At 68.6% G+C, this 109,427-nt stretch carries 111 protein-coding genes and 1 pseudogene (1 of these 112 only partly in view); 40 read left to right on the top strand and 72 right to left on the bottom strand.

What is annotated here, in order from left to right:
- Positions 1–13: 13 nt before the first annotated feature.
- The 3 genes from dapA (at position 14) to MMF98_RS05575 (ending at position 2,905) form a co-directional block, all read left to right on the top strand.
- Positions 14–898, top strand: a complete 885-nt coding sequence (dapA, locus tag MMF98_RS05585; RefSeq protein WP_243305148.1) for a 4-hydroxy-tetrahydrodipicolinate synthase — start codon at positions 14–16, stop codon at positions 896–898.
- A gap of 67 nt (positions 899–965) precedes the next feature.
- Positions 966–2,012: an outer membrane protein assembly factor BamC gene (gene bamC, locus MMF98_RS05580; protein WP_279343622.1), complete on the top strand. Its 1,047-nt coding sequence runs from the start codon at positions 966–968 to the stop codon at positions 2,010–2,012.
- Positions 2,013–2,128: 116 nt separating this feature from the next.
- Positions 2,129–2,905, top strand: a complete 777-nt coding sequence (locus MMF98_RS05575) for an MBL fold metallo-hydrolase (RefSeq protein WP_243305145.1) — start codon at positions 2,129–2,131, stop codon at positions 2,903–2,905.
- A 282-nt stretch (positions 2,906–3,187) separates the two neighbouring features.
- Here the strand turns inward: MMF98_RS05575 and MMF98_RS05570 are convergent, their stop codons facing one another.
- The 29 genes and pseudogenes from MMF98_RS05570 to MMF98_RS05430 all read right to left on the bottom strand — a co-directional run bounded on the left by MMF98_RS05570 (position 3,188) and on the right by MMF98_RS05430 (position 25,522).
- Positions 3,188–3,877 carry a CDP-alcohol phosphatidyltransferase family protein gene (locus MMF98_RS05570; protein ID WP_243305143.1) on the bottom strand — a complete coding sequence of 230 codons (690 nt, stop codon included), beginning with the start codon at positions 3,875–3,877 and terminating at the stop codon, positions 3,188–3,190.
- Between the two features lie 23 nt (positions 3,878–3,900).
- Positions 3,901–4,659 carry a 2OG-Fe(II) oxygenase gene (locus tag MMF98_RS05565; protein ID WP_243305142.1) on the bottom strand — a complete coding sequence of 253 codons (759 nt, stop codon included), beginning with the start codon at positions 4,657–4,659 and terminating at the stop codon, positions 3,901–3,903.
- Positions 4,656–4,982 (bottom strand): Ada metal-binding domain-containing protein, encoded by a 327-nt coding sequence (locus MMF98_RS05560; protein WP_243305141.1) that lies wholly within the window; start codon positions 4,980–4,982, stop codon positions 4,656–4,658. The genes MMF98_RS05565 and MMF98_RS05560 overlap by 4 nt, the downstream gene beginning before the upstream one ends.
- Positions 4,982–5,689, bottom strand: a complete 708-nt coding sequence (locus tag MMF98_RS05555) for a 2OG-Fe(II) oxygenase (RefSeq protein WP_243305139.1) — start codon at positions 5,687–5,689, stop codon at positions 4,982–4,984. Before MMF98_RS05555 ends, MMF98_RS05560 begins: the two co-directional genes overlap by 1 nt.
- A 12-nt stretch (positions 5,690–5,701) precedes the next feature.
- The gene (gene ada / locus MMF98_RS05550; RefSeq protein ID WP_243305137.1) at positions 5,702–6,766 is read right to left on the bottom strand and encodes a bifunctional DNA-binding transcriptional regulator/O6-methylguanine-DNA methyltransferase Ada; all 1,065 of its coding nucleotides are present in this window, start codon (positions 6,764–6,766) and stop codon (positions 5,702–5,704) included.
- A gap of 83 nt (positions 6,767–6,849) precedes the next feature.
- Positions 6,850–7,497, bottom strand: coding sequence for a DNA-3-methyladenine glycosylase family protein (locus MMF98_RS05545; RefSeq protein WP_243307313.1), 648 nt, complete (start codon positions 7,495–7,497; stop codon positions 6,850–6,852).
- Positions 7,497–8,048 (bottom strand): methylated-DNA--[protein]-cysteine S-methyltransferase, encoded by a 552-nt coding sequence (locus MMF98_RS05540; RefSeq protein ID WP_243305135.1) that lies wholly within the window; start codon positions 8,046–8,048, stop codon positions 7,497–7,499. The genes MMF98_RS05545 and MMF98_RS05540 overlap by 1 nt, the downstream gene beginning before the upstream one ends.
- Before the next feature lie 38 nt (positions 8,049–8,086).
- Positions 8,087–8,278, bottom strand: a complete 192-nt coding sequence (locus MMF98_RS05535) for a hypothetical protein (protein WP_243305133.1) — start codon at positions 8,276–8,278, stop codon at positions 8,087–8,089.
- A gap of 80 nt (positions 8,279–8,358) precedes the next feature.
- Positions 8,359–9,009, bottom strand: coding sequence for a DNA oxidative demethylase AlkB (gene alkB / locus MMF98_RS05530; protein ID WP_243305131.1), 651 nt, complete (start codon positions 9,007–9,009; stop codon positions 8,359–8,361).
- Between the two features lie 2 nt (positions 9,010–9,011).
- Positions 9,012–9,704: a 2OG-Fe(II) oxygenase gene (locus tag MMF98_RS05525; protein WP_243307311.1), complete on the bottom strand. Its 693-nt coding sequence runs from the start codon at positions 9,702–9,704 to the stop codon at positions 9,012–9,014.
- Positions 9,705–9,730: 26 nt separating this feature from the next.
- Complete coding sequence (locus MMF98_RS05520) at positions 9,731–10,309, bottom strand: methylated-DNA--[protein]-cysteine S-methyltransferase (protein WP_243305129.1); 579 nt, start codon at positions 10,307–10,309, stop codon at positions 9,731–9,733.
- 92 nt (positions 10,310–10,401) lie between these two features.
- A complete protein-coding gene (locus tag MMF98_RS05515; protein ID WP_243305128.1) occupies positions 10,402–10,974 on the bottom strand; it encodes a hypothetical protein in 573 nt (190 codons plus the stop codon).
- Positions 10,975–11,045: 71 nt separating this feature from the next.
- Positions 11,046–11,915 carry an alpha/beta fold hydrolase gene (locus MMF98_RS05510; protein ID WP_243305126.1) on the bottom strand — a complete coding sequence of 290 codons (870 nt, stop codon included), beginning with the start codon at positions 11,913–11,915 and terminating at the stop codon, positions 11,046–11,048.
- Between the two features lie 51 nt (positions 11,916–11,966).
- The gene (locus tag MMF98_RS05505; RefSeq protein WP_243305124.1) at positions 11,967–12,440 is read right to left on the bottom strand and encodes an FAD synthase family protein; all 474 of its coding nucleotides are present in this window, start codon (positions 12,438–12,440) and stop codon (positions 11,967–11,969) included.
- A gap of 221 nt (positions 12,441–12,661) precedes the next feature.
- The gene (locus MMF98_RS05500) at positions 12,662–13,135 is read right to left on the bottom strand and encodes an ester cyclase (RefSeq protein WP_243305123.1); all 474 of its coding nucleotides are present in this window, start codon (positions 13,133–13,135) and stop codon (positions 12,662–12,664) included.
- Between the two features lie 116 nt (positions 13,136–13,251).
- Complete coding sequence (locus MMF98_RS05495) at positions 13,252–13,494, bottom strand: DUF2274 domain-containing protein (protein ID WP_243305120.1); 243 nt, start codon at positions 13,492–13,494, stop codon at positions 13,252–13,254.
- Positions 13,491–14,762, bottom strand: a complete 1,272-nt coding sequence (locus MMF98_RS05490) for a TraB/TrbI/VirB10 family type IV secretion system protein (RefSeq protein WP_243305119.1) — start codon at positions 14,760–14,762, stop codon at positions 13,491–13,493. The genes MMF98_RS05495 and MMF98_RS05490 overlap by 4 nt, the downstream gene beginning before the upstream one ends.
- A gap of 2 nt (positions 14,763–14,764) precedes the next feature.
- A complete protein-coding gene (gene trbG / locus MMF98_RS05485; RefSeq protein WP_243305117.1) occupies positions 14,765–15,766 on the bottom strand; it encodes a P-type conjugative transfer protein TrbG in 1,002 nt (333 codons plus the stop codon).
- Positions 15,763–16,467: a conjugal transfer protein TrbF gene (trbF, locus tag MMF98_RS05480; RefSeq protein ID WP_243305115.1), complete on the bottom strand. Its 705-nt coding sequence runs from the start codon at positions 16,465–16,467 to the stop codon at positions 15,763–15,765. The genes trbG and trbF overlap by 4 nt, the downstream gene beginning before the upstream one ends.
- Positions 16,468–16,485: 18 nt before the next feature.
- Complete coding sequence (trbL, locus tag MMF98_RS05475; protein WP_243305113.1) at positions 16,486–17,820, bottom strand: P-type conjugative transfer protein TrbL; 1,335 nt, start codon at positions 17,818–17,820, stop codon at positions 16,486–16,488.
- Positions 17,817–18,146, bottom strand: a complete 330-nt coding sequence (locus tag MMF98_RS05470; RefSeq protein WP_243305111.1) for an EexN family lipoprotein — start codon at positions 18,144–18,146, stop codon at positions 17,817–17,819. The genes trbL and MMF98_RS05470 overlap by 4 nt, the downstream gene beginning before the upstream one ends.
- Positions 18,147–18,157: 11 nt before the next feature.
- The gene (trbJ, locus tag MMF98_RS05465) at positions 18,158–18,886 is read right to left on the bottom strand and encodes a P-type conjugative transfer protein TrbJ (protein ID WP_243305109.1); all 729 of its coding nucleotides are present in this window, start codon (positions 18,884–18,886) and stop codon (positions 18,158–18,160) included.
- Entirely contained in the window at positions 18,883–21,333 is a 2,451-nt protein-coding gene (gene trbE, locus MMF98_RS05460; protein WP_243305107.1) for a conjugal transfer protein TrbE, read from the bottom strand. Before trbE ends, trbJ begins: the two co-directional genes overlap by 4 nt.
- Positions 21,334–21,345: 12 nt before the next feature.
- Positions 21,346–21,630 carry a VirB3 family type IV secretion system protein gene (locus MMF98_RS05455; RefSeq protein ID WP_243305105.1) on the bottom strand — a complete coding sequence of 95 codons (285 nt, stop codon included), beginning with the start codon at positions 21,628–21,630 and terminating at the stop codon, positions 21,346–21,348.
- Positions 21,627–22,019, bottom strand: a complete 393-nt coding sequence (locus tag MMF98_RS05450) for a TrbC/VirB2 family type IV secretion system protein (RefSeq protein WP_243305102.1) — start codon at positions 22,017–22,019, stop codon at positions 21,627–21,629. The genes MMF98_RS05455 and MMF98_RS05450 overlap by 4 nt, the downstream gene beginning before the upstream one ends.
- Positions 22,016–23,050: a P-type conjugative transfer ATPase TrbB gene (gene trbB, locus MMF98_RS05445; protein ID WP_243305100.1), complete on the bottom strand. Its 1,035-nt coding sequence runs from the start codon at positions 23,048–23,050 to the stop codon at positions 22,016–22,018. Before trbB ends, MMF98_RS05450 begins: the two co-directional genes overlap by 4 nt.
- A complete protein-coding gene (locus MMF98_RS05440; RefSeq protein ID WP_243305097.1) occupies positions 23,047–23,502 on the bottom strand; it encodes a CopG family transcriptional regulator in 456 nt (151 codons plus the stop codon). The genes trbB and MMF98_RS05440 overlap by 4 nt, the downstream gene beginning before the upstream one ends.
- A pseudogene (locus tag MMF98_RS05435) lies at positions 23,499–24,608 on the bottom strand (type IV secretory system conjugative DNA transfer family protein); the annotation flags it as partial. The pseudogene MMF98_RS05435 and the gene MMF98_RS05440, both read right to left, overlap by 4 nt.
- A gap of 164 nt (positions 24,609–24,772) precedes the next feature.
- Complete coding sequence (locus MMF98_RS05430; protein WP_243305095.1) at positions 24,773–25,522, bottom strand: gamma-glutamylcyclotransferase; 750 nt, start codon at positions 25,520–25,522, stop codon at positions 24,773–24,775.
- Between the two features lie 276 nt (positions 25,523–25,798).
- On the opposite strand from MMF98_RS05430, the gene MMF98_RS05425 reads away from it, so the two are divergent.
- The 4 genes from MMF98_RS05425 (at position 25,799) to MMF98_RS05410 (ending at position 27,750) form a co-directional block, all read left to right on the top strand.
- A complete protein-coding gene (locus MMF98_RS05425; protein WP_243305093.1) occupies positions 25,799–26,098 on the top strand; it encodes a hypothetical protein in 300 nt (99 codons plus the stop codon).
- 19 nt (positions 26,099–26,117) lie between these two features.
- A complete protein-coding gene (locus tag MMF98_RS05420) occupies positions 26,118–26,588 on the top strand; it encodes a hypothetical protein (protein WP_243305091.1) in 471 nt (156 codons plus the stop codon).
- Between the two features lie 92 nt (positions 26,589–26,680).
- On the top strand, positions 26,681–27,202 hold the full coding sequence (locus MMF98_RS05415; protein ID WP_243305089.1) for a hypothetical protein: 522 nt from the start codon (positions 26,681–26,683) through the stop codon (positions 27,200–27,202).
- 23 nt (positions 27,203–27,225) lie between these two features.
- Positions 27,226–27,750 (top strand): hypothetical protein, encoded by a 525-nt coding sequence (locus MMF98_RS05410; protein ID WP_243305087.1) that lies wholly within the window; start codon positions 27,226–27,228, stop codon positions 27,748–27,750.
- 83 nt (positions 27,751–27,833) lie between these two features.
- Here MMF98_RS05410 and MMF98_RS05405 read toward each other — a convergent pair whose 3' ends face one another.
- Entirely contained in the window at positions 27,834–28,904 is a 1,071-nt protein-coding gene (locus tag MMF98_RS05405; protein WP_243305085.1) for a PDDEXK nuclease domain-containing protein, read from the bottom strand.
- Complete coding sequence (locus MMF98_RS05400) at positions 28,901–30,106, bottom strand: tyrosine-type recombinase/integrase (protein WP_243305083.1); 1,206 nt, start codon at positions 30,104–30,106, stop codon at positions 28,901–28,903. The genes MMF98_RS05405 and MMF98_RS05400 overlap by 4 nt, the downstream gene beginning before the upstream one ends.
- A gap of 175 nt (positions 30,107–30,281) precedes the next feature.
- Between MMF98_RS05400 and MMF98_RS05395 the strand changes: the two genes are divergently transcribed.
- The gene (locus MMF98_RS05395; RefSeq protein WP_243305080.1) at positions 30,282–30,650 is read left to right on the top strand and encodes a hypothetical protein; all 369 of its coding nucleotides are present in this window, start codon (positions 30,282–30,284) and stop codon (positions 30,648–30,650) included.
- 149 nt (positions 30,651–30,799) lie between these two features.
- Here the strand turns inward: MMF98_RS05395 and MMF98_RS05390 are convergent, their stop codons facing one another.
- The gene (locus tag MMF98_RS05390) at positions 30,800–31,309 is read right to left on the bottom strand and encodes a hypothetical protein (protein ID WP_243305078.1); all 510 of its coding nucleotides are present in this window, start codon (positions 31,307–31,309) and stop codon (positions 30,800–30,802) included.
- Positions 31,299–32,417, bottom strand: coding sequence for a cupin domain-containing protein (locus tag MMF98_RS05385; RefSeq protein WP_243305076.1), 1,119 nt, complete (start codon positions 32,415–32,417; stop codon positions 31,299–31,301). The genes MMF98_RS05390 and MMF98_RS05385 overlap by 11 nt, the downstream gene beginning before the upstream one ends.
- Positions 32,418–32,472: 55 nt before the next feature.
- Here MMF98_RS05385 and MMF98_RS05380 point away from each other — a divergent pair, with 55 nt between their 5' ends.
- Positions 32,473–32,991 (top strand): FKBP-type peptidyl-prolyl cis-trans isomerase, encoded by a 519-nt coding sequence (locus MMF98_RS05380; RefSeq protein WP_243305074.1) that lies wholly within the window; start codon positions 32,473–32,475, stop codon positions 32,989–32,991.
- Between the two features lie 24 nt (positions 32,992–33,015).
- Here MMF98_RS05380 and MMF98_RS05375 read toward each other — a convergent pair whose 3' ends face one another.
- From MMF98_RS05375 to coaBC, 3 genes are all read right to left on the bottom strand, one after another.
- Positions 33,016–33,543 (bottom strand): outer membrane lipoprotein, encoded by a 528-nt coding sequence (locus MMF98_RS05375; protein ID WP_243305073.1) that lies wholly within the window; start codon positions 33,541–33,543, stop codon positions 33,016–33,018.
- A gap of 184 nt (positions 33,544–33,727) precedes the next feature.
- Positions 33,728–34,174 (bottom strand): dUTP diphosphatase, encoded by a 447-nt coding sequence (gene dut / locus MMF98_RS05370; protein WP_243305071.1) that lies wholly within the window; start codon positions 34,172–34,174, stop codon positions 33,728–33,730.
- 16 nt (positions 34,175–34,190) lie between these two features.
- Positions 34,191–35,411 carry a bifunctional phosphopantothenoylcysteine decarboxylase/phosphopantothenate--cysteine ligase CoaBC gene (coaBC, locus tag MMF98_RS05365; protein WP_243305069.1) on the bottom strand — a complete coding sequence of 407 codons (1,221 nt, stop codon included), beginning with the start codon at positions 35,409–35,411 and terminating at the stop codon, positions 34,191–34,193.
- 111 nt (positions 35,412–35,522) lie between these two features.
- On the opposite strand from coaBC, the gene MMF98_RS05360 reads away from it, so the two are divergent.
- The 7 genes from MMF98_RS05360 to MMF98_RS05330 all read left to right on the top strand — a co-directional run bounded on the left by MMF98_RS05360 (position 35,523) and on the right by MMF98_RS05330 (position 41,422).
- A complete protein-coding gene (locus tag MMF98_RS05360) occupies positions 35,523–37,193 on the top strand; it encodes a CTP synthase (protein WP_243305067.1) in 1,671 nt (556 codons plus the stop codon).
- On the top strand, positions 37,190–38,047 hold the full coding sequence (gene kdsA / locus MMF98_RS05355) for a 3-deoxy-8-phosphooctulonate synthase (RefSeq protein ID WP_243305065.1): 858 nt from the start codon (positions 37,190–37,192) through the stop codon (positions 38,045–38,047). The genes MMF98_RS05360 and kdsA overlap by 4 nt, the downstream gene beginning before the upstream one ends.
- Positions 38,048–38,058: 11 nt before the next feature.
- Positions 38,059–38,349 (top strand): DUF1330 domain-containing protein, encoded by a 291-nt coding sequence (locus MMF98_RS05350; RefSeq protein ID WP_243305063.1) that lies wholly within the window; start codon positions 38,059–38,061, stop codon positions 38,347–38,349.
- 33 nt (positions 38,350–38,382) lie between these two features.
- The gene (gene eno, locus MMF98_RS05345; RefSeq protein ID WP_243305062.1) at positions 38,383–39,666 is read left to right on the top strand and encodes a phosphopyruvate hydratase; all 1,284 of its coding nucleotides are present in this window, start codon (positions 38,383–38,385) and stop codon (positions 39,664–39,666) included.
- 107 nt (positions 39,667–39,773) lie between these two features.
- Complete coding sequence (locus MMF98_RS05340; RefSeq protein WP_243305060.1) at positions 39,774–40,049, top strand: septum formation initiator family protein; 276 nt, start codon at positions 39,774–39,776, stop codon at positions 40,047–40,049.
- A 75-nt stretch (positions 40,050–40,124) separates the two neighbouring features.
- On the top strand, positions 40,125–40,727 hold the full coding sequence (gene pnuC, locus MMF98_RS05335) for a nicotinamide riboside transporter PnuC (RefSeq protein WP_243305058.1): 603 nt from the start codon (positions 40,125–40,127) through the stop codon (positions 40,725–40,727).
- Positions 40,728–40,735: 8 nt separating this feature from the next.
- Positions 40,736–41,422, top strand: a complete 687-nt coding sequence (locus MMF98_RS05330; RefSeq protein WP_243305057.1) for an AAA family ATPase — start codon at positions 40,736–40,738, stop codon at positions 41,420–41,422.
- Here the strand turns inward: MMF98_RS05330 and hslO are convergent.
- Both hslO and MMF98_RS05320 read right to left on the bottom strand, forming a co-directional pair.
- Positions 41,376–42,353, bottom strand: coding sequence for an Hsp33 family molecular chaperone HslO (hslO, locus tag MMF98_RS05325; RefSeq protein ID WP_243305055.1), 978 nt, complete (start codon positions 42,351–42,353; stop codon positions 41,376–41,378). The genes MMF98_RS05330 and hslO overlap by 47 nt on opposite strands.
- On the bottom strand, positions 42,353–42,877 hold the full coding sequence (locus MMF98_RS05320; RefSeq protein WP_243305053.1) for a gamma carbonic anhydrase family protein: 525 nt from the start codon (positions 42,875–42,877) through the stop codon (positions 42,353–42,355). The genes hslO and MMF98_RS05320 overlap by 1 nt, the downstream gene beginning before the upstream one ends.
- 34 nt (positions 42,878–42,911) lie before the next feature.
- On the opposite strand from MMF98_RS05320, the gene MMF98_RS05315 reads away from it, so the two are divergent.
- The gene (locus MMF98_RS05315) at positions 42,912–43,703 is read left to right on the top strand and encodes a ferritin-like domain-containing protein (RefSeq protein ID WP_243305051.1); all 792 of its coding nucleotides are present in this window, start codon (positions 42,912–42,914) and stop codon (positions 43,701–43,703) included.
- 16 nt (positions 43,704–43,719) lie between these two features.
- Here MMF98_RS05315 and MMF98_RS05310 read toward each other — a convergent pair whose 3' ends face one another.
- The 6 genes from MMF98_RS05310 to MMF98_RS05285 all read right to left on the bottom strand — a co-directional run bounded on the left by MMF98_RS05310 (position 43,720) and on the right by MMF98_RS05285 (position 51,297).
- Positions 43,720–44,694, bottom strand: coding sequence for a Bug family tripartite tricarboxylate transporter substrate binding protein (locus tag MMF98_RS05310; protein WP_243305049.1), 975 nt, complete (start codon positions 44,692–44,694; stop codon positions 43,720–43,722).
- 22 nt (positions 44,695–44,716) lie between these two features.
- Entirely contained in the window at positions 44,717–45,679 is a 963-nt protein-coding gene (locus MMF98_RS05305) for a Bug family tripartite tricarboxylate transporter substrate binding protein (RefSeq protein ID WP_243305047.1), read from the bottom strand.
- A 78-nt stretch (positions 45,680–45,757) separates the two neighbouring features.
- The gene (gene xerD, locus MMF98_RS05300) at positions 45,758–46,696 is read right to left on the bottom strand and encodes a site-specific tyrosine recombinase XerD (protein ID WP_243305046.1); all 939 of its coding nucleotides are present in this window, start codon (positions 46,694–46,696) and stop codon (positions 45,758–45,760) included.
- Complete coding sequence (locus MMF98_RS05295) at positions 46,693–49,821, bottom strand: response regulator (RefSeq protein WP_243305044.1); 3,129 nt, start codon at positions 49,819–49,821, stop codon at positions 46,693–46,695. The genes xerD and MMF98_RS05295 overlap by 4 nt, the downstream gene beginning before the upstream one ends.
- Before the next feature lie 33 nt (positions 49,822–49,854).
- Positions 49,855–50,247 (bottom strand): response regulator, encoded by a 393-nt coding sequence (locus MMF98_RS05290; RefSeq protein WP_243305043.1) that lies wholly within the window; start codon positions 50,245–50,247, stop codon positions 49,855–49,857.
- 87 nt (positions 50,248–50,334) lie between these two features.
- Complete coding sequence (locus MMF98_RS05285; RefSeq protein ID WP_243305040.1) at positions 50,335–51,297, bottom strand: tripartite tricarboxylate transporter substrate binding protein BugE; 963 nt, start codon at positions 51,295–51,297, stop codon at positions 50,335–50,337.
- A 100-nt stretch (positions 51,298–51,397) separates the two neighbouring features.
- Here MMF98_RS05285 and MMF98_RS05280 point away from each other — a divergent pair, with 100 nt between their 5' ends.
- Complete coding sequence (locus MMF98_RS05280; protein WP_243305038.1) at positions 51,398–52,321, top strand: AEC family transporter; 924 nt, start codon at positions 51,398–51,400, stop codon at positions 52,319–52,321.
- A gap of 75 nt (positions 52,322–52,396) precedes the next feature.
- On the opposite strand, the gene MMF98_RS05275 is transcribed toward MMF98_RS05280, so the two are convergent.
- Positions 52,397–55,690, bottom strand: coding sequence for an NHL repeat-containing protein (locus tag MMF98_RS05275; protein WP_243305036.1), 3,294 nt, complete (start codon positions 55,688–55,690; stop codon positions 52,397–52,399).
- A 32-nt stretch (positions 55,691–55,722) separates the two neighbouring features.
- Positions 55,723–58,320 (bottom strand): pentapeptide repeat-containing protein, encoded by a 2,598-nt coding sequence (locus MMF98_RS05270; RefSeq protein ID WP_243305034.1) that lies wholly within the window; start codon positions 58,318–58,320, stop codon positions 55,723–55,725.
- A 184-nt stretch (positions 58,321–58,504) separates the two neighbouring features.
- Between MMF98_RS05270 and MMF98_RS05265 the strand changes: the two genes are divergently transcribed.
- A complete protein-coding gene (locus MMF98_RS05265; RefSeq protein WP_243305033.1) occupies positions 58,505–59,560 on the top strand; it encodes a helix-turn-helix domain-containing protein in 1,056 nt (351 codons plus the stop codon).
- Here MMF98_RS05265 and MMF98_RS05260 read toward each other — a convergent pair.
- The 4 genes from MMF98_RS05260 to queG form a co-directional block, all read right to left on the bottom strand.
- Positions 59,557–60,351, bottom strand: a complete 795-nt coding sequence (locus tag MMF98_RS05260; protein ID WP_243305031.1) for an ABC transporter ATP-binding protein — start codon at positions 60,349–60,351, stop codon at positions 59,557–59,559. The two genes, MMF98_RS05265 and MMF98_RS05260, sit on opposite strands and share 4 nt — an antisense overlap.
- A gap of 1 nt (position 60,352) precedes the next feature.
- Positions 60,353–61,249, bottom strand: a complete 897-nt coding sequence (locus MMF98_RS05255; RefSeq protein ID WP_243305029.1) for an ABC transporter permease — start codon at positions 61,247–61,249, stop codon at positions 60,353–60,355.
- Between the two features lie 69 nt (positions 61,250–61,318).
- The gene (locus MMF98_RS05250; protein WP_243305027.1) at positions 61,319–62,296 is read right to left on the bottom strand and encodes an ABC transporter substrate-binding protein; all 978 of its coding nucleotides are present in this window, start codon (positions 62,294–62,296) and stop codon (positions 61,319–61,321) included.
- 149 nt (positions 62,297–62,445) lie between these two features.
- Positions 62,446–63,501, bottom strand: a complete 1,056-nt coding sequence (gene queG / locus MMF98_RS05245; RefSeq protein ID WP_243307309.1) for a tRNA epoxyqueuosine(34) reductase QueG — start codon at positions 63,499–63,501, stop codon at positions 62,446–62,448.
- Positions 63,502–63,528: 27 nt separating this feature from the next.
- Here queG and tsaE point away from each other — a divergent pair, with 27 nt between their 5' ends.
- From tsaE to MMF98_RS05225, 4 genes are all read left to right on the top strand, one after another.
- Positions 63,529–64,032, top strand: a complete 504-nt coding sequence (gene tsaE / locus MMF98_RS05240) for a tRNA (adenosine(37)-N6)-threonylcarbamoyltransferase complex ATPase subunit type 1 TsaE (RefSeq protein ID WP_243307308.1) — start codon at positions 63,529–63,531, stop codon at positions 64,030–64,032.
- Entirely contained in the window at positions 64,029–65,444 is a 1,416-nt protein-coding gene (locus MMF98_RS05235; RefSeq protein ID WP_243305024.1) for an N-acetylmuramoyl-L-alanine amidase, read from the top strand. Before tsaE ends, MMF98_RS05235 begins: the two co-directional genes overlap by 4 nt.
- Positions 65,445–65,739: 295 nt before the next feature.
- On the top strand, positions 65,740–65,961 hold the full coding sequence (locus MMF98_RS05230) for a glycine zipper domain-containing protein (RefSeq protein ID WP_243305022.1): 222 nt from the start codon (positions 65,740–65,742) through the stop codon (positions 65,959–65,961).
- 247 nt (positions 65,962–66,208) lie between these two features.
- A complete protein-coding gene (locus MMF98_RS05225) occupies positions 66,209–66,424 on the top strand; it encodes a glycine zipper 2TM domain-containing protein (RefSeq protein WP_243305020.1) in 216 nt (71 codons plus the stop codon).
- Between the two features lie 48 nt (positions 66,425–66,472).
- Here MMF98_RS05225 and MMF98_RS05220 read toward each other — a convergent pair whose 3' ends face one another.
- The 4 genes from MMF98_RS05220 to MMF98_RS05205 all read right to left on the bottom strand — a co-directional run bounded on the left by MMF98_RS05220 (position 66,473) and on the right by MMF98_RS05205 (position 70,235).
- Positions 66,473–66,952 (bottom strand): aromatic-ring-hydroxylating dioxygenase subunit beta, encoded by a 480-nt coding sequence (locus tag MMF98_RS05220; RefSeq protein WP_243305018.1) that lies wholly within the window; start codon positions 66,950–66,952, stop codon positions 66,473–66,475.
- On the bottom strand, positions 66,949–68,259 hold the full coding sequence (locus tag MMF98_RS05215) for an aromatic ring-hydroxylating dioxygenase subunit alpha (RefSeq protein ID WP_243305016.1): 1,311 nt from the start codon (positions 68,257–68,259) through the stop codon (positions 66,949–66,951). The genes MMF98_RS05220 and MMF98_RS05215 overlap by 4 nt, the downstream gene beginning before the upstream one ends.
- A 75-nt stretch (positions 68,260–68,334) precedes the next feature.
- Positions 68,335–69,303 carry a Bug family tripartite tricarboxylate transporter substrate binding protein gene (locus tag MMF98_RS05210; RefSeq protein ID WP_243305014.1) on the bottom strand — a complete coding sequence of 323 codons (969 nt, stop codon included), beginning with the start codon at positions 69,301–69,303 and terminating at the stop codon, positions 68,335–68,337.
- A complete protein-coding gene (locus tag MMF98_RS05205; RefSeq protein WP_243305012.1) occupies positions 69,300–70,235 on the bottom strand; it encodes a LysR family transcriptional regulator in 936 nt (311 codons plus the stop codon). The genes MMF98_RS05210 and MMF98_RS05205 overlap by 4 nt, the downstream gene beginning before the upstream one ends.
- A 98-nt stretch (positions 70,236–70,333) precedes the next feature.
- Here MMF98_RS05205 and MMF98_RS05200 point away from each other — a divergent pair, with 98 nt between their 5' ends.
- Both MMF98_RS05200 and MMF98_RS05195 read left to right on the top strand, forming a co-directional pair.
- A complete protein-coding gene (locus MMF98_RS05200; RefSeq protein WP_243305010.1) occupies positions 70,334–73,054 on the top strand; it encodes a tannase/feruloyl esterase family alpha/beta hydrolase in 2,721 nt (906 codons plus the stop codon).
- Complete coding sequence (locus tag MMF98_RS05195; protein ID WP_423837567.1) at positions 73,051–74,400, top strand: alpha/beta hydrolase family protein; 1,350 nt, start codon at positions 73,051–73,053, stop codon at positions 74,398–74,400. The genes MMF98_RS05200 and MMF98_RS05195 overlap by 4 nt, the downstream gene beginning before the upstream one ends.
- Here MMF98_RS05195 and MMF98_RS05190 read toward each other — a convergent pair.
- Both MMF98_RS05190 and MMF98_RS05185 read right to left on the bottom strand, forming a co-directional pair.
- Positions 74,352–74,972, bottom strand: a complete 621-nt coding sequence (locus tag MMF98_RS05190; protein ID WP_243305007.1) for a DUF4124 domain-containing protein — start codon at positions 74,970–74,972, stop codon at positions 74,352–74,354. The two genes, MMF98_RS05195 and MMF98_RS05190, sit on opposite strands and share 49 nt — an antisense overlap.
- 70 nt (positions 74,973–75,042) lie before the next feature.
- Entirely contained in the window at positions 75,043–75,690 is a 648-nt protein-coding gene (locus tag MMF98_RS05185) for a DedA family protein (RefSeq protein WP_243305004.1), read from the bottom strand.
- 82 nt (positions 75,691–75,772) lie between these two features.
- Between MMF98_RS05185 and mutL the strand changes: the two genes are divergently transcribed.
- The gene (gene mutL / locus MMF98_RS05180) at positions 75,773–77,629 is read left to right on the top strand and encodes a DNA mismatch repair endonuclease MutL (protein ID WP_243305002.1); all 1,857 of its coding nucleotides are present in this window, start codon (positions 75,773–75,775) and stop codon (positions 77,627–77,629) included.
- 18 nt (positions 77,630–77,647) lie between these two features.
- Here the strand turns inward: mutL and trhA are convergent, their stop codons facing one another.
- Positions 77,648–78,304: a PAQR family membrane homeostasis protein TrhA gene (trhA, locus tag MMF98_RS05175; RefSeq protein WP_243305000.1), complete on the bottom strand. Its 657-nt coding sequence runs from the start codon at positions 78,302–78,304 to the stop codon at positions 77,648–77,650.
- Positions 78,305–78,445: 141 nt separating this feature from the next.
- Between trhA and MMF98_RS05170 the strand changes: the two genes are divergently transcribed.
- Positions 78,446–79,324, top strand: coding sequence for an alpha/beta hydrolase (locus tag MMF98_RS05170; protein ID WP_243304998.1), 879 nt, complete (start codon positions 78,446–78,448; stop codon positions 79,322–79,324).
- A 26-nt stretch (positions 79,325–79,350) separates the two neighbouring features.
- Here the strand turns inward: MMF98_RS05170 and MMF98_RS05165 are convergent, their stop codons facing one another.
- Positions 79,351–80,676, bottom strand: a complete 1,326-nt coding sequence (locus MMF98_RS05165) for a serine hydrolase domain-containing protein (protein ID WP_243304997.1) — start codon at positions 80,674–80,676, stop codon at positions 79,351–79,353.
- Positions 80,677–80,830: 154 nt separating this feature from the next.
- On the opposite strand from MMF98_RS05165, the gene MMF98_RS05160 reads away from it, so the two are divergent.
- From MMF98_RS05160 to MMF98_RS05145, 4 genes are all read left to right on the top strand, one after another.
- On the top strand, positions 80,831–82,072 hold the full coding sequence (locus MMF98_RS05160; RefSeq protein WP_243304995.1) for a multidrug effflux MFS transporter: 1,242 nt from the start codon (positions 80,831–80,833) through the stop codon (positions 82,070–82,072).
- On the top strand, positions 82,050–83,066 hold the full coding sequence (gene miaA, locus MMF98_RS05155) for a tRNA (adenosine(37)-N6)-dimethylallyltransferase MiaA (RefSeq protein WP_243304993.1): 1,017 nt from the start codon (positions 82,050–82,052) through the stop codon (positions 83,064–83,066). Before MMF98_RS05160 ends, miaA begins: the two co-directional genes overlap by 23 nt.
- 112 nt (positions 83,067–83,178) lie before the next feature.
- Positions 83,179–84,636 (top strand): mechanosensitive ion channel, encoded by a 1,458-nt coding sequence (locus tag MMF98_RS05150; protein WP_243304991.1) that lies wholly within the window; start codon positions 83,179–83,181, stop codon positions 84,634–84,636.
- Between the two features lie 214 nt (positions 84,637–84,850).
- The gene (locus MMF98_RS05145) at positions 84,851–85,492 is read left to right on the top strand and encodes an ABC transporter ATP-binding protein (protein ID WP_243304988.1); all 642 of its coding nucleotides are present in this window, start codon (positions 84,851–84,853) and stop codon (positions 85,490–85,492) included.
- A gap of 46 nt (positions 85,493–85,538) precedes the next feature.
- Here MMF98_RS05145 and MMF98_RS05140 read toward each other — a convergent pair whose 3' ends face one another.
- From MMF98_RS05140 to MMF98_RS05130, 3 genes are read right to left on the bottom strand one after another with little or no spacing between them, the layout of a single operon-like run.
- Complete coding sequence (locus MMF98_RS05140; protein ID WP_423837566.1) at positions 85,539–86,339, bottom strand: ProQ/FINO family protein; 801 nt, start codon at positions 86,337–86,339, stop codon at positions 85,539–85,541.
- A gap of 43 nt (positions 86,340–86,382) precedes the next feature.
- Positions 86,383–87,030, bottom strand: a complete 648-nt coding sequence (locus MMF98_RS05135; RefSeq protein WP_243304984.1) for a DNA-3-methyladenine glycosylase I — start codon at positions 87,028–87,030, stop codon at positions 86,383–86,385.
- Between the two features lie 37 nt (positions 87,031–87,067).
- Positions 87,068–87,370 (bottom strand): hypothetical protein, encoded by a 303-nt coding sequence (locus MMF98_RS05130; protein ID WP_243304983.1) that lies wholly within the window; start codon positions 87,368–87,370, stop codon positions 87,068–87,070.
- A gap of 55 nt (positions 87,371–87,425) precedes the next feature.
- Here MMF98_RS05130 and MMF98_RS05125 point away from each other — a divergent pair, with 55 nt between their 5' ends.
- From MMF98_RS05125 to MMF98_RS05085, 9 genes are all read left to right on the top strand, one after another.
- A complete protein-coding gene (locus MMF98_RS05125; RefSeq protein ID WP_243304981.1) occupies positions 87,426–89,972 on the top strand; it encodes an FtsX-like permease family protein in 2,547 nt (848 codons plus the stop codon).
- 32 nt (positions 89,973–90,004) lie between these two features.
- Complete coding sequence (locus tag MMF98_RS05120) at positions 90,005–91,072, top strand: PLP-dependent cysteine synthase family protein (RefSeq protein WP_243304978.1); 1,068 nt, start codon at positions 90,005–90,007, stop codon at positions 91,070–91,072.
- An 8-nt stretch (positions 91,073–91,080) separates the two neighbouring features.
- A complete protein-coding gene (locus MMF98_RS05115) occupies positions 91,081–92,169 on the top strand; it encodes a lipocalin-like domain-containing protein (RefSeq protein ID WP_243304976.1) in 1,089 nt (362 codons plus the stop codon).
- 110 nt (positions 92,170–92,279) lie between these two features.
- On the top strand, positions 92,280–93,137 hold the full coding sequence (locus MMF98_RS05110; RefSeq protein WP_243304974.1) for an HpcH/HpaI aldolase family protein: 858 nt from the start codon (positions 92,280–92,282) through the stop codon (positions 93,135–93,137).
- Complete coding sequence (locus tag MMF98_RS05105) at positions 93,130–94,119, top strand: Bug family tripartite tricarboxylate transporter substrate binding protein (protein WP_243304971.1); 990 nt, start codon at positions 93,130–93,132, stop codon at positions 94,117–94,119. Before MMF98_RS05110 ends, MMF98_RS05105 begins: the two co-directional genes overlap by 8 nt.
- Positions 94,120–94,151: 32 nt before the next feature.
- Positions 94,152–95,039: an amidohydrolase family protein gene (locus MMF98_RS05100; protein ID WP_243304969.1), complete on the top strand. Its 888-nt coding sequence runs from the start codon at positions 94,152–94,154 to the stop codon at positions 95,037–95,039.
- Between the two features lies 1 nt (position 95,040).
- The gene (locus MMF98_RS05095; RefSeq protein WP_243304968.1) at positions 95,041–96,120 is read left to right on the top strand and encodes a hypothetical protein; all 1,080 of its coding nucleotides are present in this window, start codon (positions 95,041–95,043) and stop codon (positions 96,118–96,120) included.
- Positions 96,121–96,147: 27 nt separating this feature from the next.
- Positions 96,148–97,347, top strand: a complete 1,200-nt coding sequence (locus MMF98_RS05090) for a DUF5624 domain-containing protein (protein WP_243304966.1) — start codon at positions 96,148–96,150, stop codon at positions 97,345–97,347.
- A gap of 38 nt (positions 97,348–97,385) precedes the next feature.
- Positions 97,386–98,351, top strand: a complete 966-nt coding sequence (locus MMF98_RS05085; RefSeq protein WP_243304964.1) for a Bug family tripartite tricarboxylate transporter substrate binding protein — start codon at positions 97,386–97,388, stop codon at positions 98,349–98,351.
- 57 nt (positions 98,352–98,408) lie between these two features.
- On the opposite strand, the gene MMF98_RS05080 is transcribed toward MMF98_RS05085, so the two are convergent.
- The 11 genes from MMF98_RS05080 to MMF98_RS05030 all read right to left on the bottom strand — a co-directional run.
- Positions 98,409–99,404, bottom strand: coding sequence for a Bug family tripartite tricarboxylate transporter substrate binding protein (locus tag MMF98_RS05080; RefSeq protein ID WP_243304962.1), 996 nt, complete (start codon positions 99,402–99,404; stop codon positions 98,409–98,411).
- A complete protein-coding gene (locus tag MMF98_RS05075) occupies positions 99,401–100,522 on the bottom strand; it encodes a CaiB/BaiF CoA transferase family protein (RefSeq protein ID WP_243304960.1) in 1,122 nt (373 codons plus the stop codon). The genes MMF98_RS05080 and MMF98_RS05075 overlap by 4 nt, the downstream gene beginning before the upstream one ends.
- Positions 100,523–100,533: 11 nt before the next feature.
- Positions 100,534–101,748, bottom strand: a complete 1,215-nt coding sequence (locus MMF98_RS05070; RefSeq protein ID WP_243304958.1) for a CaiB/BaiF CoA transferase family protein — start codon at positions 101,746–101,748, stop codon at positions 100,534–100,536.
- Positions 101,749–101,758: 10 nt separating this feature from the next.
- The gene (locus tag MMF98_RS05065; RefSeq protein ID WP_243304956.1) at positions 101,759–102,730 is read right to left on the bottom strand and encodes a tripartite tricarboxylate transporter substrate binding protein; all 972 of its coding nucleotides are present in this window, start codon (positions 102,728–102,730) and stop codon (positions 101,759–101,761) included.
- A gap of 46 nt (positions 102,731–102,776) precedes the next feature.
- Complete coding sequence (locus MMF98_RS05060; RefSeq protein WP_243304954.1) at positions 102,777–103,517, bottom strand: enoyl-CoA hydratase/isomerase family protein; 741 nt, start codon at positions 103,515–103,517, stop codon at positions 102,777–102,779.
- Positions 103,518–103,616: 99 nt separating this feature from the next.
- Complete coding sequence (locus MMF98_RS05055) at positions 103,617–104,354, bottom strand: enoyl-CoA hydratase/isomerase family protein (protein WP_243304952.1); 738 nt, start codon at positions 104,352–104,354, stop codon at positions 103,617–103,619.
- Between the two features lie 34 nt (positions 104,355–104,388).
- A complete protein-coding gene (locus MMF98_RS05050; protein WP_243304950.1) occupies positions 104,389–106,515 on the bottom strand; it encodes an acetate--CoA ligase family protein in 2,127 nt (708 codons plus the stop codon).
- A 41-nt stretch (positions 106,516–106,556) separates the two neighbouring features.
- A complete protein-coding gene (locus tag MMF98_RS05045; protein WP_243304948.1) occupies positions 106,557–107,546 on the bottom strand; it encodes a Bug family tripartite tricarboxylate transporter substrate binding protein in 990 nt (329 codons plus the stop codon).
- Positions 107,547–107,583: 37 nt separating this feature from the next.
- A complete protein-coding gene (locus tag MMF98_RS05040; RefSeq protein ID WP_243304946.1) occupies positions 107,584–108,339 on the bottom strand; it encodes an enoyl-CoA hydratase/isomerase family protein in 756 nt (251 codons plus the stop codon).
- Positions 108,336–108,983, bottom strand: a complete 648-nt coding sequence (locus tag MMF98_RS05035; RefSeq protein ID WP_243304942.1) for a cysteine dioxygenase family protein — start codon at positions 108,981–108,983, stop codon at positions 108,336–108,338. Before MMF98_RS05035 ends, MMF98_RS05040 begins: the two co-directional genes overlap by 4 nt.
- A protein-coding gene (locus MMF98_RS05030; RefSeq protein ID WP_243304940.1) for a CaiB/BaiF CoA transferase family protein crosses the window boundary here: on the bottom strand, positions 108,980–109,427 show its final stretch. The gene runs 734 nt beyond the window's last position; the window shows 448 of its 1,182 coding nt (coding positions 735–1,182); its start codon lies off the right edge, out of view; it ends in the stop codon at positions 108,980–108,982. Before MMF98_RS05030 ends, MMF98_RS05035 begins: the two co-directional genes overlap by 4 nt.

The following is a 109,427-nucleotide window of genomic DNA, read 5'->3' as shown; positions in this document are numbered from 1 at the left end:
CAAAACTGCGGACATGACACCCATTACCGGCAGCATCGTGGCGCTCGTGACCCCGATGCTTGATGACGGCAGCGTGGACTACCCCACCCTGCGCAAGCTGATCGACTGGCATATCGCCGAAGGCACCGACTGCATTGGCGTGGTCGGCACCACAGGCGAATCGCCCACGGTCAACGTGGAAGAACATTGCGAGATCATCCGCGTCTCGGTCGAGCAGGCCAAGGGCCGGGTGCCCATCATGGCCGGCTGCGGCGCCAATTCGACGGCCGAGGCGATCGAGCTCGCGCGCTTCGCCAAGAGCGTCGGCGCCGACTGCCAGCTGCAGGTCGTGCCCTACTACAACAAGCCCACGCAGGAAGGCCAGTACCAGCACTTCAAGGCGATCGCCGAAGCCACCGGCGACCTGCCGATCGTGCTGTACAACGTGCCGGGCCGCACCGTGGCCGATATGGCGCACGACACCGTGCTGCGCCTGGCCCAGGTGCACGGCATCGTCGGCATCAAGGAAGCCACGGGCAACATCGAGCGCGCGCAGTGGCTGATCCGCGACGTGCCCCAGGGCTTCGCCGTCTATTCGGGCGACGACCCGACGGCCGTGGCCCTGATGCTGTGCGGCGGCCAGGGCAACATCAGCGTGACGGCCAACATCGCGCCGCGCGCCATGCATGAACTGTGCGTGGCGGCGCTGGCCGGCGACGCCCGGCGCGCCATGGAGATCCAGTTCAGGCTGATGCCCGTGCACAAGCACCTGTTCGTGGAAGCCAACCCGATCCCGCTCAAGTGGGCCATGGCCCGCATGAGCCTGTGCGGCGGCACCATGCGCCTGCCGATGACGCCGCTGGCCCAGGCCAACGAAGCCGTGGTTGAAGGCGCCCTGCGCGCCAGCGGCCTGATCTGACAGTACCGACCCTTCCGAGGAACACGACGTGAATCATTTTGCAAGAGCCGGGCTGCTTGGCCTCTCGATGGCGCTGGCCGCCTGCACCATCATGGACGGCGACAAGATCGACTACAAGAGCGCCGGCAAGGCGCCCTCGCTCGAGATCCCGCCCGACCTGTCCCAGCTCTCGCGCGATACGCGTTATGCGATCCCCGGCGGCGCCGTCACGGCCACCAGCATGCAGGTCGGCAGGGCGGTCGATCCGTCCACGGCCACCGCGGCCACCGCCATCGGCGACGTGCGCATCGAGCGCGACGGCAACCAGCGCTGGCTGGTGGTCAACCGCTCGGCCGACCAGCTCTGGGGCCCGGTGCGCGACTTCTGGCAGGAAAACGGCTTCCTGCTGACGCTGGACCAGCAGAACCTCGGCATCATGGAAACCGACTGGGCCGAGAACCGCGCCAAGCTGCCGCAGGACTTCATCCGCAACACCATCGGCAAGGTGTTCGATTCGCTCTACTCCACTGGCGAGCGCGACAAGTTCCGCACCCGGCTCGAGCGCACGCCCTCGGGCGGCACCGAGGTCTACATCAGCCATCGCGGCATGGTCGAGGTCTACACCTCCGAGAACTCGCAGAAGACCGACACCCGCTGGCAGCCGCGCCCGACCGACCCGGAACTCGAGGCCGAATTCCTGCGCCGCCTGATGGTCAAGCTCGGCGTCTCGCAGGAGCAGTCGAAGGCCCTGGTGGCCGGCGGTGCCGTCAAGGCCAGCGCACGCGTGGCGACGCTCAACAACCAGCCCGTGGTGCAGCTCGACGAGGACTTCGACCGCGCCTGGCGCCGCGTCGGCCTGACGCTCGACCGCACCGGTTTCACCGTGGAAGACCGCGACCGCAGCCAGGGCACCTACTTCGTGCGCTACGTCGATCCCACCACCGACAAGAAGGAACCCGGCTTCTTCAGCAAGCTGTTCAGCTCCTCGCCGACCACCCCGCCGCTGAAGTACCGCATCAAAGTGCAGAGCCAGGGCAACGCCTCCACCGTCGCCGTGCTCAATGCCACGGGCGCGCCCGAAACCTCGGCCAATGCCCAGCGCATCGTCCAGGTGATTGCCGACGACCTGAAGTGACCCCTCGAAGCGCCGGCGGCGGCGCCCCTGTAAAGGGGTGCCACCCGCGGCCCGGCAGCGCCGGCTCCGCGGTGTTCCGGGCCTTGCCCCCTGGCAGCGTGCCGTCGAAGGCCTGAATGCTGCGCTTCAGGAGCCTGGGCAGCGGCAGTTCGGGCAATGCCACGGTCGTCGAAGCGAGCAGCGGCCTGCAGACCACGCGCCTGCTGATCGACTGTGGCCTGGGGCTGAAACATCTCGACGCCCGGCTCGCGCGGGCCGGGCTGTCGGCCGGCGACATCGACGCCGTCTTCATCACCCACGAGCATGGCGACCACATCGGCTGTGCGCGCGCCTTCGCGCTGCGCGGCCGCCTGCCGGTCTGGATGAGTCACGGCACCCATGCGGCCCTCGGCCTGCCCGACTTCGACGGCCTGCTGCACGTGGCGCGCGACGCGACGCCGATCGATCTCGGCGCGCTGCAGCTCCACCCCTTCACCGTGCCGCACGATGCGCGCGAGCCGCTGCAGCTGTGCTGCTCGGACGGCGCAGCGCGGCTGGGCGTCCTGACCGACCTCGGCCATGCCACGGCCCATGTGCTGGAACAGCTGGCGGGATGCGATGCCCTGCTGCTCGAATGCAACCACGATCCGGACCTGCTGGCGGCCTCGGGCTACCCCGCGTTCCTGAAAAGGCGCGTGGGTGGCGCCTATGGGCACCTGGCCAACGCGGCCGCGGCCGCCGTGGCGCAGGCGGTTCATCATGCGGGGCTTCGGCAGGTGGTGGCGGCGCATCTGAGCGAGCAGAACAACCACCCCGAACTGGCGCGCGCTGCGCTGGCCGCGGCGCTGGGCTGCCAGCCGGCGGACATCGGCGTGGCCGACGCCGCGGCAGGCACCCCCTGGCTGACCGTCTGAAGCCCTGCCAGCGGCGGGCGAGCGCCCATGACAAAGCCCCCCACGCTCCGCCGCTGCGCGGCTCACAGCGGGGGGCTGCCTTTCATCTTGGGGCGGCCCGGCAATGAAAAATGTCCGCTGTCAAGTCCTTGACGGCGAAGCGTTGTAAGAAAAAAACTTAAACCCGGCAATGGGTTAGGCCAGTTCTGGGCATTTTCGCGCAGCCTGGGCAACGGGAGCTAGGGGCCGCATAGGTGCGTGGCGACGGCAAAGCAAAGAGCACTACGGCGGCTACTGGCAAACTTACCTTGAACCCGCCTTTGGCTGGCAGGCAGCGAACCTAAGGCGGTTTACGAGGGTCAGACCGGCCAATATTGCCAAGATTGGCATCAAGATGCCAGCCCAGTCGGGGAGTCCTCCCTGAGCAGCGACCCAGACATTGAGGGCGGCAAACGCGATTGCGCGGTCAGCCTTGCCCAACGGGCCCTCGCATCGACGGCCAGCGCCCAGCCAATCGCTGCACACCCCCGTGAGTTCGCCCGCGACCGCCAGCGCCAAGACCAGCGCCACCTGCGAAGCCGTGAACGGACTGACCAGTGCCAAGGGAGCGTAGAGCGCGATGTCAGAAGCAATGTCCCCCGCTTCATTGAGGAATCCACCAATTCTGCTCTTCTGTCCAAAACAGACGGCGAGTGTTCCATCCAACGATGCCAAGACCGTGCGCCCCACCAGCCACAGCGGCACAAGGGCGTGCAAGACCGGTCGCCCGGGATTGAGCGCCAAGCATGCGCCCAGCGCAACTGAAACCACGATCGACAGAACGGTGATCTGATTGGCTGTTACGCCTTGCTGTGCGAGCGCGCTTGCCAACGACATGAGCGCGCGTCGCAGCCAAGGCTTGAGCAACGACAGCGACGTGGCGGCCATCCACGCCATGCGTGGCTGAATTTCTCGCTCACTCATCATCGCCCCGGCCTGATGACAGGCGAACAAGTTCCCGCTGCAAACCCAGTGGCTCACCTAGCGTCGTGGAAGATGACGCCCAGTGTGTGCCGCTGGCCCGAGTGCAGCCGGCTGACCCCATGACGTAGGCTCGACCGATAGAAGCCTCGCGCGGAACGCACGGGCCGGTGGTTGACGGCCAGCACCACGGCATCGCCTTGGCGCAGCGGCACCACGTCCGCGCGGCCGGGCTGCTTCGGGTTGCTTTCCGTCAACAGCAGTTCGCCCCCCTGGAAGTCGCGCCCTGGCTCGTTGAGCAGGAAGATGACTTGGAACGGGAAGACGTGATCGCCGTACAAATCCTGGTGCAGGCAGCAATAGTCATTGGCCTGATAACGCAACAGGAGCGGCGTCGGCCGCTGCTGGCCGGCGGCATGGCAGACCGCCCGGAATTCGTCATGGGTCGCCGGGAAGCGCTCGTTGATCTTCATGGCGGTGTGCCAGCGGTTGGCGATGGGCGCCAGGTGCGGATACAGCGACTGGCGCAGTCGCCCGACCACATCGGGCAGCGGGTAGCTGAAATACTTGTACTCGCCCCGGCCGAAGGCGTAGCGCTCCATCACGATGCGGCTGCGAAAACGCTCCTCCTCGAAGAAGTAGCCCGCGATGGCGTTGCACTGCTGCGGCGTCAGCAGCGCGGGCAGCACGGCGAAGCCGTCGCGTCCCAGATCGTCCTCGACCGCACGCCAGTCCGCAGTGTCGATGCCGGATTCAAGTGCGCCGCTCGGTGCATGGATTTCCGCATCTGCGGACGCGGACAATAGTGCGCTCATGGGCGGGCCTCTTTTTTGGTTTTGATGGGCTGGGTCTTCTTCCATGCCGCGTACTCCTGCGGCATGCAGACGGCGCACGGCCGGTAACCGGCTGCGATGGCCGTCGCCTCGTTGGCGAAGAAAACGCGGTGCTTCACATAGCCGCCACGGGCAATCGCCTGTAGCGCTGCACGGCAATCCAGGCGGCCGTAGAGTTTGCCGCCCCGGTGGCCGCCGAACGTTCCAGGCGCAGCGCTCGCATACGGCTTGCCGTTCGTCCCGAGCAACGTGAATGCCTTGTTTTGAGTGAGCACGTGCAATCCTCCCCAGGTATCACGGTGCATTACGGCGCATCGTGGAACGACAGTTCCAGGCCGATGCGCTCTCCTTTGCGCACGCGACTGATGGCGTGCTTGAGATTGACGCGGTAGTGGCCCTTCGTGCCCTTGAACGGGCGTTCGGCCGTGGCGATGATGGCCAGATCGCCGAGCTGAAGCGGCAGCACCAGCGGACGCGACTGCATGCGCGGGCGCTGCTCCGTCATCACGAACTCGCCGCCTTGGAAATCCGTGCCCGGCTCGGACAACACCGCAACGACTTGCAGCGGAAACACCTGCTCGCCGTCACTGCGCTGGTGCAGCGGCACATGGTTGCCCATGACGAGCCGACTCAGATAAGACTGCCCGCGTGTTTGACCCGCCTTCTGGTTGCGCCGCTGGAATTCCTCCAGCGCGGTGGGATAGCGCGCAGCGATGCCCAGGGTTTCGTTCCAGCGATTGGCAATCACGGCCAGGTGCGCGTAGAGCGCCGTGCGCCACACATCCAGCGGCGCTGGCAGGCTCGCGCCGAAGGAGAGCAAGTCAGCGCCGCCCAGATCAGCCGAGTGCAGCGGCTCTCCCTTCGCATGTTTCTCCGTCCGCATGTGCTGCGCCAGTTTCCGGGCAACGTCAGCGCCCAGAAGACCGGGCAGTAAGGCGTAGCCTTCGGCATCGAGCTGTGCTCCGATGTTGGCCCAGTCCAGGTGGTCGATAGTGGTGTTGATCGCAGTCATGGCAGTTCCCCCTCAAGCCTGCGCTTCGCGGCGCAGCAGTTCGCGCTTGCGATCCACGCCCCAGCGATAGCCCGAAATATCGCCATCGCGCCGCACGACGCGGTGGCAGGGAATGGCGACGGCAATGTGGTTCGTGGCGCAGGCCTGGGCCACGGCGCGCACCGCCGTGGGCGAGCCGATGCGCGCGGCGATGTCCGCATAGCTCACCGTGGTGCCCGGCGGGATTTCGCGCAGCGCGCGCCAAACGCGCTCCTGGAAGGCCGTGCCCTGCACGTCCAGCGGCAGATGCAACCCCATCGAAGGCGCTTCGATGAAGCCCACCACCTGGGCGATCAACTGCTCGAACTCACCGTCGCAGCCGATGATCTCGGCCTTGGGGAATTGATCCTGCAGGTCGCGCACCAGCTTGTCAGGGTCATCGCCCAGCAAGATCGCGCAGATGCCGCGCTGGCTCTGCGCCACCAGAATGGCGCCCAGCGAACATTGACCCACCGCGAAGCGAATGACCGCGCCGGCGCCGCCGGCCCGGTAGTCGCGCGCACGCATGCCCAGCAACTGATCGGAGGCTTCGTAGAACCGGCTGTTGGAATTGAAGCCGCTGTCATAGATCGCGTTGGTGATCGACGCATCCGGGCTACTCAGTTCCTCGCGCAGCTTGCGGGCTCGGTAAGCCGAGCTGTACGCCTTGGGCGTCAAGCCGGTTTCGGCCTTGAAGAGGCGATGGAAGTGGAACGGGCTCACGCCCACTTCGACTGCCAGGTCGTCGAGCTGGGGCGGCGTCTCCGAGGTCTCGATCATGCGGCAGGCGCGCGCCACCAGCGCCGCGCGTTCCGCAGCGACACTGGTCTGGTCACCATGTGCGCGGCGGCTGCCACGGTAGCCCGCTGCTTCGGCGGCTTCGGCGGTATCGAAGAACTCCACGTTCTCGCGCTTGGGCAGTCGCGCCGACGAGCTGGGCTGGCAGTACACGCCGGTCGTGCGCACGGCGTAGACGAATTGGCCATCGGCGCCGGCATCGCGGGCCTGCACGGCCGCCCAGCGCTCGTCGTCGGTTTCGTAAGCAATGATCGTATTCATGGCAGAAATCCTGTTCTCGTCAATCACACCGTCAGAGTACGCAGGCCTTCCGTCGCAAGCACTCCGATTCTTGCTGTCAATCTCTATCGAGCGGGAAGGCGCCACAGATACCAGGCCGCCACCGTCCGAAACGGACTCCACGCCTCGCCGATCTCGCGCATCTGGCGCGGTGTGGGCGCCTTCTCCAGTCCCTTGAGGCGTCCATAGCCTTCCCGCACGCCGAAGTCGTCCACCGGCAGGATGTCGGAGCGTTCCAGCGAATAGATCAGAAACATCTCGACCGTCCAGCGCCCGACACCCCGCAAGGAGACCAGGCGCTCGATCAGGGCAGCATCGGGCAGGCCCAGTGCCTCTTTCAGGCTGGGCACAACGCCTTCGACCGTCGCCTGCGCGATGCCGCGGATGGTCGCCAGCTTGGTGGCAGAGAAGCCGCAGGCGCGCTGCGTCTCAGGGTCACTCGCCAGCAATTGTTCAGGTGTAGGAAAGGAAACACCCGGATAAAGCGCCAGCAGGCGGCCCAGGATCGCATCCCCCGCCTTGGCGTGCAGTTGCTGGTAGGCAATCGCACGCACCAAGGCTTCGTAGGGCTCTCGCGCAGGCTTGGCCTCATGGCGGCACGGGCCAATGGCGGCGATGTGGCGAGCCCAATCCTCGTCCAGCTCGGACAAGAACTTGGAAGCTCGCTGATAGGCGCGTGGAGAAATGTCGGCTGCAATGGTTGCGCTCAAGATCAAAACCCCAGCAACATGGCGGTCTGCGGCTCTTCCTCCTTGGGGGCGATAGCCTTCTCGTGCTCCAGCAACCAGCGCTTGCGATGCAAGCCCCAGGCATAGCCCTTGAGGCCGCCGTCGCTCGCAATGACACGATGGCACGGGACAATGACGCCTATCGGATTGGCGCCGTTGGCCGCCCCGATGGCGATGGCTGCACGCGGATCGTCAAAGCCCAGCTCCTTGGCGAGCTTGCCGTAGGTGGTGGTCGTGCCCGCTGGGATGCGGCGCAGCGCCGCCCAGACCCGGCGCTGCAGCTCCGAACCGGCGGTCGCCGTGCGCAGCACGTTCAGCGCCTCCAAGTCACCATCGAAGTAGCGGGCCAGGGCATCGGCAATCTCGGCCGGGGCCGGAGCCTGGGCCAGTTCCACCTCGCCATAGTGCTCGCGCAGGCCGCGATGCAGCCGCGCCTCGTGGTCGGCGAAATCGAGCGCACGCACCACGTGTTGCGCATCGGTGACGAGCAGCATCGCGCCCAGCGGCGAATCCAATTGGCTCAAAAACAGTTTCATGATGCACTCCTTGTTGAATCGATGAGGGCTTCGTTCAATCACCTCAGCCGCGTCACCCCGAACTCGCCAAACAGGTACGCTTCGCCACCTTCCATGTGCAGCTCGGTGTACCCGTCATCGTTGATGCGCCATTGCGCTTCGCCGGTATCGACCAGCGACTGGCAATAGGCTTCGACCTGGCTGCGCGCGTCGGACAACTCGCTCGGCGAGTCTGCGGTAATCGTGTTCATGGGAAACCTCGGCTACTGGGGTCACTCTAGGGATGTCGCCGCAAGAAAAAACTCCGTCTCTTGCGGTTGAATTCCGAAGGTCAGCCCGCCTTGCGGAAGGTGAAATTGATGCGCTGACTCCCGAGCAGCGCATGGGGCTCATCCTTGAGCGGCATCACGCCGTGGTAGCGCAGGCGGTCGGCACCGCCCCACACCACCACGTCGCCGTGCTGCAACGGCACCTTGACCGTGGGGTCGGTGCGCGCATGGCCACCGAACAGGAACGTCGCCGGCATGCCCAGCGACACCGAAACGATGGGCGCGTCGTAGTCGCGCTCGTTCTTGTCCTGGTGCAGCGACAGCCGCGCGCCCGGCGTGTAGCGGTTGACCAGGCAGGCATCGGGCTCGAAGCTGTCGAAGCCTGCCGCCTTCGCGGCCTCGCTCGCCAGCCGGGCGAACACCTCCGGCATGACTGGCCAGGGCTCCCCGGTATCAGGATCGACCGAGGTGTAGCGGTAGCCGCGTCGGTCGGTCGTCCATCCGAGCGCGCCGCAGTTCGTCAGCGCCACCGACATGGTGAAGCCGCCCGGCGTCACCATGTGCCGGAACGGCGACATGGCATCGATGATGTCGATGGCAGGCATCACTTCCTGCACGTAAGGCAGGGCGAAGCCCCTCAGCACCATCGCGGCAGGCCCCAGGCGCTGGCGCGATGGCCGCGTTGGAGCCTCGAAGAGTTCGAGCGTTTCCATGCTCACCTCGCGTCGTGAAAGATCAGGCCCACGGTGTGGCGCTGGCCGCTACGGATGCGGCTGACGCCGTGCCGCATAGCGACCTTGCGGGTGCCACGCCGACCCATAGCGGGCCGTTGGTTAACGGTGAACACCACCGCGTCGCCCTTGCGCAGCGGAACCACATCCGCGCGCTGGCCCTTGGGTGAAAACTCCGTCATGACGAACTCGCCGCCGGCGAAGTCCTGGCCAGGCTCCGACAACAGAATGGCGACCTGCAACGGGAAAACGTGATCGCCGTAGAGATCCTGATGCAAGCAGTTGTAGTCGCCTTCACCGTACTGGAGGATCAGTGGCGTGGGCCGCGTCTGGCCCGCCTCGTGGCATCGCCGCAGAAATGCCGCCAGCCCGTCGGGGTATTGCACGTCGATGCCCAATTGCAGATTCCAGCGATTGGCAATTGGCGCCAGCCAGGGATAGAGCGCGTGGCGCAGTTGTTCGAGCAACGGCGGCAACGGGTAAGCGAAGTATTTGTACTCGCCGCGCCCGAACCCGTGGCGGGCCATGACGATGCGCGTGCGGTAGCCTTCCTCTTGCGGATAGAGGGCAGCAAGGCCATCGCATTGCTCCGCCGTCAGAAGGCCGGGCAGCACGGCATTTCCATGCGCATCCAGCGACCGCCCGATGCCTATCCAGTCGTAGGCATGGGGCTTCATGATGCTGCTCTGATTCTCCGTGACTTTCACGCTGCCAGCTCCGCGGCTGCAGCCGCTTCATCGGTCAGCAGCGCACGCTTGCGATCCACACCCCAACGATAACCAGAGATCGAACCGTCACTGCGCACCACGCGATGGCATGGAATGGCGATGGCTAGCACGTTGGCCGCACAGGCACCGGCCACGGCACGGACGGCCTCGGGCACCCCGAGGTCGCGCGCCACGTCGCCATAGCTGCGGGTCTTGCCTGCCGGGATGCCGCACAGCGCATGCCAGACCTTTTGCTGAAAGAGCGTACCGCCGATGTCGAGATTCACGACACCCTCGGAACTGTCCTTGTCGATGAAGGCGACGACCTGGCTCAGTTCGCGTTCCAGCGCATCCTGGCCGTCCTGCAGTTCGATGGCTGGAAAAGCTGTCGCGAGCTGATCGCGCAGCGCCTGGACATCGTTCCCGAGGAGGATGGCACAAATGCCGCGCTGACTACGGCCGACGATCACCTTGCCCAGCACCGTCCGGCCAATGGCGAAGCGGACGGGGCCTTCCACCTGGCTGCCCGGGGCGCGAAAGTTGTACTTGAACGTGGAAACGGAACGGGTTGTCATGGCAGTGTTCCTCTGTAACTATGAAAGTGAAGTCAGTTTAGAAATTCGCTCTCTTCTTGAAACTCCGCAAATTGCGGTTGAATTTTTGTTGCTCACCAGCCGGGGTATCTGGCGACGAGCTGCAGCCACACATCGAGGCAACCCGTGTCACGCATGTAGTGCAGCGCCTCGGACGCTTTCCACGTACAAGGGACACGGCGCAGCCAGATCGAGTCGGGGCCTGAGCGGTACATCCAAACGATGGTGGTTGCCACCATCTGCTGCTCCGGCGACATGGCCCGAAAGTCGGCACGCCAGCGCGCCATCTCTTCCGGGTAGTGCTCACCGATGCGCTCGTTGTACGCAGCCGGGCAAATGCTCCGGTGGTGCTCGCCGTCATGCGTTCTTGCAAACAGCTTGAACAATCGAAGTTGCCGAAGGGCCTGTTGCAAGGTCTCGTTGAAGCACTCTGGGGAGCGCTCGAACGGCGTGTTGGCATCCGCCAGGGAATCCATCTGCGCAGCCTCTTCGATGTCCAGATCGAGAAGACTCAGCACCAGGTCTTCAAGCCGCATTTCATCGAGAAGCGACGTAGCCGCAGCCGGTGGGGGTATGCCCTGCTTTTCTGCCGCAATCCAAGCGAGCAGCGATTGCGCCACAGGGTCGGCGCAGGCGATTTCAGTCATCGTGTAAATCCATTGGGAAAAAGATGAAGCAAACAAGAACGCCGGCCGCAAGCGGCTGTCGTCTGTTCGATTCAGGAAGGAAGCGTTTCGCGCAGCATTGCCGCGACGAGTTCAGGCTTTTCCACGTAGCTGGCATGCCCGGCGCCCGCGATCAGTTCGAGCGGGACACCGCATTTGCGCGCCACCTCGTCGCACCAGGTGGGCGGTGTGACGACATCGAGCGAGCCGCAGGCCACGCGCACCGGCATCGCGGGCGGTAGATCGGAAACCAGATCGCCGCCGCAAAGCAATTCGACGGCCTGGCGGTAGCCGTGATCGTTCAGGCGCGACATATTCCAGCGCACCCATTGCCGCGCGAGTTCGCTCGCGTTCTCCGATAGCAGACGGCCCGAGCGTTGCGCGGCCATGCCAGCAATGCCCAACGTGGCCAAGGTGTTGAGCCTCTCGGTATGAACACGTTGGCGTGCCTCCGCACGCACAGGCGCACCGTATCCGCCGGTCGGATCGAGAAGAACCAGCCGCGTGATGCGCGCGACCAGCGGCGAACCCGCACGCGCGGCGAACGCTGCGGTGAGCGCGCCGAGCGAATGTCCGACCAGTACACAGGAGTCGATCTCCATCGCATCGAGCAAGGCGTGCAGCCGTTGCGCATAGTCCGCAGCGGTGGGCGCCTCGGGTATCAAGGGCGTCGATTCGCCATAGCCGGGCGCATCCCAGGCGATCAGGCGTACATGCGGCACCAGCAGCAATGCCGTGTCGAGCCACGACGCCGCGCCCGAGCCGATCCCATGCAGGCACACCACGACCGGCCCTGCGCCGCATTCACGCACGGAAACCACGTCGCCATTCACCGGCACGCTTCGCGTCGGAAAGCGCGCGTCGAGCCGCGCGACTTCGGACTGAGGCAAGCTCTGCATACCAACAGGAGATGTGATGATCATGATTTGATTCCAGAGGTACTTCGGAACGACGCTTGGCGGATACCGCTGCCATCAAAAGGCGAAAGCAGGTTCCATCGCGGAGGGGCGTTCGCGCACCCGGCGGGCGAGTTCATCGATGTTCTTCAGCGTGCGGCGCAGTGCGCTGCTCGACGTGATCTTTCCGTAGGGGAAGTACACGATCTCCACGCCCAATTCGCCGAAGGCACGTTCGAGTTGGAGGCCCTTTTCGGTGCCCTTCCAGTCGTCGCCCTTGAACATCACGTTGAAGCGAAGGTCTTTCCAGATCGCCACCTTGTCATTCGTGAACGCCGGATGAGCCTCGTCGACGTAGCGCACGTTGCGCACGATCTCCAGCCGCTCAGCCAACGGAACGACTGGCTTCACGCCCTTGTGCTGGATGAGTACATCGTCGGCCACGACGCCGGCAATGAGGAAATCGCAATGTTCCTTGGCTTGCTTCAGGAGATTGAGGTGCCCGACGTGAAAGAGGTCGTAGGCGCCAGGTGCATAACCGATGCGGATCATGGCAGTGGTCTCCAACAAGAGATTGAGGATCAGTGTTTGGAAATTTACTGCCGCGCTCTTTTCAGTACGTTCCGTTTCTTGCTCCGAAATTAAAAAATCACACCACTCAAAGACGAATCCACCAAATTGAAAAGGCCCGCAAAAATGCGGGCCTCTTATGCAGACCAGGGGTTTTATCTCACACCAGAAAGGCGTGAAATACCGCCCCTATTTCGGGAGCATCAAGCGTCGCCGTTCACAGAGGTGGACTTGATGAGACCGAGCTGGGTCAGTGCAGTCACGCCATCGTCCAGACCACGCTCTTCCACGATCTTGCCGTTGACCACCTTCAGCACCGTGGTGCCGGTGAAGTGCATCTTGCGGCCGGTCGCGGCGGGAAGGGCGTCGTAGCCGGGCAGGACATCATCCCAGGCTGCGCCGGTATGGGTGCCGCCACCTTCCCATTGGCCCACGACGTAGTCGCCCTCGGCGATCAGGTCAGCGGTGCCCCAGAAGTTCAGGTCGGGGAACGCTGCACGGAAGTTGGTCATGAAGTCGCGGATGTCCGCGCGGCCACGACGGGGCTCGTGCAGCGAATAGTGCAGCAGCATGTCGGGCGCGGCGATTTCGTCGATCACGGCCAGATTGGGAGTCTTGCCCCAGAACTCGGTGAACCAGCGGCCGACCACGGCCTTGTTGTCGTCTTCTTTGCTCATTTGAAAATCCTCACAAGTAGTTTCGGGACAGTCACCGAAACCGCTCGATGACTTGGACGCAAGAATAGGCATCGAGCCGCTGCCTGAAACTCCGATTCTTGCTGCGCAAATTCGATCTATGACTTGGTCGGAGAGATTGCCCTTTGCTCCTTTCGGCGGAAGCCTCGATCACCTGTCATGAACGCTTCCAGCATGTGCGGAATCAGCGTGACGGCATCCACTGCCTCGCCGTAGGTCTGTGCGTGCAGCGCGGCGTAGCGGTCAAGGTCAGCCTTGAGGCTGGCCGGGCACGAGAACGTGAGCTTCGCGCTCTCAGTCTTGGGCAGCGGCCCGAGTCGCAGCTTCTTGGTCGTGTTCATTGCATTCCGCCCCGTTGGAAGAACATCGGCTGGTACGGCCGCAGCACCAAATCGCGGTTGACGATGATCCGCACCGGCAGGCCCGGCCGCTCGGTCAGCGTCGGCTGGATGTTCATGTTGCGCCGGGTCATCTCCTGGCCCACGTGGTTCACGCTGTCCTGCGCGCTGTCACGCCCGGCGATCACGATACGGTTGCCGTTCTGCCGGTTCTCGGGCGCGGCCAGCTCGGCGCCCACGCCCAGCAGAGTCGTCAACGCCGCGCCGGCGAAGATGCGATCCCAATGCCAATCGACGCCATCCTCCAAACCGGCGTAGCCAGCCGGATCGGTGCCCGCGAGGTTGTCGAGCTTCAGCGAAGACGTGTCCGGCAGGATGATGCGGTTCCACACCACCTGCACGCGGCTTTGCCCATAGCTCACCTGGCTGTTGTACTTGCCCAGGATGCGCGAGCCCTGCGGGATCAGCAGGAACTTGCCCGTGGCGGTGTCGTACACCGGCTCCGTCACCGTGGCGATCACGTCGCCCGGCAGGTCAGACTTGATGCCCGTCACCAGCGCCCCGGCGATCACCGTTCCGGCCATGACCTGATACGGCGAGGACGGCATTTGCAGATTGCCGGAATTGCGGGTTTCCGTAGAGCCGCCTTTCAGGAAAGCCTCTTTCTGGTCTTGCCGGTTCTGCACAGCAGTGGGATCGGCGGGCTGGGCCGCCGTCGAGGCCGGGCCAGCGGCGAGCGGGTCGAAGCCCGCCAAAGCCGATGCCGAGCCGGCCGCCGCGACCTGCGCAGTGGCCGGCGCAGCGCTCTTGCCGGGCGTGCCCGAGCGGAAGAACACCGAGGAAGCTGCGGCTGCTTCGGCTTCCTTGCGCCGCGCATCCTCCGGGTCATGACCCGGTGGCGCATACGTCGGCGTCACCGGCTGCTGCGACTTCACGATGGCCGGGCCAAGATCGCCCGGCAGCGGTGGCCCCAGCTCGGGCACCTTCGCCGGCAGCTTGGAGTAGTCCGAAGGCAGGCCATCCAGCCCTTCCGACTTCGAGATGCGATCCACGTTGTACAGCTCGGTCTGCTCGCCCGCGCCACGCCGATGCGGCTGCAAAGACCAGATCGTGGCCCCGAGCACGGCGACCGACAGGCCACCCGTGAGGATGGCCAAGGTGCGCCGGTTCAGGCGCGTGACCGGGCGCGGTGGGGCGCGCAGCGCCACCGCCTCGGGCGCGACCTTGCCCGCCTGCGGTGCAAGGTCAGGGGAATCATCATCCTGGCTCATGGTCAGTTCCTCCGCACGCCATCCGTGCGCTCAATCCGCACCACGTCGCCCTTGTCGCCACCCAGGCGCAGTTCGGCCGCGCCGAACAGGCGATCCACGATGTAGTACGGCGAGCGGAAGCGGTAGTTCACCAATTGCCCATCGCCCTGCGCGCCGATCACGAACAGCGGCGGCAGCTCGCCCTGGGCGATGCCCGGCGGGAACTGGATGTAGACCTTCTCGCCATCGTCGAAAGCGCGTAGCGGCTTCCACGGCGGATTGCTGCCGCTGACCGCGTAGCGGAAACGGATCTTCTCCAGCGACAGGCCGACATCGACCGGCGCGGCGGCGCTGGCCGCCTGCGACTGGCGCTGCAAAGCCAGCATCTTGTCCTTGGGATATTCCCAGGACACCGACGCCATCCACGTCTTCTCGGTCGAGGTCAGCTCCAGCAGGTACGTCCTGCGGCTGGTGGTGATGACCAGATTGGTCTTCAGGCCGGAGCGGATCGGCTTGACCATCACATTGACCCGCAAGTCCGCGCCGGAACCGCTGGACGTGTCGCCCACGATCCAGCGCACCGTGTCACCGGCGGCGACCGTCACCAGCTCTTCACCAGGCTGGAGCGAAACTACCGTCACGCGCCCCACGGCCGCATAGACTTGGTACAGCGCGCCATCGGTGAAGGGCCAGACCTGAATGGCATTCACATAGCCCTCTCGCGTGGGCGCGATGCGCGCTTCCGCATTGGCGCGCGAGACGCGCAGCTTCTCGTCAGAGGGTTCCGGCGATGCCTTGGCATCCGCCGCGCCGGGCAACGGCTTCATCTGACCGGGAAGCGCGAGCGGCTCGGGCACGCCGACCACCTCCACCGGCTTCGGAGCTTCGGGCAGCGGCTGGGCCTGCACCGACTCATCCAGCGAGATGGACGGTGGCGGCTTGCCCTGCGTAGCGCAGCCTGCAAATAGGACGGTGGATGCCAGCAAGATCACCGGCAAGGCGGATTTACAGAAATGTGCATTCATGGTTTTGCTCCTTCATTCGCTTCCAGTGCGCGGCTCCACGACAGCCCGTTGACGTAGATGCCCAGGGGGTTCTTGCGCACGCGCTGCTCGGTGCGCGGCGTTTGCTGCACGATGGAAACCACGGCGTTCCAGCGTTCGGTGCGATCCAGCGCACCGTTGACGAAGCGCGTCTCCGTCCAGCGCACGTTGAAAGACGTGTCGCTGGCGCGGGTCACGCTGGTGATCTGCACCGTCACCGACTCCTTGCCGATGCGCGCGAACGGATCGTTCACGCGGGCGTACTCGTTGAGCACGACCGCGCCCTTGTCGGTCGTGTAGTCGTAGGCATCGAGCCAGTTCTGCCGCACCACGATCGGGTCGATGGACAGCGAGCGCACCAGGCCGATGAACCGCCCCAGGTGGTAAGCCACCTGCGCATCGCTGGGCCGGTACGGCGTGGCGGCTTCGCCGACGGCACGCACCTGGCCCGCGTTGTCCACCTCGATGACGTAGGGCGTCACGATGGATTGCGCCGAGCGCCAGACCAGCCCGCCCGCCATCAGCACAGCCAGCGTGAGGCAGCCAAAGGCCATGAAGCGCCAGTTCTTCGCCTGCACGCGGGCCGAGCCGATGCGCTCGTCCCAGACCTGGGCGGCGGATTGATACGGAGTAGCAGGCTGCGGCGTATCGGCGTAGCGCACCTGCGGTCGTTTGAATCGCATGGGAGTTCTCCTTGAAGATCAGGAATCGGAATCACGCAGGCTCGGGCCTTGGCTAGAACTGCCGCCGTCGCCGCCGCGCAGCGTGTGGGCAGCAGTCGTCGCGGCATGGGTGAGCTGCTGCCTGCGATGCAGGCGCTTGGCCCAGGCAGGCTGCTTGGCAGACGGAGCCGATCCGGCAGCGTCAGGGCCGGCGGGTGCTGCGCCGGAGCCCGGCGCGTCATCGGGCCGAAAGGCCGCCGCCACGCGCTCCTTCATCGAGCGCGCCCCATCGGCCATCTTCTGCCCAGCCGCCTGCGCGCCGGTCTTGGCAACATTGCCCACGCCGGCGGCGGCACCCTTGAGGCCGCCACCGGCCGAGGCGGAGCCCGCCTGATAGGCCGACCTGGCGCTGTTAGCAGTCGATGCCACCGAGCGAGCGGCGGCAGGTGCCATGCGCGCCCCAGCCGCCACGGCACTCCCTACGCCAGAGGCCGCGGCACCGACAGCAACGGCGGTTCCGGCTGCGCCAATGGCAGCACCGGCCATCGCGCCCGCGCCGAGCTGCGGCCCACCGGACACCAGCCCCGTCGCAATGCCCGGCCCGAAGATGCCCAGGGCCAGCAGGGACAGCGAGGCCAGCATGATGACCAGCGCCCGGTCGATCGAGGGCTCCGCGCCGGCCGGGATGTTGAACTCGGAGAACAGCCCCGAGCCGATGCCCACGATGACGGCCAACACCAGCACCTTGATGCCCGAGGACACCACGTTGCCCAAGACCTTCTCGGCCAGGAACGCCGTCTTGTTCCACAGGGCGAACGGCACCAGCACGAAGCCCGCCAGCGTGGTCAGCTTGAACTCGATCAGCGTGACGAAGAGCTGCACCGCCAACACGAAGAAGCTGACGATGACCACCAACCACGCGAAGAACAGCACGACGATGGGCGCGAGGTGGATGAACACCTCGGGGAAGCCCGCCATCTGCTTGATCTGCTCAAGAATGGGCGCCCCGGCGTCGATGCCCACCTTCGCGAGTCGCCCCGGCTGCAGGAAGTTGCCCATGCTCAGGCTGGAGCCGCTGGCCGTGAGGCCCAGGCCCGCGAAGGAGCGGAACACCACGCTGGCCAGCATGTTGAAGTTGCCGATGATGTAGGCGAAGGCGCCGACGTACAGCACCTTGCGGATCAGCTTGGCGATCACGTCCTCGCCCTGGCCGGTGGCATGGCCCATCGCCCAGAACAGCCCGGCGAGCGTCATGTCGATGACGATCAGCGTGGCTGTGAGGAACGCCACCTCGCCGTGCAGCAGACCGAATCCCGAGTCGATGTAGCGCGAGAACACATCGAGGAAATGGTCAATGACCGAAATGTCATTCATGGCGAGTCCTCCTGCCCAGGCAAGGCCGCGGCCACGGCCACCGCCTCGCTGTCCTCGGCGGGTTCATCGAAGCTGGGTGGAATCGGTGGCAGGTCGGCCAGCGTCCGGTATTCATCCGGCCCGGCTTTGCCGGAGAAAAAGCGGCGCAGGTCGGCCTGGGCCACCTGCGCGCACAACGCGCCGTCGAGCTGGCCCGCGCGGCATTGCTCCTTGAGCAAGCGCAGCCGCGACGGATCTGCTGAGAGCGCATCGACCGAAGGCACCTCCTGCTGGCCGCAACCGGCCAGCAGGAGCACAAAACCGCAGAGAACAGACGCGCGGGTCATGGCAGCACCCGTCAACGGCCGTAGAAATCGACGGACTGCGGTGTGTACGGCGTGCCTTCACCCAGGAAACGCCGGTTCACCTCGCGGCCACGCTCCACAGCGGCGGCCTGCCGCGCCAGCTCCAGCGAAGCGGCACGATCCTGGGTGATGCTCAGGCGCTGCGTCTGGATGGACTGCTTGGCCTGCAAGGCCAGCAACTGATTCATGGCCTGCATCGCTTGCAAGGCACCCACTGCCGATTGGCTCTTGCTCACGAGGTCGGCCAGCACGCCTTCGTCGTCGCTCAGGTTCTGCGACGCCTGGGCCTGCATCTGCATGGTGGTCTGCAGACCGGTGAGCGTGTTCTTCCAGCGTTCCTGCGCGTCGCGGTACATCTGATTGCCGCTGACGGTGGCGGCGTATTGCTCGGGATACAGGCGCTGGAACTCCCGATCCAGATTCGTCACGTCATAGGCCAGGCCCTTGGCCTGCGCGATCAGCCGCTGCGTGGTCGCCAGATTGGCGCGCAACTGGCCCACCACGCTGGACGGCAGGCTGGCGAGGTTGCGCGCCTGGTTGATGAGCATCTGCGCCTCGTTCTGGAGCTGCTTGATCTGGTTGTTGATCTGCTCCAGCGTGCGGATCGCGGTCAGCGTGTTCTGCACGAGGTTCGTGGGGTCGATCACGACCCATTGCGCCTGCACGGTGGAAACGGTGCAGAGCATGGCCGCGACGGCGGCTGCGATAAGACGCTTTTTCATGATGGGCTCTCCTGGGGGTTGGTGGACGGGAACGAGGACAGCAGATCGGCGGCCCAGTGCAGGCCGCGATGGCGCAGCCAGGTGGCTGCGAACGGGGTGGAAGCGGAAGGCGTGGAGGTGGTGGCGGCAGCGAGCACCACGTCGATGTCGCGCTGGTCTTGCGGCGTGGAAGCACCCGCAAAGGCCAAGGTCGCGGCGCCCAGGTCGAGGTCGAACAGGCGGTTGCCGAGACGGGATTGGTAGTAGTAGTCCCGTTTGGGCTGCGCGGTGGCGACGATTTCGATCTGCCGCTGGTTGAGGCCGAAGCCCTCGTAGATCGTGCGAATCTGCGGCTCGGTCGCCTGCGGATTCGGCAGGAAGATGCGGCTGGCGCAGCTCTCAATGATCGCGGGTGCAATGCTCGAATCCTTGATATCGGCCAGACTCTGCGTGGCGAAGATGACCGATACGTTCTTCTTGCGCAGCGTCTTGAGCCACTGGCGGATACGGGCCGCAAACACCGGGTCATCGAGGAACAGCCACGCCTCATCGAGGATCAGCAGCGTAGGCGCCCCATCGAAGCGTTCATCGAAGCGCGCAAAGAGGTAGTGCAGCACGGCCATGACGGCGGCCTTGCTGTGCATCAGCTCCTCCATCTCGAAGCACTGCACGGAGCCAGCGCCCAGCCGGTCGTGATCGGCGTCCAGCAGCTTGCCGTGGGCACCGCCCAGCACATAGGGCGCAAGCGCCTGCCGCAGCGCGTTCGATTGCAGCAGCACCGACAGCCCCGTCATCGTGCGCTGCTCCAGCGGAGCACCGGCCAGGCTTCCCAGCGCCGACCAGATGGCGGCCTTCTCTTCGGGGCCGACGGCCACCCCCTCATGTCGCAGTCGGCCTTCGATCCATTCGGCCGCCCAGGTGCGGTAGCCCTCGCGGTCGATGCGCGCGAGCGGCTGGAAGGCGATTTCGCCATCCGTGCCCAGGTCGTAGTGCTCGCCGCCCAGGCCCAGGATCGTGGCACGCATCGAGCGCCCCATGTCGAAAGCGAAGATGCGCGAGCCGCGGTAGCGGCGGAACTGCATCGCCAAGGTGGCGAGCAGCACCGACTTGCCCATGCCGGTCGGCCCCGCAACCAGCGTGTGGCCCACGTCGCCGATGTGCGTCACCAGCCGGAACGGCGTCGCGCCCTCGGTGCGCGTGACAATCAGCGGTGGCCCGTCGAGATGGTCATTGCGCTCCGGGCCGGCCCATACCGCCGACACCGGCATCAGGTGCGCCAGGTTCAGCGTCGAGACAATGGGCTGGCGCACGTTCGCGTAGGCGTGACCAGGAATGGACGACAGCCACGCATCCACGGCATTGAGCGTTTCGGGGATGGTCACGAACCCGCGCCCCTGGATGACGCGCTCCACCATGCGCAGCTTCTCGTCGGCCTTCGCCGGGTCGGCATCGAGCACCGTCACCGTGGTGGTGACATAGCCGAAGGCGACCTGATCGCTGCCCAGCTCCTGCAGGGCCGCATCAGCATCAGCCGATTTGTTGCTGGCGTCGGTATCCACCAGCGGGGATTCCTGCTGGAAGATGGTTTCGCGCAGCAGCGCGATGACGTTCTTGCGCTTGGCGAACCACTGGCGGCGCAGGCGGGACAGCTCCTTTTCCGCATCGGCTTTGTCCATGCAAAGGAACCGGGTTGACCAGCGATAGCCAAAACCGAGGCGGTTGAGGTCGTCCAGAATCCCCGGCCAGGTCGAGGTCGGGAAGCCCCGCACCGTCGCCACGCGCAGGTGCTGGTCGCCCAGCATCGGCGCCAGTCCACCGATCAGCGGCGCGTCGGCCAGCAGCGCGTCGAGGTGGAATGGCACCTCGGGCACGCTCACGCGGTAGCGCCGCGTGGAGATGGTCGAGTGCAGATAGGTCAGCGTCTGGCTGTCGTCCAGCCACGCGATCTCCGGCATCACGCCGTCGAGCAGGTCGAAAATCCGATCCGTCTCCGCGACGAAGGCAGTCAGGCGCTCGCGCCAGTCCACGCCCTCCGTGGGCCGGTTTTCGTAGAGCATCCCTGCTGCACGGGCGCGGGCTTCCTCCGGCGGCAGGTACACCAGCGTGAGGTGGTAGCCGCTCTCGAAGTGGTTGCCCGAGTCCTCGAAGGCGGCCCGGCGTTCCTCATCGACCAGCCAGGACAGCGGTTCCGGGAAATCCGAGCGCGGGTAGTCAGCCGCAGGCCGGCGCTCGGCTTCGATGAACAAGGCCCAACCCGAACCCAAGCGGCGCAGCGCGTTGTTCAGCCGCGCCGACGTGGCGATCAGCTCGCCTTGCGTCGCGCTGTCGAGGTCGGGGCCACGGAACCGCGCCGTGCGCTGGAAGGAGCCATCCTTGTTCAAGACGACGCCCGGCGCGACCAGCCCGGCCCAAGGTAGCCAATCGGCGAGCAGCGCGGGCCGCTGGCGGTATTCGGCAAGGTTCAGCATGGCGGCATCCCCCTACACGTCCAGCAGCGGCCGGTGCTTGATGTGACGGGCGAAGACCTGCATGAACTGCGGATCGACGCGCGCGCCCCAGACCGCCAGCGAATGGCCGACGATCCAGAGCACCACGCCAGGAATCCACATCTGCAAGCCCAGGCCCACGGCAGCGGCCAAGGTGCCGTTGGTGATGGCCACGGTGCGCGGAGCACCGCCCATCAAAATCGGCTCGGTCAGAGACCGATGCAGCGGAATCTCGAAACCAGGGGCGAAGCCCTGCGTTCCATCGTGTTGGCCGTTCATACAACGGCCCCACCGGAGAAGCTGAAGAACGACAGGAAGAACGAGGACGCGGCAAACGCGATCGACAGACCGAAGACGATCTGAATCAGCTTGCGGAACCCGCCGGAGGTATCGCCAAAGGCCAGCGCCAGGCCCGTGGCGATGATGATGATGACCGCGACGATCCGGGCCACCGGGCCCTGAATCGACTCCAGAATGGATTGCAGCGGCCCCTCCCAGGGCATCGAGGAACCGGCGGCCTGGGCCGTACCCGCGAGCAGCAGCATCAACGCAGCGAGCATCAGGCCCTGCAGGGCCGGGCGAGCCAGGCCATCCAGTCGCGCGGGGCTGGAGCGGCGAAGAAACGGATTTGCGGAAATACGGAAAGCAGGAACGATCATCTGCGTCATGGCAGTTCTCCAGAGTGGTCAGGGGACAGGGAGGAAAGGTCGGACTGCGACAGCAGCTCCGGGAATGGAGCCTCCAGCGCATCCGCCAGGTGGTAGCCCACGCCATCGAAGCCGACGACGCGGGCGATGCTCTCGATGCGGCGCTTGCGCCCGCGCCCGGCGATGTGGATGACCACGTTGACCGCTTCCGCGATCAGCGCACGGGGCGGGTTCACCGCCACTTCGAGAATCAGTTGCTCCAGGCGCAGCAGTGCGCCCAGTGCGGAGCCGGCGTGGATCGTGGCAATACCTCCCGGATGGCCGGTGCCCCAGACCTTGATGAGATCCAGTGCCTCGGCACCGCGCACTTCGCCAACGACGACGCGATCAGGCCGCAGGCGCATCGACGAGCGCACCAGCTCAGTCATGGACACCACGCCTGCGCGCGTGCGCAGCGGTACGTGGTCGCGGGCCGCGCATTGCAGCTCCACCGTGTCTTCGAGCACCAGCACGCGGTCGCCCGTGGCGGCGATCTCGGCGAGCAAGGCATTCGCCAAGGTCGTCTTGCCCGTGCTGGTGCCGCCAGCGATCAGGACGTTCTGGCGCTCACGCACGGCGCGCACCAGCAGGCCCGCCTGCGCGGCGGTCATCATCCCGTCCTCGATGTAGCGCGACAGTGGGATCACGCCAAAGGCACGCTTGCGCAAGGCGAAGGCCGGCCCCGGCGCAGCGGGCGGCAGGATGCCCTCGAAGCGCTCGCCGGTCTCCGGCAGCTCTGCCGTCAACAGCGGCTGGCCCCGATGGACTTCGGCGCCGACATGGGCGGCCACAAGGCGGATGATGCGTTCGCCGTCCGCTTCGGACAGCTCCACGCCCATCGGTGAGCGCCCCGATGAAAGCCGGTCGATCCACAAGGTGCGATCCGGGTTGAGCATGATTTCCACCACGTCCGGGTCTTCGAGCGCGGCGGCGATCAGCGGCCCCATCGCGGTGCGCAGCATCTGGATGCGGCGATCCAGGGAAACGGCGGTGAAGGAAGGAACGGCGCTCATACAGCACGCTCCTGTGCTTCGGCCGTGTCCGCCATCCGCATCGGGTCGGGATGCAGTTCCTCCACCACGTCTCGCACCAGGCTGCGCCCGCGCAGCAGGTGGCGGCCAAGCTGCTCGGTGAACTGCTCGAAGCGCGCCTTGCCCTGGGCACGCGCGGCCTCTTGATGGGCCTCGGGGACGGGTGTGCTGACCGTGAGGTAGTAGCGGATGAACAGCGCCAAGGTTTCGATGGCAATGTTCTGGTCGCGCTCCAGGCGCTCGGCATGGCGCGACAGGCGATCCAGCCGCTTGGCAATTGCCGCTTCGCGCTGGTCGCCAGCGTCTGGAGACAGCCAAGATGCCAAGGCGGCCGCGACGATGGACGATTTGGACACGCCTTTGGTGGCGGCCAGCTCGTCGAGCCGCTTGGCGTGCTCGGGCTGAATGAAGAGGTTCAAGCGGTGCTGGCTCATAGCGCGATTCCGTCGTTGGGGTCGAGGGAAGCCAGCCGGGCCGTGCGTTGCAGGGCCGGGTCAAGCTGGCGCGGAAGGGGAAGCGGCATGTCGTCGTCATCGAGCAGGCCGAGGTCGGCTGCAGGTGCAGACAGGTCGGGGTCGTAGGCGACGGTTTCAGAGAGTTCGGGCTGACGGCGTGGGCCGCCGTCGTCGGCAGTACCGATGCCATCGAAGGCTTCGGTGGCCGATGCCGCTGGAACGGCGGGAATCGCCAATCCGCTCCAGTCGTCGGCCCGCAAGGGCGGCACGTCGGCATAGCGCCCGGCAGCCAGTACAGGCGCCGGCAGCACGCGCCGCTTGAAATTGCTATCGGCGTAGTAGCGCAACTTCTTGGCCTTGATCGGCGCCACGCTGGAGACCATCACCACGGCTTCATCGGGTGGTAGCTGCATGACTTCGCCCGGCGTCAGCAGCGGGCGCGCGGTTTCCTGGCGCGACACCATCAGGTGCCCGAGCCACGGTGCGAGCCGGTGGCCCGCGTAGTTGCGCTGCGCACGCAGCTCGGTCGCGGTGCCGAGCGTTTCGGAGATCCGTTTGGCTGTGCGCTCGTCGTTGGTGGCGAAGGTCACGCGCACATGGCAGTTATCGAGGATGGAATGGTTCTGCCCATACGCCTTGTCGATCTGGTTGAGCGACTGCGCAATGAGGAAGCTGCGGATGCCGTAGCCCGCCATGAAGGCCAGCGCCGTCTCGAAGAAGTCCAGGCGCCCCAAGGCCGGGAACTCGTCGAGCATCAGCAGTAGCTTGTGGCGGCGCGCGATGCCGTCGCTGCCATCGAGCGATTCGGTCAGCCGCCGTCCGATCTGGTTGAGGATCAAGCGGATCAGCGGCTTCGTCCGTGAAATGTCCGAAGGCGGAACAACGAGGTACAGCGATACCGGATGCTCGGCAGCGATCAGGTCGGCGATGCGCCAATCGCAACGCGACGTGACTTCGGCCACTGTGGGGTCGCGGTACAGGCCGAGGAACGACATGGCCGTGGACAGCACGCCAGAGCGCTCGTTGTCGCTCTTGTTGAGCACTTCGCGCGCCGCTGAAGCCACCACCGGATGCGGCCCACCCCCGCTCACTGCACACACCTGCCATTCGGCAAGCGCAGCGCGCAGGCCCTCACCAAGGGCCGGAGGCGTCAGCGATGGAAGCCCGCATGGGGCGAGACTCGCGCAGCGAGGCTCGATGCGCAGCACGAGAGCGCGGCCGACCGATTCATCGGCCGGAGACGCCAAAACTAGGCCGCTGCGAGAAGACGATCATCCGCATGCGATGCCTTCACCAGCGAAGCCAGACGCTCCATCTTGGCGTCACGAATTCCGCTGGCGCGCAGGCCGTCGTAGGTTCTGAACAGATAGTCGGCAGCGCTTCCCAGACCACCGGATGCCGTGGCCAGCCGATGCACCACGATGTCCTCATCAAGGTCTCCCGCGTACTTGGGGCTGTCTGCATCGATGACGAAGGCGATGGCACAGCCGAAGGGTTGCCCGTCGGGGGTCTTCAACTCGACCCAACCAGGTGCGTAGCCGCCGCGACACACCATTTCGCGGCGCCACAGCAAGAGCAATTCGCTCTCGACATCTTCCTCCGCGATCCTGTACGCGGCTCCCTGGCAAGACCCACCCCGATCCAACGCCAGCATCAATCCGGGCCTGTCGGCCGTGGCGCGCAACGCGGTGATGGACATGCAAAACGACCGGTGCCAGCCGTCGATCCTGGCCACGCGCCGCTCCACGGATTTGATCGCCGAATTCCAGATCAGCGAGCCATAGCCGAACACCCACACATCGCCGTGCGGCCGATAGGCCAGGGTCTCCCGCAGCGAGGCCGCGCGATCGGCTTCGGTGAGCAGCTTCAGGTTCGGCGAGTCGATGGCGGCCAGCGCATCGATGTGGCCCCTCTCCAGAAGTTGCCGGGTCAGTACAGGCGATGAATTTCGACCTTCGTGGTTTGCCACCCTTGGCGACGAAAGGCTGCTGGCGCTCATGATTACCTCTTGAACATTTGTGGTCATGCGCGTGGGTTGTTATCCGCACTTGACGCCACTCTGCCGATGAGGCTTCGCCAGGCAACTCCGATTCTTGCGGTGAAAACGAACGAATGAGTTTCCTGGCGCACACCATGCACTGAATACTTCGAGCGCAAGAAACAGAGAGCACTATCGAGGACGGATCACTACGCTTCCTTGCAAGCAGGACATGGAACGTCCTGCTTCCATGAGTTCGGCACGTCAGCCGGCCGTGGCCTCGACAAGGAGTCCGCCATGTCCATTCATTTGACCCAGCCCAGCGCCTACGCCGATCTCGGAGACATTTGGCTTCGCGACCAACTTGCCCGCCTCACGCAGAAGAGTGCTCAGTTCGGAGGGCACTACCGCATTGACGCCGATGCACTACTGGCGCGACTGGCGCAAACCGCCAGAGTTGCGAAAGCAGCGGCGCTCACTGCAGAGAAAATTTCGACCGGCAATCGTATTCGGCGGGCGACGATTGAGGCCATCGAGCACTGCTCGCGTCTGAACGACCACCTCTCCCATGCAGCCGCAGCAACCATCGCGCGCTGAGCGCGGGATGAGATCGCCGTTGGACTCGAACCTGCACGATCTGGCAATGCTCGCCATCCCCAGCGAGTTCTTGCCTATCCATCGGCTCGGTACACCGCCGCATGACGAATGGATGGCAGTGCTCCCCGACAGCACTGAAATCGTCGTCGCCGATGTGAATGGCAAGCCGAGCCCCATCGGGATCGAGAAGGCCATCGCGATCGTGCAGAGCCGTGCCTATCTTGAGGCGCGGGCGCGTCAGCTCCTCGTGCCGCTCGGTAAAGAGGATGGCGAGTGGCGATTGGTCACCATTGACTTCGGCGGCGCAGCGCAGCACCACGACTGCGAGTTTCTGATGTGCTTCGCCTTCCAGGTCACGAAGACCGACCTTGCCGACACGAGCCCCTATGTCGAAGTCGGCTTCGCGCTGCCGGTGCGCTTGAGCGCCAGCCCCAGTTTCAGCCCGATGTTCATCCTGACGATCCAAACGACAGCAGGGCTCGACGGATGATCGCGCCGGATATACGGCGCAAGAAACGGAGTTCCATTGACGCGCTCGTTAGCCAGACTGAAAGTCTTTCATGTTGGATCTGGTGACGCAGGATGCGTGTCGAAAAGCGTAAATCGGGGAGCAAGCGGAATCTTGTGAGCAGCTTCATCACCGCCTTCGTGGGCTCCGGCTCCATCGACAGCGTGTGCATCAAGTTCGCCATGTTCGATGGAACCACGCGACTGTCGTACTGGCAGCCCCGGTGGTTCCAGGCTCTTCACGAGTGCGTCGAGTATTACAGCGGCATGCACTACTACGGCTCCGACCTGCAGAAAACGGCAGAAGAACCGGGATTCGTCGCCAGCCTTCCCAAGCGTCATCCGGTTCGCACGATGAAAGACGAGAAGCCTAGCTTTACCGAAGAAGACCACCAAGCGGCGAAGGAGCAGTTCGCCGTCGCATCGCTTGCGGTGATTGACGAAGGCGCCACCTGCCGCATTGAGTGCGCGTCCATTCGTGGCGACCGCCGGATCGAGGTGTTGCCCGCCTACATTGCGATGAATCTCTGCGGTTCGTTGAAGGCGAGCGTCGATATGGCGCGGTTGATGGGCGCAGAGCCAGCGGGCTCCGCATGAATGTGCTGATTTGATTGCGAGCCATGATCTTTGAGAAACCCGGCACCGATGGCGAACTCGATGTGGTGAGCAGCTACAGGGTTGGGTTCACCTGCACAACCGGCGCCATCGATAGCGTGTGCATCAAGTACACCATGCGCGACGGGATTTGCCGCCTGTCGTACTGGCCGCTCAACGTGTTCCAGGAATTCCTTCGGAGCATCGAGTACTACAGCGAGAGCCATTACGACGGCTCCGACCTGCAGCGCGCATCGGAAGATTCGGAGTACGCGAGGCAGCTTCCGGCTCGGCATCCCGTGCACACGCTGAACAACGAAAGACCGGAATTGACGCAAGAAGACTATTTCACTGCGAGGGACGTCTTCTACGTGGCGTCGCTGGCAGTCGCCGATCAGGGTGACGCCATTTGCACTGAATGCACCTTCGCGAACGGAACTCGTAGAGTCGAAGTGCTACCGGCCTATATCGCGATGAACTTGTGTGGGGCGATGAAAGCGAGCGTCGATCTATCTGGCCTGGTAGGCGCGAAGCCGGGCGGTACGGCGTAGCGGTTAGAGCGCAGGCGCGGCGCACATCGGCCGCCAATCCTTGATGTTTGGCGTGAAAACACCAAGCGCCCTGAACATCGAAGTCAAGACTTCTGGTTGTCGTCCTGCCGTCGCTCGACCTGCAACTCAGCCCTGCGCGTTGCTTGGTGCAGCCGTTCCGCCAACACCGCGCGCGGCGGCAACGCGGTCAGGTACTCGGCAACATGGATGCCCGATTTATCCAGCTCCAGCAGTTCGATTTGCTCGGACTTCTTGCCGGTGCAGAGGATGATGCCCAGCGGGGATGCTTCCTCCGTCTCCCGTTCGTGCTTGTCGAGCCAACGCAGGTACAGCTCCATTTGCCCCTTGTACGCGGCCTTGAACTCGCCGACCTTCAACTCCACCGCCACCAGCCGCCGCAGCTTGCGGTTGTAGAACAGCAGGTCGAGGTGGAAATCCTCTCCGTCGATCTGGATGCGCTTCTGCCGAGCCACGAACGTGAAGCCCACGCCCAGCTCCAGCAGGAAGGACTCCATTTCGCGGATGATCGCCGCCTCCAAATCGCCTTCCTGCCAAGTGTCCCGCAGCCCCAGGAAGTCGAGGATGTACGGGTCGCGCATGACCAGGGCGGGCGACATGCGCTGCGCATCGCGCATCGTCGCCAGTTCCTGGGCGATCGTCTCGTCCGGTTTTTGAGACAGCGCCGTGCGCTCGTACAGCATCGAATCGATGCGCTCGCGCAGCGTCCGCACGCTCCAGCGTTCGGCGCTGGCCATCTGCGCGTAGTAGTCCCGCTGGAGCGGGTCTTTCAGCGGAATCAGGGCGATGAAGTGTGTCCAGCTCAATTCTCGTATCAGTGATACGAGAATCTGCTCGTCGGGGAAGGTGGCCGCGAACTGCACCATCCGGCGCAGGTTCTGCTCGGCAAAGCTGCCGCCGTACTCCTTGACCAACTGCGCGCCCAGAGTGGGCAGCACTTCCTTTCCATAGGCGCCCCGGCGCCCATCTAAGACCTGCGAGCGGATGCGCTGGCCGATGCGCCAGTAGAGCATGGTCAGCTCGCTGTTCACCGTCGAGGCGGCGCGCTTGCGCGCCGCCTCGATCAGTGCCCGAATGTCACCCAGCAGCGCCGCAGGCGCTGTGGACGGCGTAACCGGTGCCTGCCGCCGGATCATGCAGCCACCTCTTCGGCCTGTCGCGCCCCGGTAATCGCCTTGCGCCGGTTCGCCACCAGTTCGGCCGCCTCGCGCACCGGCTTGTCCTCGGTGTGGACGTAGCGCATGAACATCGCGACGGTCTTGTGTGCCGTCAGCACCATGCCCACCTTCACTGGAATCCCCGAGTTGGCAATGTCGGTGGCCGAACGGTGCCGGATACCGTGCGTGCCCACATGGGTCACGCCGGCCCGCTTGAGGATGCGCGTCCAGCCGCCGTAATACTCGCCCGTGGTCATGTGCTGCCCCGGATGGTTCGGAGACGGGAACACGTGCGGGCAATCGTCCTGGTGGGGCGCGGTAGACAGCAGCCGGTAGGCTTCCTCACTCAGAGGTTTGGACATGCCGCCAGTCTTACTGTCAGGCCAGACCACGCGCCGGTTCTCCAGATCCACCCAATCCCATTGCAGCGTGACGATCTCGGAGCGACGGCCCGCGAACTCGAATTGCAATCGGATGGCCAGCGGCAGGATCGCATGATCCAGCCCCAGGCCATCGGTTTCCAGAAAGTCGAGATAGCGGAACAGCTTGCCCATCTCCTCATCGCTGATGAGGTGGGTGGCCTTGCCGTTGGGATACATCGGGACGTGGCGACACGGGTTAGTGCCGTCCGGCCGATAGCCCCACACCTCAGCCAGGTTGAACATCTTGCGCATCACGCTGAAAGAGGTATTGGCGTCTGCCGGCTTGTGCGCCATCTTCATCATCATCGCGGCCACGTCGGGACGCTTCACGTCCTGCACCTTCATGCGCCCGAGCATCGGGATGATGTTGCGGTCGATGACAGCCTGGTAGCCGCGCCGTGTGCTGGGCTTGTTGCGCTGCTTGGAGTGATCCTCCATGAACTTCTTGCACAATTCCGCGACCGTGGGGGCGGCACGGGCCGCAGCCTTGGCCGCGCCGGGGTCACCGCCCCGGCGAACCTCGGCCAGCCACTCTTGCGCCAGCGATCGGGCCTGCTCGACAGTCAATTCCCCGTACAGGCCCAGGGCGGGCTTGCGGCGCTCGCCGGCATTCGTGCGGTACTGAACCATGAAGACCTTGCGGCCCGCTGGTGTAACCTTGCACAGGAAGCCGGGCACCAAGGTGTCCCGGAGTTCGACGGCCTGTGCCTGGGGTTGTGCCGCATCGACTGCGGACTTGGTGAGCTTGATTTTCGCCATGATGACTCCTCGGAAAGACCCGATTCCCAGGAGCCTTCTAGGGGCCAGCAGAGGGGAAGCCGGGTCAGGTTTCGGAAAGCACCGGCATATGTTGAACTCGCCTAAGTTATTGATAAACCTGCTGTATCGGGCTTCGGCGTAGTCCAGCCAAGTTCGGTGCTGGAGTCATGGTGAAATGAAAAAAGCCACCTTGCGGTGGCTTTTTTGTGAATCGCTGAAACGATTACTTCTTGGCGCCAGCGGCTTCGGCAGCCTTCTTGGCGGCATCGGCAGCAGCACCGGCGGCGTCGGCGGCAGCGCCAGCAGCGGCACCGGCGGCGGAAGCGGCATCCTTGGCGGCATCAGCAGCGCCGGCCACAGCGGAAGCGGCGCCAGCGGCGGCGGAAGCAGCAGCTTCGGGGGCCGGGGCGGGAGCAGGAGCGGCGGCGGGAGCCGGGGCGGGAGCAGGAGCCGGTTCTTCTTTTTTACCGCAGGCGGCCAGGGCGGCGGCGGCAATCAGGGTCGCCAGTACAAGCGATTTCTTCATTTCAGGTTCCTTTTATAGCGGGTGAACAATTTCCGGAAATTGTCAAAAGCAACGCCTATCGTTGCCGTGACCGAGCGAAAGGACTCGAGCTCTTCCTACTCAGCCTTAAATTATATGCGGGAAACCCCCAACATGGTGCGGTTTGCCTACCACAAAGCAACGGCCGGTTACAAGCCAAGCGTGGTGCTCGGGAATCCCGGGGTGGCCTCGCGCAGCCACTCGTCCAGTGATTCGCGCAGCAGCACCCGGCGTTCGGGCTCGCGGCCGCTGACGCCGATGCTGCGCACCGGGTCCAGCCGCTGCATCACCCAGCCGGGGCTCCACAGCGCGCTGGGCAGCTCCAGCGCATCGGCCGAGGCGCAGCGCCAGCAGGTGATCAGATGCGACCAGGTCTGGCGCCAGGTGACGAAGCGGGCCTGCTGGCGCACCACCTCGTCGTAGCGCTGGGCCAGCATGATGAAGCGCCTTCCGGCGACACACCAGTCCTGCAGCGCCTGGGCCACCGCACGCTCGCCCAGCGGCCAGTCCTCGAAAGTGGCGTCGCTGACGATGATCTCGCGCCAGCCCTCGCGCGCGGCGCAGGCCAGCGCATCGCGCACCCGCTGGCGAAACTCCTCGCGCCCCGAGAACCGGCCCTGCGGCAGCGCCGCGCCGCCGTCCGTGTCGTCAATGTCCATGCAGCCACCCCGCTTCGCACCAGGAACGCAGCAGCGCGAGCGCGTCCGCCCCGGCGGCCGCCAGATCGGCCGCATCCAGCCCGCGCCGGTCGGCCAGGCGCCGCATCAGTGCGGCATCCCGGCCCGAGGCGCGGTAGCTCTCGCCATTGATGAAGATGTGGTGCGCATCGAACATCATGCGGGTACGCCGGTCCAGCGTGACGCCGCGCCGCAGGCGCGGCGACCGCCCGGCCTCGAACCAGACCTGGGCCTTGGGCTCGGTCAGGGACTCGCCGAGCGCGCGCGGCAGGGCCAGCGGGTCCTTGAGCGCCGCCTGCAGCGCTTCGCGCGCGAAGTCCTGCAGCGCCACGGGAATGCCGCCGGGCGCCGCCACCGCCTCCTGCCGCGGGTCGCGGTAGAGCGCCTCGCCGGCCAGTTCCGGCGCGTCGTCGGCCAGGCGCTGCAGCAGCTCGCGCGCCAGTTCGCCGCGGCCCGGCGAGCGAAAGCCGATGGAATAGGTCATGCACTCGCCTTCCGCGATGCCGTCGTGCGCCCAGCGCGGCGGCAGGTAGAGCATGTCGCCCGGCTCCAGCACGAACTCCTGCTCGGGCGTGAAGTTGGCGAGGATCTTCAGCGGCACGCCCTCGCGCAGGCTGAAGTCGGTCTGCCGGCCGATGCGCCAGCGCCGCCGCCCGTGGGCCTGCAGCAAAAACACGTCGTAGCTGTCGAAATGCGGGCCGACGCCGCCGCCGTCGCTCGCATAGCTGATCATCAGGTCGTCCAGCCGGGCATCGGGCACGAAGCGGAACTGCTGGAGCAGCTCGTGGATGCCGTCGTGGTGCAGGTCGACGCCCTGCACCAGCAGGGTCCAGCCGGGCTGGCCGAGCGGCGGCAGGGCCCGGCGCGCCAGCGGGCCGCGCCGAAAGCGCCAGCCGTCGGTGCCCTGCACCACCAGGCGCGACTCCACCGCCTCCTGCGCCGCCAGCCCGAACAACTCCGCGCGGTCCAGCAGCGGCCGCAGGCCGGGTATGGCCTGGCGCACCAGCAGGGGCTTTTTCTGCCAGTGGCGCTTCATGAACTGCTGCGGGCTCAGCCCCGCGAGCAGGGGCAACGGTTGGGTGGTGTCCATCGGAATTGAAAAGTGCGGTTACCGGGCGCAGGCGCCAAACTGCGACAATTCTCCTATGGAAATCACTCAACAATGCGTGGTCGCGCTGACCTGGACGCTCAAGGACACCCTCGGCGAAGTGCTCGACGTGCTCGACGAACCGGTGGAGTTCCTGGTGGGCGGCGATGACCTGCTGGAAAAGCTCGAGGAAGCGCTGCAGGGCCACGAGCCCGGCGCGCGGCTGGACCTGCACCTCGAACCCGAGCAGGCCTTCGGCGACTACGACGACCAGCTGGTCTTCCTCGAACCGCGCAGCCTGTTCCCGGCCGAACTCGAGGAAGGCATGACCTACGAAGGCCTGCCGGCCGGCGGCAACCCCGACGCGCCCAGGAATCTGCTCTACACCGTGACCGAGATCTACCCCGAGCATGTGGTGCTGGACGGCAACCACCCGCTCGCGGGCATCGCGATCCGCCTCAGCCTGCGGGTGGAAGCCGTGCGCGATGCCACCGAGGAGGAGATCGGGCGCGGCACGGCCGGCACCGGCTTCTTCAAGGTGCAGCCGCAGGCGCCCGGCGGCAGCCTGCTGCACTGAAGGCCCGGCGCCGCAGCGTTCGGCTTACATCCGGAAGATCTGGTTGTTCTCGAGCCGCACGCGGTCGCCGATGCGCAGGTCGCCCGGCGAAGCCACGTTGAACGAGCGGTAGGCGCCGTTGTCCACCTGGATCGAGACGCGGTAGCTGTCGCGCTCCTGCGTCCGGTTGTTCCGCTCGACGTTGTTGCCCACCACGGCACCGCCGACGGCGCCCGCCGCCGTGGCCAGGTCCTTGCCGAGGCCGCCGCCGATCTGGTGGCCGATCACGGCGCCGGCCAGCCCGCCGATCACGGCACCGGCTCCGCTGGTGCGGCCCGGGTCGGTGGTGCGGATCATCTCGATGTTGGCCACGCGCCCGTACTCGACATAGGCCGGCGCGGTGGCCGGTGCCTGGTAGGTGGGAGCCGCCACCGGCGCCTGGTAGGCCGGCGCCGGGTAGTACGGCGTGGCCATCTGCTCCTGCGGCGCCGGCGCTGGCGCCCCGCAGGCCGCCAGCGCCGCCAGCAGGGCGGCCGTCAACACCGTGGAAACAATGCGTGAATGCGTGCGCATGGGAATCTCCTGTGAATGGGTGAACCCTGTGTGCGCCGCAAGGGCCTTGCCGCGCACACGCCTTCACTTCATTACAGGCCAGCCGGCGGCGGCGCGCGGTCAGGCAGCCGCGCCAGCCCCTGTGGGCCGGGGGCACCATGCCTTGTAGGAGTGCGCCGACAGCCGCGGCGCGGCCGGCGGGCGCTCAGCCCTTGCCGGTGGAGCCGTAGCCGCCCTCGCCGCGCTGGCTGGCGGGGAATTCGCTCACCACCTTGAACCGCGCCTGCACCACCGGCACGATCACGAGTTGCGCGATGCGCTCCATCGGCTCGATGGTGAAGGCCACGTCGCTGCGGTTCCAGGCGCTCACCATGAGCTGGCCCTGGTAGTCGCTGTCGATCAGGCCCACCAGGTTGCCGAGCACGATGCCGTGCTTGTGGCCCAGGCCCGAGCGCGGCAGGATCAAGGCGGCGTAGCCCGGGTCCTGCAGGTAGATCGCGATGCCGGTGGGCACCAGTTGCCAGGCGTTGGGCGCCAGCGTGAGCGGCGCGTCCAGGCAGGCGCGCAGGTCGAGGCCGGCGCTGCCGGGCGTGGCATAGGCGGGGAGCTGATCCGTCATGCGCGGATCAAGGATCTTGACGTCGATATTCATGGAATTTTGAAAGAAATCAGGCGGAGGTCCGCATCCTGCGGTCAATCTCTGCTATCAATTTGCGAGCAAGCTCGAGCTTGGGCGCGCGCGGCAGCTCCTGCGTGCCCTGCGCGTCCACCAGCAGCAGCGCGTTGTCGTCCTGCCCGAAAGTGGCCGGCCCGAGGTTGCCCACCAGCAGCGGCACCTGCTTGCGCACGCGCTTGGCCTGGGCGTTGGCGGCGAGGTCCTGGCTCTCGGCCGCAAAGCCCACGCAGAACAGCGCACCGCTGGCCGCGCGCGCCGACTGCGCCACCGTGGCCAGGATGTCGGGGTTTTCGGTGAAGGCCAGCGCGGGCGCCTGGCCCGAGCCGTCCTTCTTGATCTTCTGCTCGGCCGGCGCGGCGGGCCGCCAGTCGGCCACCGCGGCGGTGGCGACGAACACCGTCGCCGCCGGCACCTGCTGCTGCACGGCCTGCAGCATCTCGCGCGCCGAACGCACGTCCACCCGTGTGACGCCGCGCGGCGTGGGCAGGCTCACGGGCCCGGCCACCAGCGTGACCTGGGCGCCCGCCTCGCGCGCCGCGCGCGCGATGGCAAAGCCCATCTTGCCGCTCGACAGGTTGGTGATGCCGCGCACCGGGTCGATCGCCTCGTAGGTCGGCCCCGCCGTCACCAGCACGGTCTGGCCGGCCAGCGGCTTGGGGCTGAAGAAGGCGATGATGTCCTCGAGCAGCTCGGGCGGCTCCAGCATGCGGCCGTCGCCGGTTTCGCCGCAGGCCTGGAAGCCGCTGCCCACGCCGAGGATGGTGGCGCCGTCGGCGCTGAGCTGCGCCATGTTGCGCTGCGTGGCCGGGTGCGCCCACATCTCGCGGTTCATCGCGGGCGCAATCAGCAGCGGCACCTGCTCGATCGGGCGCGCCAGGCACATCAGGCTCAACAGCTCGTCGGCCCGCCCATGCAGCAGCTTGGCCATGAAGTCGGCGCTGCACGGCGCGATGAGAATCGCATCGGCCTCGCGCGAGAGGTTGATGTGCGGCATGTTGTTGGCTTCGCGGCTGTCCCACTGCGAGCCGTAGACCGGCCGGTTGCTCAGCGCCTGCATCGTCACCGGCGTGATGAACTGCTCGGCGGCCTCGGTCATCACCACCTGCACGGTGGCGCCGGCCTTGATCAGCGCGCGGCACAACTCGGCCGCCTTGTAGCAGGCGATGCCGCCCGTCAGACCCAGAACCACGTGTTTGCCGGCAAGCTCGTTCATGGGCAGGAATGTATCAGTTTGACGGCCGCAAGGCCTTCACGGCGAAGGGAACAGGCGACCCGCCTATAATCTCGCTTTACCACCTCCCCGAACCTTGCGTTCGACCCTGACATGACCAAATTTGTCTTCGTCACCGGCGGTGTGGTGTCCTCCCTGGGCAAGGGAATCGCCTCAGCCTCCTTAGCTGCGATTTTGGAATCGCGGGGCCTCAAAGTCACTTTGATCAAGCTCGATCCCTACATCAACGTCGATCCGGGGACGATGTCGCCGTTCCAGCATGGCGAAGTGTTCGTGACCGATGATGGCGCCGAAACCGACCTCGACCTCGGCCACTACGAACGCTTCATCACGACGCGCATGCGCCGTGCCAACAACTTCACCACCGGCCGCATCTACCAGTCCGTGCTCGAGAAGGAGCGCCGCGGCGACTACCTCGGCAAGACCGTGCAGGTGATCCCGCACGTCACCAACGAGATCCAGGAACACATCAAGCGCGGCGCCGGCTTCGGCACGCCCGATGCGGTGGACGTGGCCATCGTCGAGATCGGCGGCACGGTGGGCGACATCGAGTCGCTGCCCTTCCTTGAAGCCGCGCGCCAGATGAGCCTGCGCCTGGGCCCCAATCAGGCGGCCTTCGTGCACCTGACCTACGTGCCCTGGATCGCCGCGGCCGGCGAGCTCAAGACCAAGCCCACGCAGCACACGGTGCAGAAGCTGCGCGAGATCGGCATCCAGGCCGACGCCCTGCTGTGCCGCGCCGACCGCCGCATCCCCGAGGACGAGCGCGCCAAGATTTCACTGTTCACCAACGTGCCCGAATGGGGCGTGATCTCCATGTGGGACGTGGACACCATCTACAAGGTGCCGCGCATGCTGCACGAGCAGGGCCTCGATGGCCTGATCTGCGACAAGCTGCGCCTGAACACGCCGCCGGCCAGCCTCAAGCGCTGGGACGACCTGGTGCACGAGACCGCGCACCCCCGGGGCGAGGTCACCATCGCGATGGTCGGCAAATACGTCGACCTGGCCGACAGCTACAAATCGGTGAACGAAGCGCTGCGCCACGCCGGCATGCACAACCATGCGCGCGTGAACATCGACTATGTCGACGCCGAAACGCTGGCGCCCGACAACGTGGGCCAGCTCGCCAAGTACGACGCCGTGCTGGTGCCCGGCGGCTTCGGCAAGCGCGGCATCGAGGGCATGGTGCGCGCCGCCCAGTTCGCGCGCGAGAACAAGCTGCCGTACCTGGGCATCTGCCTGGGCATGCAGGTGGCCACCATCGAATACGCGCGCCACGTGGCGGGCCTGAAGGGCGCCGACAGCACCGAGTTCGAGCCCGGCTGCGCGCACCCCGTGATCGCGCTGATCACCGAGTGGAAGGACGCCGACGGCAGCATCAAGACGCGCAGCGAGAACTCCGACCTGGGCGGCACCATGCGCCTGGGCGCGCAAAGCTCCGACGTGGCGCCGGGCACGCTGGCGCACAGCATCTACGGCGACGTGGTGACCGAGCGCCACCGCCACCGCTACGAAGCCAACGTGAACTACCTCGACCAGCTGCGCCAGGCCGGCCTGGTGATCTCGGCGCTGACGCAGCGCGAGCACCTGACCGAGATCGTCGAGCTGCCGCACAGCGTGCACCCGTGGTTCATCGGCGTGCAGTTCCACCCCGAGTTCAAGTCCACGCCGTGGGAAGGCCATCCGCTGTTCAACGCCTTCATCAAGGCCGCGCTGGCGCATCAGGCCGTGGGCAATACCGCCCTGAAGGCCGTGGCATGAAGCTGTGCGGATTCGATGTGGGCCTGGACCAGCCCTTCTTCCTGATTGCCGGCCCCTGCGTGGTCGAGTCCGAGCAGCTGCAGATGGACACGGCCGGCACGCTGAAGGACATCACCGCGTCGCTGGGCATTCCGTTCATCTTCAAGAGCAGTTTCGACAAGGCCAACCGCTCCTCGGGCACCAGCTTCCGCGGTCCGGGCCGCGAGAAGGGCCTGGAGATCCTGGCCAAGGTGAAGAAGGAACTCGGCCTGCCGGTGCTGACCGACGTGCACACCGAAGACGACATCACCGCGGCCGCCCAGGTGGTCGACGTGCTGCAGACGCCCGCCTTCCTGTGCCGCCAGACCGACTTCATCCGCGCCGTGGCGCAGTCGGGCCGGCCGGTCAACATCAAGAAGGGCCAGTTCCTCGCGCCGCACGACATGAAGAACGTGATCGACAAGGCACGCGCGGCCGCCCGGGAGAAGGGCCTGCCCGAGGACAGCTTCATGGCCTGCGAACGCGGCGCGAGCTTTGGCTACAACAACCTGGTGAGCGACATGCGCTCGCTGGCCATCATGCGCGAGACCGGCGCCCCGGTGGTGTTCGACGCCACCCACTCGGTGCAGCTGCCCGGCGGCCTGGGGCAGAGCTCCGGCGGCCAGCGCGAAATGGTGCCGGTGCTGGCGCGCGCGGCCCTCGCGGTCGGCGTGGCGGGCGTCTTCATGGAAACGCACCCCGACCCGGCCAAGGCGCTGTCCGACGGCCCCAATGCCGTGCCCCTGAAGCACATGAAGGCGCTGCTCGAGACGCTGCTGGCGCTTGACCGCATCACCAAGAAGAACGGCTTCCTCGAAAACAACTTCACCGCCTGAAGAACATCCCCATGAGCAGTGCCTACATCATCGCCAACGTCACCGTCACCAACCCCGCGCAATACGAAGAGTACAAGAAGCTGTCCACCCTCGCCATGAAGGCGCATGGCGCCGAGGTCTGCGTGCGCGGCGGCAGCATCGAGGTACTGGAGGGCGACTGGGCCCCCACCCGGCTGGTGCTGCTCAAATTCCCTTCGGTCGAACAGGCCCGCGCCTTCAACGATTCGGTCGAGTACGATGCCGCGCGCCAGGCGCGCCAGGGCGCGGCCGTGATGCGCATGGTGCTGGTCGAAGGCGCCTGAACCCCTTTTCAATTCAAGAGACGGAAACTACAAATGAGTGCAATCGTTGACATCGTCGGCCGCGAAATTCTCGACAGCCGAGGCAACCCCACCGTCGAGTGCGACGTGCTGCTGGAATCCGGCACCATGGGCCGCGCCGCCGTGCCCTCGGGCGCATCCACCGGCTCGCGCGAAGCCATCGAGCTGCGCGACGGCGACAAGGCCCGCTACCTCGGCAAGGGCGTGCTCAAGGCCGTGGAGCACATCAACACCGAAATCTCCGAAGCCGTGCTCGGCCTCGACGCCTCCGAACAGGCCTTCCTCGACAAGACGCTGATCGACCTGGACGGCACCGACAACAAGAGCCGCCTGGGCGCCAACGCCATGCTGGCCGTGTCGATGGCCGTGGCGCGCGCCGCGGCCGAAGAGTCGGGCCTGCCGCTGTACCGCTACTTCGGCGGCATGGGCAGCATGCAGATGCCGGTGCCGATGATGAACGTGGTCAACGGCGGCGCCCACGCCAACAACAACCTCGACCTGCAGGAACTGATGATCATCCCCGTGGGCGCCCCGAGCTTCCGCGAGGCCGTGCGCTACGGCGCCGAGGTGTTCCACGCGCTCAAGAAGATCATCCACGACAAGGGCATGAGCGTGGCCGTGGGCGACGAAGGCGGCTTCGCGCCGAACGTGGCCAACCACGAAGCCGCGATCCAGATGATCCTCGAAGCCATCGAGCAGGCCGGCTACACCGCCGGCGAGCAGATCGCCCTGGGCCTGGACTGCGCGGCCAGCGAGTTCTACAAGGACGGCAAGTACCACCTCGAAGCCGAGGGCCTGACCCTGAGCGCCGAGGAGTGGACCAACATCCTCGCCACCTGGGTCGACAAGTACCCCATCATCAGCATCGAGGACGGCATGGCCGAGGGCGACTGGGACGGCTGGAAACACCTGACCGAGCGCCTGGGCGACAAGGTCCAGCTGGTGGGCGACGACCTGTTCGTCACCAACACCAAGATCCTGAAGGAAGGCATCGACAAGAAGATCGCCAACTCGATCCTGATCAAGATCAACCAGATCGGCACGCTGACCGAAACCTTCGCCGCCATCGAGATGGCCAAGCGCGCGGGCTACACCGCCGTCATCAGCCACCGCTCGGGCGAGACCGAGGACAGCACCATCGCCGACATCGCCGTGGGCACCAACGCCGGCCAGATCAAGACCGGCTCGCTGAGCCGCTCCGACCGCATGGCCAAGTACAACCAGCTGCTGCGCATCGAGGAAGACCTGGGCGACATCGCCAGCTACCCCGGCCGCGCGGCGTTCTACAACCTGCGCTGACCCGCAAGCGCATGGCGGCCACCCTCCACGCCCGCGGCCGTGCCGCTGCACGGCTTCCCGGAGGCCTGGGCCTCGCTGCAAGCGGCCCGGCGAGGACCTGAGCGGCCATGGGCAACCGCCTCGTTCCGGTCATCCTGCTGGTGCTGCTCGGGATCGTGCACGCGCAGCTGTGGTTCGGGCGAGGCAGCCTTCCCAACGTGACCCAGATGCAGCAGAAGCTGGATGCACAGCGGCTGCAGAACGCGCAGGCCCAGCAAGCCAACGACCGCCTCGCGGCAGAAGTGCGCGACCTCAAGGAGGGCCTCGAGATGGTGGAGGAAAAAGCGCGCATGGAACTCGGCATGGTCAAACCCAACGAGATCTACGTGCAGATTGCGCGATGAGCTCCCCCCAGGCTCCGCTTCGCTGCGCCTCCCCCCTGCAGGGGGCAACACCAGCGGCCCGGCCTTCTTCGCCTGATGCTTGAGTGGCTGTTCGCCGAGGCGTTCACCCTCTGGGGTTCGCCCACCACCTGGCTGGAGGTGGCCGCCTTCGTGCTGGCGCTGGCCATGGTGGGCTGCAACATCCGCGAGATCCACTGGGGCTGGCCGCTGGCCATCGTCAGCTCGCTGATGTACTTTGCGCTGTTCTGGCGCCACCGGCTGTATGGCGATGCCTCGCTGCAGGTCTTCTTTGCCGTGGTGGCGTTCTGGGGCTGGTTCCAGTGGCTGCGCGGGCGGCGCGGCGACGGCAGCGCGCTCGCCGTCATGCGGCTCGGCCGCGCGGGCCGGATCGGCACCCTCGCCGCCTGCGCCCTGCTCTGGCCCGCCACCGGGCTGTTCCTCAAGCACTTCACCGACACCGACGTGCCCTGGTGGGACGCCTTTCCCACCGCCGTCAGCGTGGTCGGCCAGTTCCTGCTGGGCCGCAAGTTCATCGAGAACTGGCTGCTGTGGATCGCCGTGAACGCGGTCGGCGTGGGCCTGTTCGCCTACAAGGGCCTGTGGCTCACGGTGATCCTCTACGCGCTGTTCGCGGTCCTGAGCGTGGTGGGCTGGCGCGCCTGGCGGCGCCAGCTCTGAGAACCGCCATGGCATCGGCTCCCTGCCAGATCGCCTTGCTCGGCGCCGAGAGCACCGGCAAGACCCAGCTCGCGCTCCAGCTGGCGGCGCATCTGCGCGCCCAGGGCCGGCCGGCCACCGTGGTGCCCGAGCTGCTGCGCGAATGGTGCGACCGGGAGGGCCGCACGCCGCGCGCCGACGAGCAGGCCGCCATCGCGCAGGAACAGCAGCGGCGCGTGGAGGCGGCAGCCGCCGCCGGCAGCGTGGTCATCGCCGACACCACGCCGCTGATGACCGCCATCTACAGCGAGCTGCTGTTTGGCGACACCTCGCTGTACGCCGCCGCCGAGGCCCACCAGCGCCGCTACCACCTGACCCTGGTCACCGGGCTGGATCTGCCCTGGGTGGCCGACGGCCTGCAGCGCGACGGCGCCCATGTGCGCGAGCCGGTCGATGCGCTGCTGCGCGCGGCGCTTGCGCGTGCCGGCGTGGCCTACCAGGTGGTGTACGGCCTGGAGGGCGAGCGCCTGCGCAACGCCCTCAATGCTATCGATTCAATAGCAACAAATGACCACCCGACGAGGACATCTGGCCAATTTCCTTCAAAAACCGGCGCCTGGGCCTGGGTCTGCGAAAAATGCAGCGACCCGGACTGCGAGCACCGGCTGTTCACTGGACTGCTGGGCTCGAAGGCGGCTGGTCGCCCGGCGCCTTGAAGATCTGCGCCGCGTCCACCGCGTCGAAGCGGTACTGGCGGCCGCAGAAATCGCAGCCCACCTCGATGTCGCCGCGCTCGGCGATGATCTCCTCGGCCTCCTGCGCGCCCAGGCCGCGGATCATGTTGCCCACGCGCTCGCGGCTGCAGGTGCAGGCGAAGCGCGGCCGCTGCGGCTCGAAGCGCAGCAGCTTCTCCTCCCAGAACAGGCGGCGCAGGACGGTGTCCACGTCGAGCGTCAGCAGTTCCTCGCGCGTCAGGCTGGCCGCCAGCGTGGCGATGCGGTTGTAGTCCTCGTTGCGGCCGATCTCGTCTTCGTTGGCCCGGCTGACCAGGCTGCCGGCGAGATTGCCCTCGCCCTGCACCGGCAGGCGCTGGATCATCAGCCCCGCCGCCACCTCGCCGTTGGCGGCCAGCACCAGCGTGGTATCGAGCTGCTCGCTTTGCAGCATGTAGTGCTGCAGCACGTCGCTGAGCCGGTCCAGCTTCTGGCGCTGGTCGCCGAACAGCGGCACCACGCCCTGGTAGGGCTGCTGGCCCGGGAAGCGGTCCTTCGGGTCGAGCGTGATGGCGCAGCGCCCCTGGTTGCCGGCATTCACCATGTCGCTCAGGCGCGCGCCTTCGGGCACCTCGCCCATCACCTTGGCCGTGGCGCGCAGGCTCAGGTCGTGCTGCACCTCGGCCACCGCCACCTTCACCGGGCCGTCGCCGAAGATCTGCAGCACCAGCGCGCCGTTGAACTTGATGTTGGACTGCATCAGCACGCCGGCCGCGGCCATCTCGCCCAGCAGCTCGCTGACCGGCGCCGGGTAGGCCCCGGTCGCGCTGTTGCCGGCGCGCCGGCGCAGGATCTCGGTCCAGGCGTCGGTCAGGCGCACGATCATGCCGCGCACCGGCAGGCCGTCGAACAGGAATTTGTGCAGCTCCGACATCAGGCGATCTTCTTCAGGCCGCGGGCGAAGCGGTGGGCGTTCTCAACGTAGTGCTCGGCGCTCTGGCGCAGCCTGGCGGCCGCGGCCTCGTCCAGCGTGCGCACCACCTTGGCCGGCGCGCCGATGATCAGCGAGTTGTCGGGGAACTCCTTGCCCTCGGTCACCACGCTGCCGGCGCCCACGATGCAGTTGCGCCCGATCTTCGCGCCGTTGAGCACCACGGCCTGGATGCCGATCAGCGTGTTGTCGCCGACGGTGCAGCCGTGCAGCATGACCTGGTGGCCCACCGTCACGTTGTCGCCGATCGTGAGCGGGTAGCCGATGTCGGCATGCAGCACGCTCAGGTCCTGGATGTTGCTGTTGCGCCCGATCCTGAGGGTCTCGGTGTCGCCGCGGATCACCGCGCCGAACCAGACGCTGGCGTTGTCCGCCAGTTCCACCGCGCCGATCACCTGGGCGCTGTCGGCGACCCAGGCGCCGGCGCCGAGTTTCGGCGCTGCGCCGTCGAGTTCGTAAATGGCCATCGCCTGAATCCTCGCAAAAACTAGAATTGTAGGGATGGATCTGCGCCAGCGTGCCCTTGCCGCCCTTCAAACCCCCGATCCGGCCTCCAAAGTGGCTGAAGTCCAGGCCCTGTGGTCGCAGGCAGCTATGTTTTCGATAGCAGGCCAGCCTCCGGCCGAGCCCGCCGGCCTGCCGGGGCGCCCGCCGTGCCCGGCCCTGATCGCCCACCTGCAGGTGCCCAGGCGCTCGCCCTTCACGCCCGAGGGCCGGGCCGCGCTGATCCATTCGATCTGCCACATCGAATTCAACGCCATCAATCTGGCGCTCGACGCGGTCTGGCGCTTCGACGGCATGCCGCGCGAGTTCCATCTCGACTGGCTGCGCGTGGCCGCCGAGGAGGCCTTGCATTTCACGCTGCTGCGCGAGCACCTGCAGGGCATGGGCCACGACTACGGCGACTTCAGCGCGCACGACGGCCTGTGGGCCATGTGCGAGAAGACCCGCGGCGACATCGTGGCGCGCATGGCGCTGGTGCCGCGCACCCTGGAGGCGCGCGGGCTCGACGCCACGCCCCAGATCCAGGCCAAGCTGCGCAAGGTGGGCACGCCTGATGCGCTGCGCGCGGTGGAGATTCTCGACCTCATCCTGCGCGACGAGGTCGGCCACGTGGCGATCGGCAACCACTGGTACCGGCAACTGTGCGCGCGCGACGGGCTCGACCCCGTGCGCCACTACGGCGTGCTGGTCCAGCGCTACGAAGCCCCCCGGCTCAAGCCGCCCTTCAACGAAGCGGCGCGCCGGCAGGCCGGCTTCACGCCGGAAGAGCTGGCCTGGCTGCTGCAGTAGCGAGCAGCGGCCTCGCCTACTCCGGGCGGATGCCGGCCGCCTTGATGATGCGGCCGTTGTTCTCGGATTCGGTGGCGATGGCGCGCGCGAAATCGGCGGCCCGCCCGCCCGTGGGCACGTTGTCGGTGGCTTCGAGCTTGCGGCGGATCTCGGGCAGCGCCAGCGCCTTGTTGATCTCGGCGTTGAGGCGCTCCAGCACGGCCGCGGGCGTCTGGGCCGGCGCGAAGACGCCGAACAGCGAGCTCAGGTTGGCCGCGCCCAGGCCCAGCTCGGCCAGCGTGGGCACGCCCGGCAGCGCGTCCAGCCGCGCCGGCGCCCCCACGGCCAGCGGGCGCAGCTTGCCGGCCTGGATGTGCTGCATCACGGCCGGGCCGGCGTTGGTCGAGAGAATCTCGAACTGGCCCGACAGCGCGTCGTTCATCTGCTGGCCGCCGCCCTTGTAGGGCACGTGCGTGATCTCGACCCGGGCCGCGCCCATGATCTGCGCCAGCATGATGTGCCCGACCGAGGCCAGGCCCGAGGTGGCCCAGCGCACGGCGCCCGGCCGGGCTTGCGCCGTTGCCAGCAGCGCGCGGAAATCCTTGCTGTCGCAGGCCGGCGTGGCCAGCAGCAGCACCGGCGAGTACATGACGCTGGCCACCGGCGCGATGTCCTTCTGCGGATCGAACGGCGACTTGCCCAGATGCGGGTTGAGCACCAGCGGGCTGATGGCCGCGAAGCCCAGCGTGTAGCCGTCGGGCGCGGCCTTGGCCACGGCGTCCATGCCGATGCTGCCGCTCGCGCCGGCCCGGTTGTCGATCACCACCGGGGTGCCCAGCTGCGCGGCCAGCCGGTCGCCGAGCGTGCGCGCCACCGTGTCGCTCACGCCGCCGGCCGGGTAGGCCACCACGATGCGCAGCGGCTTGGCGGGCCAGGCCTGGGCCCGTGCCAGCGCCGGCCCCAGGGCCAGCAGCGCCATGGCCGGCAGTGCGGCCCGTCGGGAAACAGTCATGGAGTCATCCTTTTGAAAAACATCAATCGAGCTGCAGCTTGCGCTCGCGGATCAGCTTGGCCCATTTTTCATTGTCGGCCTTGACGAAGGCCGTGAACTCGGCCGGGCCGCTGCCGTGCACCTCGGCCCCCGCGCCGGCGAACCGGGCCTGGATGTCAGGCTGGGCCAGCACCTTGGCCAGCTCGGCCGCCAGCCGGTCCACCACCTCCCTGGGCAGGCCGGCCGGGCCGACCAGCCCCTGGAAGCCGACCGACTCCATGCCGCCCAGGCCCAGCTCGCGCACCGTGGGCACGTCGGGCAGCTGCGGGTCGCGCTTCGGGCCGGTCACCGCCAGCGCCTTGAGCTTGCCGCTCTTGACCTGCGGCAGCAGCACGCTGCCCGCGTCGATCAGCAGCTGGGTCTGCCCACCGATCAGGTCCTGCACGGCCGGGGCGCTGCCCTTGTAGGGCACGTGCGTCACGTCGAGCCCGGTGGTCTGGTTCATGAGCTCGCCATTCAGGTGGGTGGAGGTGCCGGCCCCGCCCGAAGCAAAGTTGACCTTGCCGGCACGGGCGCGGGCCCAGGCCACGAACTCCTTGAGGTCTTTCGCGGGATGGTCGGGCCGCGTGACCGCGATGTAGCTGCCCTGGCTGATCTGCCCGATGTAGGTGAACTGCCGCACCGGGTCGTAAGGCATCTTCTGCAGCAGGTAGGGCGCGATCGCGAACGGCCCGGTGTTGGCCAGCAGGATGGTGTAGCCGTCGGGTGCGGCGCGCGTGAGCTCGGTGGCCGCCAGCATGCCGCCGGCACCGGGCTTGTAGTCCACCACGATCTGCTGCTTGAGCGCCTCCTGCAGCGGCACCTGCACCGTGCGCGCCGCGAAGTCGATGCCGCCACCGGGCGGGTAGCCCACGATCAGGCGGATGGGTTTGGCCGTGGGCCAGGCCTGGGCCAGAGCCAGGCCGGTGGCGCCGAGCAGCGCCGCGGCGGCCAGAAATTTCTTCATGGAGGTCTCCTCGTTGTTGGTGGCGCCATTATGAAAGCCCCTTCGGCGCCGGGGGTACGAACCGGTAACGAACGGATGTCAACCGCGCGGATGGTGCTGCGCATGCAGCTGCTTGAGCCGCTCGCGCGCCACGTGCGTGTAGATGGTGGTGGTGGAGATGTCGGCATGGCCCAGCAGCATCTGCACCGCGCGCAGGTCGGCGCCGTGGTTCAGCAGATGGGTGGCGAACGCATGGCGCAGGGTGTGCGGCGACAGCGGCACCGTGATGCCGGCGGCCAGGGCATGCTTCTTCACGATGATCCAGAACATCACGCGGCTCATGCCCGCGCCACGGCCCGTCACGAACAGGTCTTCCGTCTGCTGCCCCCCCAGGATGGCGGCGCGCGCCTCATCCAGGTAGCGCTCGATCCACTCGCGCGCCACCTCGCCGAACGGCACCAGGCGCTCCTTGCTGCCCTTGCCCAGCACGCGCAGCACGCCTTCGCTCATGCTCACGTTGAAGGTCTTGAGCGTCACCAGCTCGCTCACGCGCAGGCCGCTGGCGTACATCAGCTCCAGCATGGTGCGGTCGCGCAGGCCCAGCAGCGTGTCCGCGTCGGGCGCGGCCAGCAGCGTTTCCACCTGATGCTCGGTCAGCGTCTTGGGCACGCGCAGGGCCTGCTTGCCCGCCTGCAGGCGCAGGGTGGGATCGGCGGTGATCAGGCGCTCGCGCAGCGCCCAGCGGAAATAGCGCTTGAACACTGTGAGCCGCCGGTTGGCCGAGGTGGCCTTGCCCTTCTCGCGGTAGCGCAGCGCCATGTAGTCGTTGAGGTCGGCCTCCTGGGTCTGCGGCAGCGTGCGGCCCTGCCCGGCCAGCCAGCGGCTGTAGAGCGCCAGGTCGCGCCGGTAGGCGGCCAGCGTGTTGCGCGACAGGCCGTCTTCAAGCCAGAGTGCATCCACGAAAGCATCGATGAAGGCGTCGATCCCGGCGTCGGCGCGGGCAGCCTCGGTGCCCGTCTTCGAAAGCGTTGGCGTCATGATGGCTGCAGCGAGGCCCGTTCCTGCGCAATCCGCGCTTCCAGCCGCGCGATGGCCTGCTCCAGCACCTGGGCGTCCTCGCCGTCGGCCGCGTGTTCAATGGCCTCGCACAGCCGGGCCATCTCCTCGAAGCCCCACATGCCCAGCCCGCCCCCGCAGCGGTGCGCGAGTTCGCGCAGTTCGCGCCGGTCCTGCGCGGCCCATGCCTCGCGCATGGCCTGAACCAGGTCGGCGCGGGATGCGAGAAAGGCCGGCGCCTCGGCCTGCAGCGCCGGGTCCAGCGGCGCCATGGCCCGCGGGGGCCGCGCCAGCCACGGCGCCAATGTGGCGCGCAGCGTGTCGCGCAGGATCGGCTTCGCCAGGAAGCGGTCTGCACCGGCCGCCAGTGCCCACTCGGCGGCCTGCGGCGAATCGTCGGACGACATCATGACGATGCCGCAGGCCGGCAGCTGGTGCGCCGCCTGCCGCGCACGCAGTTGCCGGATGGTTTCCAGCCCGTCCATCACCGGCATTTCCAGGTCGATCAGCAGCGCATCCGGCCAGTGGCGCTGTGCGGCATCGAGCGCGGCGCGGCCGTGCGCCGCCATGTCGATGACCAGCGAGGCGCCCGGCAGGCTGCGTTCGATCACGAGCCGGCTGTATTCGTCATCGTCCACCACCAGCAGCCGGCCCGCCAGCGGGGGCGCCGCGCCTGCCGCTGCGGGCAGCTTGGGCCGCACCGGGCCGGGCACGGCGGGCGCCAGTGCCGGCTCTGCAGGCGCCAGCGACAAGACGACGGCAACGCCCTGCCCCGGCACATGCTCCAGCGCCAGATCGCCGCCCTGCACGCGCGCCATGAGCCGCGCGGAATAGGTGCCCAGCCCGGTGCCGCCCGCCTTGCCCTGGCTGAAATACTTGTCGAAGAAGCTGCGCGCCACCTCGGGCATCAGCATGCCGGGGTTGTGGATGCGCAGCCGCACCGGCGCGCCGGGCTCGAGGGTCACGCTCACGCAGCCGCCGGGCGGCGTGGCTTCGATGGCGTTCTTCACGAGGTTGGCCACGATGGCGTAGCACAGCAGGTCCTCCCCGCGCACGCGCAGCGCGGGCTCGCCCAGCGTGAAGCGGATGGCGACGCCGCTGCCCTCGGCCAGGCCGCGCAGGTCGGCCAGCACGCGCGCGGCCACCGCCGCCAGGTCCACCGCCTGCGGCGTGAACACGTAGCGCCCGAGTTCCATGCGGAACAGGCCCAGCGAGAGGTTGACCATCTCCAGCAGGCGGTAGCCCGCGCGCTCGGCCGCCGCCAGCAGCTCCTGCCGGACGGCCGGCGCGGTCTGCTCCTCGTCGCGCGCCATGCGCAGCAGGCCCAGCAGGCTGTTGAGCGGCGTCTTCAGGTCGTGCCGCGCCATGCGCTCCACGTCCTCGCGCAGCCGGGCATCGCGTTCGAGCTGGGCGTTCTGCCGCGCCAGCCGCCCGGCCTGCTCGGCCACCTGGTCGTGCGAGGCCTTGAGCCCCTCTTCCATCGCCCGGCGTGCGCTGATGTCGATGAACGAGCACAGGTAACGCAGCGTGGCGCCGTCGCTGCCGGTCAGGCTGATGGCCTCGGCCAGCACCCACAGCACGCGGCCGTCGGTGCGCACCAGGCGGTACTCGCTCGGCGGATGACGGACCTCGCCGCTGGCCACGCTGCGGTCCGCCAGCCGCTGCTCGAACTGCTGCACCACGGTCTCGCGGTCCTCGGGATGGACGAAGGCGTGGAAGACCGGCCCCTCGCCCTGGGCGGCTCCGGGCGGGTGGCCCAGCATCTCGCACAGGCGCGGCGAATAGCCATGGCGGTTGAGCGAGCTGTCCCAGTCGAAGATGCCGGCCTGCGTGGTGCGCACCAGCAGGTCGCCGCGCACACGCTGCTCCAGCGCACGCAGCTCCTCGGCGTTGAGCGCGCGCGTGAGCCGGCGCGCGATCACGATGCCCGGCGCCAGCGCAAAGGCCAGCAGCCCCAGCGGCGTGAGGCTGCGCAGCCAGAAGCCCGCGCTGTAGAGCGCGGCATCCACCGCCACCACGAGCAGCAGCACGACCAGGCCGGCCAGCAGGATCGCGGCCTCCACGCCGCGCCGCCGTGCGGCCACCGCCACGGCCCGGGTGATGTAAAGCCCCATGGCCACGCACAGGGCCTGGCCGAAGGGCACGAGGTGGCTCGACAGGCGTGCCGGCGTCACCAGCACCGTGGCCATGGCCAGCCCGAGGATGGCCAGGAACACGCGCACCACGCGCCAGCGCATCTCGCCGGGAAACAGGTTGTGCACCAGCAGCAGGAAGGTGGCCATGCAGGCGTACCACGAGAAGTACTCGATGTGCAGGTAGGTTTCCCAGCCAACCTGGAACGGGAAGGACAGCAGCAGCAGCCGCTCACCCATCATGTCCGAGAACGTGGCCTCCGCCAGGCAGAACAGCCCGAAGAACAGCGGCGTGGCGTCCTTGCGGCGGGTGGCATAGAAGAAGGCCGAGAGCAGCAGCAGCACCGCATAGCCGCCCAGCAGCGCCGCGCTGCTGGCCAGCTGCCGGCGCGCGTCGCGCACCAGGACATCGCGCGGCCCGGCCTGCGGCGCGCGCACCATGCCGCCCAGGCGGTGGCTGAAGTTGGACACCTGCACGCGGATGTCGAGCGGACAGGCGAACGATTCGGAAATCGTGATGCGCGGGCTGGGGGCCGGGCGGGCCGCTTCCGCCTGCGTGCCAGGCTCGCCCTGCTGGGCGACCAGCCGGCCGTTCACATAGAACCGCGCGGCGCTGCGCTCCTGCGGCAGCGCCAGGGCCAGCGATTCACCGGCCGGGCACTGCAGCCTCAGCGCATAGGTGCCCCAGCCGTCGCCCCCGGCCGCCTGCGCCGTGGCGGGCCAGGCGTCGTTCCAGGCACCGGGTACCGCAATGGCCTGGGTGGGCAGTTCGGGCGACGAGGGGTCGAGAAACCGGTGCGCGGCAAACAGCCATTGCCCTTCGAGCGCGATCCCACGCGCCGGCACCTCGTCCAGCGTCATGACGCCCTGGAGCGCGAGAGGTGCGCCCGCCGCGCCGGCGAACGAAGGCAGCAGCCAGACCCACAGCAGCAGCCACCCGGCCCGCCCCATCAGGCCCGGCAGGCGTTGCGGCAAGTTCGGGCCTGGCACGATGTGGAGAGGCCGGCGTCAGCCGACCAGTGCGCCGCGGATCACTTCGAGCAGTTGCCCGGTGTCCGAATGCTTGGAGATGCCCATGTAGCCGCCAAACTGGTCGCCCAGTTCGACCACGGCACGCCGCGGCAGCAGGGAGGTCAGGAACACCACCGGCGTGAAGCGGGTCTGCTCGTCCAGCGACAGCGCCAGGGCCACCTCGTCGCCCGTCATGCGGGGCATGTTGATGTCGCACATCACCAGGCGGGGCTTGAGGCCGCGCACCAGCTCCACCGCCGCCGCGGGGTCGGTCAGCCCGGAAACGCGGTAGTGGCCCGCCAGCCGGGCCCGCAGGGCCACCGCGACTGCGTGGTCGTCATCGATGACGAGGATGAGCGGCAGCCCGGGGTCTGTATCGAAAGCGGTCATGGCGCGGGACGAGAGGTTGTTCGGATGATAGCGGCTCAAAACACAAAGGCCGCCCTGGGGCGGCCTTTGGTCAGGAGGGCAACGCCATCACTCGAGCCGGAGCTTGGCGTCGTCCACCACCTTCTTGTAGACGCCGTACTCGGCCTTGATCTCGGCGGCGAACTGCTCGGGCGTGTTGCCGATGATCAGCGAGCCCGTGTCCTCGATGCGGCGGCGCACGGCCGGCTCCTCGAGCACCTTGCGCACGGCGGCGTTGACCTTGTCCACGATGTCCTTGGGCAGGCCCTTGGGCCCGTAGAGGCCGTAGAACGCCATGCGGTTGACCGGCTCCAGCCCCACTTCCTTGAAGGTCGGCACGTTGGGCAGCACCGCCAGGCGGGTCGGCGCGGCCACCACGATGGGCACCAGGCGGTTGTCCTTGATGAAGGGCAGCGCGGACGGCAGGTTGTCGAAGATCATCGGCACCTGGCCGGCCACCGTGTCGTTGAGCGCCGGGCCGGCGCCGCGGTAGGGGATGTGCGTCACGAAGGTGCCGCTGAGGTTCTTGTACAGCTCCATCTGCAGATGGCCGATGCCGCCGGTGCCGGAGGACGAGTACGAGTACTTGCCGGGCGATTTCTTGAGCTCGGCCACGTAGCTCTTGTAGTCCTTGGCCGGGAAGCCCGGGTGCACCGCGATCACGTTAGGCGTGGCCGCGATGTTGACGATGGGCACGAAGTCGGTGAGGGAGTTGTACGGGATCTTGGGGTTGATCGCGGGATTGGCCGCCACGGTGGAGACCGTGGCCACCCCCAGCGCATAGCCATCGGGCACGGCATGGGCCGTCTCGTTGGCGCCCACCACGCCGCCGCCGCCGGCACGGTTGACCACCACCACCGGCTGGCCCAGCACCTTGCCCAGCGGGTCGGCGATGGTGCGGGCCACGATGTCGGTGGTGCCGCCGGGCGCGAACGGCACGACCAGCTGGATCGGTTTGGTGGGATAGGCTTGGGCAAAGGCCGAGCTTGCCGCTGCTGCAATCGTGAGGGCAATCCATTGACGGCGTTGCATACGAGAATCTCCTTGAGGGTGACGGGACGAATGGGGCATCGTAAACGCAAGAGTCGTTCCCTCATGCTGTGGATTACGCATAAGGGCAAACCCGAAGTCCATGGGTTATTCTCAGCCGGTGAACTACGCCCAACTCCTCTTTCCCGACTTCACCCTCATCCTCTGCGGCTACCTGGTCTGCCGCTACACCGCCCTCAACCGCACCGTCTGGGACCAGGTGGAGAGCCTGGTCTATTACTTCCTGTTCCCGGTGCTGCTGTTCCAGTCCATCGTCAAGAGCCCGCTGGACCTGGGCGAGGCGTCGAGCCTGATCGGCGCCGGGCTGCTCATGGGCGTGATCGGCATCGCGCTGGCCTATTCGCTGCCGCACCTGCCCTGGATCGGCGCGCGCATCGACCGGCGCGAACATGCGGCCAGCGCCCAGGTGGCGTTCCGCTTCAACTCGTTCATCGCACTCGCGCTGGCCGATCGACTGGCCGGCCCGCAGGGGCTGCTGCTGATCGCGGTGCTGATCGGCGTCTGCGTGCCGCTGTTCAACGTGGGCGCCGTCTGGCCCATGGCGCGCCATGCGCAGCGCGGCTTCCTGCGCGAGCTGCTGCGCAACCCGCTGATCATCGGCACCGCCTCGGGGCTGCTGGCCAATCTGCTGGGGTTCCGCATTCCGGTCTGGCTGGAGCCCACCATCACGCGCATCGGCGCGGCCTCGCTGGCGCTCGGGCTGATGGCGGCCGGCGCCGGCATGCAGCTCGGCACGCTGGCGCGGGCCAAGACCCTGGCGGTGAGCGTGCTGGGCATCCGCCACCTGCTGCTGCCGCTGGTGGCGCTCGGCCTGTCGCGCCTGTTCCGGCTCGACTCGGTGCAGACCACGGTGCTGCTGTGCTTCTCGGCCCTGCCCACGGCGTCGAGCTGCTATGTGCTCGCCGCGCGCATGGGCTACAACGGCTCGTATGTGGCCGGGCTGGTCACGCTGTCCACGGTGCTGGGCATGGCCAGCCTGCCGTTCGCGCTGGGCGTGCTGCGGTGAATGCTATCTTTAACGTAGCAAACAATCACCGCCCGATGCGGACCTTCGCCCTATTTCCCTGATATTTCGGGTTTTTCAGATCACGCCGGGGATCCAGAGGCTGACCGAGGGCTCGGCCTGCCCGGTGCCGCGGCCCGCGTAGAGGTTTTCGTAGTTCAGCGTGTAGACGTCGCGGAACACGCTCACCGCCAGCTTGCCGGCCACCACGTTGGGCGTGCTGGCGACGAAGGTGCCGGTCTTGTCGTAGATGTCCATGAAGTACTGGCCGGTTGCCGTGTTGCGCAGCAGCACGTAGATCAGGCCCGTGGCCTCCGTGGAAATGTCGAGGTAGGCCACGGGGCTGTCGATGCTGCGCAGTGCGAACCAGGTGGAAGCCTTGAAGATGCGCACCGGGTTGGCGCCGGTGTCGAAGGCCTGCACGCGGCTGTTGCGCGCCTCCACCACCAGGATGGTGCCGTCATGCATCACGGTGGCCACCACGGGGCCCAGCATCAGCCCGTCGCGCTGGCCCGGGCCGGCCAGGGACTGGGCCAGCGGCGCGTCCGCGTCGGCCACGGGATTCGCCGCGGGCGTGAGCACCTCCATCTTGCTGTCGGCCGAGTTGAAGCTGATGAGCTTGCCCGTGGGGTGGATCAGGAAGGCGTCGGACGACAGGTTGAAGCGCCCCACGGCCTGGCCCGCGCCGTCGAACGCCGCCGGCATGTTCACGCCGGGCGTGGTCACGCGGCGCACCACCGTCTGGCCCAGCGTGGTGTCGATGTAGAAACCGCGCCCCGAGGGGCTGTCCCGGTCATAGGCGATGCGCGGCGGCGTGGAGAAGCCATACGGCAGCCGCGTGAAGCCGGCCTGGGGCGTGTCGGTGACCGACAGCGCCGCCAGGTGGTAGAGCTGGCCCGAGCCCGAGCCGTCGCGCGTGCTCACGCCGTCGATCCGGGCCCGCCAGCCGTAGCCGACCGCGCCGCGCGGGTCGCTCAGGGTGATGCCCATCAGCTCGCAGAGCTGGCCGGCCTGCAGGCAGTCCAGCGGGTTGTCGGGCGGGGTGGCGGTGGCCGCCCAGACGTGGTTGCCGCCGCCATCCAGCGCGGTCTTCTGCTTGTGGGCGTAGCGCGTGCGGCTGCCGATCATCGGCGGGATTTCCTTGATGGTCAGGCTGGCGGCGTTCTGCGTGTTGTCCACCTCGCTGGCCGCGCCGCTGCCCACCAGCTCGCCGCTGGCGGTGAGGAAGGTCACGGTCAGGTTGACCTTGCCGCCCTGCGGCAGGCCCTGGAAGGTGTAGACCAGCGGCGCGGTGCGCGTGGTCGAGGGCATGGCGATGGCTCCGGACTTGCGCGGCGAGGCGCCGTCGCACACGGCAACGAGTTCGTAGCTGGCTGCCGCGTTCGGAAAGCCCGCCGCGTGCGCCGGGTCGTGGTGGATGGTCACGGCCAGGTCGTGCGTGAGGCCGACCTCGATGGCATAGGTCCAGGGCGAGTTGGCCACGTTGATGGAGGTGCGCGTGATCTGCGCCGCCAGGCCGGCGGCCATCACGGCCTGCAGGATCAGCCCGATGCCGAAGGTGGTGGCGCTGGACGCCGCGGCCACGGTCTGGCCCTCGATGAGCGAGTCCGTCATCAGCTCGAACAGCAGCGGTACCCCCTTTCGCAGGACGTTGAGTATCGGAATGATCAGGGAGTTGTACGTACTGGTGTCGTGGTACGTGCCGGACAGGCCGATGGCCACCATGGCTTTGACCACGGCCTCGGCCACCGTCAGCGCCAGGTCGGCGGCGCGCGTGAGCTTGCGGCAGAAGTTGGCGTAGCCTGCGCAGGCGCCAGACACCAGGAAGATGCCGGGCACCGCCAGGCACAGCACCGCGGTCATGATGGCTCCGGCATCGATGGTGGCCGGGTAGGTCTTGCTGCCCGCGCCCAGCCCGCCGGCCAGGATCATCAGCGTGGACGCCTGCGTGGGCAGGGCGATGCTGACGTCCACCACTTCGTCGGAAATCGGGATGCCCAGGATGGCGAACTGCTGGTTGATCAGCCGCAGGAAGCCGTCCAGGTCGCCGTTGAGGTTGGCGTAGGGGTAACGCCGCGCCGCGTCGGCCAACTGGGTCAGCGCGATCGGCTTGCCGGCGGCGTCCAGGAAGCGGGCGTACAGCCCCAGGTAGCGCAGGTAGGAGTTGCGCACCCGGAAGCTCACCGTGCGGTTGGTGTTGCTCAGGTTCTCCACGTAGAAGCCCGCGCCGCCGGAAACGTCGCGCCGCGTGAAGCTCTCGACCTTGTCGGCGGCCAGTCCAGCCCCCGCCTTCAGCAGCCCCGACCCCTGGCCCGCCGCGGTGGGCGTGCCGTCGTTAACGAACCAGCTCTTGCCGCGCAGCGCCTCGGCGGCCTGCGCCGGGTCCAGACCGGTGATGTTGGCCCCCAGGTTGGGGTCGTTCTTGATGAGGCCGGTCACCTGGACGATGGCCGCGCCCATCTTCAGCAGCGTTTCCTGCGAGTATTTCAGCGCGCAGACCTGGGTGCCGTCGGCGTCCAGCAGAGGGCGGCCGGTGTCGCTATCGACGACCGGCTCCAGCGTGGCCCAGCCGCCGGGCTGGGTGGCAGCCGGCCCCTGCGTGAAGATCGACACCGCCAGGTCGTAGACGAACTGGTTGCGGCACAGGATTTCCGTCTGGATATAGCTCAGTGTCGGCGCATCGAACGAACCCACTTCCGGGTGGTTGGACACCAGGGCAATGGCCTGGTCGAAGTAGTCCTTGTACTCGTCGTACTCCGGTCCCACGCAGAACGAGGCGCTGGCCGCCAGCGCCTGGATGCCCTGGGTGGACAGGCCGCTGGGGCAGGCGGAGAAAGCCTGGCGCAGCAGATCGCCCTCGGCCTTGCAGGTGGTGCTCAACAGGGGCTTGGCAGCCGAGGCCGCCGCCTGGGGCACGTGGTAGAACATCGTGTGCAGGCGCCAGTCGGCCGACGAGCCGTCCAGGATCTCCTTCACGTAGCACAGCTGCGGGCTGCTGGCCGTGAGCGAGGCCGACACCACATGCGTCAGCGCATCGTCGGGCAGCGTGGGAATCTCCTGGCGGATGGCCTGCAGGTTCTGCGGCGTGGCGCGCTGCAGCGGCGTCTCCTGGCTGCCCGCCACCAGCACGAAGCGTGAACTGCCGTTGCTGGCCGCCGCCGGCCCAAGGTTGAAGAAATACTGGCGCTGTTCCCGGGCGGCCGGATCGCCGGCCACGGTGCCGTCGCTGCCGCCGCAGCCCTTGAGCAGCGGCATCGCCCCTAGGCCCAGCCCCAGGCCGCCGCCCCAGCGCAGGAAGTTCCGGCGGTCGGTCTGGACCTCGTCCAGGAAACCCGCCATCAGGCGGTCAAACAGGGTGTTGGTGGATGGCATGGCGCTTCCTCTCTCCAGAAATCGCTGGCTAGTTAGTTGTGCAGGGACCAGCAGGTGTTGACGTTCGCGGTGAAGCCCGAGCCGCACAGCGGTGCCGGCCCGGCGGGCGGAGGCTGGCAACCGTCGGAGGCCGCTTTCGAGCCCGGGTCCAGCGCGCTCGTGGCGCCCTGGGGGCTGACCGGCAGCACCGTGGGACGCTGGTACGTGTACCCCACGCAGGTGGATTCGGGCTTGCTCTCGGTGATGCAGGTGGACAAGGACTTGCCCGACTGAAAGCCAGGGAAGCCGAGCAGAGGCTTCTCCAGCTTGAACTGCATGGCGCAGCCGGTCACCGGGTTGGGCTGAATCACCGCCCCCGTCCACCAGGCCGCGCGGATGTCGGCTGCATCCACGTTGCTGAAGTCCACCCCTTGCAGGTAGGCGCCGGCAAAATTGGTGGCCAGGATCGACAGCGGCTTGAGCTGCGCCTGACTCAGGTTGGCGCCCACCAGCACAGCCTTCTCGAAGCTCACGCCCCGGGCCGACACGCCGTCCAGCCCGAGGCCGGCCAGGTAGGCGTTGTCGAACTTGGCCCCGTCCAGGGTCGCGCCCGAGGCGCTAGCGCAGTTGAGCTTTTCGTACACGTCGCACGAGGTGCTGGGCTTGCAGGTGTTCTGCGTGGTCCCGCTGAAGAAGCTGGCGTACGACAGCGAGACGCCCGTCAGGTTGGCGCGCGACAGGTTGGCGTTGCGCAGATAGGCGCCGCTGAGCGTGGCCGGCGTCTGCTGGTCGCCCGAGGCGACGGACGCCCTGGCCTGCAACTGCGCCCCGCACAGGTTGGCCTCGTCGAGGTTGGCGTTCGACAGATTGGCGTGGTGCAGGTAGGTGGTGCGCAGGTCGGCTCCGCGCAAGTTCGCGCCGGCCAGTTCGGCATCGGTCAGGTTGGCGCGGGCCAGCCTGGCGCCGCGCAGGTCCCGGCCCGCAAAATTCAGGCCCGAGAGGTTGCAGTTCTCGCAGCTCTTGCTGGACACCACGACGTCCACCGTGTTGCGCACCACCTTGACCGACTTCACCGCGCCGTCCAGGCGGTGGCAGCCCGGCGACCACACCTGGCGCGAGCCGCCCAGTTCGCTCATGTAGGGCCGGTTGTAGAGCACCGCCTGGGTGGCGCCGCCCAGCTTCATGGAGCCGTCGAAGCTGCCGGCCGAGCCCGGCGACAGCACGGGCAGGTCGTACTGGTCCAGCAGCAGCGCCGGCCCGCTGCAATCCGGCGCACTGAACAGCGCCACTTCGCCCGGCACGGGGTAGGCCGCCGCCAAAAAGCCGGAGGGCCGTAGCCGGTACTTGGCCCGGTAGCGGATCTGCTGCGTACTGGACGAGAACATCGCGCCCAGGAAGAGGTCCACGCCGAACAACGAGTCGATCACCTCGATCTGCCGTTCGGCATGCCCGTACGGCCCCGGCGCGGGCAGGTCGGCACGCAGCCCGAAGGTACGCCCCTGGGGCTCGTAGGCGCTGACGAAGACCGGCCCCGCCGCCGGGTGCAGATGGTAGTACGCATCAATGACATCCCACCCGAAGCCCACCAACGGGAACACGGCTGAATCCGCCACCGCGACCGAGGGTACGGCCTTGTCAGAGCATTTGTAGGGCTTGCCGAGTTGCGACAGCCGGCCTCTGGCGTCTTTCGTGAATTTGAAGAAGTTGGCGCGATCGAAGACGTAGGCCGCGCGCGACTTGGGATGGGTCGCCACCGCCAGCATCCCGGCACACGTGAGATAAGGGTCGATTTCCGTGGCATAGACCACCGCCGGGGTGAACACCCCGTTGCCCAGGGCGGACACCGCCTCGATCAGGTAGTAGTCGTCGTCATCCGCCGATGCCCCCAGCAGGCGCTGCGTCGCCGCCTGCTGCTGGGCCTGCGGCATCTGTACGAACACCGGGCGCGGCTCGTCCTGTCCCGCCGGCAGCAGATGCACCCGCACCTGGTGGACGCCGGACTGGGCATCGAACTGCCCGCAGTCGCCCGCCTGGCTGATCGCCAGCGCCGTGCGGCCCTGCGGGTCGATCACGGTCAGGCCGTCGGCGGCGCTGTCCTGCCCGTCCACACAGAAGCGGTAGCTGCGTTGCTCCAACTGCATCGGGTACTGCACGGTCTGCGCCGATGAGGTGCCGCCCAGCACCACCACCTGGTCCGCCCGCGCCACCAGAGTGGAGTCGCCCTGCAGGTCCGCGGCGTTCAATGACTGCGCCGGCGCCGGCGGCTCGGCATAGCGCCAGGTGCCGCCCGCAATGAGCACGCGCACGTCCTGGAATACTTCCACGTCCATGTGCAGCCGGGGCACGGTCAGCAGGAAAGGCCCGGTGGCGGTAGGCAACTGCTCCAGCGCCGCCGCGGGGCTCAGTGTCGCGTGGTTCTCCAGCGGCCGTGCCTCGACGACCTGATAACCCAGCAGGGATACGCTGCCGTCGTCCGCCAGCTTCAGGCGCACATGGGCGTACCACTGGTCGCCGGCCTGCAACAACGGCAGCTCCAACACGTCCACCGTCGACAACAGACTGGCCACGCCGACCCGTGCCGGCGCATCGCCCGGCCCCGACACGCCGCCCGAGCCGCCGCCACAGGACGACAGCGCCAGGATGGCCGCCAAGGCAACCGCGCACCCCCCCGGCGCGCGTGGCCGCGCCGGGCAGAACTGGGAGAAGGATTGAAGGATGGGCATAGGGGCGTCAAAATACGTAAATATCGTAAAAAACCCCACCGCCACGCTCTTGATGCGGCGTCTCAATGTGGCGGGCCTTCACGACACAGCCGTACATGAGCTCCGTACCGCCATGACTGCCACCCGCCAGCTCGGCCCCCTGGTCAACCGGCTGCCGCACACCCGTTCGCACGCGGGCGTGCCGGGCCAGCTCCATACCTTCTCGACCGGCCCCATTCCCCACCGCGAGCGCTTCGAGGCCGTGCGCGCCGCCCACCTCGGACGCATGACGCTGCAGCGCCCGGACGAAGGGCGGGAACGCCCCTTCGATCTCCACATTCAGCGCATCCTGGGACTTGACACGCACCTGATGGAGAACATCTCCGACGGCCTGATCGCCGAGCGCACCCCCGCGCAAGCGGCGCGCGACGGAGTGGACTACCTGAGCATCAACCTCATCACCCAGGGCAGCGGCTGCGTGGTGGAGCACCAGGGCCAGGTGCAGCGGCTGCGCGCGGGCATGGGCTATTTCGTCGATTCGGCCGAACCGATCCGCTTCCACATGCCGCGCCACAGCACGCTGTCGCTGTTTCTGCCGCGCGAACGGGTGATCGAGGCGCTGGGCCAGGTGCCACGGCAGGTGCCGGCGCAAGGGCTGCTGGCCAGCGGCGTGGGTGCCGCGCTGCGCGCGCAGATGCGGGCGATCGCCGCCAACGCGCGGCGCATGGCGCCCGAGGAACGCATCGTCCTGATCTCCGCCTGCACGGACGTCGCGCTGCTGGCGCTGCGTTCAGCGAGCGAGGCCCACCGGGCCGCGCCGCAGCACACCGGGTTGTACCACGCCGCCTGCCAGTTGATCGAAGCGCGCTGTGCCGACCCCGCGCTGACGCCCGACGCGCTGGCCCAGGCCCTGGGCTGCTCGCGCGCCACGCTGTACCGGGCCTTCCGCCTGCATGGCGATGAGGGCAAGGGCGAGGGCATCACGCAGCGCATCTGGGAAGCGCGACTGGAAGCCGCCGCCCGGCTGCTGGCCTCGCCGGCGAACGCCCGGCTCAGCCTGGCGGGCATCGCCCTGCGCTGCGGCTTTCTGGACGCTTCAGGCTTCAGCCACATGTTCCGGCGGCGCTACGGGATGGCGCCGCGCGAGGCGCGGGCCTGCGGGAGTCAGGGACTGTTCACAGGCGCCTAGCCCAGCAGCAGCGCGTCGTCGGAGACCTTCTCCCCGCGCGTGCGCTCGAACAGGCGCAGCAGGTCGGGCACGTCGAGCCCGGCGCGCTCGCTGCCCGCCACGTCGAGCACCACCTGGCCCTGGTGCAGCATCACGGTGCGGTCGCCGTGGTCCAGCGCCTGGCGCATGCTGTGCGTCACCATCATGGCCGTGAGCCGGCTCTCGCGCACGATCCGGTCGGTCAGCTCCAGCACGAACGCCGCGGTCTTCGGGTCGAGAGCGGCCGTGTGCTCGTCCAGCAGCAGGATGCGCGAGGGCTTGAGCGAGGCCATCAGCAGGCTCACGGCCTGCCGCTGCCCGCCCGACAGCAGGCCGATGCGGTCGGTCAGCCGGTGTTCGAGGCCGAGGTTGAGGATCGAGAGCCGCTCACGGAACAGCTCGCGCAGGCGGCGGTTCAGCGCGAAGCCGAAGCCCCGGCGTTCGCCGCGCGACATGGCCAGCGCCATGTTCTCCTCGATCGTGAGCGCCTCGCAGGTGCCGGCCATCGGGTCCTGGAAGACCCGGGCCACCAGGTCGGCGCGCTGCCAGGCCTGGCGGCGGCTGACGTCCACGCCGTCGATCTCGATGCGGCCCTCGTCCATCAGCAGGTCGCCCGAGATCGCATTCAGGAACGTGGATTTGCCAGCGCCGTTGGAGCCGATCACGGTGACGAACTGGCCGGCCGGGATGTCCAGGCTCAGGCCGCGCAGCGCCTTGTTCTCGATCGGCGTGCCCGGGTTGAAGGTGACGCGAAGGTCCTTGGCGTGCAGCATGTCAGCCCCCCGCCCCGCGCCCGGAGCGCCACTTGCGCCGGAGCATCGGCAGCACCAGCGCGAAGGTCACCAGCAGGGCCGCCACCAGGTTCAGGTCCTGCGACTTGAGGCCGATCAGGTCGCTGTTGAGGGCCAGCGCGATGAAGAAGCGGTACAGGATGGCGCCCAGGATCACCGCCAGTGTGACCCAGACCAGCCGGCGCGCGGGCAGGATGCTCTCGCCGATGATCACGGCCGCCAGCCCGATCACGATGGTGCCGATGCCCATGGAAATATCGGCCCCGCCCTGGCTTTGCGCGAACAGCGCGCCGCCCAGCGCCACCAGGGCGTTGGACAGCGCCAGCCCCGCCATCGTGGCCAGGCCGGTCGGCACGCCCTGGGCCCGGGCCATGCGCGGGTTGGCGCCGGTGGCGCGCAGCGCCAGCCCGATCTGGGAGGAAAAGAACCAGTCGAGCAGCAGCTTGGCCGCGATCACCACGACCAGCAGCACCAGCGGGCGCTCGACATAGTCGGGCAGCAGCTCGGGCAGCAGCAGCGTGAAGACGGTCGGCTCGGTGATCAGCGGCACATTGGGCTTGCCCATGATGCGCAGGTTGATCGAGTACAGCGCCGTCATCAGCAGGATGCCGGCCAGCAGGTCCATGATCTTGAGGCGCACGTTGAACCAGCCGGTCAGCAGCCCGGCCAGCGCGCCCGCCAGCACCGCCACGGCGGTGGCGAGGAACGGGTTGGCGCCGGCGGCGATCATGGTAGCCGCCACGGCGCCGCCCAGCGGGAAGCTGCCGTCAACGGTCAGGTCGGGGAAATTGAGGATGCGAAAGGAAATCAGCACCCCGAGCGCAACGAGGCTGAAGATCAGGCCGATTTCCAGCGAGCCGAGGAAGGAATAGAAGGTCATGTCGCTTGGTCGCCGGAGGATCGGGCCGCGCAGCCGGGCCGGACGCCCGCCGCGCGAGACGGCCGCAGCCTACTTGATGATGGTCTTGGCCGACTTCAGGAAATCGGCCGGCAGCTTGACGCCCTGCTTCTCGGCCGCCGTGGTGTTGACGAACAGTTCGAGCTTGTCGCTGGTTTCGGAGGCGATCGCGCCGGGCTGCTCGCCCTTGAGGATGCGCACCACCACCTTGCCGGTCTGGCGGCCCAGGTCGTAGTAGTTGATGCCCAGGGCCGCAATGGCGCCACGCTTGACGCTGTCGGTGTCGGAGGCGATCAACGGGATCTTGGCGTCGTTGCCCACCTTGACCAGCGCCTCGTAGGCCGACACCACGTTGTTGTCGGTGTTGGTGTAGATCGCGTCCACCTTGCCGATCAGGCTCTTGGCGGCGGAGCTGATGTCCACCGTACGGGGCGCCGCGGCCTCCACCAGCGTGATGCCGTGCGCGGGCAGCAGCTTCTTGAACTCGTTGACCACCACCACCGAGTTGGCCTCGCCGGGGTTGTAGACCATGCCCAGGCGCTTGACGCCGGGCACCACCTTCTTGAGCAGCTCGATCTGCTTTTCCAGCACGAGCTGGTCGGACACGCCGGTCACGTTGGTGCCCGAAGGCTTCCAGTCCTTGACCAGCTGCGCGGCCACCGGGTCGGTCACGCCGCTGTAGACCAGGGGGAGGCTCTTGGTCGCGGCCACCACGGCCTGCGCCGACGGCGTGGCAATCGCCACGATCACATCGGGCTTGTCGCCGATGAACTTGCGCGCGATCTGCGCGGCCGTGCCGGGGTTGCCCTGGGCGCTCTGGTATTCCCACTTGAGGTTCTTGCCGGCCTCGTAGCCCTGGGCCTTGAGCTCATCCTTCACGCCGTCGCGGATGGCATTGAGCGCGGGGTGCTCGACGATCGCCGTCACCGCCACGGCCTTGTCGGCCGCCCAGGCCGGCGCGGAAAAAGCCGCGGCCATCGCCATAGCGCCCAGTGCCGCGCCCAGTGCGGTCTTGCTTGCCTTGAACATCTTTGATATCTCCGGGAAATACAGGGGGAAATCGATCGGGCGGCCAAGTGCGCGGAGGCATGCGCGCGGCCCGCTCGCAGAGAGGGAAAATTATAGTCCGCGGGTGCCGCCGCTCTCGGGCCGCGGCGCTTCCTGCGCGCCGCAGGTGTTCAGTCCGGCGATGCGGATTGCATCAGCGCCCAGTCGAGGTGCTCGCGCACCAGGGGCGAGGCGCTGTGCCGGCGCGCCTGCAGCGCCGAACGCAAGGCCTCGGCTTGCGCCGGGCCCGTGCGCAGCGCGTTGCCCAGGGCCACCGCGATGTTGCGCAGCCAGCGCTCGTGGCCGATGCGCCGGATCGGGCTGCCTTCGGTATGGCGCAGGAAATCCTCCTCGCGCCAGGCCCAGAGCGTGGTGAGCTGCTGGCCGCTGAGCCCGGCCCGTTCGTCGAAATCGGGCAGCGCGTTGCGCTGCGCGAACTTGTTCCAGGGGCAGACCAGCTGGCAGTCGTCGCAGCCATAGATGCGGTTGGCGATCAGCGGGCGCAATTCGAGCGGAATCAGGCCGGCGTGCTCGATCGTCAGGTAGGAAATGCAGCGCCGCGCATCGAGCCGGTGCGGCGCCACGATGGCCTGCGTGGGGCAGATGTCGAGGCAGGCCTGGCAGCTGCCGCAATGGGCCGACACCGGATCGCTGGGCGGCAGGGCCAGGTCGATGTAGATCTCGCCGAGAAAGAACATCGACCCGGCCTCGCGGTTCAGCACCAGCGTGTGCTTGCCGCGCCAGCCCTGGCCGCTGCGGGCCGCCAGCTCGGCCTCCAGCACCGGGGCCGAATCGGTGAACACGCGGTGGCCGAACGGACCGATGTGCTGCGCGATGCGGTCGCTCAGCTTCTGCAGCCGGGAGCGCAGCACCTTGTGGTAGTCGCGGCCCCGCGCGTACATCGAGACGATGCCTTCCGCCGGACGCTGCAGGCGCGCGAACTCGACGGCCTGCCAGCCCTCGGGCGTGGCGGCCGCCAGGTAGTCCATGCGCGCCGTGATCACGCTCACGGTGCCCGGCACCAGCTCGGCGGGGCGCGCGCGCTTGAGTCCGTGCTGGGCCATGTAGCCCATCTCGCCGTGAAAGCCAAGCGATAACCATTCAAGCAAACCCGCCTCGGAGGACGATAAATCCACACCGGCCACGCCAATTTGGGAAAATCCCAGTTCACGGGCCCAGGCCTGGATCTGCCCAACGAGCTGAGGACTGTCGATCTGAGTGCTGCTGAACGTCACCTGCCCATTGTAGAAACCGCTGCCCGCGAAGCGACGGCCACCGTCGTCTGGCACAGCGAGGACGACACCCGGGCCTTTGCCACCCGCCTGGCCGCGCGGCCCGCCCTGCGCCACGCCTTCATCGAACTGCACGGCGAACTCGGCGCCGGCAAGACCACGTTCGTGCGGCACCTGCTGCGCGCGCTGGGCGTGCCGGGCCGCATCAAGAGCCCGACCTACGCCGTGGTGGAGCCGCACGAGGTGCCGGGCCTGGCGATCTGGCATTTCGATTTCTACCGCTTCAACGACCCGCGCGAATGGGAGGACGCGGGCTTTCGCGACATCTTCGCGAGCCCGGGGCTCAAGCTCGCCGAGTGGCCCGAGAAGGCGCAGGCCCACATCCCGCGCGCCGACCTGGCCGTCACGATAGAAACCGCTGCCGATGAATCACGAAAAGTCACCCTCACCGCGCAGACCCCTGCCGGCCTGGAACTGCTGCCATGAAGCGCCGTGACCTGCTCCAGGGCGGCACGCTGGTGCTGCTGCTCGGCGCGCAGCAGATCGCGCGCGGCGCCACCATCGTGGCCGTGCGGGTCTGGCCGGCGCCAGACTATTCGCGCGTGACCATCGAGTCCGACGGCCAGCTGAGCGCCAAGCAGTTCTTCGTGGCCAGCCCGCCGCGCCTGGCCGTGGACATCGAGGGCATCGACCTCAACCCCGCCCTGCGCGAGCTGGTGGCAAAGGTCAAGGCCGACGACCCGTTCATCAGCGGCATCCGCGTGGGGCAGAACGCGCCCGGCGTGGTCCGGCTGGTGGTGGACCTCAAGCAGCCCGTGCTGCCGCAGGTCTTCACGCTGCCCCCGATCGCGGCCTACCAGCACCGGCTGGTGTTCGACCTCTATCCCACGCAGGCGGCCGATCCGCTCGAGGCGCTGATCGCCGAGCGACTGCAGGACAGGCAGCAGGCCGACGGCGCACGCCAGGCGGCCAGCGCCGGCCTCGCGTCGTCAGGCTCGGCCGGCAGCACCCGCGATCCGCTGGGCGAGCTGATCGTGCAGCAGACACGCAAGCCCGCGGCTTCCGAGCCGCGCCCGGCCACTCCTAATTCGATAGCAGACAAAGACCGCGCGACGCGGACATCGGCCCCAAATGACACCAAAAACCCGGCGGAGGGCGCCGTCGCCGCAAAAACCGACCGCCTGATCATCATCGCGCTCGACCCCGGCCACGGCGGCGAAGACCCCGGGGCCATCGGCCCGAGCGGCACGCGCGAAAAGGACGTGGTGCTGCAGATCGCCCACCGCGTGCGCGAACGCATCAACGCCACCACGGTGAACGGCAACAGCATGCGCGCCTTCCTCACGCGCGATGCCGACTTCTTCGTGCCGCTGGGTGTGCGCGTGCAGAAGGCGCGCCGGGTGCAGGCCGACCTGTTCGTGAGCATCCATGCCGATGCCTTCTTCACGCCCAGCGCTCGCGGCGCCAGCGTGTTCGCGCTCAGCAACGGCGCGGCCTCGAGCACGGCCGCGCGCTGGATGGCAGACCAGGAGAACAAGGCCGACCTGATCGGCGGCATCAATGTGCGGGCCAAGGACGCGCAGGTGCAGAGGGCCCTGCTCGACATGAGCACCACGGCCCAGATCAACGACAGCCTCAAGCTCGGCAGCGCGATGCTGGGTGAGATCGGCAACATCGCCAAGCTGCACAAGCCGCGGGTCGAGCAGGCCGGCTTCGCGGTGCTGAAGGCGCCCGACATTCCTAGCGTGCTGGTGGAGACCGCCTTCATCAGCAACCCCGAGGAAGAGGCCAAGCTGCGCAGCGACGACTACCAGGAGCAACTGGCCGACGCCATCATGCGCGGCATCCAGCGCTACTTCGCCCGCAACCCGCCGCTGGCGCGCAGCCGGCCGTTGTAGAGTTCCCCCCCGAAGCGCCTGCGGCGCCTCCCCCCAAGGGGGCGCCACCGGCGGCCCGGCAAAGCCGGTTCCGCGGTGGCCCTGGCCTGCGCCTGCGCCTGCGTTCACTGTCACGGGTGTGCGAAGCACCAACTGATACACGGGCCGGCGGCCCTGCGCCCGTTACATCGCGACACCCACTGATACGCGGTATCGATGTTTTCCTGCGGGTGGGCGCCTTGCCCGCCCTTAGAGTCGGGGCACAGGCGCTGCGCATGCAGGCGCAGCCTGTTCCTTCAACGAAACGGTAGACGAAATGAAAATGAAATTCCTGATGGCCGCGACCGCGGCGACCCTGCTGGCCTTGACCGGCTGCGCTTCCAACCCGACACCGCGGCAGGTGGGCACCGCCGCCGGCGCGGTGGTCGGCGGGGTGGTGGGCAGTTCGCTGGGCCTGGGCACGGTGGGCACGGTCGGTGGTGCCGCGGCCGGCGCGCTGATCGGCAACGAACTGGGAGGCAACCAGCGCCGCCGCTGACCGCCGCACGCCCCGCACGCCCGCGCGGCCCCACCGGGCTCGCGGGCATGGCGCGGCCCTCTCCCGGGGCCGTGTCGGGCCACCCGCTCGCGAAAGGGCGGGATGCGCCCACGGGCCGCCGGGGCCTTCTCCTACAGCCTCCGGCCTGCCCCGCACCTAAAGTCCATGTACAGGCCGGTCGAACCGCCTCGTTTGACGGGACCGGCTCGACCGCTGGCCTGCATGAAACCTGGAAAGGGTGAACGACATGAAGACGAAACTCCTGATGGCCATCGCGGCCGCATCGCTGGTGGCGCTATCTGGCTGCGCCTCCAACCCGAGCCGCCAGCAGATCGGCACGGCCACCGGCGCCGTGGTGGGCGGGGTGGTCGGCAGCTCCGTGGGCCTGGGCACGGCCGGCACCGTCGGCGGCGCAGCCGCCGGCGCCCTGATCGGCAACGAGCTGAGCAAGAATCGCCGCTAAATCGCCGCGGTTGGCCCCAGCGCACCGCTTGGGGTGCCGCCGCTGTGCTCAGATCGGATAGATCAGCGAATTCAGGACCATCTCGCTGTCATAGACGCACAGGCGGCTCCTGAATTTCATCCCCTCCGGGGTCTGCACGATCTCGTCGATGTAGCGGCCCACGTTGTAGACCTCGCTCACCCCGCCGGGCCGCGTCCGGAACACCGCATAGTTCGCCTCGGCCCGAATCACGCCGCCCTCGACGGCCAGCATCCGCGCCGGGCTCACCACGTGCCGCATGTAGTAGGGGCCGTGGTAGATCGTCTGGGTGACGCCATACACGCGGTCCTTCATCATCCCCTGGCTTTCCAGCGCCATCAGCGCCAGCGGCAGCCCGCGGTCGAAGTTCTCGCGCGCCTGCACGGTGTAGCGCCCCTCGGGCACGAAGAAGCCGGGCCAGTCCTCGAAGCGCTGTCCGTCCAGCGCCGCGGCATAGGCGGCGTTGAGCTGATCGACCTCGAACTGCCGCTGCAAGTGTTCCAGGCTCATACCGCCATCACCTTCTTCCAGTAGGCATACATGCTGCGGATCAGCGTCTCGGTGACCATGTGCTCGGTCGCCTCGGTACCGGTGCCGCCGAGCTCGCACAGCGTGGCCCCGCCCTCGCCGCCTTGCCGGAAGCCGTCCTGGCTGAACTCGATCACCTCGCCATCGTCCGCGCTCACGAAGCCGGCCGGGCCGAACAGGTTGGCCTGGCGCAGGCGCCGGCGCGTCATCTCGGGCGTGTCGTCGGCAAAGCCGAAATGCGTCCAGACGAAATCGAACGTCCCTTCGCCGCGCGGCACGATGTGGCGCGTGCTCAACGAGTTGACCTGCTGCTGGATGATCAGGCTCGGGAACAGCGTGATCATGGTCACGGTCGGCATGATCTCGCTGCCCGGATTCGACGGGTCGGGCACCTTCCACCAGGGCTCGGGCACGACGTCGAGCAGCCGGTCGTCGTTCAGCGCCATGTTGGCCTTGAAGCTGGTCACGCCCTCGGTGACGGTCTTGTTCTCGCCGCCGTCATTGCGGCGCGAGATCATCACCGCGTGCCGGCCGTGGGCGTCCATCACCATGCGGCTCTTCTGGTCGGCGCGCCACAGGCCGAAGGTGACGAACCAGGTGTGCAGCAGCCCCGGGTGGTAGGGGTCCTTGATGTTCTCCATCATCAGCTTCCAGTTGCCCGGGATGCGCTGGCGGTTGTAGCCCAGCAGCGTGAGCTGCCGGCCCTGGAAGATGCGGTTCAGCCAGGGCATCACCTGCGGGCCGAGGTAGTCCTCCAGCGGCTCCACCTCGTCGCTGAAGCTGGCGAACACCAGCCCGTGCAGCACCGCCACACGCAGCTTGGTCAAGCCGTGGTCCTTGATGTCGAATCCCGGCGGCATGCCGCCATTGACGCACTCGCCGTCCTTCACGCCGTCCTTGAACGGCAGGCCCGCGAGGTCGCCGTTGAGCTTGTAGGTCCACTGGTGGTAGGGGCAGACAAAACTGCGCGCCGTGCCGTGCGGCTGCTGGCAGAAGCGCACGCCGCGGTGCGCGCAGCGGTTCTCCACCACGCGGACGCCGGTGTCGGTGCCCCGGTCCTTCGGGGCCACGCGGTCGCGCACCATGATCACCTGGCGCTCGCCGACCCAGCTCAGCCGGTAGTCCCCGACCTGGGGAATCTCGACCTCGAGGCCGACGTAGCACCAGTGCTTGCCGTAGAAGATGTTGTCGAGTTCGCGCTGGTAGAGCTGCGCGTCGGTGTAGGCCCAGAAGGGCACGCGGCTGGAACCGGGCTGGCTCCACCGCGACAGGGCCTGCGGTGCGTTCATGAGGGTCTCCTGGTGTCGCGTGATCGGGAAATCATACGCTTACTTAGCAATTACCCCCAACCCCCTTGTTCCCGGCTACTCGAGGCGGATCCCGGCCGCCTTGACGATGCGGCCGTTGATCTCGTACTGGGTGGCGATCTCGTCCGCGAAGGCGGCGCGCGTGCCGCCCGCCGGCACGTTGTCGGCGGCCAGCAGGCGCTGCCGGAAGGCCGGCTGCGCCAGGATGCGGTTGAACAGCGCGTTGAGCCGGTCCAGCACCTCGGCCGGCGTGGCGCCGGGCGCGAACACGCCGAACAGGGATACCTGGTTGGCCAGCGGAAAACCCAGCTCGGTGAAGGTTGGCACCTGGGGCAGCGCGTCCAGCCGCGTGGGTGCTCCCACGGCCAGCGGCTTGAGACGGCCGGCGCGGATGTAGCCGAGCTGGGCCGTCCCCATGTTGGTGGACAGCAGCTCGAACTGGCCGCTGAGCGCATCGTTGAGTTGCTGCCCGCCGCCCTTGTAGGGAATGTGCGTGATCCGGGTGCCGCTCTGGATCCGCACCTGCTCCATCACCAGGTGCCCGGCCGTGGCCTGGCCCGAGGAAGCCCAGCGCAGGCCGCCCGGATTCGCCCGGGCCTCCTGCAGCAGGTCCTGAAAACTGTTGCCCTTGAAGGCCGGGGTGCCGACCAGCAGCACGGGCGTGTACATGATGCTGGCCACCGGGGCGATGTCCTTGAGCGGCTGGTAGCGTGCCGAGGCCAGGTGCGGCCGCAGCGTCAGCGGGCTGATGGCGGAAAAGGCAAGCGTGTAGCCGTCAGGCGCCTCGCGGGCCAGGGCTTCCATGCCTGCGGCGCCGCCCGCGCCCGCCCGGTTCTCCACCACCACGGGCACGCCCAGCGCGGCGGCCATGTCATCGGCCAGCGCCCGCGCGATGCCATCGCTCAGCCCGCCGGAGGGATAGACCACCAGGATGCGCAGGGCGCGCGCCGGCCAGGGCGCCGCGCGCACGGCCAGCGGCGCGGCCAGCAGGGCCGCCAGTGCAGTGCGCCGGAGCATCGCGCTCATGGCCGCAGGTCCCCGGTCCATTCGGCAGCGATCCGCCGCATCAGCGCCAGGAAGCTGGCCGTCGGCCCCGCGCAATCGGCCTCCCGGTACACCAGCGTCAACGGCGCGTCCAGCCGGGCGCTCTCCGCCAGGGCCCGGTAGACGATGGCATGCGGATGCTGGCCCTGCATCGAGGCGGGCACCACCGAGACCCCGACACCCGCCGCCACGAGGTTCAGGTTGGTCATCATGCGCTCCACCTCGGCGGCGACCTGCGGGCGCAGCCCCTTCTCCTCGAACAGCGCCAGCAGGTTGCCGTACAGGCCTGGCGCGCCCGGCCGGCGGACCAGGATGAGCTTCTCGCCGGCCAGATCGCGCAGGGACAGCGGCCGGCGCGTGCCGGGCCGCCCGGCCAGCGGGTGGTCGATCGGCAGCGCCACGACCACGGGCTCGCGCAGCAGGGTCTGGAAGGCCAGGCCCGCGGGACGCGCCACCGGCACGCGCAGCAGGCCGCAATGCAGGCGCGAGGCGGCCACCGACTCCGTGATCTCGGCAGCGTTGCACTCGCTGAGCGCAAGCGCGATGCCCGGATGCTCGCGGCGGCAGGCCCGCAGCGCCGCGGGCGTGAACACATGCGCCGCCGCCGAGCTGGTGAAGCCGACGTTCAGCAAGCCCTCCTCGCCGCGTGCCAGGCGCGCCATGCGCTGCTCCGCGGCAGCCACGTCCTGCAACAGGCGGCGCGCCTCTGCCAGAAAGAGGCCGCCGGCGTCCGTCAGCGCCACGCCGCGCGGGTGCCGCACAAAGAGCTTCACGCCCAGATGGTCTTCCAGCGCCCGGATCTGCTGGCTCAGGGGCGGCTGCTGGATGCCCAGGCCTTCCGCCGCGCGCGTCATGTGCTTCGCGTCCGCCACGGCGACGAAGTACCTCAGATGACGCAGCTCGAGCGATTCCATATCTTAAAAATATCGAAATGACGTTCTCAGTATATTTGACGTACAGCGAAGCCGTGACTATCGTGCGCCTGCCCTCAAGAAACAGACGGAGACACACGATGCCTATCCAGCGCCCTCGCGGCCTGACTCTCACCCTGGCCGCCACGGCCACCAGCCTGTGCCTGATGCTGGCCGCCTGCGGCGGCGGCAGCGGGACCCCGTTCAGCTCAGCGGACGATGCCGGCGGCAGCGGCACCCCGCCCCCGCCGACCGTGCCGCCCGCCGTGGAGCCGGCAGCGGCCTGCGCCGCGCTCAATGGCGCCTCGGCCACGGCCGCGGAGCTGTCGCTGCCCTCGGGCGGCGCCTCGGTGGCGTCGGCCACCTTCATCACGGCCGACGCGCCCGGCAACACGCTGGGCAACTACTGCCAGGTGCGCGGCGTCATCCAGCCGCTGGACGCGACGGCCTCGGTCATCAATTTCGCGGTCAACCTGCCCAGCAACTGGAACGGCAAGGCCATCCATTTTGGCGGCGGCGGCTTCAACGGCCGCCTGATCGACGGCACCGAGCCGATCCGCTTCGGCCCCGCCGACAAGCCGGCGCCGCTGGCGCTGGGCTACGCCACCTATGGCGACGACTCGGGGCACCAGAGCAGCAGTATCACCGACGGCCGGTTCGCGATGAACGACGAGGAGCTGGCCAACTATGGCGGCAACTCGCTGAAGAAAACCCATGACGTGGCGGCGCGGCTGATCCGGGCGCGCTACGGCAAGAACCCCACGAAAGCCTATTTCCTCGGCACCTCCACCGGCGGGCGCGACGCGCTGGCCTACATCCAGCGCTGGCCCGCCGACTACGACGGCGTAATCGCCAACGAACCGGCGCTCAACTACAGTGGCACGCGGCTGAGCAACCTGGCCGTGGGCCGCGCGCTCTACCTCAACGGCGGCGCCGGCTGGGTCAACGTGGCCAAGACGCTGCTGGTGCAGAAGACGGTGCTCGGCGCCTGCGACCGGCTGGACGGCGCGGCCGACGGCATCATCAGCAACGTGGAAAGCTGCCGCCAGCTCAACACGCAGATCCTCAATTCGCTGCGCTGCGCGGGCGGCGCCGACACCGGCAACACCTGCCTGTCCGATGCCCAGCTCGCAACGATCCGCACGATCGAATCGCCGCTGGAGTTCACGCGCTACCGCCTGGCCAACAACGTGACCCGGGCCGGCGGCTACAACCTGCTCGAAGGCGCGCTGGTGGCCGGCCCCTACACGACGCGCGACCTCGGCACGCGCAGCGTGCCCGGCAATCCCGCCACCTCGTCCGACGCCAACATGTACGTGACGGGCGACCAGTGGGCCAAGTACTTCGTCACGCGCGTGCCCGGCCTGGACTCGCTGACCTTCGATCCGCTCGATCCGGGCGCCTACACCCAGCGCGTGCAGGCCGTGTCGGCCCTGACCGACGCCACCCAGCCCGACCTTTCCGCCTTCCTCTCGCGCGGCGGCCGCCTGATCATGCTGCACGGCCTGGCCGACGAGGTGATCAGCCCGAACTCCACCATCGACTACTTCCAGCGCGTGATCGCCACCGTCGGCCAGGCCGCGGTGGACCAGGGCGTGCGCTTCTACACCGTGCCCGGCATGGGCCACGGCACGGGCGTCTTCATTCCCAACTGGGATTCGCTGGCGGCGCTGGAGAACTGGGTGGAGCGCGGCCTGGCCCCCGCCACCATGGTCGCCTATGACGCCGTGGCCGGCACCTATGGCCGCACCCGGCCGCTGTGCCACTACCCGGCCTACCCCAAGTACAAGGGCAGCGGCAGCCTGGACGCCGCCGTCAACTACAGCTGCGTCGCCGATGCCGGCGACCCGCTGGCCTGCGCCAACCTGCCGGTGGCCCTCACCGAGTACAAGGGCGGCAACACGCGCGGCGAGGAACTCACGCTCGCGGTCGACCCCACCAGCCTCAAGTACACCATCACCTTCACCGCCAGCCTGCAGCGCAGCGCCGGCACGCAGCGCACCGGCAGCCTGTTCGCCCAGGGCCACTGCAGCTACGCCAGCGCGGAGAGCGGCGCGCTCTTCACGTTCGGCGCCGGCGGCCTGGTGCATGGCGGCGTTGCCGCAGCCAGCGGCGGCGGCTACCTGCCGCTGATCGCCTTCCGCGACACCTTCGCCAACGCCACGGTCGGCAGCGGCTTCAACAGCATCGCAACCGACTACAACGCCATCGGGGTGGACTACAGCGCAACCGGCACCGCCACGCCCTATGCCGGCACCGGCAAGATCCGCAACGCGGGCACCTGGCAGACCTGCCAGGCCGCCGCGCCGGCGCCCGGATTCATCATGTACGACGCCAACTGCAGCCCGGCCGGCAAGGGCTACCTGCAGTTCGATGCCACGCGCCGCGCCTTCGACCTGAAGCTCACCTCCACCTGCGGCGGCGCCGGCTGCCCGTCCACGCCCACCACCGGCGGCACGGTGACGGGCTCGATCGTGGTCGGCCTGGTCGGCGGCAGCCCGGTGCCGCTGGTGCTCACGCGGGGCACCGACGGCAGCTCGGGGCTGCGCCTCTACGCCAAGCAGGCCACCAGCCTCTCGGGCGGCGGCGACGGCAGCTACACGCTCAACAGCACGGACGGCGGCACCAACCAGGCGGCCTCGGTGGTGGGCAGCGCCTTCTCGCTGGGCGCCTCGGGCCCGCTGAACCTGAGCTACGACACGCCGGTTCTGGGCGTGGCCCAGACGGATGAAGCCCAGCCGGGTTATCTTCTCTTCAACAGCGGCGCGGCCGGCTACTTCTCCAGCGGTGCCAGCGCCTTCCTGCTCGGAGTCCGCAATTGACCGTTCTCTCCACACCGCTTTCGCGCCTGCAGCGGCTGCTGCCCGCCTGCGCCGCGCTGCTGCTCGCCACCGCCGCCCAGGCGGCGGCCGACGGCCCGCAGGCCGCCGCCTGCCCGAAGGAACTGCCGGCCGCCACGGCCTGCTACACCGGCCAGGACGGCGAAGGCGCCTTCTACTGGATCGCCGTGCCGCAGGCCTGGAACCAGGTGCTGGTGATGCATGCCCACGGCGGCCCCGAACTCGGCGCGCCCACGCTGGCGCGCAGCGAAGAAGACCTCAAGCGCTGGGCCGTCACGGTCAAGGCCGGCTACGCCTGGGCCGGCTCCACCTACCGGCGCGGCGGCTACGGCGTGACGATGGCCGCCGAGGACACCGAGCGCCTGCGCCGCATCTTCGTGCAGCGCTTCGGCACGCCGCGGCGCACCCTGCTGCACGGCCAGAGCTACGGCGGTGGCGTGGCCTCCAAGGCCGCCGAGCTCTATGCCACCGTGGACGGCCGGCGCGGCCCTTATGACGGCGTGCTGCTGACCAGCGGCGTGCTGGGCGGTGGCACCCGCGCCTACGATTTCCGGCTCGACCTGCGCGTGGTCTACCAGTACGTCTGCAAGAACCACCCGAAGCCCGATGAGCCCGCCTACCCGCTGTGGATGGGCCTGCCCCAGGACAGCCCGCTCACCCGCGCCGAGCTGGCCGCGCGGGTGGACGCCTGCACCGGCCTGCGCCATCCCGCGGCGCAGCGCAGCGAGCAGCAGAAGGCCAACCTGGCCACCCTCCTGAACGTGGTGAAGATCCCCGAGCGCTCGCTGATGGGCCACCTGAACTGGGCCACCTGGCTGTTCCAGGACCTGACCCAGCTGCGCCTGGGCGGGCGCAACCCGTTCGGCAACGTCGGCGCGGTGTACCAGGGTTCGGCCGACGATGCCGCGCTCAACGCCGGCGTGCTGCGCTACGCGGCCGACCCCGTTGCCGTGGCCGATCTGGCGCGCGACAGCAACCCCGAGGGCCGCGTCAACGTGCCGGTGCTCACGCTGCATGCCATCCACGACCCCACGGCCTTCGTCGAGCTGGAAACCGCCTACCGCGAGACGCTGGAGCGCGCCGGCACCGCGCCGCTGCTGGTGCAGACCTTCAGCGACGAATCCGAGCACAGCTACCTGAACGACCCGGAATACCCGGCCCTGCTGAGTGCGCTGATGGACTGGATCGACAAGGGCGACAAGCCCACGCCGCAGCAGGTGGCGCAGCGCTGCGCGGGCTTCGTGGCTGGCTACGGCGGCGCCTGCCGGTTCCAGCCCGACTACCGCAGCCGGCCGCTGGACATCCGCGTGACACCGCGCCAGCGCTGAGGCGGCAGCGGCATCACCGAATGGAAGCGGAATGAGCGCACGCGATGGGGCCGGTAGAACCAGCCCCCCGCGATCAGCGGCGAGGTGCCGTAGTAGCCGCCCCCGAACGCCTGGGCATTGAGGGCCGCCTGCTCGGGCCCGAGACAGGCCAGGTCCGCCTGGTACTGGGCCTGGGCCAGTTCGGGATTGTCCAGCGTGAGCCCGACCGCGCGGCCGGCAATCGCCTCAGCCTCGCGCCGGGCTTCGGCGCATCCGGCGCCGCCCGCCCAGGCGGCCGCTGCCGCGGTGGCCGCGTCCTGGCGCTGCCGCTCGGCGTCCAGGCTCTGCATGCGCGCCTCGTGCTCCTGCCTCAGGTACTGCTGCTGTTGCGCCTCGCGCGCCCGCTGGCGCTCCTGCTCGATCGCCTCGGGCGACTTGCGCGCCTCGATCAGCCGCGAGCCGTTCGCCGAGCCCACGGGGCAATGTTCATCGGTGTAGGAAATCCGGCCGGTGCCGGCTTCGACACAGCGGTAGACCTGCGCCTGGGCAGCAGCGCACGCGAGGGTGAGCAGGCAGACGGCAAGAGCCTTCATGCCGCCAGCATAGCGCTGAGTTCGCAGCAGGGTTTTTGCCGCTGGCCGCCCACTGCGGGAAGTCGGTTTTTCAGGCTTTGGCGGCCTGGCGTGAGCCGCGCCAGGCGCCAAAGATCGCGATCAGCCCCGGGATGAAGATCAGCGCCCAGATGATCTTGTCCAGGTTGGCCTTGACCCACGGCAGGTTGCCGAAGAAATAGCCCGCGGTGCAGATGCCCAGCACCCACAGCAGCGCGCCGGCCACGTTGTAGGCCGTGAACTTGGCGCGGCTCATCGCGGCCACCCCGCCCACGAAGGGCGCGAAGGTGCGGATGAACGGCATGAAGCGCGCCAGGATGATGGTGATGCCGCCATAGCGCTCGTAGAACGCGTGGGCCTGGTCGAAGGCGCGCTTGTTGAAGAAGCGCGAGTTCTCCCACTGGAACACCTTGGGGCCGAAGTAGCGCCCGATCTGGTAGTTGCACTGGTCGCCCAGCACGGCCGCCACCAGCAGCACCGCCACCGCCAGCGGCAGGTTCATCAGCCCGGCGCCGCACAGCGCGCCCACGATGAACAGCAGCGAGTCGCCGGGCAGGAAGGGCATGACCACCACGCCTGTTTCGACGAACACGATCAGGAACAGCAGCGCGTAGACCCACAGCCCGTAGTGCTGCACGAACACTTCGAGGTACCTGTCGACGTGGAGAATGAAATCGATGAGAAAGCTGACCAGTTCCATGAAGATCCTTGGAGCCTGCTCACAGGCTCTTGTGGCCGGCATTATCCCTGCAGGGTGGCAGGCGGCCGCCTAGAATCCCTTTGTGAACGCCGTCCTTTCCCCTTCCCCCCGCCGCCCCATCCGTGAACTGCCCGACGAGCTGATCAGCCAGATCGCCGCCGGCGAGGTGGTGGAGCGCCCGGCCTCGGTGGTGCGCGAGCTGGTGGACAACGCGCTGGACGCCGGCGCCACCCAGATCACCGTGCGGCTGCTGGCCGGCGGCGTGCGCCTGATCTCGGTCGAGGACGACGGCGGCGGCATTCCGCGCGAGGAGCTGCCCGTGGCCCTGAAGCGCCACGCCACCAGCAAGATCAGCAGCTTGCAGGAGCTGGAATCGGTGGGCACCATGGGCTTTCGCGGCGAGGCCCTGGCCGCTATCAATTCGATAGCTGAACTTGCCCTTCTGTCGCGGACATCCGGCCAATCGAGCGCTTTTTTCCTGGATGGGCGCAGCGGCGAGCTGAAACCCGCGGCGCGCGGCACCGGCACCACGGTCGAGGTCAAGGAGCTGTTCTTCAGCACCCCGGCGCGGCGCAAGTTCCTCAAGACCGACGCCACCGAGCTGGCCCACTGCATCGAGGCCGTGCGCCGCCACGCGCTGGCGCGGCCCGAGGTCGGCTTTGCGATCTGGCACGAGGGCAAGCTGGTCGAGCAGTGGCGCGCCTGCCCCGGCGAGGCCGGACGCGACCAGCGCCTGGCCGACGTGCTGGGCGAGGATTTCATCGAGCAGTCGGTCGCGGTGGACCATGGCGCCGGCGGCGCGGTGCGCGTGACCGGCCGCGCCGGCATCCCCGACGCCGCACGCTCGCGCGCCGACCAGCAGTTCTGCTACGTCAACGGCCGCTACGTGCGCGACAAGGTGCTCACGCATGCGGCGCGCAGCGCCTACGAGGACGTGCTGCACGGCCAGCGCCAGCCGGTCTATGCGCTGTACGTGGAGATCGACCCGACCCGCGTGGACGTGAACGTGCACCCGACCAAGATCGAGGTGCGTTTCCGCGACAGCCGCGAGGTGCACCAGGCCGTGCGCCACGCGGTGGAGAACGCGCTGGCCGCGCCACGCGCCGCGGCAGCGGCCGCCCTGCCGCCGGTGGCCTCCACCAGCGCATTTTTTGAATCAAATCGGCCGGAGGTCCAGGCGCCCTGGACACAATCAGCTATCAATTTAGGAGCAAACCGGGTCGCCGACCTGGGCGCACTGTGGCAGCCCTCGGCACCCGCGGGCCCGCAGGCCGCCGAGCCCGGTGCGCCGGCCTGGGCCGTGCCGCAGGCTGCGCCCTCCCCCGCGCCGGCCTTTGCCGCCCTGCCCTCCGGCGACTGGCCGCTGGGCCGCGCCATCGCGCAGCTCCAGGGCATCTACATCCTGGCCGAGAACACCCAGGGCCTGATCATCGTGGACATGCATGCGGCACATGAACGCATCGTCTACGAACGGCTCAAGGCGCAGATGGACCAAGCCGCCATCGCGAGCCAGCCGCTGCTGATCCCCGCCACCTTCGCCGCCACACCGCAAGAAGTAGCCACGGCCGAGGCCGGCGCCGAGGCACTCAAAACCCTGGGCCTGGAGATCACGCCGTTCTCGCCCAGGACCCTGGCGGTGCGCGCCGTGCCCACCTCGCTGGCCCAGGGCGACGCGGTCGAGCTGGCACGCAGCGTGCTGGCCGAGCTGGCCCAGCACGACGCCAGCACCGTGATCCAGCGCGCCCAGAACGAACTGCTCGGCACCATGGCCTGCCACGGCGCGGTGCGCGCCAACCGCAGGCTCACGCTCGACGAGATGAATGCGCTGCTGCGTCAGATGGAAGAAACCGAGCGCTCCGACCAGTGCAACCACGGCCGGCCGACCTGGCGCCAGCTCAGCATCCGCGAGCTCGACGCGCTGTTCCTGCGCGGGCGCTGAGGGCCTCCAACGGCGGCGTCAGGCCGCGTACCAGAGCACCGCGAAGAAATGGCAGGCCGTGCCCGCCATCACGAACAGATGCCACACGAAGTGGCTGTAGCGCCAGCGCGAATCGGCCACGAAGAACAGCACGCCCGCGGTGTAGGCCAGCCCGCCGGCCACCAGCCACACCAGGCCGGCCGCGGGAATGCTCTGGTACAACGGCTTGATCGCGATCAGCACCAGCCAGCCCATGGCCAGGTACAGGCCGGTGGACAGCACGGGATGCGACATGCGGCGGGTGGCCTTGAGCGCCACGCCCAACAGCGCCAAGCCCCAGACCAGGCCGAACAGCGTCCAGCCCCAGGCGCCGCGCAGCACACCCAGGGTGAAGGGCGTGTAGGTGCCCGCGATCAGCAGGTAGATCGCCGAATGGTCCAGCACGTTGAACACCTGCTTGGCGCGGCCGTGCGGCAGCGCGTGGTAGACCGTGGAGGCGCCGTACAGCAGCACCATGGTGAGCGCGAACACGCTGGTGCCGGCCGTGAACACGGGCCCGCCCTGCCGCACGGCGGACCAGGCCAGCACCGGCGTCCCGGCCAGGGCCAGCAGCAGCCCCATGCCATGGCTCAGGCTGTTGGCGATTTCCTCGCCCAGGGTCTGGGGGCGGTCCAGCGTGGCGGGGGCGGCGTTCATGGGCTGGCATCTTACCGGCGGCACCTGCCGGCGCGAAAAGGCCGGCCCGGGCTTTGCACAACTTCATGCCTGCGTTACGCTTTCAGGCCGAAAACCCCTCACACTGCGAACTTCCCCCGCTGCTTTCACTCTCTCATGGCCATGAAACGCTGGCAATTTGTTGCACATCTGGGCGCCGCCCTCGCGCTGCTGGCGGCGCTCACGGGCTGCGCCACGCTCGACGAAAAGCAGCGCACCTGGATTTTCCAGCCCAGCGACCGCGCCTGGGGCAACCTCACGGCCGAGGGCATGGACGACGTCTGGATCGAGTTCCCCTCCCAGGTCTCGGGCCAGCCGGCCAAGCTGCACGGCCTGTGGCTGGCGGCCGCCGACGAGGCCACCCGGCCTGCCGCGCCGGTGCTGCTGTACCTGCACGGCGCGCGCTGGAACGTCACCGGCTCCGCGCCGCGCATCCGCCGCATGCAGGAGCTGGGCTTCTCGGTGCTGGCCATCGACTACCGCGGCTTCGGCCAGAGCTCGGCCGGCCTGCCCTCGGAGACCATGGCCTACGAGGATGCCCGCGCCGCCTGGAGCTGGCTGGCCGCGAAATACCCGGACCGCCCGCGCTACATCTTCGGCCACTCGCTGGGCGGCGCCATCGCCATCGAGCTGGCCGCCGAGGTGAAGGACGAGCGCGGCACCATCGTCGAAGGCACCTTCAGCTCCATCCCCGACGTGGTGAGAAGCTACCCCTGGGGCTGGCTGCCCGTCGGCGGGCTGATCACGCAGCGCTTCGAGTCGATCCAGCGGGTGCGCGACATCGGCTCGCCGCTGCTGGTGGTGCACGGCTCGGCCGACAGCGTGGTCAAGCCCGAGCTGGGCCGCAAGCTGTACGACGCGGCGCAAGGCCCCAAGGAGTTCGTGCTGGTGCCGGGCGGCTCGCACCACAACACCAACGCGGTGGGGCAGGCCCAGTACCGCGAGGCGCTGCACCGGCTGTTCGGGCTGGACAGCCCGAACCTGAAGCTGGCCGGCCCGTAGCCTGGCCAGAACTCAGCAACAGGCCCTTACTGCCGCACCGCCTGCGCCAGCGCCGCCCAGGCCTTGAGCGTGAGCGGATGCGTGAAGCCGGCGCCCGCCACCGGGTGCGACGAGAGCTTCACCACCACCATCTCGGCGGCCGGGTTGATGTGGATCATCTGGCCATGGATGCCCGAGGCCTCGTAGGCGCCGTCGGCGTTGTGCAGGATCCACCACTGGTTGCGGTAGCTGTAGCCGGGGCGGAACGGCATGCCGCCGGCCTTGAACTTCTCGCGGTCGCCGCCCTTGGCGGTATCGTCGATCACCGCCTTGTCGAAGATCTTCTGGCCGTTGAAGCTGCCGCCCAGGCGCAGCATCTCGCCCACGCGCGCCAGGTCGCGCGCCGTGGCATTCAGGCCCGCGCCCTGCAGCGGCGTGCCGACCGAATCCACCATCACGTAGGCGTCTTCCTCCATGCCGAGCTTCTGCCAGATGTTCTCGCTCATCAGGTCGGCCCAGTGCCGGCCGGTGACGCGCGAGACGATCCAGCCCAGCACTTCGGAGTGCACCGTGCGGTAGGTGAAGCCTGCGCCGTGCTCGCCTTCTTTTTTCAGCGTCTTGAGGAAGTCGTAGATGTTGGTCGCGCCCTGGTAGCCTGGCGGGCGCGGCAGCAGGCCGCTGGACCAGCTGTAGCCGAAGATCTCGGTCGTCGGATCGGTGTAGACCTCGCGGAAACGCACCGCGCCGGTCATGTCCATCACCTCGCGCACCTTCATGTCGCCCCAGGCGCTGCCGGCGAGTTCTGGCACGTACTTCGTCACCAGCGCCTGGTCGTCGATCTTGCCGTCATGCACCAGCTGCGCGGCCATCAGGCCGGTGAACGACTTGGTGACCGAGAACAGCAGGTGCGGCGACGAGGGCTTCATCTGGTTGTCGTAGCGCTCATAGACCACGCGGCCCTTGTGCAGCACCACGATGGCGTCGGTGTAGGTGGCCTTGAGCCAGTCGGCCACCGTGATCTTCTGGCCCTTGTCGTCCTCGAACACATAGCCGTCCAGCGGCTTGGGCGCGGCCGGCAGCGCCGAGGCCGGCGCGGCGCCGCGGCGGATGTTGTGCGTGGGCACCAGCTCGCGCAGGTGCTGCATGGTCCAGCGCAGCTGCGGGTACTTGTAGGAGTTGGTGAGGTCCACGCGCTGCTCGGGCGTGGGCGGGAAGGTGCTCATGTAGCCGAGCTTGTCCAGGCTGACCGCATCGGGCGGCGGCAGCTGGGGCGCCTGGGCGGCAGCGGGCAAGGCGGCAAGGCTGGCGGCGCCCAGCAGGGCGGGCAGGATCAGGCGTTCGGCCAGGGGCCGGCGGCGGCGTGACAGGATCATGAGGTCTCCTTGGTTGTTGTGTCGGGGTAGGTGCCGCCGATTATTGGCGCAGGCCAGTGCCCCGCACCTAGGGATACACCTTGACTGCCTGTCACCGTGGCGACTGGCCTTGGCCCCTCGGCGCAGCACGGCTTTCTGGTACTCTCGCACGGATATGCCCGTGTCTTCCCGCACCGCCGTGGGTGCCCGTTCCGCGTCGTCCTCCATGCAGCCCGGTCTGGTCGTTCTGGCCCTGTCGCTGCTGCTGGGCATCCAGCCCGTCACCACCGACCTCTATTTGCCCGCCCTGCCCGGCCTCACCGAAGGCTTCGGCGCGCCGCTGGCGCATGCCCAGCTCACGCTCACTGCGCTGCTGCTGGCCTTCGGCTGCTCGCAGCTGCTCTGGGGGCCGCTGTCGGACCGCTTCGGCCGCCGCCCGATCCTGCTGTGGGGCCTGTCGGCCTACACCGTGGCCGCCGTCGGCGCCGCGCTCGCGCCGTCGATGGCGCTGCTGATCGTCTGGCGTGCCGTGCAGGGCGCCGCCATGGGCGCGGCCGTGATGTGCGCGCGCGCCATCGTGCGCGACCTCTACACCCCCGAGACCGGCGCCCGCGCCATGTCCAAGGGCCTGTCGGGCCTGGGCGTGATCGCCTGCCTGTGCGTGCCGCTCGGGGGGCTGCTGTCGGATGCCTTCGGCTGGCGTATCGCCCTGCTGGCGCCGGCGGCCTTCGGCGCGGGGGCCCTCGCGCTGATCGCGCTGCGCTTCACGGAGAGCGTGCCCCAGCGCAACCCGCGCGCATTGCAACCCGCCATCCTGCTGCGCACCTGGCTCGCCATCCTGCGCCACCCGACCTTTCTTGCGTTCTCGTGCCTCACCATCGCGTCCTACGGCGGCCTGTTCACGTTCCTCGCTTCGTCGTCCTTCGTGTTCATCAAGGTGCTCGGCTTCACGCGCACGCAGTACGGCCTGATGATGTTCTCGGCCTCCTTCGTCTACATCCTCGGCACACTGATGTGCCGGCGCCTGCTGCCGCGCCTGGGCGTGCGCCGCTCGGTGGCGGTCGCGGGCGGGCTCACGCTGACCGGCGGCACGCTGATGGGCGTCCTGGCGCTGGCGGGGGTGCAGGGCCCCTGGGCCATCCTGCTGCCGTTCTGGTTGTTCATGCTGGCGCACGGCGTGCACCAGCCCTGCGGGCAGAGCGGCGCCGTGGGGCCGTTTCCGCAGGCCGCGGGTGCGGCTTCGGCGCTCAACGGCTTCCTGATGATGCTGGCGGCCTTCGCCATCGGCGGCTGGCTGGGCACACGGCTGGACGGCACCGTGCTGCCGCTGGTCAACGGCGTGTGGTTCTGGAGCGTGTGCATCGCGCTCACGGCCTGGACCCTGGTGCAAAGGCATGGGGACGCCGGCAAGCCCTGACGCCGTGCCAGCACGCTGCATCGCGCTGGCCGGCCCCACCGCCTCGGGCAAGACCGCCGCGGCGCTGGCGATCGCGCGCCACCACCCGCTGGAGATCATCAGCGTGGACTCGGCGCTGGTCTACCGCGGCATGGATATCGGCACGGCCAAGCCCTCGCACGCCGAACTGGCCGCCGTGCCGCACCACCTGATCGACATCCGCGACCCGCTGCAGGCCTACAGCGCGGCCGAGTTCGTGGCCGACGCACAGCGGCTCGTCGGCGAGATCAACGCGCGCGGCCGGCTGGCCTTGCTGGTGGGCGGCACCATGCTCTACTTCAAGGCGCTGTTCGAGGGGCTCGATCCGATGCCGCCGGCCGACCCGGCCATCCGCGCCGCGCTCGAGGCCGAGGCCGCAAAGCGAGGCTGGCCCGCCATGCATGCCGAGCTGGCGCGCATCGACCCGGCCACGGCGGCCCGGCTGCCCCCCGCCGACAGCCAGCGCATCCAGCGCGCGCTGGAGGTGTTCCGGGTCTCGGGCCAGCCGCTGAGTTCTTTCCACGCTACAAAAAAGAGAGCGCCCGAGGACCAGGGGACAAGGACTCCCACCCTGATTTCCCTGGAACCGCAGGACCGCGCCTGGCTCCACGCGCGCATCGCCCAGCGCTTCGACGCCATGCTGACCGCCGGCTTCCTGGCAGAGATGCAGGCGCTGCGCGCGCGCGGCGACCTGTCGCCCGAGCTGCCCTCGATGCGCTGCGTGGGCTACCGGCAGGCCTGGGAGGTCATGGACGCGCACGACGCACGCGGCATGGACGCGCACAGCGCGCGCGGGCTGGACCGTCCGGCACTGGCCGAGCTACGCGACAAGGGCATCTTCGCCACGCGCCAGCTCGCCAAACGCCAGCTCACCTGGCTGCGCGCCATGCCTGGGCGACAGGTGGTGGCCTGCGACGCGCACGACGCCTTGCCGCAGGTGCTGCACCGGGTGGCCCGGCTGCTGGCCCAGAAATAGCGCGCCCCGTGGCTTGAAAGCCGCGGGCAGGAATGCAAGAATGGGGCGCGCGGCGTCCCGCGCCTATCTGAGAGCCTGTTCCCGAGTTTCGACAACAAAAGGAGAGCGCATCATGGATCTGACCGCCTTCGCCACCGCCCTGCAAAGCAGCCTGGGGGCCCACCTTCCCAAAATCCTCGGCGCCATCGCCATCCTGGCGCTCGGCTGGCTGCTCGCCGTCGCGGCCCGCGCCGCGCTGCGACGGCTGCTCGGCCTGCTCAAGGTCAACCAGCGCATCGAGGAGAGCACGGGCGCGCGCATGGACGCCGAATCGCCGGTGGCCGTCGGCGTGTTCTGGCTGGTGCTGCTGGCCACGCTGATCGCGGTGCTCAACGTGCTCGACCTGTCGCTGCTGACCAACCCCTTCGCCAGCATGATGGGCGACATCGTCGGCTACCTGCCCAAGCTGCTGGCCGGCGCCGTGCTGTCGCTGGTGGCCTGGCTGATCGCCACCGTGCTGCGCGCGCTGGCCTCGCGGGCGCTGGCCGCGACCACGCTCGACGACAAGCTCTCGGCCGAGGCCGGCATGGCGCCGATGAGCCAGAGCGTGGGCAATGTGCTGTTCTGGCTGGTGATCCTGATGTTCCTGCCGGCCGTGCTCAGCGCCTTCCAGCTCAACGGCCTGCTCGAACCCGTGACCGCCATGCTCAACAAGCTGCTGGACATGGTGCCCAACACCTTCGCGGCGCTGCTGATCGGCGGCGTGGGCTACCTGGTGGCGCGCGTGCTGCGCGGGCTGGTTTCCAACCTGCTGGCCGCCGCCGGAGCCGACCGGCTCAACGAACGCATCGGGCTCGACCACTCGGTGCGGCTGTCGGCGCTGGCCGGCACGCTGGCCTTCATCTTCGTGTTCGTGCCCTCGCTGATCGCCGCGCTCGACGCCCTCCGGATCGACGCCGTCTCGCGCCCGGCCGTGCAGATGCTCGGCCAGATGTTCAACGCGGTGCCGCACATCGTGGCGGCCGCCGTGATCCTGCTGCTGACCTGGTACGTGGCGCGCTTCGTGGCGCGCCTGCTGGCCAGCCTGCTGGAGAGCGCCGGCGTGGACGGCCTGCCGAACAAGATGGGCGTGCAGTTCGCGCTGTCCGGCGCCACCCGGCCCTCGCGCCTGGTGTCGATGCTGGTGATGTTCTTCGCCATGCTGTTCGCCGTCACCGAGGCGGCCGACCAGCTCGGCTTCTCGCAGGTGCGCGACGTGGTCGTCACCTTCATCCAGTTCGGCGGCGACATCCTGCTGGGCGGGCTGATCCTGGCCGTCGGCTTCTGGGTCTCCAACCTCGCGCACGATGCGATCCAGAAGGCCAGCGGCCGCCACACCGAGGGCCTGGCCGGCATCGCACGCTTCGCCATCCTCGGGCTGGTGATCGCGATGGGCCTGCGCGCCATGGGCATCGCCAACGAGATCGTGCACCTGGCCTTCGGCCTGACCTTCGGCGCGGTGGCGGTGGCCGTGGCGCTGTCGTTCGGGCTGGGCGGGCGCGAGGCCGCGGGCAAGCTGATGGAGCATTGGCTGTCGCGCTGGAGGGATTGACGCTCACCCCCAGGCTGCGCGCACTGCGTGCGCTGCGCCTCCCCCCTTGCAGGGGGCGACACCAGCGGCCCGGCGAAGCCGGTTCCGCGGTGTTCTTGGAATCACCCCCGAGGCTTCGCCTTCCCCCTTCCGGGGGCGACACCAGCGGCCCGGCAAAGCCGGTTCCGCAGTGTCTCGCGAAAAGACATGCTGCGCGGACGGGTAGCATTGCTTCATGCTCCAGGTCCGCGGTCTTGCCAAACACTATCTCGACACCCCTGTCTTCCAGGACGTGAGCCTGGATGTCGCGCGCGGCGAGTTCGTGGCCATCGTCGGCGAGTCGGGCGTGGGCAAGTCCACCCTGCTCAACTGCCTGGCCGGGCTGGACCGCTGGGACGCGGGCACGGTCGCGCTGGCCGGCACCGAACTGGGCACGCTGGATGACGAGCAGCGCGCGCTGTGGCGGCGCCGCCAGGTGGGTTTCGTGTTCCAGGCCTTCCACGTGCTGCCGCACCTGGACGTGGCGCAGAACGTGGCGCTGCCGCTGATGCTGCTGGGCCTGCATGACGAAGCCCGGGTGGAAGCAATGCTGACCGCCGTCGGCCTGGCCGGACTGGGCGCCCGCCTGCCGCAGCAGCTCAGCGGCGGACAGCTGCAGCGCGTGGCGATGGCGCGCGCCCTGGTCCACCGCCCCGCCCTGCTGCTGGCCGACGAGCCCACGGGCAACCTCGACCCGGCCACCGCCGCGAAGGTGATGGATGTGCTGGTGGCGCAGACGCGCGAGCATGAAGCCACGCTGGTGCTGGTCACGCATTCCGAGACGGCCGCCGCGCGGGCGGACCGGGTGCTGCACCTGAGCGCCCACGGCATCGCCTGAACCCGGCGAGGCCGGCCCTCAGCCGCCGCGATCGGACGCCGGTGGCTCAGGCAGCGACGCCCAGGCGGCGGCGGGCGCGCTCCAGCATCCGCGCTGCGGCGCGCGAATCCATGCCGTACATGCCGGCGAAGGCCTCGACGGTCTGGCCGCTGGCCTCGAAGGCGCGCAGCAGCGCCTCGTCGCGGGCCGCGCCCAGCGCCGCCTCGGCCATAGCCTCGTCGAGGACCGCGTTGGCGGCCTCGTCGCGGCTGCGCACCAGCTCGGCATAGGCCTCGCGCGTCAGGCCCGAGGCCTCGAACGCCTGCACGATGCGGTGGCGCAGTTTCGGCCGCAGGTCTTCCGTGGAGCGGCCCTGGCGGCGGCGGAACACTTCGAGCAGCGCGTGGTGCACATGCTCGGGCGCCATGTCCTCCACCGCCTGCCCTTGCAGATCGTGCCGCTTCTGGCCCGCGGCCACGGCCGTGAGGTAGCGCGTGGAGCGCGTGTGCAGCGCCAGCGCGGCCTTGAGGGCATCGCGCTCCAGCACTTGCGGATGCGCTTCCAGCAGGTCCTGGAAGATGCCGCGCTTGAGCGGCAGCGGGTTGTCCCCGAACAGTTGCGGATACAGGCCGGCCAGTTGCCCGAGCAGCGGGTGGCTGCGCGGCGGACGACCCGCAGCGGCCTGGGGAGCGGCGGACGGTGCGGCGTCGGGCCGGCGCGGGCCCCGGCCCTTGCGGCGGGCGCGGTCGGAACGGGGAGCCGCCGCCGGGCCTTCGGTTTGGAGATTCTCAGCGGGGGTGGGCAGGGTGTCGGTCATAGCGCCAGGGAGACTGTCATTGGATTGAAACGGAAAACAACCCTGCATCATGCCAGCCCCGCCGGGCCACGGACAAGCGCCCGAGCCCCGGCAGCTAGCGCGGGACCGCGAAGCCCGCGCGCGCCGCCAGCGCCCGCTCGCGCACGCTGCAGCCTTCGACATGGTCGTTCACCATGCCCATGGCCTGCATGAAGGCATACATGGTGGTGGGGCCGACGAAGCTCCAGCCACGCTTCTTGAGGTCCTTGGACAGGGCCGCGGATTCGGGCGAGGCCGGCATCGCCTTGACGGCCTCGTGGGTGAGGCGCGCGGGCCGGCTGGCCGGGTCCGGCTCGAAGCGCCAGACGAAGGCGGCCAGCGAGCCGAACTCCTGGCGCAGCTCGATCGCGCGGCGGGCGTTGTTGACGGTGGAGACGATCTTGCCGCGGTGGCGCACGATACCGGCGTCCTGCAGCAGGCGCTCGACGTCGCGCTCGCCGAAGGCGGCCACGCGCTCGATCTCGAACCCGGCAAAGGCGTGCCGGAACGCCTCGCGCTTGTTCAGGATGGTGAGCCAGCTCAGGCCCGCCTGGAAGCCCTCCAGGCACAGCTTCTCGAACAGCCGCCGGTCGTCCGCCACCGGGAAGCCCCATTCATGGTCGTGGTAGTGCTGGTAGTTCGGCGTGGCCCGGCACCAGGCGCAACGCGCCAGACCGGTGTCGTCGGCGAACAGGCCGGAGGAGGTGGGGGTGTCATCGGGCATGGCAGTGGATTCTAGGAGGCCACAGCGGCCACAGCGCTCAAATCCCGATCTCGAACTGCGCCTCGCCCATGTAGCGGTTGGGCCCGAAGGCCGCCGTCACCGCGGCGGACTCGGCGGCCTGCCAGTGCGCCAGCAGCTCGCGCTCGGCCGCGGTCAGGGCGTCGGGCGCCGGCGCCTCGCCATGCGCGGCCACGATCTTCAGGTAGGCCGCGTAGACCGGCGCCACCAGGCTGGCGTCGCCCAGGGCCGCGTCCAGCGCCTCGCGAAAACGCTGCTCGGCCTCGCGGCGCTGTTCATCGGTGGCGTCCTCGAACGCGTAGAGGGTCAGGGTGTAGGACATGTGCCGGTTATAGCCGCTCCACAGGCCCGGAGGCGGAGCGCCCACAATAGCCGCCATGCGCGCCCTTCTGAGCACCTTCTCCTGGCAGGAACTGCGCCACCACCCCTGGCGCAGCGCAGCGGCCGTGGTGGCGGTGATGCTTGGCGTGGCGTTGGCGTTCTCAGTGCACCTGATCAATGCCTCGGCCCTGTCCGAGTTCGCGGGCGCCGTGCGCTCCGTCAACGGCCAGCCCGACCTCACGCTGCGGGCGGTGCAAGGCCGTCTCGACGAGACCCTGTTCGCCCAGGTGGCCAGCCGGCCCCAGGTGGCGGCGGCCAGCCCGGTGCTGGAGCTGGAATCCTTCGCCCTGCTCGATGGCGGCCGCCGGCTGCCGCTGCGGGTGATGGGCATCGACGCGCTGGTGGCCGCCCCGATGGCGCCCGCGCTGATGCCGGTTCCCGCGAATGGCGCCGGCCGCTTCGCGCTGTTCGCGCCCGACACCGTGTTCCTCAATCCCGCCGCGCAGCAGGCGCTGGGCGGCGCCACGGCGTTCCGGCTGCAGAGCGGGCTCAGCGGCCGCCCGGTGCAGGTGGCGGGCACGGTCGGCGCTCCGGGCGCGCCGCTGGCCGTGATGGACATCGGCGCCCTGCAGGACCTGTTCGGCCTGGGCGGCCGGCTCTCGCGCATCGACCTGCGGCTGCGCCCTGGCACCGATCCGGCGCAGTTCATCCGCTCGCTGGCGCTGCCTGCCGGCGTCACGGTGGCCGAGCCCGGCGATGCCGCGCAGCGCGTGAGCAGCCTGTCGCGCGCCTACCGGGTCAACCTCACCGTGCTGGCCCTGGTGGCGCTGTTCACGGGCGCGTTCCTGGTGTTCTCGGTGCTCTCGCTGAGCCTTGCCAAGCGGGCCCAGCAGTTCGCGCTGCTGGGCGTACTCGGGCTCACCGCACGCGAGCGGCTGCGGCTGGTGCTGGCCGAATCGCTGGCCCTGGGCCTGGCCGGCAGCCTCGCCGGCATCGCGCTGGGCACGGCGCTGGCCTCGCTGGCGCTGCGCCTGCTGGGAGGCGATCTGGGCGGCGGCTATTTCTCGGGCGTGGCCCCGGTGCTGCAATGGGACGCTGCGGCGGCGCTGGCCTATGCCGCGCTGGGCGTGCTGGCGGCGCTGGTGGGCGGCTGGTGGCCCGCTCGCGCCGCCGGGCGCCTGCCGCTGGCGCAGACCCTCAAGGGCCAGGGGCTGCCCGCGACGGGCCGCCGCGCCGGCTGGATCGGTCTCATTTTGATAGCATCCGGCGCCCTGCTGGCAAGGACCCCGCCGCTGTTGGGCATTCCGCTGGCGGCCTACGTGTCGGTCGGGCTGCTGCTGGTGGGCGGCATCATCGCGCTGCCCTGGGCGGTGTCGCTGGTCTACGAAGCCGGGCACCCGCTGGCGGCCCGGCACCTGCTGGCCCTGCTGGCGGTGGAGCGCGCACGCCGCGTGCGCGAGAGCGCCGCCGTGGCGGTGAGCGGGGTGGTGGCGTCGCTCAGCCTGGCGGTGGCGCTCACGGTGATGGTGGCGAGCTTTCGCGACTCGGTGGCGCACTGGCTCGACGTGGTGCTGCCGGCCGACTTGTACGTGCGCACCGCCGCCTCGGCCGGTGCCGGCGACAGCGCCTACTTCACGCCCGATTTCGTGCAGGCCGTGGCCCGGCTGGACGGCGTGCAGCGCGTCGGCACGCTGCGCGCCAGCCCGCTGCAACTGGACCCGGCGCGCCCGCCCGTGATGCTGGTGGCCCGCCCGATCGACGACCCGGCGCGCGCGCTGCCGCTGGTGGGGGCGCCGCTGCCCGTGCCGCCGGGGCAGGTGGCGATCTATGTGAGCGAGGCGATGGTGGATCTCTACGGTGCGCGGCCCGGCACGGTGTTCACCCGGCTTTCAGGGTCTTTCAGGCCTGATGTCCAGGACGGGCGGTCATTTGACGCTACTTTTTTTGTAGCAGGCGTATGGCGCGACTACGCCCGGCAGTTCGGCGCGATCGCGCTCGACCGGCGCGATTTCGAGCGGCTGACCGGCGACACGCGCGTCAACGACCTGGCACTGTGGCTCGCAGCCGGCGCCGACGTAGCCCGGCTGCAGGAGGCCATCCGCGGCATCGCGCAGCAGCAGTCGGGCGCCGCGGGGCTGATCGAGTTCGCGTCGGTCGGCCAGCTCCGCGCCGCCTCGCTGCGCATCTTCGACCGCAGCTTCGCGGTCACCTACTGGCTGCAGGCCGTGGCCATCGCGATCGGCCTGTTTGGCGTGGCGGCCAGCTTCAGCGCGCAGGTGCTGGCACGGCGCAAGGAGTTCGGCCTGCTCGCGCACCTGGGCTTGACGCGGCGGCAGATCCTGGCCGTGGTCGCGGGCGAAGGCGCGGCGTGGACGGCCATCGGCTCGATCGCCGGGCTGGCGCTGGGCCTGGCCGTCTCGCTGGTGCTGGTGCACGTGGTCAACCCGCAGAGCTTCCACTGGACCATGGACCTGGCCGTGCCCTGGCTGCGGCTGCTGGCGCTGTGCACGGCCGTCATGGCCGCCGGCACGGCCACCGCCTGGCTGGCCGGACGCGCCGCCGCAGGCCGCGATGCGGTGCTGGCGGTCAAGGAAGACTGGTAGCCTGCGCGCGGGCTGCCTGCCACAATCGCGCCATGAGCAGCGCCGCCCCCTCCTCGACCCCCTGGCTGGCCCATGCCATCGCCCGCATCGAAGCCGACTACCAGCGCAGCGCCGACACCCACCTGATCGCGCTGCCGCTGCCCGGCTTCGCGGCGCACGGCATCGACCTGTACCTGAAGGACGAATCCACCCACCCCACGGGCAGCCTCAAGCACCGGCTGGCGCGCTCGCTGTTCCTCTATGCGCTGTGCAACGGCTGGCTGCACGAGGGCTCGACCGTGGTGGAGGCCTCCAGCGGCTCCACGGCCGTGAGCGAGGCCTATTTCGCGCGCATGCTGGGCCTGCCCTTCATCGCCGTGATGCCGCGCAGCACCTCGCCCGAGAAGGTGGCGCAGATCGAATTCCACGGCGGGCGCTGCCACTGGGTGGACAGCGCGGCCCAGGTCTACGGCGAGGCCCGGCTGCTGGCGGTGCGCACCGGCGGCCACTACATGGACCAGTTCACCCACGCCGAGCGTGCCACCGACTGGCGCGGCAACAACAACATCGCCGAGAGCATGTTCAGCCAGATGGCGCACGAGCGGCACCCGGTGCCGGCCTGGATCGTGGTGGGCGCAGGCACCGGCGGCACCAGCGCCACCATCGGCCGCTACACGCGCTACCGGCGCCACGCCACGCGGCTGTGCGTGGCCGACCCGGCGGGCTCGGTGTTCAGCGAATACCACCGCACCGGCGACGCCACGCTCACCGCGCCCGGCTCGCGCATCGAGGGCATCGGCCGCCCGCGCGTGGAGGCCAGCTTCATCCGCACGCTGGTGGAGCGCATGGTCGAGGTGCCCGACGCCGACTCGGTGGCCGCCATGCGCGCGCTGTCGCGCCTGCTGGGGCGCCGCGTCGGCCCCTCCACCGGCACCAACTTCGTCGGCATGCTGGCACTCGCGCACGAGATGCGCGCACAGGGGCAGGCCGGCTCCATCCTCTCGCTGCTGTGCGACTCGGGCGAGCGCTACCTGCCGACTTACCACGACGCGGCCTGGGTCGAACAATCCTTCGGTGACTGCGCCGCCGCGCAACAGCGGATCGACGCGCTGCTGGACTGAGCCCACCGATGACCCTCGGCCTGCCGCGACGAAGCCTGCTGGCCGCCGGCCTGGGCACCGGTCTGGGCACCGGTCTGGGCGGTGCGCTGTGGCCCGCCGCCGCATCGGCCCTGCCGGCGCGAGCGCTGCAGTTTCCGCGCGACTTCGGCAGCCATCCCGGGCTGCGCACCGAGTGGTGGTACATCACGGGCCATGCGGTGGCCGGCGAGCGCGAATTCGGCTTCCAGGTCACCTTCTTCCGCTCGCGGGTGGATGCCACGCAGGCCATGCAGTCGCGCTTCGCAGCCAAGCAGTTGCTGTTCGCCCATGCCGCCGTGACCGACGTGCAGGGCCGCAAGCTCTGGCACGACCAGCGCATCGCGCGCGAGGGCTTCGGCATCGCCTCGGCCAGCGAGGCCGACACCGCCGTCACGCTGCGCGACTGGTCGCTGCGGCGCCAGGACGGCGTGTACGCCGCCGCCGTGCCGGCCGGCGACTTCACGCTGCAGCTGCAGTTCAGCCCGACCCAGCCCGTGCTGCTGCAGGGCCGCCAGGGCCTGTCGCGCAAGGGGCCGCAGCCGCAGCAGGCCAGCTACTACTACAGCCTGCCGCAACTGGCCGCGCGCGGCAGCATCTTCCTCAAGGGCCAACGCTTCGCCGTCGAGGGCCGCGCCTGGCTCGACCACGAATGGAGCGAGGAACTGCTGGACGCGCAGGCCGTGGGCTGGGACTGGATCGGCATGAACCTGTTCGACGGCAGCGCGCTCACCGCCTTTCGCCTGCGCAACAAGGCCGGCGGCACGCTCTGGGACGGCGGTTCGTTCCGCGCCGCGCGCGGCGACCCCTACATCTTCAGCCCCGGCGAAACCACCTTCAGCCCGCAGCGCCACTGGACCAGCCCGGCAAGCCGGGCCAGCTATCCCGTGGAATGGATGATCCGCACGCCGGCCGACTTCTACACCGTGAAGGCCGTGCTCGACGACCAGGAGCTGGACAGCCGCAGTTCCACCGGCGCGATCTACTGGGAGGGCCTGAGCGACCTGTACGACAGCAACGGCAAAAAAGCCGGGCGCGGCTACCTGGAGATGACGGGCTATGCGAATCCGCTGAGGCTCTGACGCACCGCGGCAGGCCCGAGCCGGCACGGTGTCTTGATACACCAGAAGTATGGACTGTCATCCAGAATGAGTATTTCCGAATATGAGAGGCATTGCCTACGATGCACTCCATGACGACACAACATCCCGGAGAAACCCCCGATCCCTGGCTCCAGGGCAAGGCCCGCAACCTGGCACTGGAGCGGCTGCGCGCCGGGCTGCCGGTGGCCGCTTTCGGCGTGCGCCTGTGCCGCACGCCCGACATCGCCCGGCTGGCCCGGGCCACCGGCCACCACGCCATCTGGGTGGACCTGGAGCACAGCACCCTGCCGATCGACGCCGCGGCGCAGATCTGCGCCACCGCGCTGGACCTGGGCATGACGCCCTTCGTGCGCGTGCCCGAGCGCGACTACGGCGTGATCGGCCGCCTGCTGGACGGCGGCGCGGCCGGCATCATCGCCCCGCGCATCGAGACGCCCGAGCAGGCCGCCGACGTGGTGGCCGCTTGCCGCTTCCCCGGCACCGGCCACCGCTCGGCCATCGCCACCCTGCCGCACGTGGACTACCGCCGCCTGCCGCCGGCCACGCTGTACCAGACGCTGAACCAGGCCACCGCGGTCAAGCTGCTGATCGAAAGCCCGCTGGGCATCCGCAACATCGAGGCGATCGCCCGCGTGCCCGGCGTGGACCTGCTGGGCATCGGCACCAACGACCTGTGCGCCGAACTCGGCGTGCCGGGCGACTTCCGCCATGCGAGCGTGCGCGCCGCCCACGAGGCCGCGCTCGAAGGCTGCCGCCGCGCGGGCAAGCCGCTGGCCATCGGCGGCGTTCCCGACCCGGTGTACTCGGCCGAGCTCGTGCGCCGGGGCGCGGCGCCCTTTCTCATGACCGGCATCGACACCGACGTGATGCTGGCCGCCCTGCACGAGCGGACGAAAGCCGCGCTCGACGCGTTCGAGGCGGCGGCCGGAGCCCTCCAGCATGCATGAGCCCGGCACCCCGCCGGTCACGCGCCGCGCCCTGCTGGCGCTGGCGCCCGGCCTGCTGGCCGCCAGCTGGGCCTTCGCGCAGCAACGCCCCTACACGCTGATCGTGCCCACCCCCGCCGGCGGCCCGATCGACCGCGTGGCACGCCTGGTGGCGCTGGAGCTGTCGCCCGCGCTGGGCCAGCCCGTGGTGGTGGACAACCGCATCGGCGCCGCCGGCAAGATCGGCGTGCAGGCCGCGCTGCGCGCGCCGCGCGACGGCCACACGCTGATCGCCGTGTCGCCCTCCATCACCTCGGTCAACCCGGCCATCGACAAGGCCGCAGGCTACGACCCCCTGACGGATTTCGATACCCTGGGCATCGCCGCCACCAACGCGGGCGTGTTCGCCGTGCGCGCAGACCTGCCCGTGGCCAGCATGGCTGAGCTGGTGCGCCACGCCAAGGCGCACCCGGGGCAACTCACCTACGGCTCCTTCGGCGTCGGCACCAGCCTGCACCTGCAGAGCGAGGAATTGCTGCAGGCGCTGGGCATCGAGGCGCGCCACATCCCCTACAAGGGCGAGGCGCAGGCCATGAACGCCCTGGTGGCCGGCGAGGTGGACATGATGGCCTACGTCACCGCGCCGGTCGTGCCCTTCGTGCAGAACGGCCGCCTGCGCGCGCTGGCCGCCACCTCGTCCGAGCGCTGGGCGCTGCTGCCGCAGGTGCCGAGCTACGCCGAGACCGGCCTGCCCGCGCTCGGCGCTTACCGCTACCGCTCGTGGGTTGGCTTCGTGCTGCCTTCGGGCACACCTGCGGCCGAACGCCAGCGCGTGCTGGACGCCTGGCGGACCGCGATGGCCAGCCTCGCGCTGCGCCGCGCGCTGGAGGCGCAGGGCTTCGAGGCCGCGGCGGGCGACGGCGCCGAGATGCAGCGCACCGTGGCGGCCGAACTCGAACGCAACCGCCGGCTGATCGCGTCCGGGCGCGTCAAGCTGGACTGATTCTTCTCTTCATTTCTTTCAACATCCACCCCATGAGCCACGAGATCCTTGTCTCCTCTCCCATGCGTGCGCCTTCGTCGCTCACGCCCCCCGCCTTCGGCATGCCCGCAGGCGCCTGCGACGCCCATGTCCACGTGTTCGGCCCGGCCGAGCCCTACCCGCACGTGCCGCAGCCGCACTACACGCTGCCCGACGGCAACCTGCGGCAACTGCAGGCGATGTGCGGCGCGCTCGACCTGCAGCGCTTCGTGATCGTGCAGCCCAGCTTCTACGGCACCGACAACCGCTGCATGCTCGATGCGCTGGACGCCGCCGGCGACATGGCGCGCGGCGTGGCCATGGTCGATGACGACGTGAGCGACGAGGCGCTGCAGACCATGCACGCACGCGGCGTGCGCGCGCTGCGGCTGGATCTGTTCCTGCGCGCCTCGCTGCCGCTGGCCGAACGCGTAGCCTACATCCAGCGCAGCATCCGCCGCGTGCAGCCGCTGGGCTGGCACGTGCAGTTCTACACCCCGGGCTGGGTGGTACGCGAGCTGATTCCCTACATCGCCGACTTCGAGGTCGACTTCGTGGTCGACCACATGGGCTACATGCTGGAGAGCGACGGCCTGACGCGCGCCGACTTCGACCAGCTGGTCGAGGCCATGCAGCGCGGGCGCGGCTGGATGAAGCTCTCGGGCCCCTACCGCGTGGCCAAGGACCTGAACTACGCCAAGCTGCAGCCGCTGGCCGAGACCATCATCGCCGCGCTGCCCGGCCGCGTGATCTGGGGCAGCGACTGGCCTCACATCCCCGAGGGCGGGCGCGACACCGGCGAGCTGCTGAACCTGCTGGCCGCATGGGCGCCCGACGCCGCGGTGCGCGAACAGATCCTCAGCGCCAACCCGGCGCGGCTGTTCGGCTGGCAAGGGGCCTGAGATGGAGCGCATCGCGCAACTCGACACCCACGGCGCCCGTGCGGTCGAGACCTTCGTGCACGGCGGCGAGCGCTACCTCGTCGTGCCGCAGCTCGCGGCCGACGTGCCCGGCCAGCCGGCCTCGATGATGCTGGGCAACAGCGAGGTGGACACCCTGGTCTACCGCTGGGCTGACGAGGCGGGTTTCACCCTGCACCAGCGCCTGCCGGCGCATGGCGGCGAGGACGCCGAGCATTTCCGCATCGGTGAGCGGCTGTTCGTCGCCATCGCGCACCTGCGCAGCGGTGCCGGCCCGTATGACCTGCGCACCACGTCCGACATCTACGAGATGCGCGGCGATCGCCTGGAGCTGTTCCAGCGCCTGGACACCTACGCAGCCAAGCAGTGGAAGCATGGCGAGATCGGCGGGCGGCATTTCCTCGCGCTGGCCCAGGGCGTGGCGCTGCCGGGCGAACCGCGCGTGCCGGCGCCCTCCACGGTCTACGCATGGAACGGCGAACGCTTCGAGCCGTTCCAGGAGGTCGACTCGGCCTGGGGCTACAACTGGGCGTTCTTCGAGGTCGCGGGCCAGCATTTCCTGGCCTACGCGGACCAGAGCGCGCCCTCGCAGATCCTGCGCTGGGACGGCGAGCGCTTCGCGCCCTTCCAGACACTCGAGCAGAAGACCGGGCGCGCCTTCTGCCACTTCCGCGCACGCGGCGAGGACTGGCTGGCCTTTGCCTGCCTGCACGATCAGACCGTGATGCTGCGCTGGAATGGCACACGCTTCGCACTGCACCAGGCGCTCAGCGGCCCGGGCGGGCGCGAGTTCGAATGGATCCCCGATGCCGATGGCGACGAAGGCCATCTGGTGCAGGTGAATTTTCTGCTCGGCACACGCGAAGCGCCGCAGCCCAGCCTGAACTCGCTGATCCGCCGGCTCGACGCCCAGGGGCAATGGTCGGTGGTGGAGGAGTTCCCCACCTCGGGCGGCACCGATGCCTGCAGCTTCCACGCGGGCGGCCAGCGCTACCTCGTGGTGGCCAACAGCCTGAGCGCCGAAGTGCGCTTTCGCACACCCAGCCACGTCTACCGGCTCTGAGCCGAGGCGCTTCGAAGGAGACAACAGATGCACCAGAACAACACCGTCGGGCCGCAGGACTTCCAGGACCCGGCCTTTCTTGACCTGTTCAACGTCTACACCGGCAACGGCCAGTCGATCGGCGCCCACCTGGCGGAAGCCGCCGAGCGCGCCACGGTCGATGCGCCGCTGCTGGTGGCCACCAACAGCGACTTCGTGCTGTTCCCAGGCGCGGGTGCCGCGCCGCAGATCGAAGGCTACCGCCTCAGCACGCGCGGCTTCAAGGAGCTGACCGCCGTCTCGCACCTCGCGCCCGCGCTGGCCTCGCTGGTGCGCCTGCGCGAACTGGCGCCGGCCTCCGATGCCTGGCGCGGCGAGGCCGAACGCCTGCTGGTCGCCACGCGCGGCGCACGCGCCGCCAATTCGGCCACGCTCTGGCGCGAGCGCATCGCCGTGCCGGCCTATCGCGGGCGCGAAGCGGCCATCGCCAACATGGTTGACTATGCCTGCGCGGTGACCGAGCGCTACATCGAGCGCGTGCTGGCCACCCCGGAACGCTTCACCGCGCACGACCTGCGCGAACAGTACCTGGAGGCGCGCGGCGACCTTGAGGGCGCCTGCGTGCCGATGAACGCGGTGATGATCGCCACGTTCTTCCTGGTCGGCATGGACACCGGGCACAGGGTGATCGACTGGTTCAACCGGCACCGCATCGACTGGTCGCAGGCCATGGTGCTGATCGTCGGCCGCCAGGGCCGCCCTACGGCAGGCGTGACCTGGTCCAGCAACGCCGTGGCGGCCATGATCCTGGCCGCCTCAGGCCACCGGCTCGACCTGTCGCGCCTGTACATCGCGCCGCACGCGCCGCCGTTCACCGTGGCGCGCCCGCTGGACCTGGAGGCGGTGCGCGCGCAGGAAGGCGCCATGCGCCGGCTGTGGAACTACACGCGGGCCATCAGCGACCTGGGCGAGATCATGTACCACGGCTATCCGCACTACGCGGCCAACAGCGCACAACGGCCCGTGCTCACGCCCGAAACCCAGGCCGTGGCCGACCTGCCCGCCATCGCGGGACCCGACGACTGGCGCGCCTTCAACACGCGGCTGCGCGTGATCCTCGAAGACCCGCGCCAATTGCTGGCCGGCTGCGTGGCCGACTATGCGGTGGACCAGCTGCAGGCCCATAGCAACGACCCCACGCGCCTCACGGTGCCGGGACTGGACTGCATGGCCTACCCGGCCGCATGACGCGGCGCCAGACTCCTCTATCCCCGAAGGAAACAAGCATGAAACTACGACGCACCCTGCTGCTGCTCGGCGCGGCCTGCATTGCCGCCGCTCCCGCGCTGGCACAGAAGGACGCCTGGCCGTCGCGGCCCATCAAGATCATCACGCCGACGCCGGCCGGTGTCGGCTCGGACGCCTTCGCACGCATCTACGCCGACCGGCTGTCCAAGGCGCTGAAGGTGCCGGTGGTCGTGGAGAACCGGCCCGGCGCGCTGTCCACCATCGGCACCGACGCTGTGGCCAAGGCGCCGGCCGATGGCTACACGCTGCTGTTCGCCACGGGCAACCCCTTCACGCTGTCGCCGTTCCTGATGCCCAAGCTGCCCTACAACCCGGAGAAGGACTTCGCGCCCGTCTCCGAGGTGCTGCGCGGCGGCTCCTTCGTCGTCGCCAACAAAGACTTTCCCGCAAAGAACCTGCGCGAACTCGTGCAGATGGCCAAGGCCAGCCCGGGACGGATCAGCTTCGCCTCCTACGGACCCGGCAGCACGGCCCATGTCGGCTTCGAGCTGGTGCAGGACACGGCGGGCATCGAGTTGCTGCACGTGCCCTACAAGCAAAGCGCCACGCCCGACGTGATCGGCGGCCAGGTCATGCTGGGCTGGGAACCGCCACCCTCGGCCATCCCGCACATCCGCAGCGGACGGCTGCGCGCCATCGCCTACACCGGCAGCAAGCGCAACCCGGCGCTGCCCGACGTGCCGACCCTGGCCGAAACCTACCCCGGCCTGGAATTGTTCAGCTGGGTCGGCTTCTGGGTGCCGGCCGCAACGCCGGCGGCCATCGTCGAGCGCCTGAACGCGGAGATCGTCGCCATCACGCGCGCACCCGACGTGAAGAGCGCGATCGAGGAAACCGGCAACGAGGCCATCGGCAACTCCCCGGCGGAAATGGCCGCGGTAATGCGGCGCGAGGCCCAGGCCATGAGCCGGCTCATCAAGGCCAAGAACATCCGGCTCGAGTGAAAGCATTGCCAGCGCGGGGCTGCGGGAGCGCAGCCCCGCGCCGGTCGCGCTGGCGCCTCAATCGGCCTTGATGTTTTCCTTCTGGATGATGTCCTTGAAGAACCGGCTGTCCTCGCGCACGCGCTGGCCGAACGCAGCCGAGCCCTCGTAGTCCGGGTACATCGCCGACAGCAGCAGGCTCTGCCGCGCGCCGGGGCTGTTCATGGCCTTCTGCGCTTCGGCCGCCATGCGGGCGATCACGGCCGGCGGCGTGCCGCGCGGCGCAAACATGCCGAACCAGCTGCGCGTGTCGATGTCGAAGCCCTGCTCCTTGAGCGTGGGCACGTTCGGGATCTCCGGGTTGCGCTCGGGGTTGGTAGTGGCCAGGCCCTTGAGCTCCCCGGCCTTCACGCGCGGCAGCGTCACCGGGTCGTACATCACGTCGATGCGCCCGCCCATCAGGTCGGTCATGGACTCGACCGAGCCCTTGTAGGGCACGTGCACGACCTGGATGTCGGCCTGCTTGTGCAGCAGCACGCCGGTCAGGTGCACGATGGTGCCGACGCCGTTCGACGCAAAGGTGTATTTGCCCGGCGCGGCCTTGGCCGCGGCGACGAATTCCTTGTAGGTGTTGAACGGAAAATCCTTGCGCGCCGTGACGAGGCCGTAGCTCGAGGTCAGCTTGGCCACCGGCTCGAAGTCGTCGAGCGTGAAGTTGACCTTGCGCAGCCAGGGCGAAACGGCCACCGTGGCCGTGGGCGCGACGAAGAAGTTGTAGCCATCGGGCGCGGCGCGGGCCGCGAACTCGGTGCCCAGGGTGGCGCCGGCCCCCGGCTTGTTGTCGACGATGACGGGCTTGCCCAGCGATTTGGAGATCTTGTCGGCGACAAAACGCGTGATCTGGTCCGACAGGCCGCCCGGCGGGTACGGTGTGACGAAGTGGATGGGCTTGTCGGGCCAGTTGGCCGGTGCGGCGCCCTGCGCGACGACCGGCCCCGCAGCCAGCATCGCCAGCCCGGAGGCTCCCAGCAGCACGCAGCGCCGCGACAGGCGGTGATCGATGTTCGTCTTCATACCTGTTTGTCTCCTTCATCCTGATGAAAAGCAGTTGACACAAAACCCCGACCCGCACGCCAGCGCGCCAGCGCGCTGTCGATGCTCGAGCCCGTGCTGTCCGGCGCCGTTCCGCGCGCCTGGCTACGGAACCGCGGAGCCATCCCTGGCACGACGTACTCGCCCCGGGTGGTAAACGTCTGGCGTTCGCGGTTATGCGGATGCTTCATCGCCTCGTGCATCGACAGCACCGGCGTGACGCAGGCATCGGTCCCTTCGAAGTGCGCGGCCCACTCGTCGCGCGAGCGCTGCGCGAAGCGCTGCTCGAACAGCGCGCGGATCGCAGGCCAGTGGGCCGGTGAGGCGCGGTCCGGCACTTCATCGGCCTTCAGCCCCAAGCCTTCGAGCAGCTGCGCATAGAATTGCGCCTCGATCGCGCCCACGGCGATGAAGCCACCGTCCCGGGTGCGGTACACGTCGTACCAGGGTGCGCCGCCGTCGAGTGCATTCGATTCACGCTGGTCCGTCCACCGCCCCGATGCGAGCCGCTCGTAGTGCAGCGCCATCAGGCTGGCGGCCCCGTCGACCATCGCCACGTCCACGACCTCGCCCTGCCCCGTTTGCCGCGCCTTGAGCAAGGCGGCCAGCAGGCCGATGGCCAGAAACGCGCCGCCACCGCCGTAGTCGCCCACCAGGTTCAGTGGCGGAACCGGCTTGTCGCCGCGGCCGATCGCATGCAATGCGCCGGTCAGTGCGATGTAGTTGAGGTCGTGCCCGGCGCGCGCCGCCAGCGGGCCGTCCTGGCCCCATCCTGTCATGCGCGCGAACACGAGCGCAGGGTTGAGCTGGAGGCAGGTGTCCGGCCCCAGGCCCAGGCGTTCCGCGGCCCCCGGCCGCATGCCTTCGATGAGCACGTCCGCGCACGCCACGAGTTCACGCGCGTGGGCGAGGCCGGCCGCCTGCTTCAGATCGAGCTCGACCGACACGCGCCCGCGGCCCATCGGCTCCTGGCCCTTGCCGCTGCCGGGCCGGTCAATGCGCACGATATCTGCGCCCATGTCTGCGAGCAGCATCACGCACCACGGCACGGGGCCAATCGCCGCCAGCTCGAGCACCCGCACACCGGACAACACGCCCATGCCCCTGCTCCTCAGATGACGCCAGCCTGCTGCAGCCGATGGATCTCTGCGCGATCCATTCCGAGCAGGCCGCTGAACACGTCTTCGTTGTCCTCGCCGACGCCATGCGCCGGTGCGATGGGTTCGGCGGGCGTCCCCAGCATCTTCGGCACGATGCCCTGCATGCGCAGCGGCCCCAGCTTCGGATGCTCCACGGTTTCAAGGTTGCCGCGCGCCGCGTAGTGCGGGTCCTGCAGGATGTCGGCGACTGTCAGCGCGAGCGAGAACGGGATGCCGTGCCGCGTCAGCGCCGACGTGACGGTCTCGACTTCATTGCTGGCAATCCAGCGCGCGACCCGGTCGTTGAGTTCGTCGATGTGCTCCCAGCGCAGCGTGTGGCTCGCATAGCGCGGATCGTCCGCCATTGCGGGCATGCCCATCGCCTGGCACAGCTTGCGGAACAGCGTGTCGCCGGAGATCGTCATGATCAGGAAGCGGCCGTCCCGGGTCTCGAATGTATTGCCGGGTGCCGCCGCCTGGTGCACGTTGCCCGTCCGCTGGCGCATGCGCCCGAGCTTGTCATAGGCCAGCACCATGGAGTCCGTGAAACGGAACACGGACTCGTAGAGCGCGAGGTCGATCTGCTGCCCCTTGCCGCCGTTCGTGTCCCGATGGTAGAGCGCCATCATCACGGCAAAGGCGCCCATGGTGGCGGTCGAATAGTCCGCCATGCTGGTGCCGATCCGCACGGGAGGACGGTCCGAGTAGCCAGTGATGCCCATGACGCCGCTGAAGGCAAGCGCGATGCGGTCATACCCCGCCCGCTGCGAGTACGGCCCGGTCTGCCCAAAGCCGGACACGCTCAGCATGACGAGCGCGGGATTCACTTCGGAGAGCTGCGCATAGCCGCAGCCCCACTTCTCGAGCGTGCCCGGGCGGAAGTTCTCGATCAGCACATCGGCCTTGGCCACCAGCTTCTTCAGCAGCGCCTGCCCTTCAGGCTGCCGCAGGTCGATCGACACGCATCTCTTGTTGCGGCCTTCGAGCTGCCACCAGAGGCACTCATCTTCGTGGAACGGCCCAAGGCCGCGCAGCGTGTCGCCGCCGCCGGGCTGTTCGACCTTGATCACGTCGGCGCCGAAGTCCGCCATCAGGGTCGCGGCCACCGGCCCCGCGACCATGGTGCCGAGGTCGAGCACGCGCAGCCGCGACAGCGGCCCGCCGCGTTTCTTCTGCTGGTCCGTCATCGGCGCGTCCTCACTCGGGCTTCGCGCCGGACGCTTTCACAGCCTTGCCCCAGCGCTCCACTTCCGCGCGCAGATGCTTCGCGGCGTCTTCGGGGGTGCCCGCGATGATGTCGAGCCCCTGTTTGGTGAGCTGCTCGCGGACCGCGGGCGCCTTGAGCACGTCATTGGCCGCGGCATTGATCTTCTGGATCACCGGTGCGGGCGTCCCCGCCGGCGCGGTCAGCGACAGCCACGACGTCACCTCGTAGCCGGCAATGCCCGCTTCGGCCATGGTCGGCACGTCGGGCAGGTAGCTCGAGCGCCTGGGCCCCGTCTGTGCGAGCGCGCGGGCCTTGCCGCCCTGGACCTGCGGCGTCGTGAGAAGGACGGTGTCGATGACCACGTCGGTCTGGCCGGCGATCAGGTCGTTCACCGCGGGCGCACTGCCGCGATAGGGCACGTGGTTGATCTGCACGCCGGTCGCCGCCTTGAACATCTCCATCGCCAGGTGGGGTGACCCGCCATTGCCGGAGGAGCCATACGACAGCTTGCCCGGGGATTTCTTCGCCATCTCGACCAGGTCGTGCACGGTCTTTGCCGGCGAGCTCGGGTGCACGATCATCACGAGCGGCATTGCCACCACGTCCACGACCGGCGTGAAGTCCTTGAACGTGTTGTACGGCAGCGGCTTCACCAGGGTCTCGTTGATGGCGAACGGTGTCGTCATCCACAGCAGCGTGTAGCCGTCTGCGGGGCTCTTGGCCACGGCATCGGTGCCAATCACGGTGCCCGCCCCAGCCTTGTTGTCGACGATGACCGGCTGCCCCAGCTTCTCCGTCAACCCATTGGCCAGCAACCGTGCGACCACGTCCGAGCTGCCGCCCGGCGGGAACGGGACGACGATCTTGATGGGTTTCGAGGGCCAGGTGCCTTGCGCCAATGCAGCGGTCAACGGCAGCAGTGCGAGCATCACGCCCGCGGCGATGCGACGAGTCACTTTCATGGGATGTCTCCTTGGGACCAAATGAACAGCCGTGCTTCTTGCGGAATCAGCGGCCCGTGAAAACCGGGGCGCGCTTTTCGCGGTGCGAGGCAAACCCTTCCGCGCAGTCTTCGCTGCGTGCGACAGCTTCCGCCTCGAGGCGGTACTGGCCAAACCGCTCCGTGGGGCCGGCGGGAAGAATGTCGCGGGTGACGAACCGCTTCATCGTGGCCAGCACCATCGGCGCCATCGTGGCGATCTCGGCGGCCACCTTGAGCGCCTCCTCCACCTGGCTTCCAGTCGGCACGACCTCGTTGACGAGCCCGACCTCATAGGCGCGCTTCGCGCCGATGACCCTGGCGCGCAGCATCATCTCCATCGCGATCTTGTGCGGAATGCGCGCGGCCAGGCCGGCGATCATTCCCTGCGTGAGGCCGAGCTTCGCTTCGGGATAGGAAAAGCGCGAGTTCTCCGCCGCGACAATGAGGTCGCACATCATCGGCAGGATCAGCCCGCCGCCCACGCACCAGCCGGCGGTGGCCGCGATCACTGGCTTCTCGCTGTGGATGCCGACGGTCGGGATGCAGCGCCACAGTTCCGGCAGATCGTTGACGTCCGCCCCCGCGCTGAAGGCGTCGTTGCCCGCGCCGGTGAGGACGGCCACGCGCTGGGACGAGCTCTCGAATTCCGTCAAGGCCTGTTGCAGCTCGATGGCGGTCTTCGAACAGATCGCGTTCCGGCGCTGCGGCCGGTTGATCGTGATGAGGGTGACGCCGTCGTCGCGGCGATCGACCAGGATACGTTCCACGGATTGTCTCCTGAATGAACTCAACAGGCCGCGCCCGGCGCGGTCAAGACGCCAGCGCCAGGGCCGGCAGGGCGCCGCGGCGTGCAGCGGGCAGCCACTTCACTTCCCCGTGAAGCGCGGCGGCCGCTTCTCGCGAAACGAGGCCACGCCTTCCTTGATGTCGGCGCTGTTAGCGATGCCGTCCAGCATCACGCGCTGCGGGTAGTACTGCTCGGTGGACGACTTGGGCAGCGTGCTGCGCGCAATCGATTTCATGGCTTGAACCACCAGCGGCGCATTGGCGGCGATCTTGGCCGCGATCTCCAGCGCCACCTTCATGGCCTGCCCCTTGGGCACGACGCGGTTCACCAGGCCGATCTCGTAGGCGCGCTGCGCCGTCATCGGGTCGCCGGTCATCAGCCACTCCAGCCCGGCCTTGTACTGCATGCGCGGCGGAAAGCCAGCCATGACGCCGGCAAAGGCGCCGATCTTGGCCTCGGGGTAGATGAACTGGGCCTGCTCTTCCGCCACGGCCATGTCGGCCAGCATGACCATGGTGGCGCCAGCGCCGACGGCGAAACCGTTGACCGCGCAGATGATGGGTTTGTCGCAGGGCACGGACAGGTTGGGCATGGACAGCCAGACGTCGCGCGGCATGTCCTTGAGGTCGGCGCCGGCCGAGAAGGCCTGCTCGCCCGCGGCCCCCAGCACGGCCACCCGGTCATCCTCGCGCGCGAACCGGCGCCAGGCTTCCTGCAGGCCCTGCACGACCTCGTTGTTGATGGCGTTGCGCGCGTCGGCGCGGTCGATGGTGATGCGGGCGATCCCGTCTTGCGAAACGTAGGCGATGGCAGCCATGCAAAGTCTCCTGGTGGTTCTTGAAAAAACGGATTCAGGCCAGCGTCGCGCGGGCGTCGGCCGCCACGATGCGGTCGCCGGCGACGAACAGCGGGTTGATGTCGAGTTCGCGCAGCCGCCCTTGCGAGGCCACGGCCAGCGCGCCCAGGCGCACCAGCGCATCGGCGATGGCGTCCAGGTCGGCCGGCGGGCGGCCACGGAAACCGGTGAGCAGCGCACGGCTCTTCAGCGCATCGAGCATGGCCCGCGCGGTGGCATGCGACAGCGGCGCGGGCGCGAGCTGCACGTCCTTCATCAGCTCGACCAGCACGCCGCCGGCGCCGACCATCACCATCGGCCCGAAATCGGGGTCGTGCTGGATGCCGAGGATCAGCTCGGCATCGGCCTTCCACATCTCGGTGACGAGGTAGCCGTCTAGCACCGGCACGCCGGCAGCCTGCGCCGCAGCGGCGATGCGCTCGCAGGCGGCGCGCACGGCCTCGTCGCCGTGAACGTTGAGCTGGACGGCGCCCACGTCGCTCTTGTGCACGATCTGCGCGCTCACGGCCTTGATGGCCACCGCGCCGCCGATCTCGCGCGCGGCGGCCACGGCCTCCCCGGCGTCGGCGGCCAGGCGCCAGCGCGTGGTGGGGATGCCGGCCGCCTCGATCAGGCGCCGCGCGCCCGGCTCGGTGACGAAGCCCGCGGCCAGCCCCGGCGGAAATTCGCAGGCCGGCCCAAGCACCAGCGGCTGCGGCTCGCCGCGCGAGGCCAGCGCCGAGGCCACCTTGAGCGCGTCATGCGGGCTGTCGAGGTAGCCGTAGCCCGCAGCGCGCAGCGCCTGGCGCGCCACCTCGCCATGGTTGCCCGCACCTTGCACGAACAGCAGCGGCTTGGCCGAGCGGCTACCGGCCGACAGCACAGCCTCCACCACGCGCTCCTGCTGCGGCTGCGTGGTCAACAGCAGCACGCCCGCGCCCACGGCCTCGTCGGCCATGGCGCGGTCCAGCGCGATGGCGACCGAGCCGCCGGCCAGCGCCGGGTCGGGCGCGGCCATGTGGTTGAGCATGCCGAAGTCCAGCGGCAGCTCGCGGTGCGTGGCCGGCAGCACGGGTGCCAGCGCGTCGCGCGTCTGCGCCGACAGGTAGGGCAGCTCCAGGCCGGCGCCCTCCAGCGCATCGGCCAGCAACGCGCCGCCACCGCCCGAGCCCGAGAACACCGCGACGCCGCGCGAGCTGGCGCGCTTGCCGCGCTGCAGCACCTGGGCACCGTGCAGCAGGTCGTAGATGGTCTCGAACAGGTAGACGCCCCAGCGCCGGCAGGTGGCCTCGAAGGCGGGCCAGGCCCCGGCCAGGCTGGCCGTGTGCGAGGCGGCGGCGCGCGCGCCCGCATCGCTGCGGCCCGACTTAGCGATGCACACCGGCTTGCCGGCGGCGGTGGCGCGCGCCAGCAGCGCGGTGAAGCGCTGCGCGTCCTTCACGGCCTCCATGTAGAGGCAGACTACTTCGGTGAGCGGGTCGTCGATCAGGTACTCGAAGAAGTCATTGAGGTCCAGGTCCGACTGGTTGCCCACCGAGACGGTGGAGGAGAAACCCGCGCCCACGTCCACGCCGCGCGAGAGCATGGCCCCCATCAGCGCGCCGCTCTGGCTGGCCAGGCCGATGCCGCCCGCAGGCAGGCGGTCGATGCTGCCCATGACCACGCCGGTGGTGGCCGCCAGGTTATGGTGGGCGTTCATCAGGCCCATGCAGTTGGGCCCAATCAGGCGCACGCCGCCGGCGCGCGCCGTGGCCACCAGCTGCTCTTCGGCCTCGCGGCCGGCCGGGCCGGTTTCGGCAAAGCCCGCGGTGATGCACAGCGCGCAGCCGATGCGCTTGGCCACGCAGTCCTCGATGGCCGCCAGCACATGGTCGCGCGGCACCAGCAGGATCGCCAGGTCCACCGGACCCGGGCAGTCCTGCAGCGCGGCATAGGCCGGCAAGCCCATGAGCTCGGTGGCCCGCGCATTGATCGGGTAGAGCGCACCGTCATGGCGGTGCTTGAGCATGTAGCGCAGCAGCCGGCCGCCCCACTTCTCCTCGCTCTCCGAGGCGCCGACGATGGCGACGGACTTTGGATGCAGGATCTGGCGGACCGATTGGTTGGGTGTGACGGCAAGGGCGGCGGAAAGCGTGGGATTCATGGTGGGCAATGAAGCGGAAGCGATGAAGGAGGTGTGGGATGTCATTGGCTTTTCGAAACGCCGATGGCGGGCAGCAGTTCGCTGTACATCTTCTGGTCGGCCTGCAGCCCGAGCCGGAACTCCTCCGGGGTTTGCCAGGAGGCAATGGAGTTGGCGCGCAGGAACTCCTCCTGCACGCTCTTGTCCGCAAGAATCTTTCGCAGGGCCTCGGACAGGCGCGCCATCACGGCCTTGGGGGTGCCGCGCGGTGCCAGAACGCCCCAGCCCGCGCCCTTGGAGGTGGCGATGTCGAAGCCGGCTTCCTTGAGGGTCGGCACGTTCGGCAGCTCAGGGTGGCGCACCCGGTAGAACGTGGCCAGCGGAACGGCCCGGCCCGCCTTCACCATGGGCGTGGCCGCACCGTCGATCACGAAGTCGATGTCGCCGGCCACCAGCGCATTGACCGCGTCGACCGAGCCGCGAAACGGCACGTGCAGCAACTCGATGCCGGTGTCGCGCGAGAGCGTGCCGCCGTAGACATGGCCGGCCGAGGCTTCGCCGGCCGAGCCGAAGGACAGCTTCTTCGGGTGAGCCTTGGCATAGGCCACGAACTCCTTCATGTCCTTGACCGGCAGGGTCTTGCGCACCGCCATCACCGCGATGTAGTCGGCCACGCCGCCCACCGCCTCGAAACTGTCCATGGAGTACGACAGCTTGCGCAGATTGGGCAGCACGGTGAAGCTCGATGCGGCGCCCAGCAGCAGGGTATAGCCATCGGGGGCGGCATTGGCAACAAAGTCGGTACCGATCTGTGTGGTGCCGCCCGGCTTGTTGTCGACGAACACATTGGCGTTCAGCATGCGGCCCAGGCGGTCGGCCACGATGCGCCCCAGGATGTCGGAGGAACCACCCGGCGGGAACGGCACCACCATGCGGATCGGGCGCGCGGGCCAGCTGTCCTGCGCCCACGCGGGAGCCGTGCACAGCCCCACGAGCAGTGACAACAGCGCCGCCAGCGGCGTGAACAGGCGAAGGTTGGGGAATCGAATCAAGGCAGTCTCCAGCGTTATCGGTGTTATGGGGGTTTCGTCAGTCCCCGGCCGAGGCGGGCGGCGGGCGGCGCAACGCGTCGCGGTAGGCCGCGATGCGCCGGGCCAGGCCCGGCTGCATCGCCGAACGCACCAGGGCGGCCAGGTCGGCATTGCGCCGGTCGCTTCGGGCGGCGGCGCGCAGCGCGGCATAGGCGGGCCGGCCGACACTCAGCGGCGCAAGCTGGCGACGCCAGCCGCCATCCGGCACAAGGCCGGTGGCCAGGCCCTGCGCGAGCGCCTCGTCGATCGGAATCAGGGCGCCGGTGGTGACCCAGGCCAGCGCACGGTCGGTGCCCACCTGCTCGCCGAGCCGGCGCGTACCCAGCACGATGCCAAACGCCGCCCCCGGGAATCGCCATTGCGTGCCGGGCGCGGCCAGGCGCAGGTCGCAGGCCGCGAACAGGTCGGCGCCGGCGCCGAAGGCGCGCCCATGAGCCACGGCCACCGTGCGCAGCGGCGCATGCCAGAGCAGGGACAGCAGGTGCTCGATGCGCACGAAACGCCACAGCAGTGCGCCATCCAATGCGGCAAGTTCTGCCGCGCCGTCAGGCAGCTTGAAACCGCCAAGGTCGAAACCGGTGCAGAAATCATCGCCGTCGGCGGTGATGGCCAGCGTGTGCACGGCTGGGTCGGCGATGCAGGCCTCGACCGCACCGATCAACGCCTCGACCAGCTCCAGGCCGAGTGCATTGCCGCGTTCGCGGCGCATCAGGGTCAGCACCGCGGTGGCGCCTTCATGACGGAGATCGATCATGGCGCCGCCTCGCCGAGACTGCGCCGCATCGCTTCGGAACGGTCCCAGAGATTGGGCACCGCCGTGGACGAATAGCCCGAGACGAAGGACTTGGCCATGCCAGTCTGCGCATCGAACACATGCCGCGCCACGGCCCCGATGTTGGCGCCGTAGACATGGATGCTGATCGAGGTACGGTCGGCATGGGCATTGGCCACCTGGTGGATGTCACCGGTGGCCGGCGACACGAGTTCGATATCGCCAGGCTCCAGGCGGGCCGGCGCGCCGTGCGGCGCCAGCCGGCCATCCGGCGCGTGGCGATAGTGCTGTCCGGTCTCGGCGCCGCGCAGCATGCCGATCAGGCCCCAGACCGTGTGGTCGTGGATCGGCGTGCGCTGGCCCGGCCCCCAGACGAAGCTCACGACCGAGAAGCGCTCGAGCGGATCGCAGTGCAGCAGGTACTGGCAGTAGTACTCCGGGTGCGGCTGGGCCGCGTCTTCCGGCAGCCAGCCATCGGTCGCGATGAGCCGCGCCAGCAGCGGTTTCATGGCAGCCACGCGCGCCGCCTCCTCCAGGGACTGGTCGGCCAGACGGGTGGCCGCCACAACGAATTCACGCAGCGGCGCTATCGCGTCCATCGCGGCGGGAGCAGGCGGCCGATTCATGACGGCTCCCTCGGTGCACCGCCATCTCGGTAGCGGCCGCGCAGTGCGGCGCCGTGCTCGTCCAGCGCAGGCGGCCGGGTGTCCACCGCCACCGGCGCACCGTCCAGACGCACGGGACAGGCCACGGTCCGCGTGGCCACCTGATTGGGCAGCGTCATCGGCTGAACCAGCTCAAGGTGCACGGTCTGCGCATCGGCCAATGCATCGGCATAGTGGTTGATCGGTGCCGATGGCACGCCCGCGGCCGCAAAGCGCTCCACCCATTCTGCAGCACCTGCATGGGCAAACACGGCTTCCAGCAGCTCGCGCAGCTCCGCCTGATGGGCCGCCCGCAGGGCCGGCGTAGCAAAGCGCGCATCTTCCAGCAGCTCTGGCGTGTTGGTCACCGCGCAGACCGACTGCCAGAGCTTGTTGTTGCCCGCCGCAATGGCGAACCAGCCGTCG

Origin of the sequence: Variovorax terrae, assembly GCF_022809125.1 — a bacterium.
GTDB lineage: Bacteria > Pseudomonadota > Gammaproteobacteria > Burkholderiales > Burkholderiaceae_C > Variovorax_A > Variovorax_A terrae.
Note: the sequence above shows the minus strand (reverse complement) of the source record. Positions and strands in the feature narration are given on the sequence as shown.

Excerpts from the sequence above, each read along its gene's own strand:
- dapA (WP_243305148.1), top strand. The coding sequence starts at position 14 with ATGACACCCATTACCGGCAGCATCGTGGCGCTCGTGACCCCGATGCTT.
- bamC (WP_279343622.1), top strand. The coding sequence starts at position 966 with ATGGCGCTGGCCGCCTGCACCATCATGGACGGCGACAAGATCGACTAC.
- MMF98_RS05575 (WP_243305145.1), top strand. The coding sequence starts at position 2,129 with ATGCTGCGCTTCAGGAGCCTGGGCAGCGGCAGTTCGGGCAATGCCACG.
- MMF98_RS05565 (WP_243305142.1), bottom strand. The coding sequence starts at position 4,659 with ATGAGCGCACTATTGTCCGCGTCCGCAGATGCGGAAATCCATGCACCG.
- MMF98_RS05560 (WP_243305141.1), bottom strand. The coding sequence starts at position 4,982 with ATGCACCGTGATACCTGGGGAGGATTGCACGTGCTCACTCAAAACAAG.
- MMF98_RS05555 (WP_243305139.1), bottom strand. The coding sequence starts at position 5,689 with ATGACTGCGATCAACACCACTATCGACCACCTGGACTGGGCCAACATC.
- ada (WP_243305137.1), bottom strand. The coding sequence starts at position 6,766 with ATGAATACGATCATTGCTTACGAAACCGACGACGAGCGCTGGGCGGCC.
- MMF98_RS05540 (WP_243305135.1), bottom strand. The coding sequence starts at position 8,048 with ATGAAACTGTTTTTGAGCCAATTGGATTCGCCGCTGGGCGCGATGCTG.
- MMF98_RS05535 (WP_243305133.1), bottom strand. The coding sequence starts at position 8,278 with ATGAACACGATTACCGCAGACTCGCCGAGCGAGTTGTCCGACGCGCGC.
- alkB (WP_243305131.1), bottom strand. The coding sequence starts at position 9,009 with ATGGAAACGCTCGAACTCTTCGAGGCTCCAACGCGGCCATCGCGCCAG.
- MMF98_RS05525 (WP_243307311.1), bottom strand. The coding sequence starts at position 9,704 with ATGAAGCCCCATGCCTACGACTGGATAGGCATCGGGCGGTCGCTGGAT.
- MMF98_RS05520 (WP_243305129.1), bottom strand. The coding sequence starts at position 10,309 with ATGACAACCCGTTCCGTTTCCACGTTCAAGTACAACTTTCGCGCCCCG.
- MMF98_RS05515 (WP_243305128.1), bottom strand. The coding sequence starts at position 10,974 with ATGACTGAAATCGCCTGCGCCGACCCTGTGGCGCAATCGCTGCTCGCT.
- MMF98_RS05510 (WP_243305126.1), bottom strand. The coding sequence starts at position 11,915 with ATGATCATCACATCTCCTGTTGGTATGCAGAGCTTGCCTCAGTCCGAA.
- MMF98_RS05505 (WP_243305124.1), bottom strand. The coding sequence starts at position 12,440 with ATGATCCGCATCGGTTATGCACCTGGCGCCTACGACCTCTTTCACGTC.
- MMF98_RS05500 (WP_243305123.1), bottom strand. The coding sequence starts at position 13,135 with ATGAGCAAAGAAGACGACAACAAGGCCGTGGTCGGCCGCTGGTTCACC.
- MMF98_RS05495 (WP_243305120.1), bottom strand. The coding sequence starts at position 13,494 with ATGAACACGACCAAGAAGCTGCGACTCGGGCCGCTGCCCAAGACTGAG.
- MMF98_RS05490 (WP_243305119.1), bottom strand. The coding sequence starts at position 14,762 with ATGAGCCAGGATGATGATTCCCCTGACCTTGCACCGCAGGCGGGCAAG.
- trbG (WP_243305117.1), bottom strand. The coding sequence starts at position 15,766 with ATGAATGCACATTTCTGTAAATCCGCCTTGCCGGTGATCTTGCTGGCA.
- trbF (WP_243305115.1), bottom strand. The coding sequence starts at position 16,467 with ATGCGATTCAAACGACCGCAGGTGCGCTACGCCGATACGCCGCAGCCT.
- trbL (WP_243305113.1), bottom strand. The coding sequence starts at position 17,820 with ATGAATGACATTTCGGTCATTGACCATTTCCTCGATGTGTTCTCGCGC.
- MMF98_RS05470 (WP_243305111.1), bottom strand. The coding sequence starts at position 18,146 with ATGACCCGCGCGTCTGTTCTCTGCGGTTTTGTGCTCCTGCTGGCCGGT.
- trbJ (WP_243305109.1), bottom strand. The coding sequence starts at position 18,886 with ATGAAAAAGCGTCTTATCGCAGCCGCCGTCGCGGCCATGCTCTGCACC.
- trbE (WP_243305107.1), bottom strand. The coding sequence starts at position 21,333 with ATGCTGAACCTTGCCGAATACCGCCAGCGGCCCGCGCTGCTCGCCGAT.
- MMF98_RS05455 (WP_243305105.1), bottom strand. The coding sequence starts at position 21,630 with ATGAACGGCCAACACGATGGAACGCAGGGCTTCGCCCCTGGTTTCGAG.
- MMF98_RS05450 (WP_243305102.1), bottom strand. The coding sequence starts at position 22,019 with ATGACGCAGATGATCGTTCCTGCTTTCCGTATTTCCGCAAATCCGTTT.
- trbB (WP_243305100.1), bottom strand. The coding sequence starts at position 23,050 with ATGAGCGCCGTTCCTTCCTTCACCGCCGTTTCCCTGGATCGCCGCATC.
- MMF98_RS05440 (WP_243305097.1), bottom strand. The coding sequence starts at position 23,502 with ATGAGCCAGCACCGCTTGAACCTCTTCATTCAGCCCGAGCACGCCAAG.
- MMF98_RS05430 (WP_243305095.1), bottom strand. The coding sequence starts at position 25,522 with ATGAGCGCCAGCAGCCTTTCGTCGCCAAGGGTGGCAAACCACGAAGGT.
- MMF98_RS05425 (WP_243305093.1), top strand. The coding sequence starts at position 25,799 with ATGTCCATTCATTTGACCCAGCCCAGCGCCTACGCCGATCTCGGAGAC.
- MMF98_RS05415 (WP_243305089.1), top strand. The coding sequence starts at position 26,681 with ATGCGTGTCGAAAAGCGTAAATCGGGGAGCAAGCGGAATCTTGTGAGC.
- MMF98_RS05410 (WP_243305087.1), top strand. The coding sequence starts at position 27,226 with ATGATCTTTGAGAAACCCGGCACCGATGGCGAACTCGATGTGGTGAGC.
- MMF98_RS05405 (WP_243305085.1), bottom strand. The coding sequence starts at position 28,904 with ATGATCCGGCGGCAGGCACCGGTTACGCCGTCCACAGCGCCTGCGGCG.
- MMF98_RS05400 (WP_243305083.1), bottom strand. The coding sequence starts at position 30,106 with ATGGCGAAAATCAAGCTCACCAAGTCCGCAGTCGATGCGGCACAACCC.
- MMF98_RS05395 (WP_243305080.1), top strand. The coding sequence starts at position 30,282 with ATGAAAAAAGCCACCTTGCGGTGGCTTTTTTGTGAATCGCTGAAACGA.
- MMF98_RS05390 (WP_243305078.1), bottom strand. The coding sequence starts at position 31,309 with ATGGACATTGACGACACGGACGGCGGCGCGGCGCTGCCGCAGGGCCGG.
- MMF98_RS05385 (WP_243305076.1), bottom strand. The coding sequence starts at position 32,417 with ATGGACACCACCCAACCGTTGCCCCTGCTCGCGGGGCTGAGCCCGCAG.
- MMF98_RS05380 (WP_243305074.1), top strand. The coding sequence starts at position 32,473 with ATGGAAATCACTCAACAATGCGTGGTCGCGCTGACCTGGACGCTCAAG.
- MMF98_RS05375 (WP_243305073.1), bottom strand. The coding sequence starts at position 33,543 with ATGCGCACGCATTCACGCATTGTTTCCACGGTGTTGACGGCCGCCCTG.
- dut (WP_243305071.1), bottom strand. The coding sequence starts at position 34,174 with ATGAATATCGACGTCAAGATCCTTGATCCGCGCATGACGGATCAGCTC.
- coaBC (WP_243305069.1), bottom strand. The coding sequence starts at position 35,411 with ATGAACGAGCTTGCCGGCAAACACGTGGTTCTGGGTCTGACGGGCGGC.
- MMF98_RS05360 (WP_243305067.1), top strand. The coding sequence starts at position 35,523 with ATGACCAAATTTGTCTTCGTCACCGGCGGTGTGGTGTCCTCCCTGGGC.
- kdsA (WP_243305065.1), top strand. The coding sequence starts at position 37,190 with ATGAAGCTGTGCGGATTCGATGTGGGCCTGGACCAGCCCTTCTTCCTG.
- MMF98_RS05350 (WP_243305063.1), top strand. The coding sequence starts at position 38,059 with ATGAGCAGTGCCTACATCATCGCCAACGTCACCGTCACCAACCCCGCG.
- eno (WP_243305062.1), top strand. The coding sequence starts at position 38,383 with ATGAGTGCAATCGTTGACATCGTCGGCCGCGAAATTCTCGACAGCCGA.
- MMF98_RS05340 (WP_243305060.1), top strand. The coding sequence starts at position 39,774 with ATGGGCAACCGCCTCGTTCCGGTCATCCTGCTGGTGCTGCTCGGGATC.
- pnuC (WP_243305058.1), top strand. The coding sequence starts at position 40,125 with ATGCTTGAGTGGCTGTTCGCCGAGGCGTTCACCCTCTGGGGTTCGCCC.
- MMF98_RS05330 (WP_243305057.1), top strand. The coding sequence starts at position 40,736 with ATGGCATCGGCTCCCTGCCAGATCGCCTTGCTCGGCGCCGAGAGCACC.
- hslO (WP_243305055.1), bottom strand. The coding sequence starts at position 42,353 with ATGTCGGAGCTGCACAAATTCCTGTTCGACGGCCTGCCGGTGCGCGGC.
- MMF98_RS05320 (WP_243305053.1), bottom strand. The coding sequence starts at position 42,877 with ATGGCCATTTACGAACTCGACGGCGCAGCGCCGAAACTCGGCGCCGGC.
- MMF98_RS05315 (WP_243305051.1), top strand. The coding sequence starts at position 42,912 with ATGGATCTGCGCCAGCGTGCCCTTGCCGCCCTTCAAACCCCCGATCCG.
- MMF98_RS05310 (WP_243305049.1), bottom strand. The coding sequence starts at position 44,694 with ATGACTGTTTCCCGACGGGCCGCACTGCCGGCCATGGCGCTGCTGGCC.
- MMF98_RS05305 (WP_243305047.1), bottom strand. The coding sequence starts at position 45,679 with ATGAAGAAATTTCTGGCCGCCGCGGCGCTGCTCGGCGCCACCGGCCTG.
- xerD (WP_243305046.1), bottom strand. The coding sequence starts at position 46,696 with ATGACGCCAACGCTTTCGAAGACGGGCACCGAGGCTGCCCGCGCCGAC.
- MMF98_RS05290 (WP_243305043.1), bottom strand. The coding sequence starts at position 50,247 with ATGACCGCTTTCGATACAGACCCCGGGCTGCCGCTCATCCTCGTCATC.
- MMF98_RS05285 (WP_243305040.1), bottom strand. The coding sequence starts at position 51,297 with ATGCAACGCCGTCAATGGATTGCCCTCACGATTGCAGCAGCGGCAAGC.
- MMF98_RS05280 (WP_243305038.1), top strand. The coding sequence starts at position 51,398 with ATGGGTTATTCTCAGCCGGTGAACTACGCCCAACTCCTCTTTCCCGAC.
- MMF98_RS05275 (WP_243305036.1), bottom strand. The coding sequence starts at position 55,690 with ATGCCATCCACCAACACCCTGTTTGACCGCCTGATGGCGGGTTTCCTG.
- MMF98_RS05265 (WP_243305033.1), top strand. The coding sequence starts at position 58,505 with ATGACTGCCACCCGCCAGCTCGGCCCCCTGGTCAACCGGCTGCCGCAC.
- MMF98_RS05260 (WP_243305031.1), bottom strand. The coding sequence starts at position 60,351 with ATGCTGCACGCCAAGGACCTTCGCGTCACCTTCAACCCGGGCACGCCG.
- MMF98_RS05255 (WP_243305029.1), bottom strand. The coding sequence starts at position 61,249 with ATGACCTTCTATTCCTTCCTCGGCTCGCTGGAAATCGGCCTGATCTTC.
- MMF98_RS05250 (WP_243305027.1), bottom strand. The coding sequence starts at position 62,296 with ATGTTCAAGGCAAGCAAGACCGCACTGGGCGCGGCACTGGGCGCTATG.
- MMF98_RS05235 (WP_243305024.1), top strand. The coding sequence starts at position 64,029 with ATGAAGCGCCGTGACCTGCTCCAGGGCGGCACGCTGGTGCTGCTGCTC.
- MMF98_RS05230 (WP_243305022.1), top strand. The coding sequence starts at position 65,740 with ATGAAAATGAAATTCCTGATGGCCGCGACCGCGGCGACCCTGCTGGCC.
- MMF98_RS05225 (WP_243305020.1), top strand. The coding sequence starts at position 66,209 with ATGAAGACGAAACTCCTGATGGCCATCGCGGCCGCATCGCTGGTGGCG.
- MMF98_RS05220 (WP_243305018.1), bottom strand. The coding sequence starts at position 66,952 with ATGAGCCTGGAACACTTGCAGCGGCAGTTCGAGGTCGATCAGCTCAAC.
- MMF98_RS05215 (WP_243305016.1), bottom strand. The coding sequence starts at position 68,259 with ATGAACGCACCGCAGGCCCTGTCGCGGTGGAGCCAGCCCGGTTCCAGC.
- MMF98_RS05210 (WP_243305014.1), bottom strand. The coding sequence starts at position 69,303 with ATGAGCGCGATGCTCCGGCGCACTGCACTGGCGGCCCTGCTGGCCGCG.
- MMF98_RS05205 (WP_243305012.1), bottom strand. The coding sequence starts at position 70,235 with ATGGAATCGCTCGAGCTGCGTCATCTGAGGTACTTCGTCGCCGTGGCG.
- MMF98_RS05200 (WP_243305010.1), top strand. The coding sequence starts at position 70,334 with ATGCCTATCCAGCGCCCTCGCGGCCTGACTCTCACCCTGGCCGCCACG.
- MMF98_RS05190 (WP_243305007.1), bottom strand. The coding sequence starts at position 74,972 with ATGAAGGCTCTTGCCGTCTGCCTGCTCACCCTCGCGTGCGCTGCTGCC.
- MMF98_RS05185 (WP_243305004.1), bottom strand. The coding sequence starts at position 75,690 with ATGGAACTGGTCAGCTTTCTCATCGATTTCATTCTCCACGTCGACAGG.
- trhA (WP_243305000.1), bottom strand. The coding sequence starts at position 78,304 with ATGAACGCCGCCCCCGCCACGCTGGACCGCCCCCAGACCCTGGGCGAG.
- MMF98_RS05170 (WP_243304998.1), top strand. The coding sequence starts at position 78,446 with ATGAAACGCTGGCAATTTGTTGCACATCTGGGCGCCGCCCTCGCGCTG.
- MMF98_RS05165 (WP_243304997.1), bottom strand. The coding sequence starts at position 80,676 with ATGATCCTGTCACGCCGCCGCCGGCCCCTGGCCGAACGCCTGATCCTG.
- MMF98_RS05160 (WP_243304995.1), top strand. The coding sequence starts at position 80,831 with ATGCCCGTGTCTTCCCGCACCGCCGTGGGTGCCCGTTCCGCGTCGTCC.
- miaA (WP_243304993.1), top strand. The coding sequence starts at position 82,050 with ATGGGGACGCCGGCAAGCCCTGACGCCGTGCCAGCACGCTGCATCGCG.
- MMF98_RS05150 (WP_243304991.1), top strand. The coding sequence starts at position 83,179 with ATGGATCTGACCGCCTTCGCCACCGCCCTGCAAAGCAGCCTGGGGGCC.
- MMF98_RS05145 (WP_243304988.1), top strand. The coding sequence starts at position 84,851 with ATGCTCCAGGTCCGCGGTCTTGCCAAACACTATCTCGACACCCCTGTC.
- MMF98_RS05140 (WP_423837566.1), bottom strand. The coding sequence starts at position 86,339 with ATGATGCAGGGTTGTTTTCCGTTTCAATCCAATGACAGTCTCCCTGGC.
- MMF98_RS05135 (WP_243304984.1), bottom strand. The coding sequence starts at position 87,030 with ATGCCCGATGACACCCCCACCTCCTCCGGCCTGTTCGCCGACGACACC.
- MMF98_RS05130 (WP_243304983.1), bottom strand. The coding sequence starts at position 87,370 with ATGTCCTACACCCTGACCCTCTACGCGTTCGAGGACGCCACCGATGAA.
- MMF98_RS05125 (WP_243304981.1), top strand. The coding sequence starts at position 87,426 with ATGCGCGCCCTTCTGAGCACCTTCTCCTGGCAGGAACTGCGCCACCAC.
- MMF98_RS05120 (WP_243304978.1), top strand. The coding sequence starts at position 90,005 with ATGAGCAGCGCCGCCCCCTCCTCGACCCCCTGGCTGGCCCATGCCATC.
- MMF98_RS05115 (WP_243304976.1), top strand. The coding sequence starts at position 91,081 with ATGACCCTCGGCCTGCCGCGACGAAGCCTGCTGGCCGCCGGCCTGGGC.
- MMF98_RS05110 (WP_243304974.1), top strand. The coding sequence starts at position 92,280 with ATGACGACACAACATCCCGGAGAAACCCCCGATCCCTGGCTCCAGGGC.
- MMF98_RS05105 (WP_243304971.1), top strand. The coding sequence starts at position 93,130 with ATGCATGAGCCCGGCACCCCGCCGGTCACGCGCCGCGCCCTGCTGGCG.
- MMF98_RS05100 (WP_243304969.1), top strand. The coding sequence starts at position 94,152 with ATGAGCCACGAGATCCTTGTCTCCTCTCCCATGCGTGCGCCTTCGTCG.
- MMF98_RS05095 (WP_243304968.1), top strand. The coding sequence starts at position 95,041 with ATGGAGCGCATCGCGCAACTCGACACCCACGGCGCCCGTGCGGTCGAG.
- MMF98_RS05090 (WP_243304966.1), top strand. The coding sequence starts at position 96,148 with ATGCACCAGAACAACACCGTCGGGCCGCAGGACTTCCAGGACCCGGCC.
- MMF98_RS05085 (WP_243304964.1), top strand. The coding sequence starts at position 97,386 with ATGAAACTACGACGCACCCTGCTGCTGCTCGGCGCGGCCTGCATTGCC.
- MMF98_RS05080 (WP_243304962.1), bottom strand. The coding sequence starts at position 99,404 with ATGAAGACGAACATCGATCACCGCCTGTCGCGGCGCTGCGTGCTGCTG.
- MMF98_RS05075 (WP_243304960.1), bottom strand. The coding sequence starts at position 100,522 with ATGGGCGTGTTGTCCGGTGTGCGGGTGCTCGAGCTGGCGGCGATTGGC.
- MMF98_RS05070 (WP_243304958.1), bottom strand. The coding sequence starts at position 101,748 with ATGACGGACCAGCAGAAGAAACGCGGCGGGCCGCTGTCGCGGCTGCGC.
- MMF98_RS05065 (WP_243304956.1), bottom strand. The coding sequence starts at position 102,730 with ATGAAAGTGACTCGTCGCATCGCCGCGGGCGTGATGCTCGCACTGCTG.
- MMF98_RS05055 (WP_243304952.1), bottom strand. The coding sequence starts at position 104,354 with ATGGCTGCCATCGCCTACGTTTCGCAAGACGGGATCGCCCGCATCACC.
- MMF98_RS05050 (WP_243304950.1), bottom strand. The coding sequence starts at position 106,515 with ATGAATCCCACGCTTTCCGCCGCCCTTGCCGTCACACCCAACCAATCG.
- MMF98_RS05040 (WP_243304946.1), bottom strand. The coding sequence starts at position 108,339 with ATGATCGATCTCCGTCATGAAGGCGCCACCGCGGTGCTGACCCTGATG.
- MMF98_RS05035 (WP_243304942.1), bottom strand. The coding sequence starts at position 108,983 with ATGAATCGGCCGCCTGCTCCCGCCGCGATGGACGCGATAGCGCCGCTG.